Genomic DNA, 112,669 nt, shown 5'->3' with positions numbered 1-112,669 from the left:
CCCGGCGGGCGGGTCCCAGGGTTCCTCCAGGGCCACGAGGCCCGCCTCGCCGCCCAGTTGCCAGGCGGCCACGGCGCGGTGCAGGTCGGTGACGTCCCGTCCGGCGGCGCGGGCGAGGCGGGCGTACAGGTCGCGGGCGGCCGAGGTGAGCCCCGAGCCGGGCCGGGCGGCGGCGATCCGCACCGCGTCGGCCCAGTGGCCGAGCCCCGTGAGCGGATCGCGCCCGGTGGCCAGCAGGGCGTGGGCCCGCGCGGCGGCCTGGGTGGCGAGCTGGTCGAGGGCGAGCGGGTCGGGCCCGCCGTGGCCGGAGGGGTACGAGGGCGGGGCGGCGGGCCCGTCCGGGACCGGCGGGGGCGGCGGCACCGGCGGCCGGGACCCGGCGGCGAGCACGTCGCGGGCGCGGACGCCGGGCAGCGGCGGCGGACGGTAGGGGTCCGCGGCCTCGTCGTCCGTGACCTCGTCCCCGCCCGGAGCAGGGGCGGCGCGGGTGACGCTGAGCCGGGTCAGGGTGTCGATCAGGTCGTCCTCGCCCCGGCCGCGCAGGAGCAGCAGGACGAAGGGGTCCTGGTCGAGGAGGCGGGCGGTGCGGTGGCAGAGCGCCGCCGCGTGCTTGCACGGGCGGACCGGGTCGGGGCAGGTGCAGTCGGGGATCAGGTCGCCGGCGCCGGGCAGCAGCGGTACCGGTCCCTCGGCCAGCGCGGGCGGCAGCTCGCGGTCGAGGAGGGCGGCGAGGTGGGCCGGGTGGTCGGCGATGTGGTCGAGGAGGCGGGCCCAGTCGTCGTCGGTGAGCGGGCGGACCCGCAGCCGCGCCCGGTAGGGGCGGGGCCGGCTGCCGTGCACGTAGGCGAGGACCAGGCCCGGGGTGACGGTGACCGCGTCGACGCTGCCACGCGCGGCCAGGTCGCTGCCGCGTTCCAGGCGCCCGGCGTCGCGGGACCGGGCGGTGAGCGCCGTGACCCAGGCGCGGCCCCACCAGGTGGTGGCGGCGGTGTCGCCGGCCGGGCGGGCGGGGAAGGTGCGGCGCAGGCCGTCGGCGGAGGCGCGGGCGCGGGCGCCGGTGGGGCGCGTCACGTGGTCCTGCGCAGGGAGACGAGGTCGGTCAGTTCGCGGTCGGTGAGTTCGGTGAGGGCGCCTTCGCCGGAGCCGAGGACGGCGTCGGCCAGGGCCCGCTTGGCGGTGAGCAGTTCGGCGATGCGGTCCTCCACGGTGCCCTCGGTGATGAGCCGGTGGACCTGGACGGGGCGGGTCTGCCCGATCCGGTAGGCGCGGTCGGTGGCCTGCTCCTCGACGGCCGGGTTCCACCAGCGGTCGTAGTGGAAGACGTGGGAGGCACGGGTGAGGTTCAGCCCGGTCCCGGCGGCCTTGAGGGAGAGGACGAGGACGGGGGTGCGGCCCTCCTGGAAGCGGTCGACCATGCGCTCGCGTTCGGCGACGGGCGTGGCCCCGTGGAGGAGTTCGGCGGGGACGGCGCGGGCGGCGAGGTGGGCGCCGATGAGCTTGGCCATGCCGACGTACTGGGTGAAGACCAGGGCCGAGCAGTCCTCGGCGAGGAGGGTGTCGAGGAGTTCGTCGAGCAGGGCGAGCTTGCCGGAGCGGCCCTCCAGCCGGGCGGGGCTCTCCTTGAGGAACTGCGCGGGGTGGTTGCAGATCTGTTTGAGGGAGGTGAGGAGTTTGAGGACCAGGCCGCGGCGGGCGATGCCCTCGGAGCGTTCGATGGCGGCCATCGACTCGCGGACCACCGCCTCGTAGAGCGAGGCCTGTTCGCGGGTGAGCGGCACCGGCCGGTCGGTCTCGGTCTTCGGCGGCAGTTCGGGGACGATGCCGGGGTCGGACTTGCGGCGGCGCAGCAGGAAGGGCCGCACCAGCCGGGCCAGCCGTTCGGCCGCCTCGGGGTCCTCGCCGGACTCGACGAGCCGGGCGTGCCGGGCGCGGAAGGCGGTGAGCGGGCCGAGCAGGCCGGGGGTGGTCCAGTCGAGGAGGGCCCAGAGTTCGGAGAGGTTGTTCTCGACGGGGGTGCCGGTGAGGGCGACCCGGGCGGCGGCCGGGAGGGTGCGCAGGGCCTGGGCGGTGGCCGAGTGCGGGTTCTTGACGTGCTGGGCCTCGTCGGCGACGACCAGGCCCCAGCGCAGGGAGCCGAGCGACTCGGCGCTGGAGCGCATGGTGCCGTAGGTGGTGAGGACGAAGCCGTCCGGTACGTCGCCGAGGCTGCGGCCCTGCCCGTGGTAGCGGCGGACGGGCACGCCGGGCGCGAAGCGGGCGATCTCGCGCTCCCAGTTGCCGAGCAGGGAGGCGGGGCAGACCACCAGGGTCGGGCCGGTGCCGGCGCGCTTGAGGTGGAGGGCGATGAGGGTGACGGTCTTGCCGAGGCCCATGTCGTCGGCGAGGCAGCCGCCGAGGCCGAGCGAGGTCATCAGCTCCAGCCAGCCCAGGCCGCGCAGCTGGTAGTCGCGCAGGGTGGCGTTGAGCCCGGCCGGCGGTTCGACGCGGCCGGGCGGGGCGGCGAGCCGGTCGCGCAGGGCGGCCAGCGCGCCGACGGGGACGGCCTGGACGGGTTCGCCGTCGACCTCGGCGGTGCCGGTGAGGGCCACGCCGAGGGCGTCGACCGGGTCGAGGAGGCCGAGGTCGCGTTTGCGGGCGCGGCGCACCACTTCCGGGTCGACCACCACCCACTGGTCGCGCAGCCGCACCACGGGCCGGTGGGCCTCGGCCAGTTCGTCCATCTCGGCCTCGCTGAGCCGCTCCCCGCCGAGGGCGACCTGCCAGCGGAACTCCAGGAGCCGGTCGGCGTCGAAGAAGGGGGTGCCGTCGGTGGCGGAGCCGGGCGCGCCGCGCACCTCGGCCTCGGCGGTCAGCTCCCGGGCCAGTTCCCTGGGCCAGTGCACGGGGACCCCGGCGGCGCGCAGCCGCTCGGCGGCCACCCCGAGCAGGTCGGAGAGTTCCGCGTCGTCCAGCGACAGGACGTCGGGGACGGGCTGGTCGGCGAGGCGTTCCAGCGGGGCCCAGACACGGGCGGCGCGGCGCAGGGCGAGGGCGGCGTCGATCCGGGCGCGCGGGCCGAAGCCGGGCAGCCGCTCGCCCGACCAGAGGGCGGCGGCGTCGGCGATCCGGGTGGGGTCGGCGAGGCTGTGGACCTGGAGGACGGCGGCCCCGGCGCCCCGGCGCCCCTCCTCGCCCTCGGGGTCGAAGAGGCCGTACGCGGAGAGGTCGAGGCGGAGCGAGAGGCTGACCCCGGCGTCCTGTCCGGCGGCGGCCAGCGCGGCCCAGCCGCGTGCCCCGGGCAGCCGCTGGGGCGCGGTGGCGGCGAAGGGCGCGCCGAGGGCGTCGGCGGCGGCCGGGGTGCGGGGCAGCGTGTCGGCGACGGCGTCGAGGAAGGCCCGCAGCAGCGCCTCCGGCGCGGGGACCAGGAGCGGGGAGCGGCCCTCCAGGGCGACCGGGTGCCCTTCGGGCGGCAGGGCGGCGGCCAGGTCGCGGAGGCGGAGCAGGTCGGTGGCGTCGAGCGGGCCCGCGCGCCAGGCGTCCTCGTCGGCCTCGGTGAGGCCGGGCAGCAGGCGGCCCCGGGCGACGAGGTCGAGGGCGAGCCGGGCGGCCGCCTGCCAGCAGGCGGCGGACGCCCCGGGGGCCGGGTCGGCGAGCAGGGCGGCGAGGCCCTCCTCGACGCCGAGGACGGCGGCCTCCACGGGGACGCGGCGCACGGTGGCGCCCCGGGCGCGGGCGACGGTGAGGGTGGTGGTGGCTCCGGTGTCGCGGGGCGGGGCGCCGCCGTCCGGGGACCACCAGGCGAGGCGGCCGCGCCGGGGCAGCACGGCGGGCAGGAAGGTCACGGCCCCCTGGCCTGCCCCGCTCACCGGTGGGCTCCGGAACGGCTCACGGCGTGCTGGTGGCGACCAGGTAGACCAGGGCCTCGCCGGTCGGCCTGCGGGTGACGGTGATGTTGTGGGTGGGCAGCGGGTCGTCCTGCTGGTGGGTGAGGCTGGACCACGGGCCGGAGACGCCGAAGTCCCAGCCCGTGACGGACTGGTTGCGGGCGCTGATCGTGATCTTGCCCTGCTGCAGGTCCTCGGGGGTGGCGCCGTAGGTGGCGAGGAAGACGGCCAGCTGGTCCTCGGTGGTGCGGAACTGTACGTAGAGGCGGCTGGTCTTCCAGTTGTTGGTCTCGTAGTAGGCGACGTGCCAGGCGTTGTCCGGGAGGGGGACCTGGTAGATGCGGCGCTGCACCTGGGAGGGCCAGCCGCTGGTCAGGCCCGTCGCCGACCACTTGCGTTCCTTGTCGCGTCCGCTGTCGCGGCTCTGCCCGGCGGAGACCAGGAGGTAGCCGGCAGGGACGCCGATGAGCAGCACGATGACGATGGCGGTGATCCACCGTCTGCGTACCGTGCGGCGGCGCCGCTCGCGGGTGGGCGGCGCGGGCACGACCTCCGGCTCCGGCCTGGGCTCGGTGGGGGTGGGGAGGCTCATGACGGGCTCTCCTGGCTGGTGACGGCGGCCTGGTCGTCGCCGGTACGGCGGTCCTGGGCGTACCGCTCGTACCGTTCGTACCGCTCGACGCGGCGGCGCTTGGCGCGGCGGAAGCGGCGGGCGACCAGGCGGGCCAGGTCGGCGGCGCCGACCATGCCGGCCTCGGGGCCGAGCTGGGCGCGGGTGATGCGGGCCTCGGGGCGGTAGCCGCGGCCGGTGAGCTGGCGGCGGAAGGCGTCGCGGGCCGGGAGGATCAGCAGGTCGTCGGCGGCGCTGACGCCGCCGCCGACCACGAAGCAGGAGGGGTCGAGGGCGGCGGCGAGGTTGGCGATGCCGACGCCGAGCCACTGCCCGATGTCCCCGAGCAGCTCCACGCACATCGCGTCGCCCTCGCGGGCGAGCTGGGTGATGAGCGGCCCGGTGATGTCGTGGACGTTGCCCTGGACGCGGTCGATGAGGTTGTACGCGACCGGGGAGTCGGCGGCGGCCAGCTCGCGGGCCTCGCGGACCAGGGCGTTGCCGGAGCTGTACTGCTCCCAGCAGCCGCGGTTGCCGCAGGGGCAGCGGTGGCCGCCGGGGACGACCTGCATGTGGCCGAACTCGCCGGCGACGCCGTACTTGCCGCGCTTGACCTGGCCGTCCTCCAGGATGGCCCCGCCGATGCCGGTGCCGAGGGTGATCATGACGAGGTGGTCCTCGCCGCGTCCGGCGCCGAAGCGCCATTCGGCCCAGGCGGCGGTGTTGGCGTCGTTGTCCACCATGACGGGGACGGCGAGGCGGCCGGAGAGGCGGTCGCGCAGCGGCTCGTTGCGCCAGGAGAGGTGGGGGGCGAAGAGGACCCGGTTGCGGTCGGCGTCCACCCAGCCGGCCGCGCCGATGCCGACGGCGTGCACGTCGTGCCGGTCGGAGAGGTCCAGGACCAGTTCGACGATGGTGTCCTCGACGACCTTGGGGCTCTTCGACTTGTCGGGCGTCTCGGCCCGCAGCTGTTCGAGGATGGTGCCGTCGGCGTCCACGACACCCGCCATCACCTTGGTGCCGCCGATGTCGATGCCGACGGTCGGCACCCGGGGCGCGGTCAGGTGGGACCGCCTCTCCCGCGTGCCGACGGTACGCAGGACGGTGGCCCGTGCGGAGCCGCGGTGTGCGAGGTCGCGGTAGGTGCTCATCGCGACGATTCTGCCTTACCGGGCACGCCCGGCGCACACGCGCCCGCCCCGGGGGCGCGCCCTCACCGGGTCGCGCCCCTCGGGGTGCGGGTCACCGGCCGCCGGGCTCCGGGCCGCGCGCCGCGCCGCCGCCGAGGTGGTCGGGGACGGGGGCGCGCTCCAGTGCCTCGCCCAGTTCGTCCAGGTCGGAGCCGCCCGCCATCTGGCGGGTCAGCTCGTCCAGGTCGATGTCGCCCTTGAGGTGGCTGCCGGCCATGGCGCCCCGCTTGAGCAGGACGAAGCGGTCTCCGACCAGGTAGGCGTGGTGCGGGTTGTGCGTGATGAGGACGACACCGAGCCCCGCGTCGCGGGCGGCGGCGACGTACTTGAGGACGACGCCGGACTGCTTGACGCCGAGGGCGGCGGTCGGCTCGTCCAGGACGAGGACCTGGGCGCCGAAGTAGACGGCGCGGGCGATGGCCACGCACTGGCGCTCGCCGCCGGAGAGGGTGCCGATGGGCTGGTCGACGTCGCGCAGGTCGATGCCCATCCGGGCCAGCTCGGCGCGGGCGGTCTCGCGCATGAAGCGGACGTCCATGCGGCGGAAGGGGCCCTTGCCGGTGGTCGGCTCGGAGCCGAGGAAGAAGTTCCGCCAGACCGGCATCAGCGGGACCACGGCGAGGTCCTGGTAGACGGTGGCGATGCCCCGGTCCAGGGCCTGGCGCGGCGAGGAGAGGTAGGTCTCCTCACCGGCGATCCGCAGCGTGCCGGTGTCGTGCGGGTGGAGCCCCGCGATGATCTTGATGAGGGTGGACTTGCCGGCGCCGTTGTCACCGAGGACGCAGGTGATCTCCCCGGGGTGGACCTCCAGCGAGACGTCCTCCAGGGCGCGGACGTTGCCGTAGTACTTGCTGACGTCGGCCAGCTCGACCAGGGCGCCGGAGTCGGCCCCGGCCTCGGGCGTGGCTTCGGGGTGCGCGTTCATGCCGTCTCCTCCGCCCGCTTGCGGACCCAGTGGTTGAGCAGGGTCGCCAGCAGCAGCATCGCTCCGAGGAAGAACTTGAACCAGTCGGGGTTCCACTCGGCGTAGACGATGCCCTTGCTGGTCATGCCGAAGATCAGCGCGCCGATGGCGGAGCCGATCGCGGAGCCGTAGCCGCCGGTGATGAGGCAGCCGCCGATGACGGCCGCGATGATGTAGATGAGTTCGTTGCCGACGCCTTCGCCGGACTGCACCACGTCGAAGGAGAAGAGCAGGTGCTGGCCGGAGATCCAGGCGCCGAGGGCCACCCCGAGGTACAGGCCGATCTTGGTGGCGCGCACCGGCACGCCGACCGCGCGGGCCGCGTCGGCGTCGCCGCCGGCCGCGAAGATCCAGTTGCCGTACCGGGTGCGGAGCAGGATCCAGGTGGCGACGGCGACCAGGGCGATCCACCACAGCACGGTGATCTTGATGTGGACGCCGCCGACGGTGAGCGTCGAGGCGAAGACCGCCCGGGCCGAGTCGAAGCCCTCCATGTCGGCGATCGACTTGGTGGAGACCGTGCCGCTGATGAGCTTGGTCAGGCCGAGGTTCAGGCCGGTCAGCATCAGGAAGGTGCCGAGCGTGATGATGAAGCTGGGCAGCCTGGTCCGGGTCAGCAGCACGCCGTTGAAGAGGCCGACGGCGAGGGTGAGCAGCAGGGAGACGCCGACGCCGACCCAGACGTTGGCGGTCATCTGGTAGCTGAACATCGAGGAGATCAGCGCCGAGCTGGTCACGGCGACGCCGGTGGAGAGGTCGAACTCCCCGCCGATCATCAGCAGCGCCACCGGCACCGCCATGATCCCGATGGTCGAGGCGGCGTAGAGGACCGTGGTGAGGCTGGAGAGCTGGAGGAAGCTGTCGGCGGCGAAGGTGAAGAAGAGGAAGACCGCGACGGCGCCGACGACCGCGCCCAGCTCGGGGCGGCCGAGGAGCTTCTTCAGCGGGGAGCGGGTGATCAGCCGCTCGTCGGCGGCCGGCCCGTCCGCCGGCCCGGAGGGGGTGGCCGGGGCGGGTGCGCTCATCGCGTGCCCCGCTTGGTGTAGTCGGCGAGGGCGTCGGCGTCCTTCTCGGTGATGATCTGCGGGCCGGTGAGGACCGGCTGGCCGCCGCCGAGGACGTCCGCGTTGTAGTGGTACAGCCAGAGCAGGTCGACCGCCTCGTACCCCTGGAGGTAGGGCTGCTGGTCGACGGAGAAGCCGAGGGTGCCGTCCTTCAGTCCCTGGGCGACCTTGGCGTTGAGGTCGAAGGTGTTGATCTCGGCCTTGCTGGAGGCGCCCTCCTTGGCCTTGACGGCGGCGTCCGCGAAGGGCGCGCCGAGGGTCACCACGGAGTCGAGGCTCTTGTCGGTCTGGAGCCGGGCCTCGATGGCGGCCTGCGTGTCGGGCATGTTGGTGCCGTCGACGTAGAGGTTGACCAGCTTGCCGTCGAAGCTCTCGCGGACGCCGTCGCAGCGCTGCTCGTGGCCGACGTTGCCCTGTTCGTGCAGGACGCAGAGGGCCTTCTTGCGGCCGCGCTTGTTCAGCTCCTCGCCGACCGCCTCACCGGCGATCTCCTCGTCCTGCCCGATGTGGGTCAGCGCGCCGAACTCCTTGGACTTCTCGGAGCCGGAGTTGACGGTGACGACCGGGATGCCGGCCTTCACGGCCCGCTCGACGGCGGCCTTCATCGCGCCGGGCTTGGCGAGGGTGACGATCAGCCCGTCGACCTTCTTGTCGATGGCGGCGTCGACCAGCTGCGCCTGCTGCTGGGCCTCGTCGTGGTGCGAGTAGAGGAACTTGATGTTGTCCTTGACGGCGGCCTGCTGGGCGCCCTTCTGGACGATGTCCCAGAAGGTGTCGCCGTCGCCGGAGTGCGTGACCATGGCGAAGGTCCAGCGGGGCGTGTCCACCGCGGCCCTCCCCTGGGCCGCCTCGGCCTTGGCGGCGTCCTCGGCGCGCTTGCCGCCCGTACTGCTGCATCCCGCGAGGGATGCGCCGAGAACCCCCGCCAGCGCGATGCTTACCCAGGTCCGAAACCGTGCCACGAGGCCGTGCCCTTCTCGCTGTGACGCTTCATGCGAAGGGGGCGGAGAAGCCGCCCCAACCGCCCAAGTATCCCCGACCGTGTCCGCGGGGTCTCGGGCCGGGGGCCCGGGGCCGCCGGAGCGGCCCGGCGCCACGGGGGCGCGAGGCCCGCGTCTGCGGGGACAGGGGAGGTTGTAGTGGGGTCCGCGGGGTCCGTCAATGTGTGCGACGCCACGTTCGCGGTTCGTTGTACGACCGTTCCCGTACGGGCTCCGGGCGCCCGTCTCAGCGGCGGGCCAGCAGCTGGAAGTCGAAGGAGTGGCGGGTGGCCCGGTAGACGTGGCTGCCCAGTTCGACGGCGCGTCCGGTGTGGTCGCGGCTGAGGCGGCGCATGGTCAGCAGCGGGGCGCCGGGCGCCTCGCCGAGCAGTCCGGCCTCCTCGGCGGTGGCCGCGCGGGCGCCGACCGACTGGTGGGCGCTGTGCAGGGTGACGCCCGCCTCGCGGAGCAGTCCGTACAGGCCGCTGCCGGCGAGCCGGTCGGGGGCGAGGTCGAGCAAGCCGGCCGGGAGGTGGTTGGTGAGGCGGGCCAGCGGTTCGCCGTGGCTGAGCCGAAGCCGCTCCAGGCGGACCACCTCGGCGCCCTCGGCGAGCTGGAGGGCAGCCGCCGTCTCGGGGCTCGCGGTCTCGGTGACGCAGCGCAGGACGCGGGTGGTGGGGCGCAGCCCGGCCGCCTCCAGGTCGTCGTGGAGGCTGCTCAGTTCCAGCGGGCGGCGCAGCGGGGCGTGCAGAACCTGGGTGCCGACCCCCCGGCGCCGGACCAGCAGTCCCGCGTCGACCAGGGACTGGATGGCCTGGCGGACGGTGGGCCGGGACAGGCCCAGGCGCCGGGCGAGGCCGATCTCGTTGCCGAGGAGGGTGCCGGGGACGAGGGCGCCCGAGGTGACGGCGGCCTCCAGCTGCTGGGCGAGCTGGTGGTAGAGGGGGACGGGGCTGCCGCGGTCGACGCGCAGGTGGAGGGAGGCGGTGGGGTCGTGGTCGGTCGGGGGCACGCAGGCGAGCGTAGAGGGTGGGTGGCCGGGGCGGGAAGGTGTGCGGTCCGGTTGTCCGGACAACCGGTTGACGGGACCGGTGGGGCCCTGCACGTTGGGTCCATGAGGATCGCACTCGCCGGAACCGGCCGGATCGGCTCGGCCCACGCCCGGACGCTCGCGGCACATCCGAAGGTGTCGTCGTTGGTGGTGGCGGACGCGGACCCGGAGCGGGCGGCGGCGCTGGCCGCCCGTACCGGGGCCGAGACGGCCGCCGACGTGGACGCGCTCTTCGCTGCGGGACCCGAGGCGCTGGTGGTGACGGCGGCGACGGCGGCGCACGCCCCGCTGATCGCCCGCGCCGCGCGGGCCGGACTGCCGGTCTTCTGCGAGAAGCCCGTCGCGGTGGACCTGCCGGGGACGCTGGCGGCGCTCGCGGAGGTGGAGGCGGCGGGCACGCTCCTCCAACTCGGCTTCCAGCGGCGCTTCGACGCCGGTTACGCGGCGGCCAGGCGCGCGGTCCGCTCGGGCGCGCTCGGCCGCCTGCACACCGTCCGCGCCCTCTCCTCGGACCCCGCTCCCCCGCCGCCCGCCTACGTCCCGCTCTCCGGCGGCCTGTTCCGCGACTGCCTGGTCCACGACTTCGACATGGTCCGCTGGGTGACGGGGCGCGAGGTCACCGAGGTGTACGCGACGGGGTCGGACGCGGGTCCCGCGATGTTCCGGGAGGCGGGCGACGTGGACACCGCGGCGGCCCTGCTCACCCTGGAGGACGGCACCCTGGTGACGGCGACCGCGACGCGGTGCAACGGCGCCGGGTACGACGTGCGCATGGAGCTGGCGGGCGAGGCGGGCCAGCTGACGGTGGGGCTGGACGCCCGGGCGCCGCTGACCTCGGCGGAGCCGGGCGGTCCGGCGGCTCCGCAGGACCCGTGGCCCGGCTTCCTGGAGCGGTTCGCCCCGGCGTACGCGGCGGAGCTGGACGCCTTCCTCGCGGTGGCCCGGGGCGAACTGGCCAACCCCTGCGACGGCCGCGAGGCGCTGGCGGCCCTCAGGATCGCCGAGGCGTGCGAGGTGTCCCGGCGGGAGCGGCGGCCGGTGCCGCTGGCGGAGATCCCGGGCGGCTGAGCCGGGTCACGGGCCCCGGCGCGTGCCGGGGCCCGGTGCCTCACCAGCGCAGGGGCAGGTCCTGTACGCCGCGGATGAGCAGCCCGGGTGCCCAGCCGGAGGGTTCGCCGTCGGCGGCCAGTTCCGGGCAGCGCGCCAGCAGGGAGGTGAGGGCGATCCGGCCCTCCAGGCGGGCGAGCGGCGCGCCCAGGCAGAAGTGCAGGCCGTGGCCGAAGGCGAGGTGTCCCTGGGTCCGGCGGCGGATGTCGAAGCGCTCGGGGTCGGGGAAGCGGGCCGGGTCGTGGCCGGCCGAGGCGAGGCTGACCAGGACGGGCTCGTTCTTGCCCATGCGGACGCCGCCGAACTCCACCTCTTCGGCGGTGTGCCGCCAGGTGGCCGTCTCGATGGGCCCCTCGTACCGCAGGATCTCCTCGACGGCGCCCTCGGTCAGGGTGGGGTCGGCGCGCAGGGCGGCGAGCTGGTCGGGGTGGCGGAGCAGGGTGTGGACGCCGCTGGCGATGAGGTTGACGGTGGTCTCGTGGCCGGCGATGAGCAGCAGGTAGGCCATGGCGCGCAGTTCGCTGGAGCTGAGCTGGTCGCCCTCGTCGTCGGCGGTGCGGATGAGGTCGCCGACGAGGTCGCCGGTCGTCCCCGAGCGGCGCTTCTCCTCGATCAGCGCGTCGAGGAAGGTGCCGAGTTCGGCGAGGTTGGCCTCGGGCGGGACCTTTCCGGAGGGGGCGACGACCTCGCCGGACATGCGGCGGAAGGCGGCCCGGTCGGCGACGGGGACGCCGAGGAGTTCGCTGATGACGGTGAGCGGCAGCGGGAAGGCGAAGGACTGCACGAGGTCGGCGCGCCCGAGCGGCACCATGGCGTCGAGGAGTTCGTCGGTGATCCGCTGCACGAGCGGGGCGAGCGCCTGCACCCGGCGGGCGGTGAACTCGCGGGCGACGAGCCGCCGCAGCCGGGTGTGCTCGGGCGGGTCGGCGACGAGCATGTGGCGGCCGATGAGTTCGCCCTCGGGGATCGTGATGCCCAGGGTGGTCGGGTCCTTGGACAGGCGCGGATCGGCGAGGGCCTCGCGGGCCTCCTCGTAGCCGACGACCAGCCACGCCTCGACGGGCCCGTCCGCCCTGGGCAGGCGGACGCGGTGGACGGGCCCGCGTTCACGGAGTTCGGCGTAGACCGGGTACGGGTCGGCGGTGAACCTCTCACCGTAGGCGGCGAGGTCGACGACGTCGGTCATGGTTCCCCCTTCGGGCCGGCGCCGCGTCAGGTACCTCCTGGCACTTCACCAGCTCAACCACCCTACGCAGGAAGCGGGTTGGCGGCGCGCGCCCAGGGGGTCCCGGCGCGTCTCCTGCGAAGGCGTCCCCTCGCGGCCCGCTTTCGCGGCAGGTCGGGCGACCGCCCGCGCCGATCGTCAGTGGCAGTGCCCTGGCTCGCCCGGCCGGGCCGGGCCGGAGGGGGACGTGCCGAGGTCGTCGCAGTGGTGGGCGTCGAGGCGTGGCCACTGTGCGGTGGGGCGTCCGCCGGAGGGCTGCTCCAGGGGGGTCCAGTCGGGGGCGCCGCTCAGCGTGCGGGTGGCCTGGGTCAGGCGTGGCCAGTGGGCGGGTGAGTCCTCCCATGCCTCCTGGCGTCCGAAGGCCGTGAGGTCCATGAGGGCGTAGCTGTGGTCCACGACTTCGGCGCCGCGTCGCTTGGTCCAGTACGTCTCGAACACCCGGTCGCCCTCGCGCAGGTAGCACACGAGGTGGAACAGCCCGGGCTCGCGTCCGACGAGGAGTGAGCCGAGCGCGGGCTGGGCGGAGTACCACGGCACGGACCAGCCCATGAAGTCCCGATACTTCACGCTCTCCTCGTACGACTCCTGGGCGTCCGCGAAGCCGTAGGCGGTGTTACGCCCCTGCGAGAAGACCGCGAAGGTGATGTCGCGGGAATGCAGGTAGGCCAGTTCACCCACCTGGCTCACCACCCACGTGCAGCCTTCGCACTGGTCGGCAGCGGGCCGGCCGGGCCACCACATGAAGTAGTACGCGATGAGCTGGCGCCTGCCCTCGAAGGCGTCCAGAAGAGTGGTGGGGCCGTTTGGCCCGAGAATCGGGCTGTCCCCGGCCACCTCCACCATCGGCAGCCTCCGGCGCGCGGCGGCGATCGCGTCGCCTTCGCGGGTATGGGCCTTCTCCCTCATCCGGAGCCTCTCCAGGTGCTGCTCGAAGGTGGAGCGGTCCACCACCCGGGGGTGCGCCGCATCAGGATTCCCGGCCATCTTCAGCTCCTCAAGATCACGTCGTCACGGCGAGAAGGACTCTTCCGCATCCGAAGTGTCGAGGCGGTGTCCGGATCGCGCACTCCCAGCGCCCTGAGCCGGGCGGAAGGCCGCACCCCGGCCCGCGGAGCGGGCTCAGCGGCCCGGCGTGGCGGGGCCGTCCGGTGGCGGGGCCGCCGGGTGACCGGCGTCGTGGGTGAGCAGGGCGATCTGGACGCGGTTGTTGAGGCCGAGGCGGGCCAGGACGCGGGAGACGTGGGCCTTGACGGTGGCGACGCTGAGGTACAGCTCGGCGGCGATCTCGGCGTTGGAGGCGCCGCGTCCGACGGCGAGGGCCACCTCGCGTTCGCGGGGCGCCAGGGTGGCGAGGCGTTCGCGGGCGCGGGCGCGGCGGGTGTGCGCCCCGTCCTCGGCGACCTGGCCGATGAGCTGCCGGGTGACGGCCGGGGAGAGGACCGGGTCCCCGGCGGCGACGCGGCGGACGGCGGCGACGATCTCGCCGGGCGGGGTGTCCTTGAGGACGAAGCCGGCCGCCCCGGCGCGCAGGGCCCGCAGGACCTGCTCGTCGGCGTGGAAGGTGGTGAGCAGGACGACCTCGGGGGCGTCCGGCAGGGCGCGGAGCCGTTCGGTGGCGGTGAGGCCGTCGACGTGCGGCATCCGGATGTCCATCAGCACCACGTCCGGCCGGAGCCGTTCGACCAGGGCGGGCACCTCCCGGCCGTCGCCCGCCTCGCCGACGACGCGGAGGTCCCCGGCGCCGCCCAGCATGAAGGAGAGGCCGGCCCGCAGCAGCGGGTCGTCGTCGACGAGGAGCACCGTGATCTCGGTCGTGTCGCTCATGGCGCCCACGGTAGCCAGGCGGTGACCCGGAAGCCGCCCTCCGGGCGGGGTCCGTGGGTGAGGCGGCCTCCGGCCAGGGCGGCGCGTTCGGTGAGCCCGATGAGGCCCTGCCCGGAACCGGGTACGGGCGGGACGGGCCCGGCGGGGGCGGAGTTGGCCACCTCGACGCTCAGTCCCTCACCGGGGCCGCCGGTGAGGGTGACGGTGACGGGGGCGCCGGGGGCGTGTTTGCGGGCGTTGGTCAGGCACTCCTGGACGATCCGGTAGACGGTGCGGCCGAGGGCGGGCGGTACCTCGGCGGGGTCGGTGACGCGCCGGTCGAGGGTGAGCGGGGTGCCGCCCTCGCGGGCCTCGTCGAGGAGATCGCCGAGGGCGTCCAGGGTGGGCTGCGGGCGGGCGCCGTCGGTGTCGTCGCCGGTGCGCAGTACGCCGATGATGGCGCGGAGGTCCTGCAGGGCGTCGTGGGCGCTGTCCCGGATCACCCCGGCGGCGCGGGCGATCTCGGCGGTGGGGGCGTCGGGACGGAACTCCAGTGCCCCGGCGTGCACGCTGAGCAGGGTGAGGCGGTGGGCCAGGACGTCGTGCATCTCGCGGGCGATGGCCTCCCGGGCGAGCCGCTGGGCCTGCGCGGCCCGCAGCTCGGCCTCGGCCTCGGCGCGCCGGGCCCGTTCGCGCAGGCTCTCCAGGAGCAGGCGGCGGGAGCGGACGTACATGCCCCAGCCGACGGTGGCGGAGAGCAGCACGGCGGCGAAGACGACGGCGGCGAGCATGTTGAGGGTGGGGTCGGGATAGAGCCAGAACGTGAGCGGCGCCGTCGCCAGCGAGAAGGCGGCGACCCAGGCGACCTGCCGGAAGGGCCGGTGGACGGCGAGGGTGAAGAGGGCGACGACGGCGGCGCCCCCGGCGGTCTGCGCGACGACGGCGACCACGGCGGTGGCGACGGCGAAGCCGAGCGGGTACCGGCGCCGCACCCAGACCGCCGCGCAGGCGAGCGCCCCCACGACCTGGTCGGCGACGGCGACCCCGGCGGGGAGCCCGGGATGCTGCCGCAGGACGTCCAGGCCGGTCAGGCCGATCACCACGGCGACCGCGAAGCAGGCGAAGTCCGCCGCCCAGTCACGCGGCCCGCGCCGGGCGGGCCTCCCCCCGGGCCCGGGGGCGGGAGGGGTGCGGTGGTGGTCGGCGCGGATGCCCATGGTCGGCAAATCTACGCATCGTCGGGCCGGAACGCGGGCCGTCCGGGCCGTCCGTGGACCGTCGTCGGCGCGGTGTCGACTTTGGAAGGGGGTCGCCCCCGCCGGTGACCTACCGGAGAGGGGTGCGACCCCGCCCCGCGGCCGATGTGGGTGGGGGGTCCGCGGGGCGAGGATCGCGGCATGAGGAAAACCCTGGAAGTCGCCGGTTTCCTGTTGCTCCTTCAGGGCGCCATGGGACTGGTCACCGAGTTCACCGACCGCTTCGACGTGGGCCTGATCTCCCGCGTCGGCTTCCTGGACGGCTACGAGGTGTACGCGAGCATCGCAGCCCTCGTCCTGGCGCTGGCACTGTTCGCGCTGGCGGAGAGCCGCCCCAAGTAGGGGGCGTCCGCCGTGGGTACGCTCCGGGCCGGCGGTGTGTGGGGCACCGCCGGCCCGTGGGGCCGGCCCTCGCGGGGAGGCGCAGGGCCGGAGTCGGACGGGTCAGCAGCCGTGGTCGACCAGGTCGAACGAGGCGTAGTGGTCGGCGGTGTAGTAGTCCTCGTCGGCACCCGAGCCGGTGACGATGCGGCGGGCGCCGCGGTCGCTGGAGCCGGGGGTCTTGACCGTGTACTCGTGGTAGTAGCCGGTGGACTGCGAGGGCAGCAGCCCCTCGCGGTTCTGGAAGACGGTGCCGTCCTGCGGGTACGGGAAGGGCCCGCCCGCGTCGATGAGGTCGAGGGTGTCGTGGGCCTGCGCCGGGAGGGCGGAGTAGCAGATGTCACCGACCGCCTGCACGGCGACGGCGGCCCGGAGGCTGTGGGCGGTGGGGGCCTGTGCCGGGACGGCCTGGGCCGCGGCGGAGCCGCCGAGCAGCAGGGCGGCGGCGAGGGCGGTGGCTGTGGCGAAGCGTGGGGGGATTCGCATGCGCATAAGGATGACGCGCGTAGACAGGGGCTCGTCAAGGTCAACGACCGTTAATTTTCCGGCTGTTAACGAACGGGCCGGATGCGCCGCCCGGGGCCGCCGGTGGTGCGCCCCCGGCGCGGACGGCGGCGGCCCCACCCCCTGAGCAGGGGGTGGGGCTGCCTTCGGCGCGGGTGTGCCGCGCCGTCAGTTCCGCTCCAGCAGGGAGCCGGAGGGCTCGGTGTACTCACCTTCGTGCAGGATGCGCCGGCCGCGCAGCCAGGTGGAGCGGACCACGCCGTGCAGGGTCTTCCCGGCGTAGGCGGTGACCCGGTTGCGGTGCTGGAGGGCGGCGGGGTCGACGGTGAAGGTCTCCTCCGGGTCGAGGACGGTGAAGTCCGCGTCCTTGCCCGGGGCGATGGCCCCCTTGGCGGTGAGCCCGGCGAGGCGGGAGGGCGCCTCGGACATCCAGCGGACCACGTCGTCCAGGGTGTGGCCGCGCCGCCGCGCCTCGGTCCAGATGGCCGGGAGGCCGAGCTGGAGCGAGGAGATGCCGCCCCAGGCGGTGGCGAAGTCACCGGTCTTCAGGTCGGCGGTGGACGGGGAGTGGTCGGAGACGACGCAGTCGATGGTGCCGTCGGCCAGGGCGGCCCACAGCACGTCCTGGTTGGCCGCCTCACGGATGGGCGGGCAGCACTTGAACTCGGTGGCGCCGTCCGGGACCTCCTCGGCGGTGAGGGTGAGGAAGTGCGGGCAGGACTCGACGGTGATCCGGACCCCGTCGCGGCGGGCGGCGGCGATGGCCGGGAGCGCCGAGGCGGCGGAGAGGTGCAGCACGTGGACGCGGGCGCCGAGCCGCGCGGCCTGCCCGATGAGGTTCTCGATCGCCTGGTTCTCGGCCTCGCCGGGCCGGGAGGCGAGGAAGTCGGCGTACTGCGGGCCGGGGCGCTGCGGGGCGCCGTCGAGGGCGTGCGGGTCCTCGGCGTGCACGATGAGCAGCCCGTCGAACCCGGCGATCTCGGCGAGGGCGACGGCGAGCTGGTCCTGGTCGAGCGGCGGGAACTCGTCCACGCCGGACGGCGAGAGGAAGCACTTGAAGCCGAAGACGCCCGCGTCGTGCAGCGGACGCAGCTCCTTGGTGTTGTCGGGGAGCGCGCCGCCCCAGAAGCCGACGTCCACGTGGGCCTGCGGCCGGGCGGTGTCCTGCTTGACCTTGAGGTGGGCCGGGGTGGTGGTGGGCGGCAGCGAGTTGAGCGGCATGTCGACCAGGGTGGTGATGCCCCCCGCCGCGGCGGCCCGGGTGGCGCTCCAGAACCCTTCCCAGTCGGTGCGCCCGGGGTCGTTGACGTGCACGTGGGTGTCGACGAGCCCCGGCAGCAGGGCCGCGTCCCCCAGTTCCTCGACGGGCACCCCGGCGGGCAGCGGCGCGTCGTGCGGCAGGACGCCCACGATCTTCCCGCCGGCCACGGTGACCTGGGCGGCCCGTGTCCCGCTGGGAGTGATGACCCGTGTCGAACGCAGTACCCGTTCCAGTTCCGGCACCCCGGCCCCTCTCCTGTTTCCCGCGTACATGCCGACCGCGCCTGCACGCACTCCTTCAACGATCTGTTGAAGGAGTTTTGCCGCCCTGCTCCACCCTCGTCAAGAGGCACCCGCATACGCTGGACGTTTTCATTTTGCGAAATTACTATTCCGAATAACAGAAGATGAAGGCCCGGCGTACAGGCCGTCCCGGAGGCGGGAACCGCCCGCCGGGTAGGCTGCTGCCTTGCCCGCCTGCTCCGAAAGGAACGCGACGTGCCGACGTCCCGCACCCCCGACGCCTCCGCCGAGAGCGCGGCCGCCCGGCCGTCCGGCGGCGTGCAGTCCCTGGAACGCGCCTTCGACCTGCTGGAGCGGATGGCGGACGCGGGCGGCGAGGTCGGCCTGAGCGAACTCTCGGCCAGCAGCGGCCTGCCGCTGCCGACCATCCACCGCCTGATGCGCACCCTCGTCGCCTGCGGCTACGTACGCCAGCAGCCCAACCGCCGCTACGCGCTCGGCCCCCGCCTGATCCGCCTCGGCGAGTCCGCCTCCCGCCTGCTCGGCACCTGGGCCCGGCCGCACCTGGCCCGCCTGGTCGAGGCGACCGGCGAGACCGCCAACATGGCCCTGCTCGACGGGGACGAGGTGGTCTACGTGGCCCAGGTGCCCTCCAAGCACTCGATGCGGATGTTCACCGAGGTCGGCCGCCGGGTGCTGCCGCACTCCACCGGCGTCGGCAAGGCCCTGCTGGCCGGGACCCCGCCGGAGGAGGTGCGCGCGCTGCTGGCCCGCACCGGCATGCCGGCCGCCACCCCGAAGACGCTGACCACGCCGGACGCCTTCCTCGGCGCCCTGGACGAGGTCAGACGGCTCGGCTACGCGGTCGACGACAACGAGCAGGAGGTCGGGGTCCGCTGTCTGGCCGTACCCGTCCCCGACTCCCCCACAGCTGCCGCCCTCTCGATCTCGGGCCCGGCGGGGCGCGTCACCGAGGAGGCCGTCGCCACCATCGTGCCGGTGCTCCAGCAGGTGGCGGCGGAGCTCTCCGCCGAACTGGCCGCCTCCGGCCAGCCCGGCTGACCCGGCTCAGCCGCCGGCCCCCGTGCCGAAGAGCTCGACGGCGGCGCGCAGCCGCGCCAGCTCCGCGGCGAAGGCGCTCACCGAGCCGAGCGAGGCGGCGACCAGGAGCAGCGAGCGGCGCAGCCGCCCCTGGTCCGGGGCGCCCTCACGGGCCATCGCCCCGATGGCCGCCAGCTCGTCCTCGGCGACCGCCCGGTCCGGGAACTCCGCCCGGTGGGCCGTCAGCCGCCTGCGCAACTGCGCGGTGGCACCGCGCAGTTCCTCGGTCCTCGGGTCCTGGCAGGCAGCCACCACCTGCCGGTCCTGCTGTCCCCTGTCCATACTGCCCGTACTGCGCAACACGGCCCCTCCCCTGCGCACACCGTCGTACGCCGTGCCTGTGTGATGGTTCTGCTCCCTGGCGCGGTGGTCAGGCGCACCGGGACCGTTCAGTAAACGCCAGCCGGGGCCCGACGCGCCAGCGGGCGGGGCGAATTGGCCGCTGTTGGCACCGTTGCCGCCCTTTCGGCACCTCCGGTTCCGCTTCCGCGCCGGCCCGCCCGCCGGCCCCGGTGCGGTATGCAGGAGGCGTGGAGACGACAGCGCGGACACCCGGCGGGACCGGGGAGAGGTCCGAGGACGAGGTGACCGGAGTGGTGCTGGCGGCCGGGGGCGGCCGACGGCTGGGCGGCCGCCCGAAGGCGCTGCTGGAGTACGCCGGCCGGCCCCTGGTGGAACACGCGGTGGCGGTGGTCCGGGCGGCCGGCGTCGCCCGGGTGCACGTGGTGCTGGGCGCGTCGGCCCGGACGGTACGGGAGCGCGCGGAGCTGCCCGGCTGCGTCACCGTGGAGAACCCGGAGTGGGCGACCGGCATGGGCTCCTCCCTGCGCGCCGGGCTCGCCTCGCTGGCCGGCACCGGGACGGGCGCCGCCCTGGTCTGCCTGGTCGACCAGCCCGGCATCGGCGCGGCGGCCGTCGCCCGGGTGCGCGCGGCCCACCGGGGACCCGGCACGCTGGCGGCGGCCGCGTACGCGGGGCGGCGCGGCCACCCGGTGCTCTTCGGGTCGGCGCACTGGGCCGATGTCGCCGCCGGGGCGGAGGGCGACCGGGGCGCGCGGGACTACCTGCGCGCCCGCGCGGACGCCCTCACGCTGGTGGAGTGCGGGGACGTCGCCGAGCCGTACGACATCGACACGCCGGAGGACCTGTGGCGGCTGGGGGGCGCCTGACCGGCCTCCGCGCGCCCCGGCTCAGACCACCCCGGCCAGGGCGGCCCGGACCTTGTCCGGGGTCAGCGGGAGGGAGCGGAACCGCACCCCGGTCGCGTGATGGGCGGCGTTGCCGACGGCCGCCGCCATGCCGACGATGCCGATCTCGCCGATGCCCTTGCCGCCGACCGGGTTGAGGTGCGGGTCGGCCTCGTCGAGCCAGCCCGCCTCGATGGCGGGCGGCGCCGGGATGTCGGCGCTGACGGGCACGTGGTAGGCGGCGAGGTCGCGTTCGGCGAAGCCGCCGAAGGCCGGGTCCAGGGTGCTCTGCTCGGTGAGGGCCATGCCGATGCCCATCACCATGCCGCCGAGGAACTGGGAGCGGGCGGTACGGGCGTTGAGGATGCGCCCGGCCGCGAAGTGCCCGTAGGCGCGCACCACCCGGACCTCCCCGGTGTCGGTGTCGACGCTCACCTCGGCGAAGTGGGCGCCGAAGGCGTGGCGGGCGTACGGTGATCCGGCCTCGACCGCCTCGGCGGTGTCGGCCTCGGCGGTGAGGCCCTCGGGCGGCAGCTCCGGGTCCCCCGCGAGGCGCCCGGCCAGCGTGGCGCACGCCTCGTGGACGGCCCAGCCCCAGGAGGCGGTCCCGGAGGAGCCGCCGGCCAGCGGCGCCGGGGGCAGGTCGCTGTCGCCGATCTCGACGCGGACGCGGTCGCCGGGGGCGCCCAGGGCGTCGGCGGCGATCTGGCCGAGGACGGTGCGGGCGCCGGTGCCGATGTCGGTGGCGTTGACCCGGACCAGGTAGTCGCCGCCGGGCAGCGCCGTGGCGGTGGCCCGGCAGGGCGAGACCAGGACCGGGTACGTGGCGGCGGCTACGCCGGTGCCGGTCAGACGGGGCCCGTCGCGGCGCACCCCCGGGCGCGGGTCGCGCTCCTCCCAGCCGAAGCGCCGGGCGCCCTCGCGCAGGCACTCCACCAGGTGGCGGCTGCTGAACGGACGGCCGCTGTCGGGCTCGTCGGCCGGGTCGTTGAGCACCCGCAGCTCGACCGGGTCCAGCCCGGTCCGCTCGGCGAGTTCGTCCATCGCCGACTCCAGGGCGTACATGCCGGGCGCCTCGCCGGGGGCGCGCATCCAGGAGGGGCTGGCCACGTCGAGGGGGACGACCTCGTGGACGGTGCTGCTGTGCGGCGAGCCGTACATGACGCGGGCGGGGACGGCGGCCTGCTCCACGAACTCCTTGATGCGGGAGGTGTGGGTGAGCGCGGTGTGCTCGACGGAGAGCAGAATGCCGTCCGGGTCGGCGCCGAGCCGCACCCGGTGCAGGGTGGGCGCCCGGTGGCCGACGGCGGCGGGCAGGTCGCGGCGGGGCAGGGCGAGGGTGACGGGGCGTCCGGTGTGGCGGGCGGCGAGGGCGGCGAGGACCACGTGCGGGCGCGGGGTGCCCTTGGAGCCGAAGCCGCCGCCGACGTGGGCGGAGGTGACGGTGATCCGGTCCTCGGCCAGGCCGAAGATCTGGGCGAGGGCGGCGCGGACGGCGGTGCTGCCCTGGCTGGAGTCGTGCACCGTGAGGTGGCCGTCCTCCCAGGAGGCGGTGGCGGCGTGCGGCTCCATCGGGTGGTTGTGCAGCGGCGGCACGTCGTAGGCGGCGTCGACGCGGATCGGCGCGGCGTCGAAGGCGCCGGGGGCGTCGCCGCGTTCGCGGACCGCCGGGTGGCCGCCGTTGGCCTCCTCGGGTACATACCGCTCCCGGTGGTCGCGGGTGAGGGTGACGTCGTGCGGCCGGGTGTCGTAGTGGACGCGTACGGCCTGGGCACCGGCCCGGGCCGCCTCCAGGGTCTCGGCCACCACGAGGGCGACGAACCAGCCCCGGTGCGGGACGTCGTCGTCCTGGAGGACGTTGAGGGTCGGGTCGTCGGCCGGGGCGCGGGGCGCGGTGTTCCGGGCGGTGAGGACGTCGACCACGCCGGGCAGCGCGAGCGCGGCGGCGGCGTCCACCGAGCGGACGCTCCCGGCGGCGACGATGGCGGGCACGGGCCAGGCGTAGAGGCGGCCGGGCGGGGCGAACTCGGCGGCGTACCGCGCGGCACCGGTGACCTTGTCCCGGCCTTCCCGGCGCGGAACGCCCGTCCCCAGTTCCGAGGTGGTGTCGGTCATCTCAGTGGCTCCCTGGGTGGGGCTACGGCCGGGTCAGGCCGAGCAGGACGGTGCGGGCCAGGTCGCGGGCGAGGCCGATCTTGAAGACGTTGTCGCGCAGCGGCTCGGCGGCGGCCAGCTCCGCGTCGAGCGCGGCGGTCACCCGTTCCTCGGTGAGCGCCTGCCCGGTCAGCTCGGTCTCGGCCCGCCGGGCCCGCCACGGCCGGGGCGCGAGTCCGCCGAAGGCGATCCGCACCTGCTCGGCGGCGCCGTCGCCGCGCTGGGTGAGCTGGGCGGCGACGGAGACCAGCGCGAAGGCGTACGAGGCCCGGTCGCGCACCTTGCGGTAGGTGGACCGGGTGCCGTCCAGGGGCGCGGGGAGCCGTACGGCGGTGATGATCTCGCCGGGCTCCAGCACCGTGTCCCGCTCGGGCAGTTCACCGGGCAGCCGGTGGAACTCGGCGACCGGGATGACGCGTTCCCCCGCCGGCCCCGTGGTCTGCACCTCGGCGTCGGCCGCCGCCAGCGCGACCGCCAGGTCGGAGGGGTGGGTGGCGACGCAGGCGGGCGAGTGGCCGAGCACCGCGTGGTCGCGGTGGACGCCTTCGCGGGCCGCGCACCCGGTGCCGGGCTCCCGCTTGTTGCAGGGCATGGAGAGGTCCTGGAAGTAGACGCACCGGGTCCGCTGGAGCAGGTTGCCGCCGGTGGTCGCGGCGTTGCGCAGCTGCCCGGAGGCTCCGGCGAGCAGCGCCTCGCTGACGGCCGGGTGCCGGACGCGGACGGCGGGGTGGGCGGCGAGGTCGCTGTTGCGCACCAGTGCGCCGATCCGCAACGCCCCGTCGGCCTCCTCGGCCACGGTGTCCAGCGGCAGCCGGGTGATGTCCACCAGGGTGTCGGGGGTCTCGACCCCCTGCTTCATCAGGTCGACCAGGTTGGTCCCGCCCGCGAGGTACCGCGAGCCGTCCCGGCCGCCGTGGGCGCGGGCGGCCTCGGCGGCGTCGGCGGCCCGGACGTAGGTGAAGGTCCGCATCAGCTCAGGTCCCGTACGGCGTCGACGATGTTCGGGTAGGCCCCGCAGCGGCAGAGGTTGCCGCTGAGCCGCTCGCGGATCTCGTCCCCGGTGAGCGGGACCGGCTCCCCCGCCGGATGGTCCGGGTCGGTGGCGGCCGAGGGGTACCCCTGCGCCGCCTCCTCCAGCACGCCCACGGTCGAGCAGATCTGCCCGGGCGTGCAGTACCCGCACTGGAAGGCGTCCCGGTCGAGGAACGCCTCCTGCACCGGATGGAGCCCGTCCCCCTCCCCGAGCCCCTCCACCGTGGTGACCCGCGCCCCGTCGAGCGCCACCGCGAGCAGCAGACAGCTGTTGACCCGCCGCCCGTCCACCAGCACGGTGCAGGCCCCGCACTGCCCGTGGTCGCACCCCTTCTTGGACCCGGTCAGCCCGAGCCCCTCCCGCAGCACGTCCAGCAGGGCCACCCGGTTGTCGAGACTCAGCTCGTACCACTCCCCGTTGACCCGCAGACGCAAGGACGACGTGTGCCCCGCCTCCAGCGACCCCAGCACTCCGGCAGACACAGGTCCCCTTTCTCCGCTTCCTCCACTCGGACATCCGCCTCCACCCTCGCCCGCCCCACCCCACCGCGCCCGCGGGAAGGAGCGAACGGGTGTCGGCCGTCACCCCGGCCACCGACAGCCCGGCCGGCGCTTGAGGCCAAGGACCCCCTCCGGGTAGGAGGACCCCACAAACGTCCCCGCCCACCACTTGTAGTCATCGCCATGGCACTCAGCGCCACCCTCTGTCGACCCGGAGATTCTCGACATCAACAGACCATTGAACTTCCACCATGAGGAAACTAGTATCCACTGATCAGAACCACCCGCACGAAAGACGGCCCACCAAAAGCCCCATTTCCCCCCTGGCACCCCGTGCCGACCCAGCCTGAGAACCCGGCCCCGCCAGGGGCCCACCCGCTGAAGGAAGTGACAGTCATGTCCGCACCCGCGTCCCCGTCCGCGACGCCGGTCACCATCGACGCCGAGCCCCTCCCCCGCCAGGAGGACGTCCTCACGGACGAGGCGCTCGCCTTCCTCGGCGAGCTCCACCACCGCTTCACCCCCCGTCGGAACGAGCTCCTGGCCCGCCGCGGCGAGCGCCGCGCCGAGATCGCCCGCACCTCGACCCTCGACTTCCTCCCCGAGACCGCCGCCGTCCGCGAGGACGACTCCTGGCGCGTCGCCGAGGCCCCGCCCGCGCTGACCGACCGCCGGGTCGAGATCACCGGCCCCACCGACCGCAAGATGACGATCAACGCCCTCAACTCCGGCGCCCGCGTCTGGCTCGCCGACTTCGAGGACGCCTCCGCTCCCACCTGGGAGAACGTCATCCAGGGCCAGCTCAACCTCACCGACGCCTACGAGCGCCGCATCGACTTCACCGACGAGCGCACCGGCAAGTCCTACGCCCTGAGGCCGCAGGAGGAGCTGGCCACCGCCGTCGTCCGCCCGCGCGGCTGGCACCTGGACGAGCGCCACCTGCGCGCCGCCGACGGCACCCCGCTCCCCGGCGCCCTGGTCGACTTCGGCCTGTACTTCTTCCACAACGCCCAGCGCCTCATCGACCTCGGCAAGGGCCCGTACTTCTACCTGCCGAAGACCGAGTCGCACCTGGAGGCCCGCCTCTGGAACGAGGTCTTCACCTTCGCCCAGGAGTACGTCGGCATCCCGCACGGCACGATCCGCGCCACGGTCCTCATCGAGACCATCACCGCCGCGTACGAGATGGACGAGATCCTCTACGAGCTGCGCGAGCACGCCTCGGGGCTGAACGCCGGCCGCTGGGACTACCTCTTCTCGATCGTCAAGAACTTCCGTGACGGCGGCCGCAAGTTCGTCCTGCCGGACCGCAACGCGGTGACGATGACGGCGCCGTTCATGCGCGCCTACACCGAACTCCTCGTCCGCACCTGCCACAAGCGCGGCGCGCACGCCATCGGCGGCATGGCCGCGTTCATCCCCTCGCGCCGCGACGCCGAGGTGAACAAGGTGGCGTTCGCCAAGGTCAAGGACGACAAGGACCGTGAGGCCCGGGACGGCTTCGACGGCTCCTGGGTCGCCCACCCCGACCTGGTGCCGATCGCGCTGGAGTCCTTCGACGCCGTCCTCGGCGAGAAGCCGAACCAGAAGGACCGGCTCCGCGAGGACGTCTCGGTGGCCGCCGGCGACCTCATCGCCATCGACTCGCTCGACGCCGAGCCCACCTTCGACGGCCTGCGCAACGCCGTCCAGGTCGGCATCCGCTACATCGAGGCGTGGCTGCGCGGCCTCGGCGCCGTCGCCATCTTCAACCTGATGGAGGACGCGGCCACCGCCGAGATCTCCCGCTCGCAGATCTGGCAGTGGATCAACGCCGGGGTCGAGGTGGAGCGCGACGGTGCCACCGTCCTGGTCACCCGTGAGCTGGCCCGCGAGGTGGCGGCCGGGGAACTGGCCGCGATCCGCGCCGAGATCGGCGAGGACGCCTTCACCGCCGGCCGCTGGCAGCAGGCCCACGACCTGCTGCTGACCGTCTCCCTCGACGACGACTACGCCGACTTCCTCACGCTGCCCGCCTACGAGCAGCTGGTCGGCTGATCTCCCCCGCACCACCCTGTGCCCCGGCGCCCACCGCCGGGGCACAGCCACGTCCGCGCCGCCTCACCCCAGATGCCGCGACCAGTCCGGCGCCGCGTCCGGCTTGCCGTGCAGATCCGGTACGTGCTGGAGCCAGGCGGGCCGGGCCGCGCGGGTGGCCGCGGCCCGCTCGGCGTCGGCCTCGGCGAGTTGCCGGGCCGAGGGGAACTCCAGCGGCAGCCACTCCCCCGAGACGGCCGCCCGCTCCGCGAGCTGATGGGCGTACGCCTCGCGCAGCGCGTCCGGCGAGGAGAAGCCCGGCTCGTCCCGCAGCCAGGCGTCGGGGACGAGCGCGGTCACCTCGCGCAGCAGGTCGAGGGTGACCCGGGGTGCCAGTTCCGCGTCGGCCTCGGCGACCAGCGGGGCGTACCCGCCGAGGGCGTGGTGGCGGAAGTCGTACCGCTTGGTCACCGCTCCGGCGGCGCTGTCCCACCGGTGGTGGAAGACGAGCGCCGCCCCGTGGTCGATCAGCCAGAGCCGCCGGGGTGAGCGCGGCGTCCCGGCCGGCGGCCAGATCATCAGATTGGTGCTGTGCACCGTCCGGTCGACGTTGGCCGTCAGCGCGTCCAGCCACACCACCCGCCCGGCCTCCGCCGGGTCCACCGCCAGGTCACCGGGGTGGAAGTCGACGGCTCCCGGCAGCAGGTCCATGCCGAGGTTGATCCCGGCACTGGCCCGCACCAGGTCCTGCACCTCCTGGTGCGGCTCGTCCCGCGCCACCGCCGGGTCGAAGTCGACCAGCACCAGCTCCGGCACCCGGAAGCCGAGCCGCCGCGCCAGCTCCCCCACCACGATCTCGGCCACCAGCGCCTTGCGTCCCTGCGCCGACCCGGTGAACTTGACGACGTACGTCCCCAGATCGTCGGCCTCGACGACGCCGGGGACCGAGCCGCCGGTGGTCAGCGGCTGCACGTAGCGGGTGGCGGTGACTTGGCTCAGCATCTTCCAGACCCTCAGGCTCTCCGCCCGGCTCTCCGCGCCAAGCTCGCTTCGGTACCCGCGAGCATAGTGACCTGCGCTCCTCTCCCCGCCGGTCACGGCACGCTTGTCAGCCGCTCGCGCACTCGCTACGTTCCGGACGTCTCACCGCGCCCCCGGCCCGGCCGTCCGTCCGGGCCGACTCCCCCACCAAGGAGCATTCGTGAGGTTCCTCAGACGCCTTCCCGCACTGGCCGCGGCCGCCCTGCTGGCCTGCACCGGACTGGCCGCCGGCCCCGTCGCGGCCCAGGACACGTCGGCGGCGGCCGCCCCCGGCTTCAAGGCGCCCTTCCCCTGCGGCCAGCGCTGGACGTACAGCCACCACTCCGCCGAGGTGCGGCGCGCGCTGGACTTCGTGCGCTCCGACGGCGGCGCGACCGCCGGTGCCCCCGTGCTCGCCTCCGCCGCGGGCACCGCCACCCGCCACTCGCAGCCGAGCGGTGCGGGCAACTACATCTCCATCGACCACGGCGGCGGCTGGACGACGTACTACTTCCACCTGAACGCCTTCTCCGTGCCGAGCGGCGCCTCCGTCGCCCAGGGGCAGCAGATCGGCACCACCGGCAGCACCGGCAACTCCTCCGGCGCGCACATCCACTACGAACAGCTGCTCAACGGCGTCGGCCAGAACATCGTCATCGACGGCGCGGGCCTCCCCTACCCGGGCAGCTACCACCAGGCCCACCTGACCAGCACCAACGGGTGCGGCGGCGGTGGCGGGACCCCCTTCAACACCTGGGGCTCGGGCGTCAACGTCCGCGCCGACGCCCGGCTCAACGCGCCCGTCGTGACCACCCTCGCCGGGCCGACGGCGGTGCGCGTGGTCTGCCAGAAGCAGGGCGACACGGTCAACGCCGAGGGCTACACCAACAACTGGTGGAGCAAGCTGCGCGACCAGAACGGCTTCATCAGCAACATCTACATCAGCCATCCGGACGCCAAGCTCCCCGGCGTCCCCAACTGCTGAGCCGCACGCCGCCCGTCACCGCAGGCGGGCGTTGAGCCGGGCGGCCCGGCGCGTCAGGTGGTCCCGTTCGGCCAGGCCGGACGCCTGGTGGGCCGCCTCGGCGTAGAGCCGGGCCGCCTTCGCCAGGTCGCCGTCGCGCTCGTGGAGGTGGGCGGCGACCGCCGTGTGCCGGGGCACCGACTCGTCCACCTCCGCGAGGGCGGCCAGACCGGCGCGCGGCCCGTCGGCCTCCCCGACGGCGACCGCGCGGTTGAGCCGGACGACAGGGTTGTCGGTCAGCCGCGCCAGTTCGTCGTACCACTCGACGATCTGCGGCCAGTCGGTCTCCTCCGCCCTCGGCGCGTCGGCGTGCAGGGCGGCGATGGCGGCCTGGGCCTGGTACTCGCCGAGCCGGTCACGTGCCAGGGCCGCCTGGAGAATCCGGACGCCCTCGGCGATCGCCCCGGTGTCCCAGCGGCTCCGGTCCTGCTCGGCCAGAGGCACCAGGCTGCCGTCGGGGGCGGTCCGCGCGGGGCGCCGGGCATGGTGGAGCAGCATCAGGGCGAGCAGCCCGGCCACCTCCGGGTGGTCCACCCGCGCCGCGAGCTGCCGGGTCAGCCGGATCGCCTCGGCGACGAGATCCACCTCGCCCGAGTACCCCTCGTTGAAGACGAGGTAGAGGACGCGCAGCACGGTGGCCACCTCCCCCGGCCGGTCGAGGCGTACGCCCGCGACCGTGCGCTTGGCCCGGCTGATCCGCTGCGCCATGGTCGCCTCGGGCACCAGGTACGCCTCGGCGATCTGCCGGGTGGTCAGCCCGCCGACGGCGCGCAGGGTGAGCGCCACCGCCGACGCCGGGGTCAGCGAGGGGTGGGCGCAGAGGAAGTACAGCTGGAGGGAGTCGTCGGCGGCGGGCACCGGGCCCGGCACCGGCTGTCCCTCGACGCGTTCCTCCCGCGCCCGGCGGGCGGAGTCGGCGCGCGTGGCGTCGAGGAACTTGCGCCAGGCCACGGTGATCAGCCAGCCCTTGGCGTCCCGTACGGGCTCCTCCCCGCCGGGGCGTTCCCGCACGGTCTCGGCCAGGGCTTCCTGCACCGCGTCCTCGGCCGCCGCGAAGTCTGCTCCGCGGCGGACGAGGACGGTGATGACGCCCGGGACGATGCCGCGCAGGACGGTCTCGTCCACCGGCGGCCTCACTCGGTGACGGTGGGCGGCTCGGTCAGGAAGGGACGCAGCTCCAGCCACTCGTGGATCGGCTCACCGCCGGCCCCGGGCGCGGCCGAGAGCTCCCCGGCCAACTCGACGGCGCGGTCGTAGCTGTCCACGTCGATGACCATCCATCCGGCGATGAGGTCCTTGGTCTCCGCGAACGGCCCGTCGGTGACCGGCGGCCGGCCCTCCCCGCCGTACTGGACCCAGGCGCCTTCGGGGGCGAGGGCCTGGCTGTCGACGTACTCGCCGGTCTCCCGCAGCCGGTCCGCGAAGTCGTTCATGTACCCGATGTGCGCCGTGATCTCCTCCGGCGCCCACCGGTCCATCGGCACGTCGTTGACGGAGGCCGGGGCGCCTCGGTAGTGCTTCAGGAGCAGGTACTTGGCCATGGTGGTTCTCCTCGGTGTGCGGGCGGCCCATTCTGGCCGTCTTCACCCCGGGGACGGAGCGGGACACGGGTTCTCGACATCCGCCGGGAGATTTCTTCTCCGCCCTACTTGCCGTGGCCCCCGGGCTCGACGACGTCGCGCTTTCCGGCGCCCTCGGCCTCGTCCCAGCGGGCGGTGAGCGGGTGGTGCAGGTCGAAGGCGGGCGACTCGCTGCGGATGCGGGGCAGGGTGACGAAGTTGTGGCGGGGCGGCGGGCAGGAGGTGGCCCACTCCAGGGACCGGCCGAAGCCCCACGGGTCGTCCTCCTGGACGCGCGTACCGGTCTGGGCGGTCTTCCAGACGTTGTAGAGGAACGGGAGTGTGGAGGCGCCGAGAAGCAGGGCGCCCACGGTGGAGGCGGTGTTGAGCGCGGTGAAGCCGTCGGCGGCGAGGTAGTCCGGGTAGCGGCGGGGCATTCCCTCGGCGCCGAGCCAATGCTGGACGAGGAAGGTCAGGTGGAAGCCGATGAAGAGCGACCAGAAATGCATCTTCCCGATGCGCTCGTCGAGCATTTTCCCGGTGAACTTGGGCCACCAGAAAGAGAAGCCGGCGAACATCGCGAAGACGACCGTGCCGAAGACCACGTAATGAAAGTGGGCGACGACGAAGTAACTGTCGGTGACGTGGAAGTCCAGGGGCGGGGAGGCGAGGATGACGCCGGTCAGGCCGCCGAAAAGAAAAGTGACGAGGAAGCCGACCGACCACAGCATCGGCGTCTCGAAGGAGAGCGAGCCGTGCCACATGGTGCCGATCCAGTTGAAGAACTTGACGCCGGTGGGCACCGCGATGAGGAACGTCAGGAAGGAGAAGAACGGCAGCAGGACGGCGCCGGTGGCGAACATGTGGTGCGCCCAGACGGTTGCCGAGAGGGCGGTGATGGCGATGGTGGCGCCGACGAGCCCGAAGTATCCGAAGACCGGTTTGCGGGAGAAGACCGGGAGGATTTCCGTGACGATGCCGAAGAACGGGATCGCGATGATGTAGACCTCGGGATGGCCGAAGAACCAGAACAGGTGCTGCCAGAGGATCGCGCCGCCGTTCTCCGGCGCGAAGACCATGGCACCGAACCGCCGGTCGGCCTCCAGCACCAGCAGGGCGGCGGCCAGGACGGGAAAGGCCAGCAGTACCAGCACCGAGGTGAGCAGGGTGTTCCAGGTGAAGATCGACATCCGGAACATCGTCATCCCCGGAGCCCGCATGACGATGATCGTCGTGATGAAGTTGACCGCGCCCAGAATGGTGCCGAACCCGGAGAGCGCGAGCCCCATGATCCACAGGTCACCGCCGATCGACGGCGACCGCTCGGCGCTGTTCAGCGGGGAATAGGCCGTCCACCCGAAATCCGCCCCGCCTCCCGGGGTCAGCAGACTCCCGAGCACGATGAGCCCGCCGAAGAGGAAAAGCCAGTACGAGAACATGTTCAGCCGGGGGAACGCCACATCGGGGGCGCCGATCTGCAACGGCATGATCACGTTGGAGAATCCGATGAAGGTCGGGGTGGCGAAGAGCAGCAGCATGATCGTGCCGTGCATCGTGAACGCCTGGTTGTACTGCTCGTTGGAGACGATCTGCATTCCCGGGCGGGCGAGTTCCAGGCGGATCAGCATCGCCATCAGGCCGGCGGTGAGGAAGAAGCCGAACGAGGTGACAAGATAGAGCTTCCCGATCTTCTTATGATCGGTCGTCGTCAGCCAGTCGATCACCGCGTTTCCCGGCCGCCGCCCCTGGACCGGTTCGACGGTCGTGGGTTGCGCGGTGGTGGACGAAGTCATGCGGACCTCACTGACGTTGAGCCGGACGATGCGGGGCGGCACGGAATCCCGCCTTCTCACCTCGCTAGATATAACCAGCCGTAACGTCGGATTCCCCGCATCCGCGCCCGCCGGAAGTGGCGAAGCGCGAAGGGCCCCGCGCCCGCCGCCCGGAGCCCTCGTGCCCGCCTCCCTCTCAGAGGGTGAACTCCCTGATCACCGTTGAGCGGAAGACCGCCGGGCCCCCGGTGGTGAAGAGGGCGAGGCCGGTGTCGACCAGGTACGGGAACGCCTCCATGGAATGGGTGTGGCGCCCGTCGTCGAAGAAGACCTCGACGGTGGTGCGGTCGACGAGGACGCGCAGCCGGACCCTGCCCGCCGCCGGGTCGAACGGGCTGCGGCTCTCCTGCCACCTGCCGCTGGTGTCGGGGTTGGCGCTGCCGCGCCGGTTGACGAAGGCGTAGTCCCCGTGCACTCCGGCGTCGATGTGACGGGAGCCGTCGGCGGAGCGGCGCAGCTGGACCCCGGCGCCGGCCAGCTCGTCCCAGGTGATCTCGGTGGTCAACTCGTAGGCGGTACCGGTGTACTCCAGCACCAGTCGGCCGTCGACGGCCAGGTCCCCGAGGTCGACGGTGCGCGAGACGTACCGGTCGAGCGCGGCGACCGGGCGCGAGGCGAGGAAGTACGCACCGGAGCCGTCGCGGTGGAGGGTGACCTCGCGGACGACCGAATCGGTGCCGTTGAAGCCGTCGGCGTCGATGGTGGGGGTGGTGTCGGGGTAGTCCCAGTTGTTCATCCAGGCGATGGCGTACCGCACCTCCGGGTCGACGGAGCCGTCCGCGTCGCGCTTCTCCCAGGTGACGGCGCCGTACCAGTCGAAGCCGTGGTCGAGCCACTGCGGCTCGTCGGCGTCGGGGGTGAAGGTGGTGCCGTCGAAGTCGCCGGTCCAGTAGGCGTACGTGTTGGGCAGTCCGGCGTCCTTGCCGTTGGCGCTGACCGCGAGGACCCAGCGGGTGTCGCCGTCGGAGGTGCGGAGGGTGAAGAGGTCGGGGCACTCCAGGACGCCGATGCCCTCCTTCACGAAGCCGCCCGCGTAGCTCCACTGCTTGAGGTCGTCGGAGTGGTAGATGCCGACCTTGGTGTTCTCGGTGAGCGCCATGACCCAGCGGCCGCGCTCCTCGTCGCGGATCACCTTGGGGTCGCGGAAGTCCTTGACGCCCGGGTTGGGCAGCACCGGGTCGGTGCCATGCGGCTGGAAGGTGCGGCCGCCGTCGGTGGAGTAGTGGAGGTACTGGGCCTGGGAGTCGGTGGTCTCGTCGGGCTCCATGGTGGCCAGGACGACGACGGCTCCGGCGCCGAAACCGGCCGTGTCGTCGGTGTCCACCACCGCACAGCCCGACCACACGTCGCCGTTGGGCGTGGTGTCCTTCGGCACCGCCACGCCCTGGTCGCGGAAGCGGACGAGGTCGGTACTGGTGGCGAGGCGCCAGGCGGTGCCCGAGGTGGTGCCGCCGGTGAGGTAGTCGGCGTTGTAGAGGTAGTAGTAGAGATACTCCCCGTCGATCCAGACGGGCCGCTGCGGGTCGTTCTTCCACTGGTCCGGGACGGTGAAGTGGTACTCCGCCCGGTAACTGGCCGCCTCCCGTGCCCGGTTCGCCGGCGCCGCGCCCCGCTCGCCGGGCACCGCCCGGGCCGTGGCGGACGGCAGGGCCGCGCCCACCGCCCCCAGCGCACCGGCCCGGAACAGCTTCCTCCTCGTCAACCCGCGCATCCGCGTCCGTCCCCTTCGTAGCTCGCTCGCCGACTGTGACTCAGGACTGTAGACCTAACTCGTTAAAGGTCAAGAGAGGGCGAGAGCTTTCCTGGGTTCTCACCAGGTGAGGGCGAGCATGGGACTGGGCCCGGGTTGCGGGGACTTGTACGTGTCAGCTACCGATGGGGGGCGCCGCCACCGAGGCCCGTTCCACCACCGGGCACTCCAGCCGCACCACCTCGGCCGGGGGCGCGGCCTGGGCGGCGAGGGCGTCGAGCAGGAGCCGTGCCGCCCGCTCCCCCATCGCCCGGTGCGGCAGCGCCACCGTGGTCAGGGCCGGGGTGAGGAAGGCGGCCATGTGCTCCTGGTCGTCGTAGCCGACGAGGGAGAGACCGGTGGGGACGTCGAGGCCCAGCCGGGCGGCGGCGTGCAGGACCCCGGCCGCGACGCGGTCGTTGTAGCAGACGATGCCGGTGGGGCGCTCCGCGGGCGGAACGCCGTCCAGCAGCCGTACGGCCGCCTGGTACCCGGCGGAGATCTCGCCGCCCTCGCGTCGCGTCCACTCCTTGGGGGCGTGCAGCCCGGCCCCGCGCAGGGCGTCGCGGAAGCCGCGCAGCCGTTCGGCGGTGGCGATGTCGTCGAGACCGCCCGCCACCGCGATCCGGCGGTGCCCCGCGTCGAGGAGCAGCCGGGTGGCGGCCCGGCCGCCGGCCCGCTCGGCGGGGACGACGGCGGCGTGGGCGCCGTCGGCGGGGAGGCAGTTGGCAAGGACGGTGGTGGTGCGCTCCAGCCCCTCGGGCAGCTGGGCGGTGCGCAGCGACATGGCGGCGTAGATGATGCCGTCCACCCGCCGGTCGAGGAGTTCGGCGACGGCCGCGTTCTCCTTGGCCGGGTCTCCGGTGGAGTCGACGGTGAGGACGAGGTGCCCCTGCTCCCAGGCGGTCTCCATGGCGCCGCGCAGCAAGGCCCCCGCGAACGGGGAGGAGGCGATGTGGTCGGTGACCAGCCCGATCACCGCCGTACGGCTGCGGCGCAGGCCGCGTGCGACGGCGTTGGGCCGGTAGCCGAGCTGTTCGGCGGCCTGCCGGATGCGCTCCTGGGTGGCGGCGGAGAGGTTGCCTTCGGCGCGGCCGTTGAAGACGAAGGAGACGGCGGTGTGCGACACCCCGGCGAGCCGCGCCACATCCTTGGAGGTCGGCCGCGCGGGCCCGCCCGTCGCCCGGGTTCCGCCGCTGCCCATACCCGCCTCCACCGTCCGCCGCCGTGCCCGGGCCACCCTATCGGCGGGGGCGAGGCGGCGGGCCCCGGCGCCTCAGTCGGTGTCGGTCGCGGCGAGCACGGCCAGGCGGCGCCGGTCCGGGGCGAGCGCGGCCAGCCCGATGTCCCAGGCCACCTGCTCGAACCAGTCCGTCCGGGCGTCGAAGCCGAACCAGGCGCACTCCGCCGCCCGCGCCTCGATCTCGGCGGCACCGGCGCCGTCCGCCACCCCGGCCAGCGCCGCCAGGGACTGCCAGGCCGCCAGACGCCCGTAGGCACCGTGGGAACCGGAGTTGTACGCCCCTCCCGTCGAGGCGGCGGCGAACAGGACACGCCACGCCTGACCGGGCGGACAGGCGGAGACGGACAGGGCTGCCTTCTTCCTCCCCGCCCCCGCCAGCGACTCCAGCCCCAGCGTGAGCAGCGTGGCCGGAACCGCCTGGTCGGCCGGCGGACCGGCGAGGTCGAACACCCGCGCCTCGACGACCCCGTTGGACTCCTCGGCCCAGTTCGCCACGGCGCTGCTCAGCGCGGCGGCGAGCTGCGGGGTGGTCACCTCCGCCGCCGAGGGCACCCGCGCACCGCCGGTCCCCCTGTACGGGCCGCCCCCCGACGGCCCGTACGGCATCGCGTGGCTGCTCCCCCTGAGGCTGTAGCTCGGCAGATCCGCCCCGTCCTCCATGCCGGACCGGGTCAGGGGCAGCCACCCCAGCGGGTGGTACCGCCAGTGCGGCGACCTGGCCCAGCGCGCGATGCCCGGTTCCTCGTCCACCGCCACTCCCCGGAGCACCAGTTCGTGCACGAGACAGGCCCGGAGTTCCTCGGAGGCGTGGCCCGAGAACACCACGGTCAGCTCCTCCGGACGCCGGCAGGAGGCCAGCAGCGAGGCGACGTGGCGGTCCCGCCTCCGGTCGGCGGCCTCGGGCGACGAGACCAGGCGCAGGGCCTCCGTGAGGTTCTCCGGGCCCGCCGTGGTGGCCAGCAGGCGCAGCAGATGGCCGAAGACGCTCCGGTACTGCCACAGCGGCTCCGCGCGGCCGTACGCCCGGGCGAGAGCCACGCCCAGGTCGGCGGCGAACGCCGCGTCTCCTCGCGCCACCCGCGCGTCCGCCACCGCGCACACCCCGGCGACGTCCTTCAGCTCGGGCAGCCCTGCCACGATCTCCTGAATCCCCTCGGTCACGGGCCGAGCGTACGGACCCGCCGGTCCCGGTTCATCCGATAATCCCCTCGCTCCTGTGGACGGGGCGAGCCCGGCCGTCGATAGCCTCCTGGCATGAAACGTGTCTGGACCCTCCCCCTGCTCTTCGCCCTCGGCGGCGCCGCCGTCGCGGCGACCTCGGCCGTCTCGGGCAAACCCGGCACGGCCGCCCTGCTCCTGCTGGTGTTCCTGGCCCTCGCGGCGGTGCACTCCCCCCTGATCTTCCCGAAGCCGGTCGGGCTGCGGGAGGCACAGGGCCGCAGCGCGGCCGACGGCCGGCCGGTCGTCCTGTGGCGGCCGGGCTGCATGTACTGCATACGCCTGCGCCTCCGGCTGGGCCGCAGCGCCGGCCGGCTGTACTGGGTCGACATCTGGCGCGATGCGGCGGGGGCCGAGGCGGCCCGGGCGGCCAACGACGGCAACGAGACCGTCCCCACCGTCTTCATAGCCGGCCAACCGCACACCAACCCCGACCCCGCGTGGGTGCGGGAGCAGCTCTCCCCGTCCCCATGACGAGAGGAGGCCGGTGACCGCAGACCTGGGAGGACCCGCCTGCCCGGGTCCTCAGCAGGGACCGGCCCGCCCCGTCCACCAGACCCGAACCCGCGCCCACTGCCGCGATACTGAACGACGCCCGCCCGGCCCTCGCCCTCGGCGCACCCACTGGAGGACCCCTCGTGAACCGCCCCACCGCCCGTGATGTGGCCGAGCTGGCCGAGGTGTCCCGGGCCGCCGTCTCGTTCGTCTTCACCGGGCGGGCCGAGGGCAACCTCTCCGCCGAGACGCAGCAGCGCATCCGGCGCGCCGCCGACCAGTTGGGGTACCGGCCGGACGAGGTGGCGCGGTCGCTGCGGCGGCGGCGCAGCGGGGTGATCGGGCTGCTCAGCGACGAGATCGCCACCAGCCCGTTCGCGGGTCGGCTGGTGCTCGGCGCGATGGAGGCGGCCCGTGAGCGCGGCCACCAGGTGCTGCTGCTCGAATCGCGGCGGGACCCGGCGGCGGAGGCCGAGGCGGTGGCGGAGCTGCGGGCCCGCCGGGTCGACGGGATCGTCTACGCGGCGATGTCGATGCGCCGCACCGCGGTCCCGCTCGATGTGGACCCGGCCCACGCCGCGCTCGCCAACTGCCTCCCGCAGGAGGCCGGTACGTACGCGAGCGTGGTGCCCGACGAACGGGCCGGCGGGCGGGCGGCGGTGGAGGTGCTGATCGGCGCGGGTCACCGGCGGATCGCCCTGCTCGGCGGCGGGCCCGGGGACATCGCCGCCTCGGCGCGCGGCCGGGGCTTCGGCGACGGGATGCGGGCGGCGGGGCTGGCGGCGCGCCCTCAGTGGCGGCTGCGGGTGGGGTGGCAGATCGACGAGGGGTACGCGGCGGCGCTCGCGCTGCTGGACACGGCGGACCGGCCGACCGGCGTGGTCTGCGCCAACGACCGGGTGGCGGCCGGGGTGCTGCTGGCGGCGGCCCGGCTGGGCATCGCCGTACCGGAGGAGTTGTCGGTGGTCGGGTACGACGACCAGGACCAGATGGCGGCCCATCTGGTCCCGGCGCTGACGACGGTGGCGCTGCCGCACCACGCGATGGGGGCGGCGGCGGTGCGGCTGCTGCTCGACGCCGCCGAGGCCGGGGGCGAGGTCGACACCGCGCGGGCGCTGCGGCTGCCGTGCCCCGTGGTGGAGCGGGACTCCGTCAGACCACCGTCCAGCCCCTGACCTCGGTGGCCGCCCGGCCGCGGACGGTCTCCACCGTGTACGGCCCCTCGGGCGCCGGGTAGATCTTCTCGGTCACCATCGCCCGTTCGTCGAGGAAGAGTTCGAGGAGCGGGCCGTCGACGAGGACCCGCAGGCGGGAGCGGACGCCGCCGGGGACGGTGGCGACGGCCCGGTCGGTGCGCGGCAGCGGGTGGGAGGCGGTGGCGGGCGCGCCGGAGCGGTCCAGGACGAGAGTGCCCCGGGTCGGGTTGACGTACAGCGCGACCGTGTCGCCGAGCCGCAGCACCACCTCGCTGTCGGCGAGCAGCGCGGTGACCCCCACCTCGATCTCGTAGGCGGGCGGCAGCCCGGCACCGGGCGGCAGCTCGGGGCCGCGCAGGGCGGCGAGTTCGCGGGCGGGGGCGAGCCGCAGGGTGCCGTCGGGGTGGACGCCGATCTCGCGCGGGTGGGTGAGGCATCCGGCCCAGCCGGCGGCGAGCGACTCCTCCTCGGTGCGGGACTCCCAGCTCCAGCCCCACAGCAGGGTCCGCCCGTCCTCGACCAGGGCGGTCGGGGCGTAGAAGTCGCGGCCGTGGTCGAGCATCCCGCCGCTCGCGGCCACGAAGCGCAGCCCCTCCCCCTCGGTCCGCAGGTCACCGATGAGGTAGGAGGTGGTGTACGTGACCGAGTCGGCCCACAGGGAGAGCAGCAGGACCCAGCGCCCGTCACCGGTGGGCAGCAGGGCCGGGCACTCCCAGGCGGTGGCGGGGGCGGCGACGCGGGCGGCGATGGGGTCGGTGGCGTCGAGGAGGGAGCCGGCGTAGCTCCAGTCGGTGAGGGAGTGGACGCGGTAGAGGAGGACGTCGCCGGTGCCGGTGGCGCGGTGCCCGGCGCCGACCACGGCCCAGCGGGTGCCCTCGTGGGTGAAGAGGTAGGGGTCGCGGAATGCGTTCAGGTCCAGGCCGGGCGGCGGGCCCGGGACCACCGGTTCCGGCTCGGCCTTGAGGGTGGTGAGGGTGGCGTCGGTGGCGCGGGCCAGCATCACCGAGCCGATGCCGTCCTCGCGGTCCATGCCGGTGTAGACGGCGGTCGGGGTCGACTCGTCCACCACGGCGCAGCCCGACCAGGCGCCGAGGGCGTCGCGGCCGCCGGGGGTGGGCGTGAGGGCGATGCCGTGGTCGGTCCAGTGGACGAGGTCGGGGCTGGAGGCGTGACCCCAGTGGATGGAGCCCCAGACGGCGGCGGCGGGGTTGTGCTGGAAGAAGAGGTGGTAGCGGCCGTCGTGGAAGAGCGGCCCGTTGGGGTCGTTGCACCACTGGCCGGCGGCCGGGCGTACGTGGTGGCGAGGGAGGTTCCGGTCGGTCATGGGGGCGTTCACTTCCCTGTCGTAGAACCCTTGTCTTTCGAAAGCTAACACGTGATAGTGAGTCCGCCCTAGCACGTGTTAGGGATCGAGGACGGGCGCACTGGCCCGCCTCCAGGAGTCAGGCACCGGCCGAGGACGCGGTACGGTGCCCAGCGCGAGGGAGCGCCCATGACCGTCCAGAGCCCTGCGGCTCCGAGCCCCGCCGCGGCCGTCCCGGTGCGCGGCCGGCGTCGCCTGAACTTCGGCCTGATCAGCGCGGCCCTGTTCATGTTCTTCGTGACCTGGTCGCTCTCCTGGTCACTCTTCTCCATCTGGCTGACCCAGGACATCGGCCTGACCCCGGGCCGCAGTTCGCTGGTGATCGGCGCCAACTCGCTCGGCTGCCTGGTCACGATGCCGGTCTACGGCTTCCTCCAGGACCGGCTGGGCCTGCGCAAGAACCTGCTGTACTGGATCGGCGCCCTGATGCTGCTGGTCGGCCCGGTGTACATCTACGTCTACGGCCCGCTGCTCAAGTCGCACTTCGCCCTCGGCCTGGTGGTCGGCTCGGCCTACCTCGCGATGGCCTTCGCGGTCGCGGTGGCCACCCTGGAGAGCTACGCGGAGCGGCTGAGCCGGTTCCACGGCTTCGAGTTCGGCCGGGCCCGGATGTTCGGCTCGCTCGGCTGGGCGGCGGCGACCTTCCTGGCCGGCCGCCTCTTCAACATCGACCCGGACCTGACCTTCTGGGCCGCCTCCGGCACGGCGGTGGTCTTCGTCGGACTGCTGGTGGCGATCCGGGTGACCGACGGACGGCGGGCCGCCGCCGTCGACCACGCCGCCGCCTCGGTCTCCCTCGCCGACGTGGCCGCGCTCCTGCGCTACCCGGCCTTCTGGGGGCTGCTGCTCTTCGTGGTCGCGGTGACGGCGACGTACAACACCTACGACGCGATGTTCCCCTCGTACTTCTCCTCGCTCTTCGCGACGGACGCCGACGGCAACCGGATGTACAGCGATCTCAACTCGGTCCAGGTCTTCCTGGAGGCGGGCGGGATGGCGCTGGCGCCGTTCCTGGTCAACCGGCTCGGCCCGAAGAAGTCTCTGCTGGTCTCCGGCTGCGTCATGGCGACCCGGATCTTCCTCTCCGGCATCGTCACGGACCCGGTCGCGATCTCGGCGGTGAAGCTGCTGCACGCCGTCGAACTGCCCATCATGCTGATCGCGATCTTCAAGTACGTGAACCGCCACTTCGAGCCGCGTCTCTCCTCCACCATCTACCTGATCGGCTTCCAGATGGCGACGCAGGTCGGCGCCGCCGTCATCTCCCCCTTGGCGGGCCTGGGTTACGACCGCCTCGGCTACGCCCCGACGTACCTGGTGATGTCGGCGCTGGTGGCCACCTTCACCCTGGTCTCGGTCGTCACCCTGCGCGCCGACGCCAAGGGCACGCACGGGCTGCCCGCGGTGGGAGCCGCCGAGGGCCGCTCCCCGGCAGCGGGCTGACCGGTCTACCCTGGCGGCCCGGCCGTTGGAGCGCCGGGCCGCCGTGTACCACCCCGAAGGGACATTCCTGTGATCGTCGTCGCCGGTGAGGCTCTGATCGACCTGGTACCGCAGCAGCGGGGCGACGCCCTGACACCGCTGCGGCCGGTGCGCGGCGGCGGCCCGTACAACACCGCCGTGGCCCTGGCCCGGCTGGGCGGCGCGGCCGCCTTCTGCTCCCGCCTCTCCACCGACGGTTTCGGCACCTCGCTGCTGGAGCGGCTGAGCGAGGAGGGCGTCGCCACCGGCCTGGTCCAGCGCGGCCCCGAGCCGACCACGCTGGCCGTCGCCGCCGTCGGCGCGGACGGCTCCGCCTCCTACTCCTTCTACACGGGCGGCACCGCCGACCGCCTCTTCACCCTGCCGCCCGCCCTGCCGGAGCAGACCCGGGCCGTCTCCTTCGGCACCTGCTCGCTGGTGCTGGAGCCGGGGGCGAGCGCCTACGAGGAGCTGATGCGGCGCGAGGCCGGACGCGGCGTCTTCGTCGCCCTGGATCCCAACGTCCGGGGCGAACTGATCCCGGACGCGGACGCCTACCGCTCCCGCTTCCGCTCCTGGCTCCCGTACGTCTCCCTGCTCAAGCTCAGCGAGGAGGACGCCGACTGGCTCGGCCTCGGCCTGCCGGAACTGGCGGCCGCCGGTCCCGCCGCCGTCGTCCTCACCCGGGGCGGCGACGGCCTGACCGTCCGCACCCAAGACGGCGCGGAGTACGCGGTCCCCGGTGAGAAGGTCGAGGTGGTCGACACCATCGGCGCGGGCGACACGGTCAACGCCGCCCTCCTCCACGCCCTCTCGGCCCGCGACCTCCTGACGCCGGGGGCGCTGGCGGAGCTGACCGCGGACGGCTGGGCCGGGATCCTCACCTTCGCCGCCCGCGCGGCCGCCGTCACCTGCTCGCGGGCGGGGGCGGAGCCGCCGTACGGGCGGGAGGTGGAGGAGTTCGCGTCGCGGTGAGCCGGGGCGCCGCCGTGAGGGGGCGCTCCTTGACCCATCAGGCCGGCCCAGGACGTGGGCCAGGCCGGTCCTGTCGCCCCCGACCGGCCCGCACCCATCGATCCCTGGAGTGACATGGCCGACGTGACCGGGCACAACCCCGCCACGCGTGACCTTCTCGCCATCTTCGAACGCGCCCGGACCCGGCTGTTCGGGCGCCTCGACGGCCTGACCGACGCCGAGTACCACTGGGAGCCGGTCGGCGACTGCGTCGGCGTCCGCCCCGGCGACGACGGTGTCTTCCGCGTCGCCACGCTCTTCCCGGAACCGGCCCCGGGGGCGCCGGACCCCGTGACGACCATCGCCTGGCGCATCTGGCACATCGGCGCCCTCTGCCTGCGCGGCTACGTGACGCACTTCTTCGACGACGCCCCCGAGTTCGGCGACCGCCACGCGTGGCCGGGCACCGCCGACGAGGGCGTCCAGGCGCTCGCCGAGGACTGGGAGCACTTCGCCGCACGGCTCGCGGCCCTCGACGACGCACGCCTGCTGGCGCCGATGGGCCGGGGTCCCGGCGGCTGGGCCGACGAGACCTACCAGAAGCTCGCCCTGCACGCTCTGGTCGAGGTCGCGCATCACGGCGGCGAGATCGGCCTGCTGCGCGACCTGTACCTGCGCGAAGGCGTCCGGGCCCCGCTCCTGCCGTGACCGCTCCCCGCCCTCGCGCGTTCCGGCACCATGAGCGTGGTGGCAGCCGAGCCGCCGCTGACGAGGGGTGGGCGAGCGGCGTGGTGGAGTCGGTTGCGGTGATCGGTGGTTCCATCGCCGGGTGTGCGGCGGCGCTGGTGCTGCACCGGGCGGGGGCGCGGCGGGTCGTGGTGCACGAGCGGGCCACGGCCGAGCTGGCGGACCGGGGCGTGGGGGTCGCGGTGCACACCGAACGGTGTGCCGAACTGCTCGCCGCCGGACTGGTGGAACATGCGGTGCCGTGGGAGCCGATGCGGGTCCGGCACTGGTACGTGCGGGACGGGTCCGAGGCGCTCGGGCGGGTGGTGGGGGTGCAGCCCTTCCCCTTCCGGGCGTACGGCTGGGGGCATCTGTGGCGGTCGCTGCGGGCGCGGGTGCCGCGCGAGGTGGAGTTCCGCACCGGGAGCACCGTGCGGGAGATCGCCGCCGACGCCGGCGGTGTGGTGGTGCGCGGCGCCGACGACGAGGAGCGGTACGCCGCCGTGGTCGGCGCCGACGGCCACGCCTCCCTGGTCCGCGACCACCTCCACCCGGGCCTCACCCCGCACTCCGCCGGTTACCCCGCCTGGCGCGGCGCCTGCCCGGAGGAGCGGCTGCGGGGGCTCGCCGACTGGGCCGACGGCATCTGCGCGTACGTCGTCTTCGACGGCGGCCACCTGGTCGTCTACCGCATCCCCGACGGGCACGGCGGACGCCTCGTCAACTGGGTCCTCTACGCCACCGTCCCCGGCACCGCCACCACCTCCCGCACCCTCGACGCGGCCCACCGTGCCCGCCTCGACGAGATCACCGGCGAGCTGCTGCCCCCGTTCTGGGGCGAGCTGATCCGCCGCACCGGCCCGGACGCGGTCTTCCTCCAGCGGCTGTACGACGTGACGGCGCCCCGGTACGCCTCCGGCCGCCTGCTCCTGCTCGGCGACGCCGCCACGGTGGCCCGTCCGCACACCGGGGCGGGCGCGGTCAAGGCGCTCCAGGACGTGGCCGTCCTGGAGTCCTCGCTGGCCGGGGGCGCCGACTGGGCCTCGGCGGCAGCGGCCTACGACGCCGCCCGGGCACCGGTCGGCCAGGCCATGACGGCGCTCGGCCGGCGCCTGGGACACGGCCTGGTCGAGGCGACCCCGGACTGGCACACGCAGGACGCGGCGGCACTGGACGCCTGGTGGGAGGGGCTGGCGGGACAGGGCAGGTTCGGAGGGCGCGGGCTGGCACGGTGAACGCGCGCCGGCGTCAGTGAGGCGAGCGGAATCCCGCCGACCGGTCGAGCAGGAACGGGGACCCCTGCCGGGCCGGGTCCCAGCCGCGTTCCAGGGCTTCGCGGACGGCGTCGGCGACGTGCTCCGGCCGTACGGAGCCGGGTTCGGCGAGCAGCCAGTTGCCGGGGTGAGTCTGCTCGGTGGTGACGACTAGGGTCGTGCCCGGTCCCTCGCCGCCCGCCGCCTCGACGGCGAAGGTGAGCGGGGTCCAGCAGAGGCCCTGGGCGTAGGTGGGCTTGCGCCGGACCCGCCAGCGGTACGTGGTGCCGTCGACGGTGATGAGCCGGGAGCCCTTCTTGGTCTGCGCCACGCTGGTCCTCCTCGTCCGCTCGTACCGGATCGCGTCGGACTGTACTCCGGGTGGCCGGGCGCGTTGTCAGTGCGGCGCGGCACTCTGGACGGTGGGCGTGCGCAGGTGCGCGCGGACGGGAGGTGCGAGGCATGGTGAAACCGGTGACGGGGGCGCAGCAGCGGATCATCGAGGCGGCCGAGCCGGGCACGGGGCGGTTGTCGGGGACCGCCGCGCAGCTGGACGGGCTGGTGAGGCGGGGGCTGGCCTTCCGCCATCCGAGGCCGCCGCACGCCTGCTTCCTCACTCCGGCGGGACACCGGCTGCGGGAGGGGGACGCGCCGGTCTCGCCGCCGCCTCCGGGTTCGTCCGGCGCCGGCGGGCGGCCGGCGGCGGAGGACGGCGGTTTCCGGGCGCGGACCGGGGGGCCCGAGGATCCGCCGGGCGGGGCGGCGCGGCTGCGCGAGGCGCGGGCGGCCTGGTCGGGGATGCGGGAGCTGCGCCGGATGACGCGGGCGGACGGGGCGACGGACCGGCTCTGCGGCTGGGAGCGGCAGCATCTGGTGCGGGCGGCTGCGCTGGCCCTGGAGGCGGCCGGGTTCGCGCCGGCCTCCGAGGAGCCCGGCGGGTACGAGGTGCGCGAGACGCCACAGCCTGACGCGGTCCAGGTCAGGCCGGTGGGCGGCACACCACCCGACCGGGTGGACGAGGCGTGGTCGCGGACGCTGACCGAGGCGGGCTGGCAGGTCAGCCACCACCAGGGGGTACGTCCGCCCGGGCCGTATCTGCTGGCCTCGCCGCGCCGGGGCTGAGGGGGGCGGCGAGTGTGCGGGGGTGGTTACTCTCGGGCCGGGGTGCGCGGTACGCCGTGCGGAACAGCGGGGAGGCGGGGGCAAGTTGCGGGCGGTGACGCGCAGGGAGGCCGGGGTCGCGCTGCTGGGGCTGGCGGCGCTGGCGGCCTGCTCCGGCGAGGCCTCGGGAGCAGGCGGGCCGGGGCTGGAGACTGCCCGGAAGAAGGAGATCGCGATGCGGCTGGTGTCGAGCGCGGAGAACTCCTCGCTCGACTGGCGCGCCCAGTACCGCTACATCGAGGACATCGGCGACGGCCGGGGGTACACCGCCGGCATCATCGGCTTCTGCTCCGGCACCGGGGACATGCTGGCCCTGGTCGAGCGGTACGCCCGTGAGCGGGCCGACGCCGAACTGACCGGCTTCCTCCCGGCCTTGCGCGAGGTGCGGGGCAGTGCCTCGCACCGGGGGCTCGGCGGCCGGTTCACCCGGGCGTGGCAGCGGGCGGCAGACGGAGACCGGGCCTTCCGGGACGCCCAGGACGGGGAGCGGGACCGCGTCTACTTCGACCCGGCCGTCGCGCGGGGCAGGCAGGACGGCCTCGGCGCCCTCGGCCGGTTCTGCTACTACGACACCCGGGTCATGCACGGCCACGGCGACGCCCCGGGAAACGTCGGCTTCGCCACCATCCGCCGCCGCGCCCTGGACACCGCCCGGTCTCTCTCGCGGGGCGGCGACGAAACGGCTTACCTGCACGCCTTCCTGGACGCCCGGGTGGCCGCCATCGCCGAGGAGCCCTCGCACACCGACACCTCACGGATCGACACCGCCCAGCGCGTCTTCCTCCGCGAGGGGAACCTGCGCCTCGACCCGCCCCTGGTGTGGAAGGTGTACGGGGACACGTACCGGATCGTGGAGTGAAGGTTGGGGGATGGCGGTGAGCGGTGTCGACGAGCGGCGGGCCGCGCGACAACTGGCGCTGATCGAAGAGGTGTTGGGGGCGACCCGGCGGACCGGGGCGGAGCTGTGGTTGCGGGGTGGCTGGGCGATGGACTTCACGCTGGGGCGGCTGACCCGCGACCACGGCGACATCGACTGGTTCACCTGGGCGGGCAGCGCCGACGCCCTCGCGCGGGAGCTGACCCGGCTCGGGTACGCCGAAGTGCCCGGCCCTCCGCCGGGGTTGCAGCGCGACTTCGCCAAGGGCGGCCTGGAAAGCAGCTTCACCCTGATCGACCGGGACCACCTCGGCCGAATCGTGGTGGCCGGGGGTCCCGGGGCGGGGACGCCGTGGCCGCAAGATCTGCTCGACGGCGGACCCGGACGGCTCGGCGGGCTGAGCTGCCCGGTGGTGGCACCCCGCGCCCAGATCGAGATCAAGCGGATGATGCCGGTGTGGAACCCCGCGCTCCCCCGGCGGGAGAAGGACCGGGCGGACATCGCTCTGCTGGAGCGGCACTTGGGGGTGTAGGGGTGGGGCGAGCGAGGGCGGGAAGCACCTCAGGGCGCCGCTTCCGCCTCCTCGCCCTCGCCGTCGCCCTGGCGCAGCAGCCATTCTCTGACCGAGGGAGCCCGGCCCGCCAGCCGGGCGACGCGCAGGCCTTCCTCGCGAGCGGTCACCCTCGGCAGTGGGGTGAAGTCGGCGGGCAGCACGTCCAGCAGGCTGCGCACGCGCACTCCCGTGCCCAGGGCAATCAGCAGCTCGCACCGCAACTGGCGCGGTATGTCCTGCCGGTGGGACAGCTCGTGCCAGAAGGCGGGCCATAGGTGGTGGGTGCCGTCCGGCTGGGCGTTGGCCCGCACCCATGTCGCGTCAAGCCTCTGGCTCAGTCCTAGGTCCCGCGCCCGCTACTCCACCCGGAGCAGCGTGGCGGAGTCGACGGCTTTCAGTTCGCTTGGGAGGGGCCGGTCGGCGTTCATCGCTCCACCCTGCCCGGTCACGCGTGCCGCCGGCCGCCCGTTCCCTCTCGGGGTCCGGGCGGCCGGCGGTACGTGACGGACGGGAGGTGGCTCAGTGCGCGCCCGCGCCCTGGCGGTGGGCCGGGAGGTCGGCCGCGGGTTCCATGGGGGCGGTGACGTCGTCGCTGTCGCGGCCCTGGCCCCTGCCGAGGTGGTTGAAGACCAGGTTGAGCAGGACGGCGGCGACGCAGCCGGTGGAGATGCCGGAGTCCAGGATGATCTTCGCGGTCTCCGGGAAGGCGTGGTAGAACTCCGGCGCGGTGATCGGGATGATGCCGACGGCGAGCGAGACGGCGACGATCAGGACGTTGTTGTCCTTTTCCAGGCCCGCCTTGACCAGGGTCTGGATGCCGCTGGCGGCGACCGAGCCGAAGAGGACGACGCCCGCGCCGCCGAGGACCGGGCGGGGCACGACCGCGATGAGCGAGGCGGCGATCGGGCAGAGCCCCATCAGCACGAGGAAGCCACCGCCGGCGGCGACCACGAAGCGGCTGCGGATGCGGGTCATCGCGACGAGGCCGATGTTTTGCGCGAAGGCGCTGCACATGAAGCCGTTGAAGATCGGGCTGATGGCGCTGCCCAGGGTGTCGGCGCGCAGTCCGGCGGCGATGGTCTTCTCGTCGGCGGGCTTGTCGACGATCTCGCCGAGGGCCAGCATGTCGGCGGTCGACTCGGTCATGGAGACGACCATGACGACGCAGAGCGAGATGATCGCGGCGAGCGCGAACTGCGGCGGGCCGAAGTGGAAGGGCGTCGGGAAGCCGATGATGTCGGCCTCGGCGACGGGCCCGAAGTCGGTGGCGCCGAACGGGATGGCGATGACCGTGCCGATGACGAGGCCGAGCAGTACGGCGATCTGCTTGACGAAGCCGCGGGTGAAGCGGCGCAGCAGCAGGACGACCAGGAGGGTGATCCCGGCGAGGCCGAGGTTGGTGGCCGAGCCGAAGTCGGGGGCGTCCGGGGAGGGCCCCTGGGCCCAGCCGAAGGCGACCGGCATGAGCGAGACACCGATGAGGGTGATGACCGTACCGGTGACGACGGGTGGGAAGAACCGCACGAGTTTGCTGAAGAAGGGTGCGGCGATGAAGCCGAGTACGCCCGCGACGATGACCGCGCCGAAGATGATCGGCAGGGCGTCCTTCTTGTCGTCGGTGGAGTCGACCACGGCGAGCATGGGGGCGACTCCGGCGAAGGTGACGCCGTTGACGAAGGGCAGCCGGGCGCCGATGTTCCAGATGCCTAGCGTCTGGAGGAAGGTGGCGAGGCCGGCGGTGAAGAGGCAGGCGCCGGTGAGGAAGGTGAGTTCGGTGGCGCTGAGGCCGACGGCGGCGCCGACGATGAGCGGCGGCGCGACCACGCCCGCGTACATGGCGGCCACGTGCTGGAGGCCGGTGGTGGCCATCTTCAGCGGCGGCAGCTTCTCGTCGACGGGGTGCACGGCGGGTTTGCCGTTCTCCGGTTGGTCCGGCTGCTCAGCGGTCTGCTGTCGGGGTATCGGCCCCTCGCCCTCGGCGGGGTCGTGGGCCGGGTCTTTCGGGTTGAACCTGGGCGTGTCGGCCACTGCGGCTCCTCCGGTTGTTTTCCTGTGCCGTCGTGATGCGGCACGTGCTTCTGGGAGGTGATGCGAAATGCCAGGAATACGGTGGTACGCACCCTGTGCGCGGGTGCGGCGATGCGCCTCGTCGCGCCCGAGCGGCGAGGTTCTGGTTTCTCTGTCGTGTTCTTGGTCGTGCGGTGGTGCGCCCAGGTCGTACCGGCCGTGCGGTGGGCGGCGCGGGTCGGTACGGACCGCCCCGGTGGCGTGAGGCGTTGGGCCACGCACCGGGGCGGCGTCCGAGCAGCCCGCTCGGCTGCTCGGACCCCGGCCGGGAACCGTCCCTCCCGGCCGGAGTTCAGGGGGTCAGCCGCCTGCGGCGATCTGCGCCAGGCGCTGGGCCGCCTCCCGCGTGGAGCGGGCGACAGCGTCCTCGTCCACCGTGGTGAGGTGGTTGTCCTCGACGACGGTGCGGCCGCCGACGAGGGAGAGGGTCACGGGGGCCGGTGCGCCGAGGACCAGGGCGGTCACCGGGTCGGCGATGGAGGCGTGTGCGAGGGTGTCCATCCGCCACAGCACCAGGTCGGCGAGTTTGCCCGGCTCCAGTGAGCCTGTCTGGTCGCCGCGGCCGAGGACGCGCGCCCCGCCGTGGGTGCCGAGCCGCAGGGCCTGCCGTGCGGTCAGCGCCGCTTCGCGGTGCGGGCCGAGGCGGTTGATCAGCAGCGCGTTGCGCAGCTCGGTGTGGAGTTCGCCGGACTCGTTGGAGGCGGTGCCGTCCACGCCGAGGCCGACGGGGACACCGGCGGCGAGCAGGTCGGGGACGCGGGCGATGCCGGCGGCGAGGCGGGCGTTGGACGAGGGGCAGTGGGCGACGCCGGTGCCGGTGCGGGCGAAGGCGTCGATGTCGGAGTCGTTCATGTGGACGCAGTGCGCCATCCACACGTCCTCGCCGAGCCAGCCGGTGGAGGCGAAGTAGTCGGTGGGGCCCATGCCGAACAGCTCCTTGCAGAACTGCTCCTCCTCGACGGTCTCCGAGCCGTGCGTGTGCAGGCGGACGCCCTTGCGGCGGGCGAGTTCCGCGCCCTCGCGCATGAGCTCGGTGGAGACGGAGAAGGGCGAGCAGGGCGCCACCGCGATCTGCGTCATCGCGTCGAAGGAGGCGTCGTGGTGCCGGTCGATGGTCTCCTCGGTGGCGGCGAGCGCCCCCTCCAGGCTCTCCACGGCGAAGTCCGGGGGCAGCCCGCCGTCCTTCTCGCCGCGGTCCATGGAGCCGCGCGCCAGGGTGAAGCGGACGCCGGTCTCGGCGGCGGCGCGGATGATCGCGCCGGAGAGGTCGCCCGAGCCGCGCGGGAAGACGTAGTGGTGGTCCATGGCGGTGGTGACGCCGCCGCGGGCCATCATGGCGAGCGAGCCCCGGGCCGCCGCGTAGGTCATCGGCTCGTCGATCCGCGCCCAGGTGGGGTAGAGGGCGACGAGCCAGTTGAAGAGGTTGTGGTCGGTGGCCAGGCCCCGGGTGATCCACTGGTAGAAGTGGTGGTGGGTGTTGACCAGGCCGGGGGTGACCAGGTGCCCGGTGGCGTCGACGCGGCGGGTGACGCCGGTGAGCCCCTCGGGGGCGGAGCCCGCGCCGACCGACTCGATGCGGCCGCCGGCGACGACCACGTGGCCGTGGGCGTACTCGGTGCCGGCCGCGTCGACGGTGGCGATGTAGGCGTTCTCGATGACCAGGCGCTCCGCGCCGTCCGCGGTGCCGGGGGTTGCCGGTGCTGCCATGGTGAGTCCTTTGGCGAGGAGTGGCCGGGTACGGCAGGACCCTGGGAATTTGAGTGCCGGGGCCGGGCGAGGGAGGGGACCCGCGCCCGGGGTGCGCCCCCGGGTGCCGAGAGGGTGGCCGGTGCGGGCGGGCCCCGGTCCGCACGGCGGGGTCCGCCCCGGCCGGCGGGGGGACGGGCGGTGGCGCCGCCCGCTCCCCCTCCGGCCCGGCTGGTGCTCAGAGGTTGGTGCCGGTCAGAGGTTGGTGAGGTCTTCCGGTATGCGCGGCTCGCAGCCGTCGCGCAGCACGGTCGCCTCGATCAGGCCGTAGGGGCGGTCGGCGGCGAAGTAGACCTCGTTGTCGTTCTTGAGGCCGAAGGGCTCCAGGTCGACGAGGAAGTGGTGCTTGTTGGGCAGGGAGAAGCGGACCTCGTCGATCTCCGCGCGGTGGTTGATGATGCGCGCGCCCATCTGGTAGAGCGTCTGCTGCAGGGAGAGCGAGTACGTCTCCGCGAACGCCTCCAGCATGTGCTTCTTGACCTGCTTGTAGGAGGTCTCCCACTGCGGCATGCGCTGCTCGTCGTCGGTCCAGTTGAACCGCCAGCGGGCGGCGACCTGGGTGGCGAGGATGCGGTCGTACGCCTCGGGGAGCGTCGTGTACTTGTCCTTCACGTACCCCCAGAACTCCGAGTTGGTGGAGTTCATGACGACGAGGTCCTTGAGGCCGGAGACGACCTCCCACCGCTCGCCGTCGTAGGTGATCTGGGTGAGGCGGGTCTCCTGGCCCTGGCGGACGAAGGAGTGCTTGACCTCGTCGGCGCCGATGAACTGGGAGTTGGCGTCGGAGGCGGGGATGCGCTCCCAGGCGTACTCCTCGATGCGGATGCGCGCCTGGTGGATGGGCTCCTGGCTGGTGACGAAGTGGCGGGCCAGGTGGATGCCGAACTGCTCGGCCGACTCGATGCCGTGTTCCTTGGCGAAGGCGAACACCGTGTTCTTGGTGGTGTCGGTCGGCAGGACGTTGGCGTTGGAGCCGGAGTAGTGGACCTCCTCCATGTCGCCGGAGAGGGCGACGGAGACGTTGAGGTCCTTGATGTGGTGGGTCGCGCCCTCGCGGGTGATCTTGACGACGCGGTTCTCGGCCTTGCCGTACTGGTTCTGGCCGAGCATCACCGGGCGGCTGGAGCGGGAAGCGGCCGGGCGGCCGGGCTGGGGTCGGACGGTCATCTGTCTGCTAGCTCCCTCGGTAAACGGAGTAGCCGAACGGGTTGAGCAGCAGCGGTACGTGGTAGTGCTCGCCCGGCGAGACGGCGAAGGTGATCGCCACCTCGGGGAAGAACGCACCGCTGTCCCTTACGCGGGGGGCGTCCTGCTGCGCCTCGGCTTGCTTCTTCGGTTCTGTGCCGTCGGCCGCGAAGTACGCCTCGGTGTCGAAGTCGAGCCGTACGTGGGCCGTCTCCGCCGGCAGCGCCGGCAGGTCCTTGCAGCGCCCGTCCGCGTCGGTACGGGAGGCGCCGAGCTCCGCCCAGGGCGCCCCGGCGCCGGTCCGCGCGCTCAGGGTGACGCGCACCCCTTCGGCGGGCCGGCCGATGCTGGTGTCCAGGATGTGGGTGGACACCGAGGCGGTGGTGTCGGTGCTCATGCGTGCTCCTCCTCAGGCGGGCGCGTCCGCGGCCGGCTCCGCCAGGAGGCGGCCGAGCCGGATGCGGTTGATCTTGACCAGTTCGGTACGGGCGTTCTCCCGCTCGCGCTCCGGCGGGTTCTCCAGGCGGGCGGCGAGCGCGTCGCGCAGCTGCTTCCCGTCGAGGCCGGTGGCGCAGATCAGGAAGACGTGGCCGAACCGCTCCTGGTAGGCGAGGTTCATCTCCAGCATCTCGGCCTTGAGCCCCTCGTCGGCGTCGGCCATGCCGCGCTGCTCCCGCGAGGAGGTGGGGTCGCCCGGCTTGGGGCGGCCGATCGGCGGGTGGCCGGCCATCGCCTCGTCGAGGCCCTTCGCGTCGAGCTCGGCCAGGGCGGCGTCGCTCGCGGCGTAGAGGGCTTCGGGGGTGGCGTAGGGGCGGCCCTCGGCGAGGGCGGCGGCCCAGTCGCGGGCCGCGCAGACCTCGGTGAGGACGGTGGCGGCGGCTTCGCGGGGCAGGGTGTTGAACCGGGTGAGGCCCGCGCTGTCCTGGGACGATGCCCCGGACGCAGGCGGCGAACTCGTAGTCACGGGAGCCTCCGTGGCCTTGTGCTGGACGGGCTGCGGATAGCTAACGCCGTCCACGAGTCGGCGTCAACACTTTGTTGAAACAATGCTGTGAACTCATTTTCACGCTCCCGAACGCCACCGGCCACGCAAAAGCCGCCGTCCGGACAGCGGACGGCGGCGGATGTTGCGGGGTGCGCGGGCGTGCTCGCGGCGCTTTTTCAGCGGCCTTCGGAGCGGTTCAGATAGTTGTAGACGGTGAAGCGGGACACCCCCAGGGCGCCCGCCACCGTCTCCACGCCATGGCGGACGGAGAAGGCGCCGCGGGCCTCCAGCGAGCGGACGACGGCCTGCTTGGTCTTGCGGTCGAGTTCCGCGAGGGGGCGGCCGTGCTTGCGCTCCAGGGCGGCGAGGATCTGGTCGAGGGAGTCGCTGAGCTGCGGCAGGCGCACGGCGACGACCTCGCGCCCCTCCCAGGAGAGGACCACGTCCTCCTCGCCGGCCCGGGCGGGCGGCAGCAGCTCGCCGCCCATCGCGTCGACCAGCGGCTTGACGGCGTCCACGAACGGTCCGCCCACAACCGCCTCCCCCACCACCGGCCCGGCCGGCCCGTCCGCGCTCACCGGTCGCCCTCGATGACGTTGACCTGGAGGGAGACGCGGGTGGCGCCGGAGGCGAGCGCCTGACGGAGGAGGGCGTCGACGGCGCCGAGGACCTGGTCGGCGCCGCCCTCGGCGGTGTTGCCGAACGGACCGACGTCCACCGCGTCGAGGTCGGCCGAGGAGATCACCTCGCGGGCGACCAGCGCGTGCGGGGGCGCCTCGTCCAGGTCGAACGGTTCCGTGGTGAATTCCACTCGCAATCGCATGGCGCCCCTGTTCGCTGTTCTGTCGCGACCCGGCTGTTTTCTCCTCGCACCCGGCCGCCGCCCCGACCCTAACGGACCGGGACCGGGGCCGGGTTCCGGCGCGGTGAACGCCCGGACGGGGGCGCGACCCTCTTGACAGCCGCCGAAACATGAAGGCAATCTTCCGTTGAGCAGAAACATACTTCCGCAATACGGAAGGAGCATCGGTCTCCCCATGGGCTACGCCAATCAGCGGTTCGATGTGAACCTCTCGATCCTCTTCACCGAACTGCCGCTCCTGGAGCGTCCCGCCGCAGCGGCGGCGGCCGGCTTCAGCGCGGTCGAGCTGTGGTGGCCCTGGGTGGCCACCCCCACTCCCCCGCAGGACGAACTCGACGCCCTGGCCGCGTCACTGAAGGACGCGGGCACCCAGCTCGTCGGCCTCAACTTCTACGCCGGAGAGCTGCCGGGCCCGGACCGGGGCGCGCTCTCGGTCCCCGGCGAGGAGTCCGAGCGCTTCCGCGCCAACCTCGACGTGGCGACCCGCTTCGCGGAGTCCACCGGCTGCACCGCGCTCAACGCGCTCTACGGCAACCGCGTCGAGGGCACCGACCCGGCCGCACAGGACGAACTCGCCCTGGAGAACCTGGTCCTGGCCGCCCGCGCCGCCGACCGGATCGGCGCGAAGCTCCTGCTGGAGGCGCTCAACCAGCCCGAGTCACCCCGCTACCCGCTGCTCGGCGCCGCCGAGACCGTCGCACTCGCCGACCGGGTCAACGAGGCGAGCGGCCTGGCCAACGCCACCTTCCTGATGGACCTGTACCACCTGTCCATGAACGGCCTGTCCACCGAGGACCTGTACGCCGTCATCGACACCCACGCGGCCCGCACCGGCCACGTCCAGATCGCCGACAACCCCGGCCGGGGCGCCCCCGGCACCGGCTCGCTCCCGCTGGAGGCGCTGCTGGACCGCCTGCACGCCGCCGGATACACCGGCTGGACCGGCCTGGAGTACAAGCCCGGCGACCGCCCGAGCGCCGACGCCTTCGCCTGGCTCCCCGCCGGCCTGCGCGCCGCCCGCTCCTGAGCCGGCCCCGTCCGGCCCGCCCCGACCCCGAGAGAGGCACCCGATGAGCAAGACCGCCGACACCGCCCGCCCGTCGATCGCCTGGATCGGCCTCGGCATCATGGGCTCCCCGATGTCCGAGAACCTGATCAAGGCCGGGTACGCCGTCACCGGCTACACGCTGGAGCAGGAGAAGCTCGACCGGCTCACCGCCGCCGGCGGCACGGCCGCCGCCTCCATCGCCGAGGCGGTGCGCGAGGCGGACATCGTCATCACGATGGTCCCCGCCTCCCCGCAGGTCGAGGCGATCGCCTACGGCCCGGACGGCATCCTCGCCCACGCCAAGCGCGGTGCCCTGCTGATCGACATGTCCTCGATCACCCCGCAGACCTCGATCGATCTGGCCAAGGCCGCCGAGGAGAAGGGCGTCCGCGTCCTGGACGCGCCGGTCTCCGGCGGCGAGACCGGGGCGGTGGAGGCGGTGCTCTCCATCATGGTCGGCGGCCAGCAGGCCGACTTCGACGAGGCCCGGCCCGTCTTCGAGGCGCTGGGCAAGACCATCGTGCTCTGCGGTCCGCACGGCTCGGGCCAGACCGTCAAGGCCGCCAACCAGCTGATCGTCGCCGTCAACATCCAGGCGTGCGCCGAGGCCGTGGTCTTCCTGGAGAAGTCCGGCGTGGACCTGGGCGCGGCGCTCGACGTGCTCGGCGGCGGGCTGGCCGGCTCGACCGTGCTGGCCCGCAAGAAGGACAACTTCCTGCGCCGCGACTTCGCCCCGGGGTTCCGGATCGACCTGCACCACAAGGACATGGGCATCGTCACCGACGCCGCCCGCACCGTCGGCGCGGCCCTGCCCGTCGGCTCGGCCGTCGCCCAGCTCGTCGCCTCGCTGCGGGCGCAGGGCGACGGCGGCCTCGACCACTCGGCGCTGCTCCGCGGCGTCGAGCGCCTCTCCGGCGGCCAGGTCTGATCCTGCCGCCGGAGGCCCGGACCGCACGGTCCGGCCCCTGAACGTCCGGGTGGTGCCGTCGCTGACACCTGTCCTGTCGCGCCCAGGCGGCGGCACCGCCCGGATGACCCCTTGCCTGCTGATTCACCCCACCCGCCGATTCAACAAACTGTTGACGTTCGGTTCCGCCGAACCTACGCTCCACGCAACGCTCCACCCAGCGGAAGAGTTTTTCCGTAGTTGCTCACCCGTACGGAAGGTCCCCATGTCGAAGCGTGTGCTCACGACCGAGTCGGGCGCTCCTGTCGCCGACAACCAGAACTCCGCCAGCGCCGGCGTCGGCGGTCCCCTCCTCCTCCAGGACCAGCACCTCCTGGAGAAGCTGGCACGCTTCAACCGGGAGCGCATCCCGGAGCGCGTCGTGCACGCCCGCGGCTCCGGCGCGTACGGCCACTTCACCGTCACCGACGACGTCTCCGACCTGACGAGCGCGGCGTTCCTGAACACCGTCGGCAAGCGGACCGAGCTGTTCACCCGGTTCTCCACCGTCGCCGACAACCTCGGCGGCGCCGACGCCGTCCGCGACCCGCGCGGCTTCGCGGTGAAGTTCTACACCGAGGAGGGCAACTACGACCTCGTCGGCAACAACACGCCGGTCTTCTTCATCAAGGACCCGCTGAAGTTCCCCGACTTCATCCACTCGCAGAAGCGCGACCCGTTCACCGGCAAGCAGGAGCCGGACAACGTCTGGGACTTCTGGGCGCACGCCCCCGAGGCCACCCACCAGGTCACCTGGCTCATGGGCGACCGGGGCATCCCCGCCTCGTACCGGCACATGAACGGCTACGGCTCGCACACCTACCAGTGGACCAACGCCGCGGGCGACGCCTTCTTCGTGAAGTACCACTTCAAGACCAACCAGGGCATCCGCTCGCTCTCCGCCGAGCAGGGCCAGGAACTGGCCGGCAAGGACGCCAACTCGCACCAGACGGACCTGCTCCAGGCCATCGAGCGCGGCGTCCACCCGTCCTGGACGCTCTACGTCCAGGTGATGCCGGCCGCCGAGGCCGACGGCTACCGCTTCAACCCGTTCGACCTGACGAAGGTCTGGCCGCACGCCGACTACCCGCTGCGCCGCGTCGGCCGCCTGGTCCTGGACCGGAACCCGGACAACGTCTTCGCCGAGGTCGAACAGGCCGCCTTCTCCCCCAACAACTTCGTGCCCGGCATCGGCCCCTCGCCCGACAAGATGCTCCAGGGCCGCCTCTTCGCCTACGCCGACGCGCACCGCTACCGGCTCGGCGTCAACCACACCCAGCTCGCGGTCAACGCGCCGCGCGCCACCACCGCCGACAACTACGGCCGGGACGGCCTGATGGCCGCCAACGCCCAGCCGCGCGGCGAGAAGAACTACGAGCCCAACTCGTACGGCGGCCCGGCCGAGACCGGCACCCCGCTCTCCGCGCCGCTCGCCGTCCACGGCCACACCGGGACCCACGAGGCCCCGGCCCACTCCAAGGACGACCACTTCTTCCAGGCCGGCGAGTTGTACCGGCTGATGTCCGAGGAGGAGCGCGCCCGGCTGGTCGCCAACATCGCCGGCGGCCTCTCCCAGGTCTCCCGCGAGGACGTGATCGAGAAGAACCTCGCCCACTTCCACGCCGCCGACCCCGAGTACGGCAAGCGCGTCGAAGCCGCCGTGCAGGCCCTGCGCGAAGGCTGACCAACCCCCGAACCACGCTCCGCGGCAGCCGGGGAGGCCGTCCCCGGAGCGTGCCCCGCGCCCGCCGGACCCGATGAGGGGTCGACCGGCGGGCGCGGGCCCCAGTCCGCCCTTCCGCCCGGCCCTCACCGGCCGCGCGCCAGGGCCCGTACGACCGCGGCGGCGACGAGCCAGTGCGGTGGTCAACGCGCTCCGGTGCGCGCACCCGGCCCTGAGGGAGCCGCACCGGAACGCGATCGCCGCCGCCGCGGTCGGGCTTCTCCCCGCAGGGGAGCACCTGGGCCCCGGACGCCGTACGCGTCCGGGGCCCTTTCGTGCTGCCGACGAACCGCACCTCGGTGTGAGTGGCGGAGGGAGCGTCCAGCGGTTCCTCGCGCAGGGCCTCGGCCGCCGTGGCACCGCCACCCGAGTGCCCGCACATCCCGACGCGCTCCAGGTCCAGCGCCCTGCCCAGCCCTTCGGGCAGCCCGCGCCCAGTCGCCGGCCGATCGAGGACACCCCCACCCAGCCCGTCCGGTGCTTGAGGACACCCTTCAAGCCCGTCCGGCGCTTGAGGACATCAGTAAGGGGGGCGGCCACCCAACGGCACCGCCCCCCAAGAAAAGCCCCGCAGGGGTTACCCCTTGAGCGTCCGCACAGCGGTGGGCGCATGCCCCGGCTCCGTCGCGAGTTCCTCGAACTCGCTGACCTTGTCGATGTCACTGCCGCTCATCGCGATGTTGGTGACCCGCTCCAGGACGGCCTCGACCACGACCGGCACCCGGAACTCCTCGGCCAGCTTGCGGGCTTCGGCGAACGCCCCGGCGAGGTCGGCGGGGTCGGTGACGCGCAGCGCCTTGCAGCCCAGCCCCTCGGCGACCTTGACGTGGTCGACGCCGTAGACGCCGAGTTCGGGCGCGTTGATGTTCTCGAACTCCAGGTTGACCTGGAAGTCGATGTCGAAGTTCCGCTGCGCCTGCCGGATGAGGCCCAGGTAGGCGTTGTTGACCAGGACATGGACGTAGGGGATGCGGTGCTGGGCGCCGACGGCCAGCTCCTCGATCATGAACTGGAAGTCGTAGTCGCCGGAGAGTGCGACCACCGGCGTCGTGGGGTCGGCGACGGCGACGCCGAGCGCGGCCGGGACGGTCCAGCCGAGCGGGCCGGCCTGGCCGCAGTTGATCCAGTGGCGGGGCCGGTAGACGTGGAGCATCTGGGCGCCGGCGATCTGGGAGAGGCCGATGGTGGAGACGTACCGGGTCTCCGGTCCGAAGGCGCGGTTCATCTCCTCGTAGACCCGCTGCGGCTTGATCGGGATGTCCTCGAAGTGGGTGCGGCGCTGGAGGGTGGCGCGGCGCTCCTGGGCGGACTCGGCCCAGGCGGAGCGGTCGGGCAGGGTGCCGGCGTCGCGCTGCTCGCGGGCGAGTTCGACGAAGAGTTCCAGGGCGGCGCGGGCGTCGGAGGCGATGCCGTAGTCCGGGGCGAAGACCCGGCCGATCTGGGTGGGTGCGATGTCGACGTGGACGAAGGTGCGGCCCTCGGTGTACACGTCGAGGCCGCCGGTGTGGCGGTTGGCCCAGCGGTTGCCGATACCGAGGACGAAGTCGGACTCCAGGAAGGTCGCGTTGCCGTAGCGGTGCGAGGTCTGGAGGCCGACCATGCCCGCGTTGAGCGGGTGGTCGTCGGGGAGGGTGCCCCAGCCCATCAGGGTGGGGACCACGGGGACGCCGGTCAGCTCGGCGAACTCGGTGAGCAGATCCGAGGCGTCGGCGTTGATGACGCCGCCGCCCGCGACGATCAGCGGGCGCTCGGACGCCTGGAGCATGGCGAGCGCCTTGGCGGCCTGCGCGCGGGTGGCGGCGGGCTTGTAGACGGGCAGCGGCTCGTAGGTCTCCGGGTCGAACTCGATCTCGGCGAGCTGCACGTCGAGCGGGAGGTCGACCAGGACCGGACCGGGGCGGCCGGAGCGCATCAGGTGGAACGCCTGCTGGAGGACGCCGGGGACCTGGGCCGGTTCCAGGACGGTGACGGCCATCTTGGTGACGGGTCCGGCGATGGCGGCGATGTCGACCGCCTGGAAGTCCTCCTTGTGCAGGCGGGCGGTGGGCGCCTGCCCGGTGATGCAGAGGATCGGGATGGAGTCGCCGGAGGCGGAGTACAGCCCGGTGATCATGTCGGTGCCGGCCGGGCCGGAGGTGCCGACGCAGACCCCGATGTTGCCGGGGTGGGTGCGGGTGTACCCCTCGGCCATGTGGGAGGCGCCCTCGACGTGCCGGGCCAGCGTGTGCTGGATGCCGCCGGACGCCTTGAGCGCGGCGTAGAAGGGGTTGATGGCCGCGCCCGGCACGCCGAACGCGCGGCTGACGCCTTCGCGCTTGAGGATCTCGACTGCCGCACGGGCAGCGGTCATACGAGCCATGGAGGTCTCCTGGTTCGACGGCGGCCCCGGTTCCCGTCGCGCCCGCCGGTCGCCGGGTGCCGCATCAGCTCTCCGTACCGGGGCCGGGCCGACCCGGCCCGACGAAGCACTTTCACGATACGGAATACTGATTCTGTGATGTGGAATCAATCTAGATTCACGATTCCCGCAGCGTCAAGAGGAGGGCGTGGGGGACGATGGGCCGCCGGCCGACTCGGCGAGGGGAGCCCGTGATGCCCGACCGCGTTCCGGTGCGCTGCCCGGTCTGCCGCCGCGACCACCAGTACGAGCCGGCCGCGTACCCGTGCCGGTGCGGCGCGGCCGTGGTGGCGCCCCCGGCGCTCGGCGCGCCCGCCCGGCAACTGGTCCACCGGGTCTGGGAGGACTCCTGGATCACCGTGCGGTGCGGGGCGTGCGGGCGGCAGGGCCGCTGGCCGCAGCCCGAACTGGACTGCTGCTGCGGGGCGGTGCTGGCGCTGCCGGTGCTCTCCGTGCCGCAGGCGGCCGGGCGCGGGGAGCCGGAGGCGGCCCGGCAGGGCTCTTCGCCCGCCTGGGACCCGGTGGCGCTGGCGGTGCACTGGCTGGAGCGGCTGGGCCACCGCGAGGTGCGGCGGATGGAGCGGCGCGGGGCCAGCGCGGTGGGGCTGCGGGCGAGCGGCGTGCTGGCCGAGGTCGAGACGGCGGCACGGCCGGTCGGGGCCCGGGCGGTGGAGTGCCTGTGGCTGAGCGGGCTGGCGGCGGGGCTGCCGGCGGTGCACTTCGCGCGGGCCGGCTACACGGCGGGGGCGAAGGAGCGGGCCGAGGGGATCGGGCTGGCCCTCTTCGCCCTCGACGCGAGCGGCGCGGCCCGCCCGGTCAGCGGGGCGGCCGGGGAGCTGGTCCGGGGCGCGGGCGGCGGGGCGTGAGCGGGCCCCGGACGTGGGCGGGGAGGAGCCGCGCGTCCGGGGCCGGTCGGAGCGGGGCGTGGGTCAGCGGCCGTAGCGCTCGCGGAGTTCGATCTTGCGGACCTTGCCGCTGACCGTCATGGGGAAGGCGTCGAGGAGCTGGAGGCGGCTGGGGACCTTGTAGTGGGCGAGGCGGTCGCGGCAGAAGGCGCGCAGCTCCTCCAGGGTGAGCGGCCCGGCGTTCTGCTTCGGGATCACGCAGGCCAGCACCTCCTCCCCGTACTTCCCGTCCGGCACGCCGACCACCTGCACGTCGGCGATCTTCGGGTGGGTGTACAGGAACTCCTCGATCTCCCTGGGGTATATGTTCTCCCCGCCCCGGATGATCATGTCCTTGATGCGGCCGACGATCTCCACGTACCCGTCCCGGCGGAGGACGGCGAGGTCGCCGGTGTGCATCCAGCCCGCCGGGTCGACGGCCTCGGCGGTGCGCTCGGGCTCCTCCCAGTAGCCGAGCATCACCGAGTAGCCGCGGGTGCAGAGTTCGCCGGCCTCGCCGCGCTCCACGGTGATGCCGGTGCCCGGGTCGACGACCTTGACCTCCAGGTGCGGCAGGACGCGGCCGACGGTGCCGGTGCGGTGGGCGAGGCTGTCGTCGCGGCGGGTCTGGGTGGAGACCGGGGAGGTCTCGGTCATGCCGTAGCAGATGGAGACCTCGGCCATGTGCATCTCGGCGACGACGCGCTTCATGACCTCCTCGGGGCAGGGCGAGCCGGCCATGATGCCGGTGCGCAGGGAGGTCAGGTCGTAGGAGGCGAAGTCGGCGAGGTTCAGTTCTCCTATGAACATGGTGGGGACGCCGTAGAGCGAGGTGCAGCGCTCCTGGGCGACGGCGGTGAGGGTGGTGACCGGGTCGAAGACGGGGCCCGGGATGACGATGCAGGCGCCGTGGGTGGTGGCCGCGATGTTGCCCATGACCATGCCGAAGCAGTGGTAGAAGGGGACGGGCAGGCAGATGCGGTCCTGCTCGGTGTAGCCGACGTTCTCGCCGACGAAGTAGCCGTTGTTGAGGATGTTGTGGTGCGAGAGGGTGGCGCCCTTGGGGAAGCCGGTGGTGCCCGAGGTGTACTGGATGTTGATGGGGTCGTCGCAGCTCAGCTCCGCCTCGCGGGCGGCGAGGGCGTCCGGCGGGCAGGCGTCGGCGGCGGCGAGCAGCGCCGTCCAGCTCTCCTCGCCGAGGTAGGCGGTCTCGCGCAGCGCGGGACACTCCTCGCGGACCTCGTTGACCAGGGCGCGGAAGTCGTTGGTGCGGTGGCCGGGGGTGGCGACGAGCAGGCCGGTGCCGGACTGGCGCAGCACATAGGCGAGTTCGTGGGCACGGTAGGCCGGGTTGATGTTGACCATGATCGCGCCGATCCGCGCGGTCGCGTACTGGACGAGGACCCACTCGGGGCAGTTGGTGGCCCAGATGCCGACCCGGTCGCCCTTGAGGACGCCCCGGGCGAGCAGGGCGCGGGCGAGCCGCTCGACGTCCTCGGCAAAGCGGGCGTACGTCCAGCGGCGGCCGGAGGCCACGTCGACGAGGGCCTCGCGGTCGGGGTGGGCGGCGACGGTGCGGGCGAGGGAGGCGCCGATGGTGTCGGGCAGCAGCGGGGTGGCGGAGGTGCCGTGGGCGTAGCTCAGGGCGGAGCGGGGCGCGGGGACGGTCATCGGTACTCCTCCTCCCGGTACTCGGCGTCCGAGCCGGCTTCGGTGGCGGCCCGCAGTTCGACGCGGCGGATCTTGCCGGAGACGGTCTTGGGCAGCTCGCCGAACTCCAGCCGCCGCAGCCGCTTGTAGGGCGCGAGGACGGCCCGGGAGTGCTCGAAGAGCAGCTTGGCGGTGTCGGGGCCCGGCTCCCAGCCGGCGGCGAGGACGACGTACGCCTTGGGGACGGCGAGCCGCAGCGGGTCGGGGGCGGGGACGACGGCGGCCTCGGCGACCGCCTCGTGTTCGAGGAGGGCGCTCTCCAGTTCGAAGGGGCTGATCTTGTAGTCGGAGGCTTTGAAGACGTCGTCGCTGCGGCCGACGTAGGTGAGGTAGCCGTCGGCGTCGCGGGCGCCGATGTCGCCGGTGCGGTAGTAGCCGCCGGCCATCGCCTCGGCGGTGCGCTCCGGGTCGCCGCGGTAGCCGGTCATCAGGCCGACCGGGCGGTCGGCGAGGTCGAGGGCGATCTCGCCCTCCTCGGCGCCGGGTTCGCCGGTGACCGGGTCGAGGAGGGTGACGGTGTAGCCGGGACTGGGGCGGCCCATCGAGCCGGTCTTCAGGTGCTGGCCTGGGGTGTTGGCGACCTGGACGGCCGTCTCGGTCTGGCCGAAGCCGTCGCGGATGGTCACGCCCCAGGCCCGGCGGACCTGTTCGATGACCTCGGGGTTGAGGGGCTCGCCGGCGGCCAGGGCCTCGCGGGGCGGGGTGGCGAGGCGGGTCAGGTCGGCCTGGATGAGCATGCGCCAGACGGTCGGCGGGGCGCAGAAGGTGGTGACGCCGGCCCGCTCCATCTCGCCGAGCAGCCGTTCGGCGTCGAAGCGGGTGTAGTTGTGGAGGAAGACGGTGGCCTCGGCGTTCCACGGGGCGAAGAGGTTGGACCAGGCGTGCTTGGCCCAGCCGGGCGAGGAGATGTTGAGGTGGACGTCGCCGGGGCGCAGCCCGGTCCAGTACATGGTGGCGAGGTGGCCCACCGGGTACGACACATGGGTGTGCTCGACCAGTTTGGGGCGGGCGGTGGTGCCGGAGGTGAAGTACAGCATCAGCGGGTCGCCGGGGTCGGTCGGCCCGTCCGGGGTGAACGCGGCGGGCGCCCCGGCGGCTTCGGCGTACGACAGCCAGCCCTCGGCCGGGCCGCCCACGGCGACGCGGGTGTAACCCCCGGGTACGTCGGTGAACTTCGGCGTGTCCTCCGTACGGGCGATCACGTGCCGCACTCCCCCGCGCTCCACCCGGTCGCGGAGGTCGGCGGGGCCGAGCAGCGGCGTGGCCGGGATGACGACGGCACGGAGCTTCATCGCGGCGAGCGCGGTCTCCCAGAGTTCGGCCTGGTTGCCGAGCATCACCAGGACGCGGTCACCGGCGGCGACACCCAGTCCGCGCAGCCAGTTGGCGGTCCGCGAGGAGCGCTCGGCCATGGCGGCGAAGCTCACCCGGGTCTCGGTACCGTCCTCCTCGACGATGTGCAGGGCGGTCCGGTCGTTCCCCTCGGCGACGGCGTCGAACCAGTCGAGGGCCCAGTTGAACCGCTCGGGCCTCGGCCACCGGAAACCGGCGTACGCCGTCTCGTAGTCGGTACGGTGCCGTAGCAGGAAGTCCCGGGCCTCGCGGAACTGTTCGGTGGCACTGGTTGCCGCCATGTGTCCTCCTCATTGCCGGACCACTGCCTACCATCGTCTAATTCGTGATGCAGGTCTCACCACCCCCGGACGGGGGTACGGACGGACCGTGCCCGATCGTCCGGGACCGGGGCGAGCGGGGGCGAAGGGGCAGGAAGGAGCACGGATGTGACGACGGGCGGACAGGATCGCCCACGCGGGCGGGCGCGTGGCGGCGATCTCGAAGGGGCCGAGATGCGGGAGGCGCTGGCCCGGCTGCGGCGCGCCACCGGCCTGCCGATCGCCTTCGGCGGGCTGATCGAGGGGCGCCATCAGGTGCGGATCGCGGAGCTGAGCGGTACGGGCACCACCGCTCTGCGCGGCCTCAACGTCTCCTCCGGCAACGGCCTGGGCGGCAAGGCCGTCGCCCTCACCCGCCCGTGCGCGGTCACCGACTACCGCGCCTCACGCCGGATCAGCCACGAGTACGACGCGGCGGTCGCCGCCGAGGGCCTGCGCTCCGTCCTCGCCGTCCCCGTCGTCGTCCACCGCCACGTCCGGGGCGTGCTCTACGGGGCGCTGCGCGCGCCCACCCCGGTCGGCGACCGGACCCTGTCGGCGGCGGTGGCGGCCGCCCGCGACATCGAACAGGCCCTGGTGGCCCGCGAGGAGGCGGCCCACCTGCTCTCCCGGGCCGGGGAACCGCCCCGGACCTCCTCGCCCGCGGCGTGGGAGGAGGTCCGGGAGATCCACGGCGAGCTGCGCACCCTGGCGGGCCGCCTCCCGGATCCGGCGCTGCGCGCCGAACTCCTGGCCGCCTGCACCCGGCTGGCCCGCGCCGGTCAGCCGGGGGCGGTGGCGCCGCCGGGGGCGCCGAAGCTGCCGCCCACCGTGCTGACCCCGCGCGAGGTGGACGTCCTGGTCTGCGTGGCGGGCGGGGCGACCAACGCGGCGGTGGCCGGGCGGCTCGGGGTGCGGCCGGAGACGGTCAAGGGGTACTTGCGCTCGGCGATGCGCAAGCTGGGCGCCCACACACGGCTGGAGGCGGTGGTGGCGGCGCGGCGGCAGGGGCTGCTGCCCTGAGGTACGCGGGGCGGGCCGGCGTCACCTCGCCCCCTGGAACGCGTACCGCACCCCGGTCAGTTCCTCCGAGACCGACCAGAGCCGGCGGCCGGCCTCGGGGTCGGTGACCCGGGGGATCAGCTCCACCTGCTTCGGCGCTCCGCGCAACTCGCCCAGGCCGTCCGGGCCGATGAACCGGCCGCTCTCCGCCTCCGGCGCCGTCGCCGCGTACAGCTGCGGGAGAGCGCCCTGTTCCGGGGGCTGGGCGACGGGCCGGAGGAGCCGGCCGAAGACCAGCTTCACCAGGCCGAAGGTGCCGCTCGTCGAGAGGCCGGTGGCGCTGTAGCCGGGGTGGGCGAGCAGGCTGCGCACGGGACTGCGGGCCTCGCCCAGCCGCCGGTGCAGCTCGTACCCGAAGACGGCGTTGGCCAGCTTCGACCGGTTGTAGAAGCCCATGGGGGCGTACGCGCGCTCGCCGGAGAGGTCGTCGAAGTCCAGGCGCCCCTGGCGGTGGTTGAGGGAACTCACCGTGACCACGCGGGGGTCCTCGCCCGCGGCCAGCAGGTCGAGCAGCAGCCCGGTGAGGGCGAAGTGGCCCAGGTGGTTGGCGGCGAACTGCACCTCGTGGCCCTGGGCGCTGAGGGTGCGGGGCGGCGCCATGACACCGGCGTTGTTGACGAGGACGTCCAGCCGGGCGTGGGCGGCGCGTAATCCGTCGGCGAAGCCGCAGACCGCGTCGAGGTCCGCCAGGTCGAGGCGGCGCACCTCCGGGCGGGCGTCCGGCGACTCGGCGCTGATCAGCCCGGCCGCGCGATGCCCCTTGGCCTCGTCGCGCACGGCGAGGATCACGTGCGCGCCCTTGCGGGCCAGCGCACGGGCGGTCTCCAGGCCGAGACCGCTGTTGGCCCCGGTCACCACGGCCACCCGGCCGCTCTGGTCCGGGACTTGTTCGGCACTCCACTTCTGCGAAGGTCTCTTCATGTGGCGCATGCTGTCGCGCATGACACTTGGTGTCAAGGTGCGCCTGAGTGCCACCGACGGCAGTCGAAGACATCGGGGTAGCATGGCTGCGTGACCTCCCGCCCCGGCCTCTCCCTGGCCCAGCGCAAACGCCAGCTCGTGGCGGACGAGCTGACCGAGGCAGCGCTGCAACTGCTGGCACTGAGGGGCTTCGACGGGGTGACGGTCGACGAGATCGTGGCCGCCGCCGGGGTCTCCAAGCGGACCTTCTTCCGCTACTTCGCCTCCAAGGAGGACGTGGTCGTCCAGTTCCTGGCCGACATGGGCACCGACATGTGCGCGGAGCTGGCCTCCCGCCCCGCCGGGGAACCCCCGTCGACCGCGCTCCTGCGTACCGTCCTGGTCCCCCTCACCACCTGCGGCGCCCACTCCGAGAAGGCACTGCCGCTGGTCCGGCTCATCCTGCGCACCCCGGCCCTGCACGCCCGCTTCCTCGAACGCCAGGCCCAGTGGCGCGAGGGCCTGAGCACGGAACTCGCCCGCCGCCTGGGGCTCGACCCCGCCGCCGACCTGTACCCGCACCTGGCCGCCGGCATGGCCCTGACCGCCTTCGACACCGTCCTGTGGCGGTGGAGCGAGAGCGAGGCCGGCGACGACCCGACCGAACTGGCCGAGCAGGCGTTCGCGGTCATCGGGACGAGCCTGGACACCGTGGGCTGACGCCGACGGCCATCCCGAGGTCATCCCGTACCGTCCGGGTGGAGACGGGGGAACCGGCCCCCGGCGACGACGACATCGATGGGGCCGCCTTCTTCGGGCTGCCCGGCGCACTCCGCCTGCTCGGCCGGCTGGACAGCCCGGCGCAGCGGGAGCCGATCGTGGGGTACCTGTCGGGCGAGGTGGCGCCGGGAACGATGTGGCTCTACCGGAACGACGGCACGGACGAGACGCTCGTCGCCCGCTGGTGAGCACACCCCACGACGCGACCCCACCGCCGTCAACTTCCATTGACGCCCGGCGAGCGGTCAACCATGATTGACGCATGGACGCGGAAGAGTTGACGAGCCTCGCGGCGTCGACCGCCGACGAGGACCCCTTGGCGGGACTGGGCTCGGTGGCGCGGCTCCGCGCGGAGACGGAACGTACCGAAGCGGTGCTGGTACGTCGGGCACGCAACAACGGGGCGACGTGGCCGCAGATCGCCGCCGCCCTCGGCGTGTCGAAGCAGGCGGTGCACAAGAAGCACAGCGGGCGAGGTCTGCCGGGCGGGCGGGCGTGAGCCCGGCGGTCCACGGTGACGAGCGGCTGGCCGCCCGGCTCGGCGAGTTGCTGGGCCCGCGTCACCCGGTGGCCGGGGCAGCCGTCGTCTCGCCGCGCGGGACGGTCCTGGCGGCCCGGGGCACCGGCCCGGACGGCGACTTCGAGATCGGTTCGGTCTCCAAGGGCGTCACCGGGCTGCTGTACGCCGACGCGGTGGCACGGGGCGAGGTCGCACCGGAGACGCCCCTCGGCGAGCTGCTGCCGCTGGGCGGCACCCCCGCCGCGCGGGTGACTCTGCGGTCCCTCGGCACGCACCGCTCCGGCCTGCCCAGGCTGCCCGCGTCCGCGCACCCGTGGCGGCGCACCCTGGCCCTGTGGCGCCACGGCACCAACCCGTACGGCGAGGACCTCGCCGGCCTCCTCGGCCAGGCCCGGGGTGTGCCCGTCGGCAGGCCCCGCCCCCGCTACTCCAACCTCGGGTTCGAACTCCTCGGCCACGCCCTCGCCCACGCCGCGAGGACGACCTACGCGCATCTCGTCCGGCAGCGCCTGGCCACCCCGCTGAACCTCGACTGCTTCTACGTCCCCGCCACGCCCGCCCAGCTCCGGCCCGGGGCACTTCCCGGCCGGAGCCGCGGCGGACGGCCACGGCAGCCCTGGACCGGGGAGGGGCTCGGGCCCGCCGGGGGCATCCGGGCTTCGCTCGCCGACATGGCCCGCCTCACCGCGGCCCTGCTCGACGGGAGCGCCGCGGGCGTCGGCGCGCTCGACCCGGTGGCCTCGTTCGGGGTGGGCGCCCGCATCGGCGCCGCGTGGATCACGGTCGAGGTCGACGGCCGGCCGGTCACCTGGCACAACGGCGGCACCGGCGGCTTCCGGTCCTGGCTCGGACTCGACCGCGCCACCGGCACCGGTCTCGTCCTCCTCTCGGCCACGGCCGCGTCGGTCGACCGGCAGGGGTTCGCGCTGCTGGCGGAGTACAGCGGCGGCAAGGGCGACAGCGGGAGAAACGGGCGGTGAGGCCGGCCGGGCGGACGCGCATGAGGGCGGTGGCGGCTCTGGTCGCCGGCTGCCTGGCGGGCGTGGCGGGGTGCGGCAGCCCGGACGGGGACGAGAGCGGTGCACGGGAGGCACGGGCGGACCGTGCCCGGAAGGTGGCAGCGGCATGGGAGGGGTCGGCCGCCGCCGAGGCGTGGCGGACCGGCTACCACCCCGTGGAGGCGGCGGTCCGGCCACCGAGGGGCGCGCTGCGGGACGCGGCGGACGAACGGGCCTACGAGGAACGCCACTTCGCGATGGGCGGCAAGCTCCCCGCGCAGCAGCCCGGAGACGGAACGGTGCGGTGGGGCGAGGGGGACTCGCTGAAGCGCCCGGTGCAGGGCGCCGCGGAGTCGTACCGGGCGCTGGTCGCCGGCGGCGGGGGCGAGGGCGCGCCGCTCACGGTGACCGGCGCGGAACGCGGCGAGATGCGGCTCGCCACCAGCCGGGGACCGGCCACCGTCCCGGCGTGGCTCTTCCGGCTGGAGGGGTACGACGCGCCCCTCAGCTGGGCCGCGGTCACGCCGTCCCCGCTCCCCCGGTCACCGATCGCCCGGAGCGGCGGGGCGCCCCAGGTCGACCGGATCGTCGCCACCTCCCGCGACGGGCGGGCGGTGACCGTGATCGCCCTGCACGGCGCGTGCGACGACGGCGCGGTGGTGGAGGCCCTGGAGTCGCGCGGCAGCGTGGTGCTGTCGGGCTCGGTGAGGGGACAGGAGCCCGGCAACTGCACCAAGCAGGCGATCGAACAGCGGGTCACCGTGAAGCTGGAGCGCCCGGTGGGTGAGCGGGTGCTGCTGGACGCGCACACCGGGCAGCCGCTGCCCTACGCCGGGCCGCGCGAGCCCGGGGCGGGCTGACGGTGAGCGGGCGGGGCCGGATCGCGTACCGTCCGGCCATGACCGACGGCACCTCCCGCCCGCTCACCCTCGAAGCCCTCGCCACCTGGGAGCCCGTCCTGCGGCTCCTGCGGGACGGCTCCTCCTCCGCCCGGAGGTCGGGACATGTCGCACGCCACAGCTGGAGTCTCGGCCTGCGGCGACCGCCGTTGCCACGGCCGGGCAGAACCGCGCGGTCCGAGCGGATACGGGCGGAGGCCGAGGCCGTCGAACCGGTACGGAGCGCGCTCGCGGAGGCGGGCGTCGACGGGGTCTCCTTCGTGGCGGACCTGGCCGAGAACGGCTCTGCCGTGCTGCACCTGCTGTGGCCCGGCCCTGGGGTGGCGTACGGGACAACGGGCGCCTACCCGCTGGTAGTTGTCCTTGTCGAGGGGGCCTTGCCCGAGCCGTGGCGGCGCCTGCCCGACCCCGTGCCCGGCGCGGTGGCGGCCCCTTCGGCGTCGCCGGTGGCGCTGGAGCGGATGCTGCGCGAGCGGCTGCCCGGCGTGGGGGCCGGGACGACGGAGTCGGAGGTGGCCGCCGCCGGGGCGCGGCTCGGTCGGCCGCTCCCGGAGGAACTGGCCGTGCTGTACCGGGTGATCGGGGCCGCGCGGGATGGCGACACGGCCCGGAGGGTGGCGGAACGCGCGGCGCCGGTGCTCGGCTGCGCACTGCTGCCGCTGGACGCGGTGTACGTGGCCGACGCCGCCACCCGCGAGGTGGGCTGGGAGTGGGGCGCGACGGCGGCCGTCGTCACGGGGCCGGGTGCCCGCGTGCAGGGACTCGCGGGCTCGCCGGGGTGGATCGTCTTCGGCGAGGCGGACGGCGACCGGCTGGCCGTCGATCTGACTCCCGGCCCGCGCGGCCACCTCGGGCAGATCGTCCGGCTCGACCACGAGCAGGTCATCGGCGCGGAGCTCGTCGCCGACTCCCTCACCGACCTGGTGGCCGGGCGGCGCGGGGAGGAGACGGAGGTCCGGCCCGGGGAGCGGTCGCCGGTGGTGGCCCGGGTCAACGCCAAGGGCCTGCCCCATGTCGAGGCCGCCGCTGACCCCGCCCTGGAGGTGCTGACGATCGGTGTCCGCGACGGTGCGCCGATGAGCCTCGCCGCCCTCGTCGGGCTCCCCCGGCTGCGCACCCTGACGGCGTATCCGGGCACGCTCACCGATCCGCTGGAAGTCGGGCGGCTCACCGGGCTGGAGTTCCTGCGGCTGGGTGTCGAGGAGTGGCGGGTCCTGCTGGACGCCGGCGCGGTGCCGCCCACCCTCGCGGCGGCGGCGGTCGAGACACACGGCGCCCCGGACCCACTGGCCGTCGCCGCCCTCACCGACGCCCTGCTCACCCTCCGGGGCCGGCCCCCGATCAGGCAGACGGTGATCGAGGGGTAGGCGGTGCCGCGTGACAACACGCCCGCACCGTCTGGCAGGACTCCGAGCCGGCCGGTTCACGCGGAGGTGACCGGCGGGGAGGCCCCGGCCCGCAGGCCGCCGCACACGGCGCGGGACGGGGCCTCCCCGGAATTCACCGTCGGAGCGTCAGAGAATTTCGATGGCCTTGACCTTCGGCGGGCGGTTCGGGTACGAAATCACTTTGTTGCGGCCGATCTTGACGACATCGCCATTGGCGTCGTAGTACTTCACGACGTTGTTTCCGGTCGAGATCTTGTCGACCCACCAGTTGCCGAAGTTGGTCTTGCCGCGATTCGCGTAGCAGTCCACGCTGTCGCGCCCGTTCAGGTGCGACCAGATCTTCAGATATCCGCGGCCCGGGTCACAGGTGACGTGGTCGATGGCGGAGGCGGAACCCGCAGGTCCCACCAGGGTGAACGCGGTGGCCGCGGCGAGCGCCATGGCCGTCGCGCGTACGGTATTCATCGTCCTCGAGAACACGCATTCCCTTTCGGTCGTCTCAGTCGTCCCGGTCGGATACGGGATCGACTCGGCCGCCCTGTCCGCGCATCGGGCAAGGCGGCACTGATGACGCATCGTAGGGAGGAATAGCGTCTCGCCGGCCGGTCCGGGAGGCGATTCACCTGAACGGGAACACCCGCCAGAGAGTCAGGACTTCACCTGTCCCGGAGGGGAGAAGAAGAGAAACGATATTCCCCCGGGCTCGCTTTTCGCCGCCGCATTCGCGGCGTGGGGCGGGTACGCCGGCTCCGTCGCGGCGACGGTGAGCGGGGGCCGCTTCCGGGGGGGCGAGGGTGGTGCCTCAAGCCGCCGACCCCACCCGTCCCTCCGGTCCGTCGGCCTCGTCGTGGTGGATCGGTGTGTGCGCGCCCCGGAGGGGGACGCCGGTGCCGCCCCGGCGGAGGGCGACGATCTCGGCGGCGATGGAGAGGGCGGTCTCCTCGGGGCTGTGGGCGCCGAGGTCGAGGCCGATCGGGGAGCGGAGTCGGGCCAGGGCGGTTTCGGGGAGGCCGGCTTCGCGGAGGCGGGCGTTGCGGTCGAGGTGGGTGCGGCGGGAGCCCATGGCGCCGACGTAGGCGACGGGGAGGGTCAGGGCGAGACGGAGCAGGGGGATGTCGAACTTGGCGTCGTGGGTCAGGACGCAGAGCACGGTGCGGGCGTCGGTCTCGGTCCGTTCCAGGTAGCGGTGGGGCCAGTCGACGACGATCTCGTCGGCGTCGGGGAAGCGGGCGGCGGTGGCGAAGACGGGGCGGGCGTCGCAGAGGGTGACGCGGTAGCCGAGGAAGCGGCCGATGCGGACCAGGGCCGAGGCGAAGTCGATGGCGCCGAAGACGATCATGCGCGGGGCGGGCATGTTCGCGACCACCAGCAGTCCGGTGCGCGGGCCGCACCCGGGGCTGCCGTCACCGCCGACGGTGACGTGGGCGGTGCGTCCGGCGTCGAGGAGGGCGGTGGCCTGAGAGGCGGCGGCCCGTTCCACGGCGGGCTGGGCGCCCAGCGCGCTGGTGGCCGGCGCGTCGGTGCGGACCAGCAGGGGCAGGCCGAGGAGTTCGGCGGGGCCCTCGGTGACGAGGGCGAGGGCCGCCGCCTCGCCGCGGATCGCGGCGGCGAGGGCGGCGGCCAGGACCGGCCGGGCGGGATCGCCGCGGCGGACCGGGGTGACCAGGATGTCGATGACACCGCCGCAGGTCAGACCGACCGCGAAGGCGTCGTCGTCGCTGTAGCCGAAGCGTTCGCGGACGGGGTGGCCGTCCTCGATGGCCTGGCGGCACAGGTCGTAGACGGCGCCCTCGACGCAGCCGCCGGAGACGGAGCCGATGACGGTTCCGCCGGCGTCGACGGCGAGTGCGGCGCCGGGCCGGCGGGGCGCGCTGCCGGAGACCGCCACGACGGTGGCGACGGCGAAATCACGGTCCTGCTCGGTCCAGCCGTGCAGTTCGGCGGCGATGTCCAGCACGGTCCTTCTCCTTTGCGCGGTGACGCGGGTTACGCGGCTGCGGGAGCGGGCGGCGTCACTTCACGCCGAGCCAGCTCTCGATCGGGCTGAGGGCGAAATAGATGAGGAAGACGGCGGCCAGAACCCACATGAAGGCTCCGACCTGGCGGAACTTACCTTGCGCGGCCTTGATCGCGACATAGGAGACGACGCCCGCACCGACTCCGGCGGTGATCGAGTAGGTGAACGGCATGAGGACGACGGTGAGGAAGACCGGCACGGCCACCGAGCGGTCGGCCCAGTCGACGTGCCGGGCGTTCTGCATCATCATCGCGCCGATGACGACCAGCGCGGCCGCCGCGATGGGGCCGGGCACGATCTGCGCCAGCGGCGTGAAGAAGAGCCCGGCGGCGAAGAGCAGGCCGGTGACGACCGAGGAGAGGCCGGTACGGGCGCCCTCGCCGACGCCGGTGGCCGACTCGACGAAGACGGTCTGTCCGGAGGCACCGGCCACGCCGCCGATCGCGCCGCCGGCGCCGTCGACGAAGAGGGCCTTGGAGAGGCCGGGCATCCGGCCCTGCTCGTCGGCGAGGTTCGCCTCGGTGCCGACGCCGATGATGGTGGCCATGGCGTCGAAGAACCCGGCGAGGACCAGGGTGAAGACGATCATGCCGACGGTGAGCGCGCCGACCGACCCCCAGCCGCCGAACTCGACATGGCCGAAGAGGCCGAAGTCGGGCATGGAGACGGCGCTGCCGCTCAGTTCGGGAGCGCTGCCGCCCCACGCCTTGGGGCCGAGGTCCCCGACGGCGTTGACGATGACGGCCAGCACGGTGCCGGTGACGATGCCGATGAGGATGGCGCCGGGCACGTTGCGCGCCTGGAGCATGAAGATCAGCAGCAGGGTGACGCAGAAGAGCAGCACGGGCCAGCCGCTGAGCTGGCCGCCGGTGCCGAGGGTGACCGGGTTGCCCTTGCCGACGAAGCCGGCGTTGTAGAGGCCGATCAGGGCGATGAAGGCGCCGATGCCGATGGTGATGCCGTGTTTGAGGGCGAGCGGGATGGCGTTCATGATCGTCTCGCGGAGCCCGGTGACCACCAGCAGGATGATGACCAGGCCGTACATGACGCACATGCCCATCGCCTGCGGCCACGTCATGTACGGGGCGACCTGGGTGGCGAGGACGCCGGAGACCGAGAGTCCGGCCGCCAGTGCGAGGGGCACCTTGCCGACGAAGCCCATGAGCAGGGTGGAGACGGCGGCGGCGAGCGCGGTGGCGGTGATGAGCCCGGCGTGGTCGAGGCGGTTGCCGGCGACGTCGGGGCCGGAGAGCAGCAGCGGGTTGAGCAGCAGGATGTAGCACATCGCCATGAAGGTGGTGACGCCGCCGCGTATCTCGCGGCCGAAGGTCGAACCCCGGTCGGTGATGTGGAAGTACCGGTCGAGCCAGGAGCGCCCCGCCGGGACGCGCGAGCCGTCGCCCGCGTCGTCGGCGGTGGTCGTCCCCGGCTTGAGGGACTGGTCGGACATGAGGGTGTCTCCCGTGGGTCACAGAGGGCCCGTACGGCCGGACGCGGTACGGGTGGGGTGGTGCGCTGGACGCAAGACCCGGGGGACGGCCCGAGACGAACGGTCCGCGTCCGGCGCCCTCTTCGGGCGGCGGGCGGGGGATGGTGCGGTGGGGCGGGGCCGTGAGCGGGCGGCCCCGCGGCTCCGGGCGGCGCGGGCGTGCGGAAAGGCGTGACGTTTCCTGGGAGGCACGCACCGCCCGGAGGCGGGTGGGCCGCCCCGCGCGGGGCGGGACGGCGCCGGTCAGCTCCCGGTGAGGTGCTCCGGGCGGACCGGGGTCCGGTTCAGCTCCAGGCCGGTGGCCGCGCGGATCGCCGCGAGGACCGCCGGGGTGGAGGAGAGGGTCGGCGCCTCACCGACGCCGCGCAGCCCGTAGGGGGCGTGGTCGTCGGCGAGTTCGAGGACGTCGACCGGGATGGTCGGGGTGTCGAGGATGGTCGGGATCAGGTAGTCGGTGAAGGAGGGGTTGCGGACCTTGGCGGTGGCCGGGTCCACGACGATCTCCTCCATGACGGCGACGCCCAGGCCCTGGGTGGAGCCGCCCTGGATCTGGCCGACCACGGAGAGCGGATTGAGGGCCTTGCCGACGTCCTGGGCGCAGGCCAGCTCCACCACCTTCACCAGGCCGAGTTCGGTGTCGACCTCGACGACGGCCCGGTGGGCGGCGAAGGAGTACTGCACGTGCCCGTTGCCCTGCCCGGTGCGCAGGTCGAAGGGTTCGGTGGGCCGGTGGCGCCACTCCAGCTCCAGGTCGACCACCTCGTCGCCGAGGACCTCGGCGAGGCTCGCCAGCACCTCCCCGCCGTCGGTGACGACCTTGCCGCCCTCCAGGAGGAGTTCGGCGGTGGCCCACGCCGGGTGGTACGTGCCGAGCTTGGCGCGCCCCCGTTCCAGCACCTTCTCGCGGACCGCCTCGCAGGCGTGCTTGACGGCGCCGCCGGTGACGTAGGTCTGCCGGGAGGCGGAGGTCGATCCGGCCGAGCCGACCTGGGTGTCGGCGGGGTGGATGGTGACCTGGGAGACGCCCAGCTCGGTCCGGGCGATCTGGGCGTGGACGGTGATGCCGCCCTGCCCGACCTCGGCCATCGCGGTGTGCACGACGGCGACGGGCTCGCCGCCGGCGACCTGGAGGCGTACCCGGGCGGTCGAGTAGTCGTCGAACCCCTCGGAGAAGCCGACGTTCTTGATGCCGACGGCGTAGCCGACGCCGCGCACGACGCCCTCGCCGTGCGTGGTGTTGGACAGGCCCCCGGGCAGGGCGCGGACGTCGGCGGGGCCGCCGGCCGACTCCCACTGGCGCTCGGGCGGCAGCGGGCGGGCCTTGACCCGGCGCAGCAGTTCGGCGACGGGGGCGGGCGAGTCGACGGACTGGCCGGTGGGCAGGACGGAGCCCTGTTCCATGGCGTTGAGCTGCCGCAGCTCCACCGGGTCCATGCCGAGGGCGGCGGCCAGCTTGTCCATCTGCGCCTCGTAGGCGAAGCAGGCCTGGACGGCGCCGAAGCCGCGCATGGCGCCGCAGGGCGGGTTGTTGGTGTAGAGGGCGAGGGTCTCGATCTCGACGTTGTCGATGACGTAGGGGCCCGCGCCGAGCGAGGCCGCGTTGCCGACGACCGCCGGCGAGGAGGAGGCGTACGCGCCGCCGTCCAGGACGATGCGGCAGACCAGGTGGGTGAGCTTGCCGTCGCGGGTCGCGCCGTGCTCGTAGTGGAGCTTGGCGGGGTGGCGGTGGACGTGGCCGAAGAAGGACTCGAAGCGGTTGTAGACCATCTTCACGGGCTTGCCGGTGCGCAGCGCCAGCAGGCAGGCGTGGATCTGCATCGACAGGTCCTCGCGGCCGCCGAAGGCGCCGCCGACGCCGGAGAGCGTCATGCGGACCTTCTCCTCGGGCAGGCCGAGGACGGGGGCGATCTGCCGCAGGTCGGCGTGGAGCCACTGGGTGGCGACGTACAGGTCGACGCCGCCGTCCTCGGCGGGCACCGCGAGCCCCGACTCGGGGCCGAGGAACGCCTGGTCCTGCATGCCGAAGACGTATTCGCCGGTGACCACGACGTCGGCCCGGGCGCGGCCCGCCGCGACGTCGCCGTGGACGATGGGCTGGCGGTGCACGATGTTCGGGTGCGGGGTGTGCGCGGCGTGGTGGTCGTCGCGGCCCTCGTGGAGCAGGGGCGCGCCGGGGGCGGTGGCACTGGCCTCGTCGGTGACGAGGGGCAGTTCCTCGTAGACCACCTTGATCTTGGCCGCCGCGCGGCGGGCCGTCTCGGGGTGGTCGGCGGCGACCAGGGCGACCGGCTCGCCGTGGTGGCGGACCCGGCCGTGGGCGAGGGCCGGGGTGTCCTGGATCTCCAGGCCGTAGTTCTTCACCTCGGCGGGCAGGTCGTCGTGGGTGAGGACCGCGTAGACCCCCGCCTGGGCCAGGGCCTCGCCGGTGTCGACGGAGACGATGCGGGCGTGGGCGTGCGGGGAGCGCAGGGTGTGGCCCCACAGCATGTCCTCGTGCCACATGTCGGAGGCGTACGCGAACTCACCGGTGACCTTGAGGGTGCCGTCGGGCCGCAGCGTCGACTCGCCGATGCCGCCGCGGGTGGCGGAGCCCTGGGTGAGGTGGCCCGGGACGCCGGTGGCGGTCATCGGCTCACCGTGCCTTCCTGGCGGGCGGCGGCGAGGCGGACGGCGTCGAGGATCTTCTCGTAGCCGGTGCAGCGGCAGAGGTTGCCGGAGAGGGCCTCGCGGATGTCGGCGTCGCTGGGCGAGGGGTTGGCCTCCAGCATCTCGTCGGCGGCAACCAGCAGGCCGGGGGTGCAGAAGCCGCACTGGACGGCGCCGGCGTCGATGAACGCCTGCTGGACCGGGGAGAGTTCGGTGCCCTCGCCGGTCTGCGAGTCGGTGCCCCTGGCCGGGTCGGCGCGCCACTGCCTGGCCTCGTCGAGTCCGGTGCCGCAGGCGCCCGAGGCGCAGTCGCCGCCCTCGGTGCGGCAGGCGGCCAGCGCGGCGAGCCCCTCGACGGTGACGATGTCGCGGTCCTGTGCCTGGCCGGCGGCGACCAGACAGGAACAGACCGGCACGCCGTCCAGGCGGACCGTGCAGGAGCCGCACTCCCCCTGTTCGCAGGCGTTCTTGGAGCCGGGCAGGCCCATCCGCTCGCGCAGGACGTAGAGCAGCGACTCGCCCTCCCAGACGTCGTCGGCCTCCTGACGGCGGCCGTTGACGGTGAAGTTCACGCGCATGCGGTGCTCCTCTCGCGGGCGGACCAGGTCCAGCCGAGGGTGCGGCGGGCCAGGACGCCGATGGCGTGGCGGCGGTAGGCGGCGGTGCCGCGGACGTCGTCGATGGGGTTGCAGGCGCCGGCGGCGAGGGTGGCGAACTGCTTGACGAGGGAGTCGGGCAGCGGCGCCTCGCTCTCCCAGTGGTTCCCCTCCTCCAGGGCCGCGTTCAGGAACTCCTCGGCGGCCTTGGCGCGGATGGGGGTGGGCGCGGCCGAGCCGATGCCGGTGCGCACGGTGCGCGTCTCGGGGTGCAGGGCGATCCCGAAGGCGCAGACGGCGATGACCATGGCGTTGCGGGTGCCGACCTTGGAGAACTGCTGCGGTCCGTCGGCCTTGCGGATGCGGACGGCGCGGATCAGCTCGTCGGGGGCGAGGGCGTTGCGCTTCACGCCGGTGTAGAAGTCGTCGACCGGGATGAGCCGGGTGCCGCGTACGGACTCGGCCTCGATCTCGGCGCCCGCGGCGAGCAGCGCCGGGTGGGCGTCGCCGGCCGGGGAGGCCGTGCCGAGGTTGCCGCCGACGCCGCCGCGGTTGCGGATCTGCGGGGAGGCGACCGTGTGCGAGGCGAGGGCGAGGCCGGGCAGATCGCCGCGGAGGTGCTTCATGATGCGGCTGTACGGGACGCTCGCGCCGAGGCGGACGCTGTCGCCGAGGTCCTCCCAGGCGGTCAGCTCCTCGATGCGTCCGAGGTCCAGCAGGTGGTCGGGGCGGCGGTGGTCGAAGTTGATCTCGACCATCACGTCCGTGCCGCCCGCGATCGGCACGGCGGCGGGGTGCTCGGCCTTCGCGGCGAGCGCCTCCTCCCAGCCGGCGGGACGAAGGAAGTCCATGCGGGGCTCTCTTCCGGTGTCGTGGCGTCGATGGCGTACGGGCAGTTCCGGCCGTGCCGTGCGGGGCGGAGCTCGGACGTGCGTCACGGGCCGGTACGGCGGTCCGCCCCGGTGCGGTGCGGTCCGCGGAATCCGGCCCCGTTCGTGCGCTGTTCACGCGAAGTGCGGTCAGTACACAGGTCTGCGGGGCGCCGGGGTCAGTCACTGAACGCATGAAGGAATTGGCTGGCCACGGCAGGCTTCTTGTAGATTCATATGAACGGCGGGGAACGGTAACCTCGCCGTTTCGCCCCGGAAACCACAGACGCGGCCGAGCGGTGTGCGCTCGGCCCTGTCGGAGGCGTCCGGCGTGATACCTGCCCTACCCCTGTCCACCTGTTCCTGAACGAGAGATCGGCGGCGACGAGATGCGGCTGCGCGCCCTGCTTCGGACCGATGGCCTCGGCCTGCGGCTGCTCGGCGGCGAGGACGAGCTGGACCGCACGGTCCGCGGTGTGATGACCACCGACCTGCGCGACCCCAGCCGCTACCTCTCCGGCGGCGAACTGGTCCTCACCGGACTGGCCTGGCGGCACGACCCCGCCGACTCCGAGCCCTTCGTCCGCATCCTCGCGGCCGCCGGGGTGAGCGCCCTCGCCGCCGGTGAGGCGGAGCTGGGCGCGGTCCCCGAGGACCTGGTCGAGGCGTGCGCCCGGCACCGTCTGCCGCTGCTTGCGGTCAACGAGTCGGTCGCCTTCGCCACCATCACCGAACACGTCGTCCGCCGCGTATCGGGCGAGCGCGCCGGGGACCTGGCCGCCGTCGTGGACCGGCACCGGCGGATGATGACGGCCGGGCCCGCGGGCGGCGGCCCCGAGGTCGTCCTCGACCTGCTCGGCTCCGACCTGGACCTGCGCGCCTGGGTCCTCTCCCCCACCGGCCGCCGCGTCGCCGGCCCCCGCGACCAGGAACCGCTCTCCCACGAGACGGCCTCCCGGCTCGCCGCCGACGGCCTCGCCGCGGTCCGTGCCGGACGCCGCCGGCCCGTGCGGACCACCGTCGACGGGGAGGCGTACGCCCTCTTCCCGATCCGTTCGGCGCCCTCGGGCACGTCCCGGGGCCCCGCCGTCGCCGACTGGCTGCTGGCGGTCCGCGCGGACGCGGCCGACTGGCCCGAGGAGCGGCTCGACCTGCTCGACGGGGTCACCCAGCTGATCGCCGTCGAACGCGACCGGCGCGAGGCGGCCCGCACGGTACGGCGCCGGCTCGCCGGGGAGGTGCTGGAACTGGTCCAGTCGGGCGCCGCCCCGGCCGAGATCGCGGCCCGGCTGCGGGTCGCCGCCCCCGTACTGCTGCCCGGGCTCGGTGCCGCCCCGCACTGGCAGGTGGTGGTCGCCACCGCCGAGGGTCCGGGCGCGGGCGGCGGGCAGGCGGCCCAGGCGCTCCTTGAGGAGATCCTGGTGGCGCCGGACGCCCCCGGGCCCGAGCCGGCCGACCGGATCGCGGTGGCCCGCCTCGGCGAGGAGGCCGTGGCGCTGGTCCCGCTGCCCAGCGTGGCCGCCGACGGGGCGCCCACCGGCGAGGAGGCGGACGGCGAGGCTCCCGAGGGCCTGGTCGCCGAGGAACTCCTGGACGCCGTCCGTCTTCCGCTCTCCGCCGGGCTGGGCGACGGCGACCGGATCACGCTGGGCGTCAGCGCGGCCGTCCACTCGGCGGAGGGGCTGCGCGGCGCCCTGGAGGAGGCCCGGCACGCCCGCCGGGTCGCCGCCGCCCGCCCCGGCAGCGTCTGCGCGGCCGGGCACCAGGAGCTGGCCTCGCACGTGCTGCTGCTGCCGTTCGTACCGGACGACGTGCGCCGCGCCTTCACCGCCCGGCTCCTGGACCCGCTGCGCGACTACGACCGCCGCCACCGCGCCGAGCTGGTCCCGACCCTGGAGGCGTTCCTCGACAGCGACGGGTCCTGGACGCGGTGCGCCGCCCGGCTTCATCTCCACGTCAACACCCTGCGCTATCGGGTGGGCAGGATCGAGCAACTGACGGGCCGGGACCTGTCGCGCCTGGAGGACAAGCTCGACTTCTTCCTGGCGCTGCGGATGAGCTGAGCGCGCCGGTAAACGGGTGGAACCGCAGGTCCGGAGCGTCTAGCGTGGCCGGGTCGCTGATCCACACGGACGAACGAGGTGCTTTTCGATGACGGTCCGAGCCATGGCTGCCGACTCCGGTCGGCCGTCCGCCCCCGACGCCATGACCTCATCGAAGACAAGGAACACCCACCGTGGATCTGCCACGCATCATCACCGTTCGCGAGAGTGAGCACCGGCTCCACAACCCGTTCACCCCCGAGAAGCTCGCCGCCCTTGGCGAGGCGCTGCGCCTCGCGCCCGGGGCGCGCGTGCTCGACCTGGCCAGCGGCTCGGGCGAGATGCTCTGCACCTGGGCCCGTGACCTGGGCGTCACCGGCACCGGTGTCGACATCAGCACGCTCTTCACCGAGCAGGCCCGCGCCCGCGCCGCCGAACTCGGCGTCGCCGACCAGGTCTCCTTCGTCCACGGCGACGCCGCCGGCCACGTCTCCGACGAGCCGGTCGACCTCGCCGCGTGCGTCGGCGCCACCTGGATCGGCGGCGGCGTCCCCGGCACCGTCGACCTGCTCGCCCGAAGCCTGCGCCCCGGCGGGCTGATGCTGATCGGCGAGCCGTACTGGCGCCGCGAGGTGCCCGACCAGGAGACCGCCGAGGGCTGCCTCGCCCGCGGCCCGCGGGACTTCCTGCTCCTGCCCGGGCTGATCGGCCTCTTCGGCGACCTCGGGTACGACGTGGTCGAGATGGTCCTGGCCGACCAGGACAGCTGGGACCGCTACCAGGCGGCCCAGTGGCTCACCCTGCGGCGCTGGCTCGACGCCCACCCCGGCGACGAACTGGCCCCCGAGGTCCGGTCCACGCTCGACACCGATCCCGTGCGGTACGCGCGGTATCAGCGCGAGTTCCTGGGCTGGGGGGTGTTTGCGCTGATGCGCAAGTGAGCCCGGCGTCTGTGACGGCTGGGTGAAGGCGGGGCCGGGCTTCTGTCCGGCCCCGCCGCCTGCTGTCCTAGGGCGCCCGGTGTGTCGCGCCCGACGGTCAGCCCTCGGCGCGACCCCGCCCTGCCGAGGCAGAGACTCGCCGCTCCGCGGGTCGTGGCCTCAAGCGCCGGCCGGGCTGGGTGTGCCCCGCAGAGCTGCGTGTGCCCCGGCGCACGCCGGAGCCCGTGCACGAAGGTGATCTTGCGCGCGCTTCAGCGCGCCCCCAAGGATTGTGAAATCTTTCACCCGACCTCTTGGCTCACCGCCACGTTCCGTGCTGAGATGCACGCCACACTCAACGGTGCGCGTGGGGGAGGGAATGTGGCGGACACCGCCATGTCCGATGCGGGTTCTTCGGAGGTCGCCGCAGGGCCGGACGGGGCGGGTCGCCCGCCCGGAACGGCCCGGGAGGCGACCCGCACGGCGGTGTGGCGGCTGCGGTCGCGCGGCTGCTGGGCGGACGCGGCGGCGCTGCTCGCCAAGGCGCACGGGCCCGCCGCCGCGCTGGAGCGGACCGCGCTGCTGGTGGAGCGCTGTCTCTACACGGGACGGGGCTGGGGGGAGGCGGAGGACGGGCTGCGGCAGGCCGAGGCGCTGGCGGGGACCGACGAGGAGCGCGGCGCCGCCGCCTGCGAACGCGGCCACCTCGCGTACGCCTCGACCGTGCTCGGGGTCCGCGACCGCGCCGACGAGGCCCGTTCCGCGCTCGGGCGGGCCGCCGCGCTGCTGACGCCCGCCGCGCCGGGCCGGGCCCTGCTCGACTACCGGCGGGGACTGATCTCCGAGCACATCTCGGATTCCCCGCAGGCCGCCTGCGCCGCCTACCGCCGGGCGCACGCCGGCGCGACCGCCCGCGAGGACGCGCTGCTGCTCTCCTCGACCTGGCGCCATCTGGCCGGGCTCGCCCTGCGCGAGGGTGAGCTGGCGGAGGCCCGGCACGGTTTCGCCCAGTCTCTGCGGCTCCGCGAGGAGCTGGGCTTCCTGGTCGGGACCGCGCCCGCGCTGGCCTCGCTGGCGCAGACCGAGCCGGAGCCGGAGGCGTCCCGCCTGCTGGCGGAGGCACGGCGGCTCTTCGGACTGCTGGGCGGGGTGCCGACCTGGCTGGCGGACCAGCTGGCGCCCGCTCCCGAACCTCTCTGAGGCCGGTGGCGTACGGGGTCAGCGGGCCCCGGCGAAGTGTTCGCGGACCAGGGTCTGGACGGCCGGCAGGTCGCGGCCCGCGAGGGCTTCGAGGAGCGCGAGGTGCTGGGCGGCGTCGGCCACCAGGTCGGTGCGGCGGCGCGAGAGCGGGCCGGTGACCAGGGGCCACTGGGCGCGGCGGTGCAGGTCGGCGGCGACCATGGTGAGCTGCCGGTTGCCGCCGAGGCCGAGGACGGCGCTGTGGAAGGCGCGGTCGGAGTCGGCGTAGCGGGCCCGGTCGCCGGTCTCGGCGGCGGCGACGGTCTCCTCGGCCAGCGGCCGCAGGGCCGTCCACCGGTCGGCGGGGACGGAGTGGGCCAGCCGCAGCATGACGGGGACCTCGATGAGGGCGCGTACCTCGGCGAGTTCGGCGAGTTCGCGGGCGTCCCGTTCGATGACGCGGAACCCCCGGTTCGGCACCACCTCGACGGCGCCCTCGACGGCGAGCTGCTGCATGGCCTCGCGGACCGGGGTGGCGGAGACACCGAAGCGCTCGGCGAGGCCGGGGGCTGAGTAGACCTCGCCGGGCGTGAGGTCGCCCGCGACGAGGGCGGCGCGCAGGCCGTCCAGGACCTGGCCGCGTACCGAGGTGCGCCGCAGCGGGGTGCGGGGGGCCGGGGGTTCGCCGTGGGCCCGGTCCTCGGCGGTGGGCTGGACGGGGACCCGGGGGCGGAGGGCCTCGGCCGGGTGGCCGGGAGCGCCCGGTGTGGCGGCCCGGGGCAGGGCGTGCTCCACTCGGATTCCTCCTCCTCGCGCGGGCTGCCGGGGACGTCGCCCGGGCGCCTGGGCGGCCGGTCCACCCGGTTGCCTGCGTCGAGGATAGGGGAAGGTCAGAAGGAGGAAGGCTGGGGTAAGGTAAGGCTTACCTGCAAACGATCGCGATTCGGTGGTCCTCCCGCATGTCCATCACCGCTCCGGCGCCCGGCGCCCTCCGCCCCCTCCCGGCCTCCCAGCTGGCGGCCGCGTACACCCGGCTGGCCGAGGTCTTCCCCTCGCTGCGCGTCGAAGAGGTCCGTCCGGGCGAGGCGCTTCCCGAGGGCGCGGGGTGGTCCCGGGCCGACCGGCTCGCCGCCGGCGGTGCGGAGCTGGACGCCTTCATCGCCTGGGACGCGGAGCAGGTCCTGCGGGACTACGGCCAGGCCGGCCGCCCGGACGTCATCGCCACCTTCGGCCTCCACCGGTACGCCTGGCCGGCCTGCCTGCTCATCACCCTCCCCTGGTTCCTGCTGGGCCGTGTGCCGCGCTTCCCGGTGGACCAGGTGGCGTACGACCGGGCCGAGGGCCGGATGGCAGTGCGTACCGGCACCTTCGCCTGTCTGCCGGACGACCCGGCGGCGGGAATGCCCGGGGCCCGGGTCGTACCGGACGAGGAGGCGCTGCGGGCCGAGGTGCGGGCCGCGGTCGCCGAACACCTGGAGCCGCTGCTGGCCGGGTTCGGGCCGAGGATGCGGCGGCGCGGGCGGGCGCTGTGGGGCATGGCCACCGACGAGCTGGTCGAGAGCCTCTGGTACCTCGGCCACCTCCTCGGCGAGGAGCAGCGGGTCATGACCGAGCTGGAGCGGCTCCTGCCGGGCGCCACCCGGCCGTACGTGGGGACGGCCGCCTTCCGCGAGCTGACCGGTCCCCAGGGCGAGGCGCTGCCGACCCGGGACCGGGCGAGCTGCTGCATGTTCTACACGCTGCGGCCGGAGGACACCTGCGTGACCTGCCCGCGCACCTGCGACGCGGACCGCGTCAGCAAGCTGACGGCCACGGCGGCCACCACCGCCTGACGCCCGCGCCGGCACCCGGCCCGATCGAACTGAACTCCCTTTTCTCATACGGGTATTCGAGTTCACAGGGGCGTTCCGTGGGGTAAGCCACCCCTTTGGCGTCCTCTTGTCCCGAAACCCTCTGCGCGGTGGTTCCCGTGCGCCACTATGGCGCCCGAACGCCCCACCGCTACGCAAGGGACCCCAGATGAGAATGACCGACATATCGCTTGACTGGCTGCTTCCCGGCGCCGTTCTGCTCCTGGGTGTGCTGGTCGCGGTGGCGGTTCTCGCGCGAGGGAAGCGTGCCGGGGCCAAGACGGAGGCGGACGACTCCTGGGAACGCAGCGAGGAGCGCCGCAGGCGCAAGGAGGCCATCTACGGCATCGCCTCCTACCTCCTGCTCTTCTGCTGCGCCGCCGTCGCCGCCGCCCTCTCCTTCCACGGCCTGGTCGGCTTCGGCCGGCAGAACCTCAACCTCTCCGGCGGCTGGGAGTACCTGGTCCCGTTCGGCCTGGACGGCGCGGCGATGTTCTGCTCCGTGCTGGCCGTCCGGGAGGCCAGCCACGGGGACGCCGCGCTCGGTTCGCGCCTGCTGGTGTGGACGTTCGCCGGTGCCGCCGCCTGGTTCAACTGGGTGCACGCGCCGAGGGGGCTGGGCCACGCGGGGGCGCCGCAGTTCTTCGCCGGGATGTCGCTGTCGGCGGCGGTCCTCTTCGACCGCGCGCTGAAGCAGACCCGGCGGGCGGCGCTGCGCGAGCAGGGGCTGGTACCGAGGCCGCTGCCGCAGATCCGTATCGTCCGCTGGCTGCGGGCGCCCAGGGAGACGTACCACGCCTGGTCGCTGATGCTGCTGGAGGGCGTGCGGTCGCTGGACGAGGCGGTGGACGAGGTCCGCGAGGACCGGCGGGAGAAGACGCAGGACCGGATGCGCCGCCGGGACCAGCAGAAGATGGACCGCGCCCGGATCAAGGCGCTCGCCCGCAGCCAGCGCACCATCTGGGGCGGCCGGCGCGGCGGCGCCCAGGTGGAGCTGGCGCACGCCGGGGCCCCGGCCATCCCGCAGCAGCAGCTCACCGAGCCGCCGGTGGCCACACCGGAGCAACTGCCGGTCCGCAACCGGCCCTCGCTCCAGGCGGTCAACGGCGCCGACGCCCCGGCCCGGCCGCAGCAACAGGCCACGACCGTCGACCTCACCGCCGAGGACGACACGCAGGCCCTGCCCCGGCTCGACTCGCTGGAGCAGAAACTGAAGGACCTGGAGCAGCAGTTCGGCTGAGGCCGCGCCCTGTTCCGCGTCCCCGGAGGGGGCGGTCGCCGGTGGCACCGGCGACCGCCCCCTCCGTCGTGTCCCGGCGCCCGGCCGGAACCCGTCGGGCGGTGCCGCTCAGGCCCGGGTGTAGCCGCCGTCGGCGAAGAGTTCGGCTCCGGTGACGAACGACGAGGCGCGGGAAGCCAGGAAGAGGGCGGCCTCGGCGATCTCCTCGGGGTCGGCCAGCCGCCCCAGCGGGACGACCGCCTCGGCGAAGCGGTCGGCGTCCTCTCCCGCCACGCGCAGCAGGGCGGGAGTACGCGTCGGCCCCGGGCCGAGCACGTTGACCCGGAACCGGCGTTCCCCGGACCTGCGGGCCCAGTTGTGCACGAGGTTGCTCAGCGCCGCCTTCGACGCGCTGTAGATCTCCAGTTCCGCGTTCGGCCGCGCGCTGTTGCTGGACCCGACGACCACGACGGAGGCGTCCTGCGCCAGCAGCGGGAGCGCCTTCTGCACGGTGAACAGCGGGCCCTTGACGTTGACGGCGAGCGTCAGGTCGACGTTCTCCTCGGTGTGGTCGCCGCGCACGGCGTCCGCGACGACGCCACGGCCCACCGCTTCGCCAGGGAGGGCGCACGGGTCTTCGTGACCGGCCGGGACCTCGCCCGTCTCGAAGCCGCGGTCGGGGAACTGGGCCCCGCGGCCACCGGCGTACGGTGCGACGTCTCGGTCCTCGCCGCAGCTTCGACGAGCGACACGTCCTGGAACAGGCCCGGGAGCGGTTCTGGGCCGGCGGTTTCGCGGGGACCCGGATGGACGACATCGCCGCGGCGGCTCGCGGGCGGACCGGGCGCCGAGGCATGGACCCGGCTGTCGGCGTACGATCAGCGCCGCCCAGCGGCACGGCGACATCGACGCCGCCGCGGACCCGGACCATCTGGCGGCGCTCCTGCTCACGGTGGTCCGCGGCATCGAGGCGGTGGGCAAGGCGGGTCTGGGGCCGGAGGCGCTGCGCGGCGTCGCCGACACCGCAATGGCGGTTCTGCCCGGGCCCGGACGGAACCGCCCCGGAGGCGCCGGGACGGGCGAGCACTGACACGGCACCGAGACGGCCAGGCGATTCCCCGGCGAAGCTAGGCCGCGTCAGTCCGGCCGCCGTACTCCGCCCCGTCCTGAACGGGCCCCAGTTCGAACCAGACCGCCTTGCCCACCCCGTGCCGGCGGACCCCCCAGTCGTCGGCGAGTGCCTCGACCAGGAGGAGGCCCCGGCCGCTGGTGGCCTCGTGCGGGCGGGGGGTGCGGGGGCGGGGCGGGCGGCCGGTGAAGTCGCGGACCTCGACCCTGAGGGAGCCGTCGTGGACGGTCGCGGTGAAGAGGGCGTCGTGGTCGGAGTGGATCAGGGCGTTGGTGAGGACCTCGGCGGCGAGGAGTTCGGCGGTGGCGGCCTGGTCCTCGGCGAGGCAGGGCCGCAGGAGGGCGCGCAGGGCGCGGCGGACCTCCGGCACCGAGCGCAGGTCCGCGTGGTGCAGGGTGCGGTGGAGGCGTCCGCCCTCCTTCCGGTCCGGTCCCGGGCGCTCGCTGCGGCCCGGTGGGGAACCGGCGTGCGGGCCGTGCCGCGTACTCCGTCCCACGGCGCGGCCCGCCGCGCTGCTGCTCCGTCCGCTCTCCCCGCTCCGCGCAGGGTCCCCCGCCCACATCACGATCGGTCGTCCTCCCGTGGCGTTCCCGGCGGTCCCGTCGCCGCCGGGTGCGTGCGGCCGCCGCGCGGCGGTCGAACACGCTCACGGTGATGCATGCCCGTCCGGCACGCCCGCACGCACGGTGCGGCGTCATGGCACGTGCCAGGCGGGGAGCGGGGTCAGGGCCGGGGGATGTTGCGGAGGTTGGAGCGGGCCATCTGGAGCATCTTGCCCACGCCTCCGTCCAGCACCATCTTGCTGGCGGAGAGGGCGAAGCCGGTCACCATCTCGGCCTTGATCTTCGGCGGGATGGAGAGGGCGTTCGGGTCGGTCACGACATCCACGAGCGCGGGCCCGTCGTGTTTGAAGGCGTCCTTGAGCGCGCCCGCGAGCTGCTTGGGCTTCTCGACGCGGACGCCGTAGGCGCCGCAGGCGCGGGCGACGGCGGCGAAGTCCGGGTTCTGGTTGGTGGTGCCGAAGGCGGGCAGGCCGCCGACGAGCATCTCCAGTTCGACCATGCCGAGGGAGGAGTTGTTGAAGAGGACGACCTTCACCGGCAGGTTCAGCTGGACGAGGGTGAGGAAGTCCCCCATCAGCATGGAGAAGCCGCCGTCACCGGCCATCGCGACGACCTGCCGGTCCCGTTCGGGCAGCTGGGCGCCGATCGCCTGCGGCAGGGCGTTGGCCATCGAGCCGTGGCTGAACGAGCCGATGACGCGCCGCTTGCCGTTGGGCGTGATGTAGCGGGCGGCCCAGACGTTGTTCATGCCGGTGTCGACGGTGAAGACCGCGTCGTCGGCGGCGAGGTCGTCGAGGACCGAGGCGACGTACTCGGGGTGGATCGGGACGTGCTTGTCGACCTTGCGGGTGTAGGCGCTGACCACGCCCTCCAGCGCCTCGGCGTGCTTCTTCAGCATCCGGTCCAGGAAGCGGCGGCTGGACTTGGTCCGCACCAGCGGGATCAGGCAGCGCAGCGTCTCGCGGACGTCGCCCCAGATGGCGAGGTCGAGCTTGGAGCGGCGGCCGAGGTGCTCGGGACGTACGTCGACCTGAGCGATCTTCACGTCGTCGGGGAGGAAGGCGTTGTACGGGAAGTCCGTGCCGAGCAGGATCAGCAGGTCGCACTCGTGGGTCGCCTCGTAGGCGGCGCCGTAGCCGAGCAGGCCGCTCATGCCGACGTCGAACGGGTTGTCGTACTCGATCCATTCCTTGCCGCGCAGGGCGTGGCCGACGGGTGCCTTGAGCTTCTCGGCGAACTCCATGACCTCGTCGTGGGCGCCGGCGGTGCCGCTGCCGCAGAAGAGGGTGACCTTCTCCGCCTGGTCGATCATCTCGACCAGCTTGGCGATCTCGCTCTCGCCGGGGCGGACGCTGGGGCGTTCGGTGACCAGCGCCGACTCGATGGACTTCTCGGGGGCGGGCTTGTCGGCGATGTCGCCGGGGAGGGTGACGACGCTGACGCCGCCCTGGCCGATGGCGTTCTGGATGGCGGTCTGGAGGAGCCGGGGCATCTGCTCCGGGTTGGAGATCATCTCGCAGTAGTGGCTGCACTCCCGGAAGAGGAGTTCGGGGTGGGTCTCCTGGAAGTAGCCGAGCCCGATCTCGCTGGACGGGATGTGGGAGGCGAGGGCGAGCACCGGGGCCATCGAGCGGTGCGCGTCGTAGAGGCCGTTGATGAGGTGGAGGTTGCCCGGGCCGCAGGAGCCGGCGCAGGCGGTGAGCTGGCCGGTGATCTGGGCCTCGGCGCCGGCGGCGAAGGCGGCGGTCTCCTCGTGCCGCACGTGCACCCAGTCGATGCCGGGGGTGCGGCGGACCGCGTCGACGACGGGGTTGAGGCTGTCGCCGACCACGCCGTACATCCGCTTCACCCCCGCACGGACGAGGATGTCGACGAACTGCTCGGCGACGTTCTGCTTGGCCATGCCTCACGCACCCCATTTCCCGCACCTGTGCGGCTTGACGGATTCACCTGGTCCCCGCATCGGGTACCCGGTGGATCCATCAAGTCACGGAGCGGGCGCTCACGCCTCCCAGACGGCGGCGGCCGTGCGGTCGTCGGCGTACCCCTTCACCCGCAGGCGGGCGTCGGCGAGGAAGCCGTCGAGACCGGGCGGGGTGGCTTCGCCCCAGCGGGCGCGGAGCCGCGCCGCGAACTCCGGCTCCTCGCGCAGCGGCGCGGCGAACCCCGCGGTGCTCAGCAGCAGCACGTCACCCGGGCGGGCTACCGAGGCCCGGAAGCGGAACGGTTCGCGGACCGGCTCGACGGCCGGCTCCCAGGGGCCCGGCGGCACCGCGATCCCCAGATCCATGGTGATCCGCTCGCCCCCGTCCGCCTCGGGGCGGAGCGCGCCGCCCTCCTGCTCCTTCGGGGCGTACGGCTCCAGGTCCTGCCAGGCGCCGTCGCGCAGCCGGTGCAGGCCGCCGTCGCCGACGCCGAAGAAGACCCGGGTGGTGCGGGCCGGGTCGGCCGGGAGCAGCAGGCAGCGCAACGAGGCGGTGTACGCCTCCGGTTCGACGCCCAGTTCGGCGGCGCGGGCGCGCAGCCTGCCCAGGGCGTGGTCGGTGAGCCGGTGCAGGCCGGAGGAGAGTTCGGCCCGGCGCCCGTCGCGCAGGTCGCCCGCCAGGCGGGCATGGCTGCGGCCGACGGCCCGGGCGATCCAGCCGCACGCCTCGGCGGCCGCCCGGTGCGTCCTGGCGCCGGTCCGCGCCCCGGCGGCCACCGCCAGCAGCAGCACGGCGTCGGGGCCGGTGCCGAAGCGGGCGGTCAGCAGCGCGTCCCGGCGCGGCTCGCCCCGGAACCGGGCGGAGTCGCCGCGCAGCGAGACGGCCCGCAGGGTGAGGGAGCCGTGGCGGCCACCGTCCAGGACCGTGTCCGGAACCAGTTGGTCCAGGTGGTCGGGGTCGGCGGCGGGCAGCGCGGCGGGCTCGGCGTCGTAGGTCGGCGGGCCGTCACCCACGTAGGGCGGCTCGGGCACCAGCCCGGCGGGCGGCCGGGCCTCGGCGGCGGGCTCCCGCGAGGAGCGCCGCTCGTCGGCGGGCGGCTGTGCCGGGGCGGGCGCCGTGGCGCGCTCCTTGCGCCGGTGCCAGCGGCGGGGAAGGCGCTCCGGGGCGGGCGGCAGGTCGGTGGCCGGGGCGGGCGGCGCGGGTTCCGGGGGCGCGGCCTCGTCGGCGGCCCGGGGCGGGGGCGCGGGCTCCGCGTCCGGGCAGCCGTCGGTGAACGGGGCCGGCGCCGTCGGCGGCCTGGTGGAGGCGGCCGACGGGGTGTCACCGGTGTCGCCGCCGGAGGCGCTCCAGGTGCCGGGCGGCGGGGTCCGGGAGACGGCCGGAGCGGGGTCCGGGGCGGTGCGCGGGTCCGGGACGGCGGCGGAGGCCGGAGGCGGGGAGGTCGTGGCGGGCGACCAGGGTACCCCTGCCGAGGGGCGCCCGCCCGGGGCTGCGAGCGCGCTGCCGCCCGGGGGCTCGGGCCTGGCCAGGTCGGGGGTGTCCGGCGAGGCTACGGCGGCCTCCGCTCCCCCGTCCTCCGCGCGGGCCGCCTCGGAGGTGTCCCGGGGCTCCGGTTCCCCTGACGTGGTGTCCGGGGCCGGGTCCCGCCAGGCTTCCGGGCGCTCCGCCTGTTCCGGGCTCTGCAGATGCTCCGGGTCCGGATCGCCGGGCGGCGCGGACGGCTGTCGCGGGACGGAGTCGAGCGTGCCGGAGGCCGAGGCGAAACGGTCGTCCAGGCTGTCGCGGGCACCCGGGGCCGGGCCCGTGTCCTCGACGGTCTCGTCGTACAACTGCGCCCACCAGGCGTCCTCCTGGGCGGAGGTGCCGGTGCGCCTGTCCCCCTGATGACTCATGCCCTTGATTGTCCACCGCGACGGGCGCCGGAAAACGGGGGAAGCGGGATTTTCGGCCGCCGTACGCCGCAGGGGCCCGACGCCCGCCGGGCGGCCCACCCCCCACGGGAAGGCCGCCCGGCGGCGTCGGCACGACCCGTCGAAGACACATTCCAGGTGCGCTTCGGGAGGGCGGGCGACGGCGGATTCCCTCCCCTGTCCGGGCGGGAGCGGGCGCGCGGCCCGAGCGGGCAGGCGGGGCTCCGGCGACGGAGAACGGGAGGAATCGCCGCAGGCCCGGCCGGTAGCCAGGTCGCGGTGCGGCCACAGTGGCAGACGGCCGGGGGGTACGGGGATGATGAGCGCGGGCGGGTTTGTGCCGTGGCTGGTTTCCGCCAGTCGGCGGCCCCGCCGGTGAACGACCGGGAGGGGAGTGGCGATGCTCGCGGCGATAGGTCTGGACGAGCGGCACGAGGCGGCGTACCGCGCGCTGGTGGCGGTCGGGGTGGCGGAGGTGCCGGAACTCGCGCACCGCCTGGCGCTGGACGAGGCGGAGGCGGCGCGGGTGCTGCGCAGGCTGGAGCAGCACGGTCTCGCGGCCCGGTCGACGGCTGCGGCCGGGCGCTGGGTGGCGGCTCCCCCGGGGGTGGCGCTCGGCGCGCTGGTGACGCAGCGCCGGCACGAACTGGACCGGGCCGAGCTGTCCGCGGCGCTGCTGGCGCAGGAGTTCCGCGCCCGGGCCGCCGAGCCGGCGGTGCAGGACCTGGTGGAGGTGGTGACCGGCGCGGAGGCGGTCTCGCAGCGCTTCCTCCAGATGCAGTACGGCGCCAGGCGCGAGGTGTGCGCCCTGGTCACCGGCGCCCCGGTGGCGGTCACCGGCCAGGAGAACGCGGCGGAGGACCAGGCGGCCGACCGGGGTGTGGCGTACCGGGTGGTGCTGGAGCGGGAGGTGATCGCGGGGCCCGAGGGGCTGCGTGAGGTGGCCGAGGCGATGGCCCGGGAGGAGCGGGTGCGGGTGGTGGAGCGGGTGCCGACCAAGCTGGTGATCGCGGACGGCTCGCTGGCGATGGTGCCGCTGACCCCGCGCGGGGCGGCGGTGCCGGCGGCGCTGGTGGTCCACGCCTGCGGGCTGCTGGAGTCGCTGTCGGGGCTGTTCGAGTCGGTCTGGCGGGAGGCGCTGCCGCTGCGGCTGGGCACCGAGGGGCCCGTCGAGGAGGAGCCGGACGGCCCGGACGTGACCGATCTGGAGATCCTGTCGCTGCTGCTGGCGGGGCTGACCGACGTGAGCGTGGCCAAGCAGCTGGACCTGGGGCTGCGGACGGTGCAGCGCAAGGTGAAGCGGCTGATGGAGCTGGCGGGGGTGACGACCCGCCTGCAACTGGGCTGGCACGCGTACGAGCGGGGCTGGGTGGCGCGCGGCTGACCGGGGGCCACCCGTGCGGCGGGCGCCCGGACGCCCCGCCCGCCCTGCGCGCGGCGGCCGGTGCGCGCAGCCTGGGCCCATGGGTGCCTGGGAGCTGCTGCTGGTCGGGGTGGTGATGGTGCTGGGCCTCGTGGGTGTGCTGGTACCGGGCCTGCCGGGCACCTGGCTGGTGTGGGCGGCGACGCTGTGGTGGGCGCTCCAGGACCAGTCGTCGACGGCCTGGGGGGTCCTGGTCGGCGCCTCGCTGCTGCTGCTCCTCGCCCAGCTGGTGCGCTGGCAGCTGCCCGGACGCTCGGGGGACCCGATGGGGGCGCGGCTCGCGCAGTGGGCGGGGTGGGGGGCGCTCGCCGGGTTCGTGGTGGTGCCGGTGGTCGGGGCGGTCCCGGGGGCGCTGGTGGGGTTGTACGTGGCCGAGCGGGTGCGGCTGGGCCGCCGGGACGACGCGGCGGCCTCGGTCCGGGACGTGCTGCGGCGCGGCGGCTGGCGGGTCCTGGTCGAACTCTTCGCCTGCTTGCTGGTGGCGGGCGCCTGGGTGGGCGCGCTGGTCTGGGGGTGAGCCCGGTCAGCCGGCGGGCACGGCGGTCCGCGTGCGCTCCAGGCCGAGCAGCCAGGTCTTGCGCTCCAGTCCCCCGGCGTATCCGGTGAGGGAGCCGTCGGCGCCGACGACCCGGTGGCAGGGGCGGACGATCAGCAGCGGGTTGGCCCCGATGGCGCCGCCCACCGCGCGGACGGCGGGGCCGCCGACGCCGATGGCGGCGGCGAGCTGCCCGTAGCTGACGGTGGTGCCGTACGGGATCTCGTCGAGGGCGGCCCACACGCGGCGCCGGAAGTCGGTGGCGGGCGGGGGCGCGAGGCGGAGCGTGAAGCGGTCGCGCTCGCCGGCGAAGTACGCGTCGAGTTCGCGGCGGGCCTCGGCGAAGGGGGCGTCGTCACGGACGGTGCCGGGGGCGGGGAGGCCCTTGGCGCCGGGGGCGCCGGGGACGGTGAGCGAGGTGAGGGCGCCGGTGGCGTCGCAGGTGAGGAGGAGGTCGCCGAGGGGGCCGGGGTGGGTGGTCCAGTACGCGGTCATCGTTCTTCCTCGCGGTGCGGGCGTGCGCCCGCCGGGCGCGGCGGGCACCTCCCAGTGTGCCGACCCCCAAGCACTGGAGCTGGCGGAAATGCGACATGGCGTTCGGGCCCCGAGGGGTCCGGGACGCCCCGGACCCCTCGCGTGCCGGGCCTCTCGCCGGGCCCGGCACGGGTATCGGTCAGCGGATACGGCCGCGCTTGGCCTCGGCCGCCGCCCGGCCCTCGGCGCCCTTGATCCGCCACTCGCGGCGGATCTCCTGGCGGAGCCGGGCGTCGGTCTTGGCGACGATGCGCTGGTTCTCCCGCTGAAGCTTGCGGTAGCTCTCCAGACGCCGGACCGGCAGCTCGCCGGTGTCCAGGGCGGCCAGGACGGCGCACCCCGGCTCGCTGTCGTGCGCGCAGTCCTGGAAGCGGCACTGCCGGGCGTACTCCTCGATCTCGGCGAAGACCCGTTCCACGCCGCTGCCCGCGTCCCACAGGCCGACGCCGCGCAGCCCCGGGGTGTCGATGAGGGCGCCGCCGCCGGGCAGGGTCAGCAGGTTGCGGGTGGTCGTGGTGTGGCGGCCCTTGCCGTCCATGTCGCGGACGGCCTGGACCTCCATGGCCTCCTCGCCGATCAGGGTGTTGGCCAGGGTGGACTTGCCCGCGCCGGACTGGCCGAGGAGCACCGTGGTGCCGGAGCCCACCAGGGCGGCCAGGTGTTCCAGGCCGGTGCCGTCGGCGCTGCTGACGGCGAGGACGGTGACACCGGGCGCGGTCCGCCCGACGTCGGAGACCAGGTGGCCGAGGGTGGCCGCGTCGGGCACCAGGTCGGCCTTGGTGAGGACGACCACCGGTTCGGCGCCGGACTCCCAGGCGAGCGCGGTGAAGCGTTCGATCCGGGCCAGGTCGAGTTCGGCGGCGAGGGAGACGGCGACCACGGCGCGGTCGATGTTGGCGGCCAGCACCTGGCCGTCGGAGCGCTTGGAGGAGCCGGAGCGGGCGAAGGCGGTACGGCGCGGCAGGTACTCCCGGACGTAGCGGGGGCTGGCGCCCTCCGGGTCGAGGGCGGCCCAGTCGCCGGTGCAGATGACCTTCATCGGGTCGCGGGGCACGACGAACGCCGTGTCGGCGCGGACGGTGCCGTCCGGCGTGACGACGTCGCACTGGCCACGGTCGACGCGGATGACCCGGCCGGGGACGAGCCCGCGCCCGGCGTAGGGGCGGAAGGCGTCCTGCCAGCCGGCGTCCCAGCCGTACGGGGCGAGGGCGGTGGAGCGGGTGGAGACCTCGGTGGAGGCGTGGAGAGACAAGGGGGACCCTTCGAAGGGCGGCCCCCTGGGCGTCGTACGGGCCGGTCTTTACCGGCCGGTCGCCCGGGGGCGGCGGGTGAGAACAGCGGCACGCTGAGTGCGGGCGAAGCCCGTCTCGATCTCGACAGCCATCGGTCACACCTCCCGATTCGTACGACATGGGGACGGTGGCGGCGCGCCTGCGCGCGGCCACCGTCGTGAACTGTGAGGACCGTAGCCCGGGGCGGGGCGAGGGGGCCACAGGTTTTACCGGCCGCGCCCGTCCCAGCAGGATCTGCCCGGTCCGGGCAGCGGGGCTAGCGTGGAGGGGACGGCCCGTACGGGCGCACCGGCGCGCGTGCGGGCGACACGTCCACGGGAAGGTGGTCCTCGTGCCCCAGCACCCGCCCGGCCAGCCCGGACCCACCGGCGGCCGTACCGGAACCGAACCCGTCCTCGCCCGCAGCGCGCTCGGCCTGCGGCTGGTGATCTCCAGCGTCGCCGTTCCGCTCTTCGCGGTGGTGACCGTGCTGCTCGCCGTCTGGGCGGCCTCGTCCTCCGAGACGGACAGCCCGAGCGGCACCTCGCTCTCCGTGCTCGCCGCCATCTTCGGCGTGCTCACCCTGATCGCCGTGGCCGACCTGGTCGTGGTGGTGCGGCGGCGCAGGGTGGCCAGGGCGGCCGCGCGGGAGGAGGCCCGCGAGAGGGGCGACCGGGACTGACCCCGGCGTTTGGTCAGACGGTGAGTTCGGCGCGCAGCCGGTCCAGGGCCGCCTCGACCCGCAGTGCCTCGCGGGCGTACCGCTCGATGTCGCCCCAGCGTTCGGTGAGGGCGTCCAGGGCGGCGTCGAGGTAGGCGGGGCGGACCTCGGTGAGCACCGCGGCGATCTCCGGGTCCCCGCCCCGCTCGACGAACCGTCGGACGTGCGGCTCGTAGCGGGCGCGGACCGCGTCGTTGACGGCGAGGTACTCGCTCCGTACGGCGTCCTGGCCGGCGCCGAGCAGCAGGAGCAGGAGGGCCGCGCCCCAGCCGGTGCGGTCCTTGCCGGCCGTGCAGTGGAAGAGGAGGGGGTGGGTGCCGTCGTCGGCGGCGGTCTGCACGAGGGCGGCGTAGGCGGAGCGGGCACCGGGCGAGAGGACCATCCGCCGGTAGGCGTCCTCGAACAGCCGCTCGGCCCGGCCGCCGCCCAGCTCCTGTTCGGCGAGGACGGGGTCCTCCAGGTACCGCGCGAGGCGGGCCGGGGCGGCGCCCGGGCGGGTGCCGAGGACGTCGCCGACGAAGGGGCGGGCGCCGGGCGGCAGGACGTCGGGGGCGGCCTCGCGCTCCCCGGTGGTGCGCAGGTCGAAGACGACCTGGACGCCGCGTTCGGTCAGGACCGGGTCGGTGTGCGGGTCGTGGTGCGCGAGGTCGGCCGAGCGGAGCAGCGCGCCGGGCCGCACCGACCGGCCCTCTCCGGCGCCGGGCAGCGGGATGCCGCCGAGGTCGCGCAGGTTGGCGACGGTGGCGGCCTCGACGGCCCGGCCGGTCGGCTCCGAGTCCATGCGGTCATCGTCGGCCGGGCGGGGCGGGGGCGCACGCCGGGGAGGGGCGGGCGCGGCCGGACGGGGGTCAGCCCCGGGGGCCGAAGGTGCCGTGGCCGAGCTGGCCGACCTGGATCACCGGGGCGTGGTGGGTGCCGCCGCTGACGGTGTTGTTGATCACGACGCCGCCCGCGGCCGGCTCGGCGGGGGCGATCTCGTCGAGGAGGGCGCGCAGTTCGGCGGCGGCCCCGGGGTCGGCGCGCAGCAGGCGGCGCAGGCGCAGCTGCCACTCCTCCTGGATGTCGGCGCGGTGCTCCTCGTCGCCGTTCCGGTCGGCCTCGGCGAGCTCGTCGCGGGCGGCGGTCAGCTCACCGGCGACCTGGTCCTCGTCGCCGCCCCGGGCGAAGAGGCGGGCGACCCGGCCCCGCGCGGCCGACCAGGCGTCGGAGACCATCAGCCCGACCAGGGAACTGGCTCCGCTGGCGGCGAGCGCGGCGAGTTCGGCGTCCAAGTTCTTCTCCCCCTGCGTCACTTCGGCCGCGGGCGGCGGCCGGTGCGGGCGAGGCCGCCCGCGCGGGGTCCACGGTAGGCAGCGCGGCGTCCGGCCGGTAGTCCCCCGTACCGGTGGCGGCGGTGTCCTGGGGGCGGCGGGCCGGGTTCCGTTTTGCTTTGGCGGCGCGAGGCGCGAGGCTGTGACCATGAGTACACACTTCGACGTGGTGGTGCTGGGCGCAGGCCCCGGCGGATACGTGGCGGCGATCCGGGCCGCGCAGCTCGGGCTGAAGGTGGCGGTGATCGAGGAGAAGTACTGGGGAGGCGTCTGCCTGAACGTGGGCTGCATCCCCTCCAAGGCGCTCCTGCGCAACGCCGAACTCGCCCATCTGGTGAACAACGAGGCGAAGACCTTCGGCATCCGGATCGACGGTGAGGTCACCTTCGAGTACGGGCCCGCCTTCGACCGCAGCCGCACGGTGGCCGACGGCCGGGTCAAGGGCGTCCACTACCTGATGAAGAAGAACAAGATCACGGAGCTGGACGGCCGGGGCACCTTCACCGACGACCACACCCTCCGGGTCGAGGGCCCCGGCGGCGAGCAGACGGTCACCTTCGACCACTGCGTCATCGCCGCCGGCGCCACCACCAAGCTGCTCCCCGGCACGGAGCTGAGCGAGCGGGTGGTGACGTACGAGGAGCAGATCATGACGCGTGATCTGCCCGAGTCGGTCATCATCGCCGGCGCGGGCGCGATCGGCGTGGAGTTCGCCTACGTCATGCACAACTACGGCGTGAAGGTGACGATCGTCGAGTTCCTGGACCGGATGGTCCCCAACGAGGACGTCGAGGTCTCCAAGGAACTGGCGCGCCGCTACAAGAAGCTCGGCATCGAGGTGCTGACCTCGACCCGGGTGGAGTCGATCGAGGACTCCGGGCCCCAGGTGCGGGTGACGGTCAGCAAGGACGGGCAGCAGCAGGTGCTGGAGGCCGACAAGGTCCTCCAGGCGATCGGCTTCCAGCCGCGGGTGACGGGCTACGGCCTGGAGAACACCGGCGTGGCGCTGACCGAGCGGGGCGCCATCGACATCGACGGGCGCTGCCGGACCAACGTGCCGCACATCTTCGCCATCGGCGACGTCACCGCCAAGCTGATGCTGGCCCACACCGCCGAGGCGATGGGCGTCATCGCGGCCGAGACGATCGGCGACGCGGAGACGATGGAGCTGGACTACGCGATGATCCCGCGGGCCACCTACTGCCAGCCGCAGATCGCCAGCTTCGGCTACACCGAGGCGCAGGCCCGGGAGCTGGGCTACGACGTCCAGGTCGCCAAGTTCCCCTTCATGGCCAACGGCAAGGCGCACGGCCTCGGCGACACCGGCGGCTTCGTCAAGCTCATCAGCGACGGCACGCACGGGGAGCTGATCGGCGGCCACCTGATCGGCCCCGACGTCACCGAGCTGCTGCCGGAGCTGACCCTGGCCCAGCAGTGGGACCTGACGGTCCACGAGGTCGCCCGCAACGTCCACGCCCACCCGACGCTGGGCGAGGCGGTGAAGGAGGCGGTGCACGGCCTGGCCGGGCACATGATCAACATGTGAGCCGCGCTCTCCGCCGCGCCCCTCTCCCCGGCTGCCCGGCTGCCCGGCAGGGTCCGGGAGGGGCGCGGCGGCGTGTCCGGCACCGGCCGGAGGGCGAGCACGAGGCGGGACTACCCTTACCCCTCCCCTGCCGAAGCGAGGCCACGGTGAACGCACACCGCCCAGACCTGTCCGACGCCCAGGAGATACTGGCCGCCCAGCCCTTCAGCGTGTACCTGGGCGCCCGCCTGGTGGCGTTCGGCGACGGCGCCGCCGTCCTGGAACTGGACGTCCGCGACGAACTGCGCCAGCAGAACGGCTTCGTCCACGGCGGCGTCCTCAGTTACGCCGCCGACAACGCGCTCACCTTCGCGGCCGGCACGGTCGCGGGCGCCGGACTGCTCACCGCCGGCTACAGCATCGACTACCTCCGCCCCGCCCAGGGACGGACCCTGCGCGCCCACGCCACGGTCGTCCGCCCCGGCCGCGCCCGGGTCGCCTGCCGGTGCGACCTGTTCATGCTGGACCAGGACGGCGCCCAGACCCTCTGCGCCATCGCCCAGGGCACCATCGCCGTCGCCTAGAGGGTGTCCGGAAGGTCGTGGGAGCCGCAGAAGGAGACGGCGGGTGCCCCGGACCGGACGGTCCGGGGCACCCGCCCTCCCGCTAGGCCGACGGCTTGCTTCCAGCCTGCGACGGCTTTCCTCGCCTCACGGTGAGAGCCGCCACGAGGGCGGCGAGCAGCAGTACGCCCGCCGAGCACCAGTAGGCGACGGAGAAGCCGTGCACCATGGCTTCGGCGAGGGCCGTCCCGCTGTCGGCCGGACCGTGCGCACGGCTGTGACGGCCGGTGGCGCCGGTGGCGATGGTGTTGAGGAGTACGGTGCCCAGCGAAGCGCCGATCTGCTGGACGGTGGTGAGGGCGGCCGAGGCCGCTCCGGTGTCCTGCGTGGGGACGCCGACGGTGGCCGTCGCGTAGACCGGCATGAAGGTCAGGCCCATGCCCAGACCGACCAGCAGCAGGCCGGGCAGTACGTGCGGGACGTACTGGGCGTGGACGGTCAGGCGGCTGAGCAGGACCATGCCGGCGGCGGCGAGCACCATGCCGGACGCCATCAGGGTGTGCGGCGCCGTGCGGGGCAGCAGGCGGGCGGCGATCTGGGTCGCGCCGATGACGATCCCGACCGAGACCGGCATGAAGGCCAGGCCCGTCCGCACCGGCGGGTAGCCGAGGACCGCCTGGAAGTAGTACGTCAGGAACAGGAAGACGCCGAACATGCCGATGGTCGCCAGGCCCATCGTCGCGAACGCCCCGGCCCGGCTCCGGTCCCTGAAGATGCGCAGGGGCAGCAGCGGGCCGGCCGCACGGTGCTGCCACCACACGAAGGCGGCGAGCAGGATCACGCCGGCCATGAGCGGCGCGGCCACCCACGGGCTGGTCCAGCCGCGAGGTCCGGCCTCGCTGAAGCCGTACACGAGGGCGACCAGACCACCGCTGCCCAGCAGTACGCCTGGCACGTCCAGGTGCCCGCCGCGGGGGCCGGAGCGGTCGCGCAGGAAGACCTGTGCGCCGATCAGAGCGGCCAGTGCGACGGGCACGTTGACGTACAGGCACCAGCGCCAGTTCAGGTACTCGGTCAGCAGACCGCCCACGAGCAGCCCGGCGCCACTGCCGCCGCCGGCCAGCGCGCCGTAGACGCCGAACGCCTTGGCCCGCTCCCTGGGGTCGGTGAAGGTCGTCGTCAGCAGCGACAGGGCCGAAGGCGCCAGAACCGCCGCGAACGCACCTTGCAGGGCCCGCGCCGCGAACAGCGTCCCCGGGCCGGCCGCCGCGCCGCCCAGCGCCGAGGCCACGGCGAACCCCGCCAGGCCGATGACGAAGGCACGCTTGCGGCCCACCAGATCGGCGATCCGGCCACCGAGCAGCAGCAGGCCGCCGAAGGCCAGCGTGTAGGCGGTGATCACCCATTGCCGGTCGGCGTCCGGCATGCCCAGGGCGCGCTGGGCGGAGGGCAGTGCGATGTTCACGATGGTGCCGTCGAGGATCACCATCAACTGAGCCAGGGCGATGACGGCCAGCGCCCACCAGCGCTTCGGGTCCGCGGCGGACGCCGGAGTCACGGTGGCATCCCCGTGGTCGGGGGAAGGGGCGGGGCGAGTGGGAGAGGTGGAAGGGGAGGGTTCCCCTCCGGGGTGTTTCTTGTTCATGGCGATCACACGCGTTTCGTGTCGAGGTGCTGTCGGGACAACCGGCCTGGGGCGGTCGCAGGGACGACGACGGGCCGGTGCACGCAGCACGGGGACACGGCAGAACGGCAGGCAGCGGGAGCAGCGGACAGCGCCCGGGGCCTGCCGCGCCGGCCGCGTGTCACTCACGCCGGAGCTCTCGCCGGTCGTGAAGCGGAGGGCTCCGGATCACGGGACCGGCAAGGGAGGGGCCCGTCGACGGGCACGCGCCCCTCACCTGCGCGGCAACGAAGTGCGCAGGTCAGGACGGCTCTCGACGCGGCATCTCAGCGGGATGCGGCGGACAAGAAGCGGGAGGGGGAGAAGTTGCCGCGTGCCACAAGGGTGGGAAGACACACGGCCGGAAGCAACTATGGCCGCAACGCAGTCGGCACGGTCCATGTCTCTCGCCTCCTTCCGGGCAGGGCACGCGGTGCGTGTCGACGCCGAGCGCGCCGAGCGGGGGCGGCAGAGCGACTGCCGCCCGAAATCCGCGTCAGCGTATCCCACCGGCCACCTCACGCGGCCGGATTTTTCCGCGCCGCAGGCGGCCACCAAGGCCGGCGGCCACCAGGGCGCCACTCGGGGGCGGGTCCGTCGTCTCTACTCCGCGCGGAGGATCCCGGGCGTACCGGTCCGCGCGCCCCACAGGCGGGACGAAAGGGGGCAAAATAGGATGATGTGAGGTTTTCTGCGGACGGGCGTCTCGGTCACGACCCCGGCCGACCCGACGGACCGGGGAGCGGCCGATGAACGGGCAACGCCCGCCGCGCGAGGAGAGTGCGGACGCCCTGCTGACCCGGCTGGGACGGCTCACCGCGGTCGCCCGGGAGCGCGTGGAGGTGCAGCAGGCGCGGGTGGAACTGGCGGAGGCGCTGCAGCGGGAGATGCTTCCCGCCCGCCTGCCGCAGGTCCCGGGGCTGCGCGCGGCCGCCCGGTACGCGCCGGCCCGCGACGGGCTCGACATCGGCGGCGACTGGTACGACGGCTTCGAGCTCGGCGACGGCACCCTCGGCTTCTCCATCGGGGACGTGCAGGGCCACGACGTGGAGGCGGCCGCCTTCATGGGGCAGGTCCGGATGGCGCTGCGGGCGGTGGCCAGTACGGTCAGCGACCCCGGCGAGATCCTGGGCCGCGTCAACGACCTGCTGGTCTCCGTGGACGGCCCGCTCTTCGCCACCTGCTCCTTCCTCCGCTTCGACCCGGCCACCAACGAGCTGTACAGCGCGCGGGCCGGGCACGTCGGCGCCGTCTGGGCGGCCACCGGCGGCCGGGGCGGCGTCGCCGAGGACGTGGGCGGCCTGCCGCTCGGCATCATCTCCGGCGAGCGCTACCCGGTCACCCGCCGCCGCTGGACCCGCCCGGGGGCGTACGTGCTGCTGACCGACGGGGTCGTGGAGGGGCCCTCGTTCTCGATCGAGGAGGGCCTGGCCCGGGTCACGCAGCTGGTGACCGCGGGCGTCGGGCTCGACCCCGGTTCGCTCGCCGACCGCGTGATGCGGGTGGCCGGCCGCACCGGTCACCTGGACGACGCGGCGGTGCTGGTCCTCTGCCACGAGGGCCCCGCACCGGGAGGTGGGCGCCCGTGACCCCCCGCCCGGACCCCCCTCGCCGCTGGTGGCGGCCGGCCCGCCCCCGCGACGGAGGCCCGGCGGACTCCGGTACGGGCGATGCACCGGGCGCCCACGAACCGGCGCCGCCGGAGGAGGCCGCCCCCTCGGGCATCACCGTGCGGCCCCACCCGCCCGACGGCGCCTCCCCCGAGCGGAGCGGCTCCTGGCGGGCGGGGCTGTCGCTGGAGCAGTTGCGCCGGTCCTCCGAGGCCGGCCCGGACCGGGAAGGGCGGCCGGCGGCGCTGTCGGTGCGGGTGCTGCGGCTGATGACGCTGATCCTCGCCGTCGCCCTCGCCTACTACGGGGCGGGGCGACTCGGGCTGCTGCGACAGGTGGTGGTCGAGGGCGCGACCGTGACGCCCCTGTGGCTGCCCTCCGGGGTGGCCGTCGCCGCGCTCTTCGCCTTCGGGCCGCGCATCACCCCGGGCATCGCGCTCGGAATGCTCGCCGTGACCTCCAGCATCAGCCCTGTCTCCGGGTACTCCGTGCTGATGGCGGTGGGCAACACCCTCGCGCCGCTCGCCTCCTGGTACCTGCTGCGGCTCGTCGGCTTCCGTCCCTCGCTGGAGCGGCTGCGGGACGGGCTGGCGCTGGTCTTCCTCGGGGCGCTGGGCGGGATGACGGTGAGCGCCGCCGTCGGCACCGGCACCCTGCTGGCCACCGACAAGATCCTCACGTCCCACGCCTGGCCGGTGTGGGCCGCCTGGTGGGCGGGGGACGCGCTCGGCGTGCTGGTCGTGGTGCCGGTGCTGGTGGTGCTGATCCGGCCCAGGCTGCCGCGCGACGCGCTGGGCTGGGTCGAGCTGCTGGGGCTGTTCGCGGTGACCGCGGCGCTCACCTGGGTGGCCATCTACAGCCCGCTCGACCTGCTCTTCCTCGTCTTCCCGCTGCTGATCTGGGCGGCGCTGCGGTTCGAGCTGACCGGCAGCGCGCCGGCGGCGCTGATCGTCTCCGTGCTGGCGGTGACGGCGGCCACCAACCAGCAGGGGCCGTTCGCCGGGCGGGCGATGGGCGAGATCATGGTCAACCTCCAGGCGTTCAACGTCTCGGTGGCCCTGACCGGGCTGCTGCTCTCCTCCCTGGTGACCGAGCGCCGCCACGTCCGCGAGCGCATCGAGGACGCCTGCCAGGAACTGGCCGAGGTCGTCGACACACTCGCCCCGGGCGCCTCCGGCAGGCGGACGCGGGGCGCCGGGACCTTGGGACCGGAGGAGGGCGAGGGTCACGGGAGGAGCGGGGCGGGATGGGGCGCCGGCTGAACCGGCACCGCCCTGCCCCGTGTGGGCACTTTCGGACACTCTCTGGCGAGATGCACCAGGCCGGGCCCACGGGAAGATCCGCGCCGCTAACTTTCTACATGCGTGTAGAGAGCGCGGGGGCGGCCGCCCGTACCACCGATTCGCATGTTCCCGAAAGGACAGCTGTGGCCTCGATCGACCTGGACAAGGTGCTGGACAAGGCGTGGGCGGAGAAGAGTCTGCCGGAGATCCTCGCGGCGCCGGTCTCCGCACTGAAGGGCGTCTCGGACCGGGACGGTGAACTCCTCGACGAGGCGTTCGGCGTCAAGACCGTCTCCGACCTCGCCGGGCTGAAGTACGCCCGCTGGGCCCAGGCGCTCGCCGCGCTCGACACCTCCACGAAGTAGCGCCCCGGCCGCCCGCCGCTCCCCCGCCCGCACGGCGCCGGGGCGGCGGGCGGAACCGCGCCCCGGCTCACTCGCTGTCGGCGCGCTCCAGACTCGCCCGCAGCCGGTGCAGGGCACGCCGGGCGTGGCTCTTGACGGTGCCGAGCGGCAGGCCGGTCCTGGCGGCGATCTCGGCCTGGGTCAGCTCCCCGTAGTACGCCATCCACAGCACCCGGCGGTGCGGGTCGGGCAGCCGCGCCAGCTCCGCCCGGACCAGGGCGCGGTCGAGGCAGATCTCGGGCTGGGCCGCCGGGTCGGGGCCCTGCGGCAGGCCGGCGGCGGCCGCCGTCAGCGCGGTCCTGCGGGTCCGGGAGGCGAGGGCGTCGGCGATCTTGTGCCGGGCGATACCCACCAGCCAGGCGGCGAGCGGGCCGCGTTCGGGCCGGTAGTGGGCGCCACCGCGCCAGGCGGCGAGGAAGACCTGCTGGGTGACGTCCTCCGCCTCCAGCGGGTCGCCGAGGCTGCGGGCGGCGAGTCCCTGCACCAGGCCGCCCCACCGCTGGTAGGCGAGGGCGAGACAGCGTGCGTCGCCCACCCTGATCCCGGCGGCGATCTCGGCCTCCTGGGCGGCGGACGGCGCGGGCGGGAGAGGGGTCGTCGCTACGGTCGTCAAGGTGGGGTCCTTCCGCGGATCGGGCCCTGCGCGGGCACGGGCTGCGCCTGCCTCGGAGCCGGACGGCCCGCTTCCGCGGCGGCGTTCCCCACCCTGGGCGGCTTCCGCCGGAGCGACAACTCGCACCGTTTGTGCACCGTATGGTGAACGTCATGGAAAGCCGCCCCAGCCACCCCGCGCCCGCAGATTCCGTCCCGGACGCCGGACTGACCACCGGTACCGTCGCACGGCGGCTCGGCGTCTCCCCGACGACGCTCCGGTCGTGGGACCGGCGGTACGGCCTGGGACCCGCCGCCCGCGAGGACGGCAGGCACCGGCGCTGGACGCCACGCGACGTGGCCCTGCTGGAGGAGATGTGCCGCCTCACCGGCACCGGGGTGCCGCCCGGCGAGGCCGCGCGGGCGGCCCAGCACGCCTTCGGCCACCCGGCGCAGGCGGCACCGCGGCTCCCCGTACCGGCGCAGGCCCCGCGCCCCGGCGCCGCGGGCAGCGGCCTGCCGCTCGGCACGGTGCGGCAGGAGTGCCGGGGGCTGGCCCGGGCGGCGGTACGGCTCGACGCGCCGGCGGTGGAGGCGCGGCTCGCCCTGGTGGTGGAGCGGCTGGGGACCGCCGCCGCCTGGGAGGAGGTGATGGCGCCGGCGCTGCGGGCGGTCGGGCGCAAGTGGGAGACCGCCGGGGAGCGGTACGTCGAGGTGGAGCACCTGCTCTCCTGGCACGTCTCCTCGGCGCTGCGGCGCGTCCCGCCCGCCCCCGCCACCACCGGCCCGCCCGTCCTGCTGGCCTGCGTACCCGAGGAGCAGCACACCCTGCCGGTCGAAGCGCTCGCCGCCGGTCTCGGGGAACGCGGCGTGCCGCTGCGGATGTTCGGCGGGGCGGTCCCGGCGGGCGCCCTCGACGACGCGGTCCGCCGCACCGGCCCCGCCGCCGTCGTCCTGTGGTCCCAGTCCCGGGACACCGCCGACCGCCGCCTCGCCCGCGCGGTGGCGGGGCGCGCCTGGGGCGTCAAGGGCGCACGCGGCGGCGCCTCACTCCTGCTGGCCGGGCCCGGCTGGGCCGGCCCGACCCCCGGCGACGTACTGCGCCCACGCAGCCTGCGGGAGGCCCTGCGGCTGCTGGGGGCGGGGGAGGCGGCGGAGCGGGGCTGACCGCGCCGCTCCTCCCGAGGCCACCCACCGTGGCGGGAGATCCGCCCGCCCTCTTGACCCTCACACCGTGTCAGGCGGTCAGCTCGGAGACACCATGTTCACCATCGGAGACTTCGCCCGGCACGGCCGTGTCTCGGTCCGGATGCTGCGTCACTACGACGCGACCGGCCTGCTGCGCCCGGCCCGTGTCGATCCCGCCAACGGCTACCGCCACTACACCGCGTCCCAGCTCTCCCGCCTCAACCGGATCATCGCGCTCAAGGAACTCGGCTTCACCCTTCAGCAGGTCCGCGACATCGTGGACGAGAAGGTCGACGCCGGGGAGTTGCGGGGCATGCTGCGGCTGCGCAGGGCCGAGCTGGAGGACGCGGTGGCCACCGCCAACGCCCGGCTGGTCCAGGTCGAGGCGAGACTCCGAGCGATCGAGAGCGAGGGGCACATGCCCACCCACGACGTCGTCCTCAAGTCCGTCCCCTCCGTCCGCGTGGCGGAGCTGACGGCCACCGCCGCCTCCTACGAGCCCGAGGACATCAGCCCCGTCATCGGCCCGCTGTACGACGAGCTGTTCCGCCGCCTGGAGGCCGCGGAACAGCTCGTCGTACAGCGGGCCCCGGCATCGCCACCTACGAGGACGTCCCGGACGGCGACGGCAGGGTCCTCGTCCACGCCGCCGTCCAGGTCTCCGCCCCGCTCCAGAACGGCGACGTCCACGTCCACGACCTGCCGCCCCTCGCACAGGCGGCCACCCTCGTCCACCACGGCTCGATGGACGCCGTACTCCCCACCGCCCAGACCCTGACCCACTGGATCGACACCCACGACTACCACCCGTCCGGCTACCCCCGCGAGCTCACCCTCGAATGCCCCGAAAACCCCGACGCCTGGGTGACAGAACTCCAGACACCGGTCACCACACCCAGCCCGGCCGACGCTTGAGCCCATCCTGAACCGGCACGGTGAATCGGAACCGCACCGCATCCAGCCCGGCCGGCGCTTGAGGCCATCTCGAACCGGCACGGTGCACCGGAACCGCACCACATCCAGCCCGGCCGGCGCTTGAGGCCATCCTGGACCGGCACGGTGCGCCGGACCGCACCAAAAGACAGCCCGGCCGGCGCTTGAGGCCACCCCACCGGTCCCGGGACCGGCCAGAACCCGCCCCCAGCCCCGCCCACCCCCGTAGAACCGCCGGAGGCTAATCCCTCCCCCGCGCCCGCCGGAACCGGTCCAGCCCCTCGGAGAGCCCCACCACGGGTTCGGGATAGTCGATCCCCGCCCGGTCGAACCCTTCGAGGGTCCAGGGCTCGTGGACGGCCTTGCCCTCGACGCCGGCGAGTTCGGGGACCCAGCGGCGTACGTACGCCCCGTCGGGGTCGTACCGGTGGGCCTGGCGGACCGGGTTGAGGACGCGGTGGGGACGGGTGTCGGTGCCGGTTCCGGCGACCCACTGCCAGTTCATCTGGTTGTTGGCGATGTCTCCGTCGACCAGCAGCGAGAGGAAGTGGTCGGCGCCGGTGCGCCAGTCCACGTAGAGGGTCTTCGAGAGGAAGCTGGCGGCGAGCAGGCGCCCCCGGTTGTGCATCCACCCCTCGTGGGCGAGCTGGCGCATGGCGGCGTCGACGATCGGGTAGCCGGTGCGGCCCTCGCGCCAGGCCTCGGTCTCCTGTTCGGCGTCGCGGCCGGTGCGCCAGTGGTCCTCGCGGGCCCGGTAGTCGGCGTGGGAGGCGTCGGGGCGGGCGGCGAGGACCTGGTGGTGGAAGTCGCGCCAGCAGAGCTGGCGGACGAAGGCGGCCGGTCCGGCGCCCTCCTTGCGGCGTGCCCGGTGGACCAGTTCGGCGGCGGAGAGGGTGCCGAAGTGCAGGTGCGGGGAGAGCCGTGAGGTGGCGTCACCGGCGAGGTCGTCGTGCTGGTCCTCGTACGCCCCGGCGTCCCGGCGCAGCCAGGCGGTGAGCCGGTCGCGGCCCTCGCTCTCGCCGCCGGCCGCCAGTCCGGCGGAGACGCCGCGCACGTCACCGCGGGCCGGCACCTTCTCGGAGCCGATCCCGTCGGGCACCCGGACGGTACGGGGCGCGCCGAGGGGGTGGCGCAGGTGCTGCTCGGACCACTTGCGGAAGTACGGGGTGAAGACCGCGAAGTGGTCCGAGGAGGCGGGGGTGACCGCGCCGGGCGGCAGGGCGGTGGTGACGCCCTCGTGGACGAAGAGCCGCCGCCCTTCGGACTCCAGTGCCTCGCGCAGCCGTTCCTCGCGGCGGCGGGCGAAGGCGCTGACGCCTTCGGCGAGGTGGACCTCGTCGGCGTCGGCCTCGGTGACGACCCGGCAGACCTCCTCGACCAGGTCGCCGGAGCGGATCACCAGCCGTCCGCCGCGTTCCCTGAGGGAGTGGTCGAGGTCGGTGAGGCAGTCGGCGAGGAAGGCCGCCCGGTTGGGTGCGGCGAACCCGGCCTCGGCGACGGCGTCGTCCCGGACGAAGAGCGGCACGACGGCGTCGGTCGCGTCGAGGGCGGCCCGCAGCGCGGGCTGGTCGTGCAGCCGCAGGTCGGAGGTGAACAGGACGATGGAGACGGTCATGACGCTCTTTCCGGGAGGGCGGTGGGGGGCGTTCAGGGGGAGGGGCGGGAGACGGTGCCGTCGGGGGCGGTGGGAGAGGAGCTGGGCGCGTTCTCCTCGCGGGCGGCGGTGAGGGCGATGTTGCGGGCCATGCCGCCGAAGACGACGGCGTGGAAGGGCGAGACGGACCACCAGTACGCCTGGCCCGCCAGGCCGCGCGGGAGGAAGACGGCGCGCTGCCGGTAGCGGGTGCGCCCGGCCTCGTCGCGGTCGACGGTCATCTCCAGCCAGGCCAGGCCCGGCAGCCGCATCTCGGCACGCAGCCGCAGCAGGTGGCCCTGCTCGATCTCCTCGACCCGCCAGAAGTCCAGGGACTCCCCCACTCTCAGGTGCTGGGCGTCGCGCCGCCCGCGCCGCAGGCCCACCCCGCCGACCAGCCGGTCCAGGCGGCCGCGCACGGCCCAGGCGAGCGGGAAGGAGTACCAGCCGTGTTCCCCGCCGATGCCCTCGACGACGCGCCACAGGGCTTCGGGGGAGGCGTCGACGAGGCGTTCGCGGCGGTCCTCGTAGAGGCTGCCGCCGGACCATTCGGGGTCGGTGGGCAGCGGGTCGCTGGGGGCGCCGGGGACGGAGGCGGAGGACCAGCGGGTGGCGACCTGGGCGTCCTGGACGCGGCGGATCGCCAGTTCGAGCGCCTCGTCGACGCCGAGCGGCCGGCCCGGGGTGTCGGGGACGTATGCGGCGATGTCGTGCTCCCGGCAGACCACCTCGTGGCGGAGCGACTCGGCGAGCGGGCGGGCGATGGCAACCGGTACGGGGGTGACCAGGCCGACCCAGTGGCTGGACAGGCGCGGGGTGAGGACGGGGACGGGGAGGATCACGCGGCGGGGCAGCTTGGCGACGGCGGCGTAGTGCTGCATCAGTTCGCGGTAGGTGAGGATGTCGGGGCCGCCGATGTCGAAGGTGCGGTTGACCTCGGCGGGCATGGCGGCGGAGCCGACCAGGTAGGCGAGGACGTCGCGGACGGCGACCGGCTGCATGCGGGTGTTGACCCAGCTCGGGGTGATCATCAGCGGCAGCCGCTCGGTGAGGTAGCGGAGCATCTCGAAGGAGGCGGAGCCGGAGCCCAGCACCACGGCGGCGCGCAGCACGGTGGCGGGCACCCCGGAGTCGAGGAGGATGCGGCCGACCTCGGCGCGCGAGCGCAGGTGCGGGGAGAGCCGGCTCTCGGGGACGCCCTCGGGGGTGAGACCGCCGAGGTAGACGATCCGGCGGACCCCGGCCTCGCGGGCCTCGCGGGCGAAGATCCGGGCCGCCTCGCGGTCGGTCCGCTCGAAGTCGGAGCCGGTGCCGAGGGCGTGGACGAGGTAGTACGCCACGTCGACGCCGCGCATCGCCTCCCGTACCGACTCGGCGTCGGTGACGTCGCCCTGGACCACCTCGGCGCGCTCGGCCCAGGGCAGGTCGCGCAGTTTGCGCGGGGTACGGGCGAGGGCGCGGACCCGGTAGCCGGCGTCCTGGAGGGCGGGGGCCAGGCGGCCGCCGATGTAGCCGGTGGCGCCGGTGACCAGGGCCAGCCTGCCGTCGCCGTGCGGGGCGGACTCGGTGGGGTGCTCGTCGCTGCTCATCGCCTCGCTCATGACCTCTCTTTGACTTCGGTGACCTGGTGGAACGGCCGGGTCCGGACCGCCGTACGGACGACCGGACCGGCCCCTGGTCCCACCGTCTCGCGCCGTCCCCTCTTCCGCGCGTCCCGGGCACGCGGATGCGGCGGGGGCGGACCGGGTGCCGTGGGGGCGCGGACTAGGCTGGCGCCGTGGCCGGGACTGATGAGGAGACGGGCGGAGCGGGCGGCCCGGCGGGCGGCGGGGCGGACCTCTACGCGCTCGCCGTGGAGCTGCGCCGCATGCACGGCGAGGTCAACCGGCTGGCGCACGCCTTCGCCGCCGGGCAGGGCCTGCACGCCACCGATGTGCAGGCGCTCGGCGCGATCCTGGACGCCCCCGAGCCGATGACGCCGGGCCGGCTGCGGGAGCGGCTGGGCCTGACCTCCGGCGCGGTCACCGCCTGTCTGGACCGGCTGGAGCGCGCCGGGCACATCCGCCGCACCCGGGACACCCGGGACCGGCGCGTGGTGCACCTGCACTACACGGAGGGCGGCAAGGCGCTGGCCCGCGCCCACTTCCAGCCGCTCGCGACGGCGGCCGCCAGGGCCAGGGCCCGGCTGACCCAGGAGGAGGCGGACGCCGCGCTGCGTTTCCTCGCCGCGATGAACGGGGAGTTCGCGCAGATCCGGGGGCCGGAGCGGCGTCCGGGCGGCTGAGCGGCGGCCAATCCCTCCGGCGGCCCGCGCGGGTTTCGCGGCTCACGCGCATCCGGAGGCCACGCTCACCCGGAAGAGTGAAGCGGCGTCGTTGTCGCGCCTTCCCGCCCGCACGCCGTGTGGCGGACCCCTTGTCGGACCCCAGGACGGGTATGCGTAGCATCGACCCACAGAGTCTCTCAATCATTGAGATAGTCACCGATCGAGAGAACTCGGGCGCCGCCGCACGTCCGCGCCCGTCCGCCCGCCACCCGTTCCGCGCCGTCCGCGTCACCGTCCCAGGAGTGCGATGTCCAGCGCCGCCCGCAAGGGCCGAACCGCCCGAATCCTCGTCCCCCTCGTCCTGCTGATCGCCTGGCTCGGCGTCGGCGGCACCCTCGGCCCGTACGCGGGGAAGCTCGGCGAGGTCGCCACCAACGACCAGGCCGCCTTCCTGCCGCAGAGCGCCGAGTCGACCAGGGTCTCCGAGGAGCAGAAGGCCTTCTCCGCCGACGAGGCCCTGCCCGCCCTCGTCGTCTGGACCGCGAAGGACGGCGGCCGGCTCCCGGCCGACGCCCGCGAGGCCGCCACCCGCACCCTCGCCTCCCTCGCGGACGCCGGCTTCACCGCCGGGCGCCCCTCCCCCGCGCTGGCCTCCGAGGACGGCGAGGCGCTGGAGGGCGTCGTCCCGCTCCGCACCGACCTGGACGAACTCCAGCCCGTCCTGAACGAGATCAAGGAGGCGGCCGGCAAGGTGCCGGGCACCGAGGCGGTCATCGCCGGGCCCGCCGCCAGCCAGGCCGACCTCTCCGACGCCTTCGCCGGGATCGACGGACTGCTGCTGGGGGTCGCGCTCATCGCGGTCCTGCTGATCCTGCTGGTGGTCTACCGCAGCCTGCTGCTCCCCCTGGTGATCATCTTCGGCGCGGTCCTCGCCCTCGGACTCGCCTGCGCGGTGGTCTACGCGCTCGCCCAGCGGGACGTGGTCCGCGTCGACGGGCAGGTGCAGGGCATCCTGTCGATCCTGGTGATCGGCGCCGCCACCGACTACGCGCTCCTGCTCACCGCCCGGTTCCGGGAGGAACTGAGCCTGCACGGCGACCGGTTCACCGCGATGCGGCTCGCCTGGCGGCAGTCGTTCGGCCCGATCACCGCCAGCGCCGCCACCGTCGCGCTCGGCCTGCTGGCCCTGCTCCTGAGCGACCTCACCAACAACCGGGCGCTCGGCCCGGTCGGCGCGATCGGCATCGTCTGCTCGGTCTTCAGCGCGCTCACCTTCCTGCCCGCCGCCCTGGTCCTGCTGGGCCGCGCCGCCTACTGGCCGGCCCGCCCCAAGGTCACCGGCACCGGCGGCAGCCACCGCCTGTGGCAGCGGGTCGCCGACCGGGTCGACCGGACGCCGCGCAAGGTCTGGGCGATCACCCTGGCCGCCCTCGTGGCCTGCGCCGCCTTCGCCCCGACGCTGACCAGCCGGGGCGTCCCACTGGACGAGATCTTCGTCAACGACGCGCCCTCGGTCTCCGCCCAGGAGACGCTGAGCCGTCACTTCCCGGGCGGCGCCGGCAACCCGGCCGTCGTCATCGCCGACGCCGGCCAGGTGGACGAGGTGGTCGCGGCCGCGAAGAAGACCGAGGGCGTCGCCTCGGTCGCGCCGGTCACCGAGTCGGGGCGGCCCGGCGGCGGAGCACCGCGCGTCGTGGACGGCCGGGTGCGGATCGACGCCACCCTCCAGGACGGCGCGGACAGCGACGCCGCCAAGGAGACCGTGGCCCGGCTGCGGACCGCCGTGCACGCGGTGGACGGCGCCGACGCCGTGGTCGGCGGCTACACCGCGCAGCAGTACGACACCCAGCGCACCGCCGAGGCCGACCGGAACCTGATCATGCCGGTGGTGCTGGCGATCATCCTGGTCATCCTCATCGCGCTGCTCCGCTCGCTGGTGACCCCGCTGCTGCTGGTGCTCACCGTGGCGCTCAACTTCGCGGCCACCCTCGGCATCGCCTCGCTGGTCTTCACCCACGTCTTCGGCTTCACCGGGACCGACGCCTCCGTCCCGCTCTACGGCTTCGTCTTCCTGGTGGCGCTCGGCGTCGACTACAACATCTTCCTGATGTCCCGCGTCCGCGAGGAGACCGCGCTGCACGGCACCCGGGAGGGCGTGCGGCGCGGCCTGACCACCACCGGCGGCGTCATCACCTCGGCCGGCGTGGTCCTGGCGGCGACCTTCGCGGCGCTCGGCGTGATCCCGCTGGCCTTCCTCGCCCAGATCGCCTTCATCGTCGCCTTCGGCGTGCTGCTCGACACCCTGGTGGTCCGCTCCCTGCTGGTCCCCGCACTCGTCCGCGACATCGGCCCCGCCTCCTGGTGGCCCGGTGCGCTCAGCCGCCGGGCCGAGCCCGCGAAGGAGGCCGCGGGCGAGCCCCGTACCCCCGCATAACCGCAGGCCGTACGCGTACCACGGACCTCCCCCGCCCCCGGGCGCGGGAGGTCCGCTGTGCTAGCTTTCGCACGCCAGTCGTACCCGCGCATCTCGATGCGAACGGGTCAGGGAATCCGGTGCGAACCCGGAACTGACGCGCAGCGGTGAGGGCGACGGGCGGCGCAGGACGCCACTGGGGCAGCCCCCGGGAAGGCGCGCCGTCCGGACGACCCCGAGTCCGAAGACCTGCTGGCTCTCCGTCCGTCCGGGCGGAGTTCCTGTACGCCAGGCTTCGCGACCGAGCCTCGACACCGAAAGCCGCACCCCTGTGCCTGTTGCGCCCTTCCGCCGGACCTCCCTCGCCACCTCCTGCGCCGTCCTCGGCCTGCTGCTCACCGCGTGCGGAGGGGGTGACTCCCAGCCCTCCGACGAGGCCAAGGGCGCCGGGGCGACGACGCTGGAGAACTGCGGCCGCACCCTCACCGTCGAGCAGCCGCCCGAGCGCGCCGTCTCGCTCAACCAGGACTCCACCGAGATCCTGCTCTCGCTCGGCCTCGCCGGCCGCATGGCGGGCACCGCCACCTGGACCGACCCGGTCCTCCCCCACCTGGCCGAGGAGAACGCCAAGGTCGAGCGGCTGGCCGACAACAACCCCTCCTTCGAGAAGGTCCTCGACCAGGAACCCGACTTCGTCACCGCCTCCTTCGAGTCGACCCTCGGCAAGGGCGGCGTCGCCACCCGCAAGGCCTTCGAGGACCTCGGCGTGGGCACGTACGTCTCGCCCGCCGACTGCTCCAAGTCCAACACCGGCGACGGCGACGGCTCCCGGGACGAGCCGCTGACCATGGCCGACATCCACGGCGAGGTCACCGACCTGGCGAAGGTCTTCGGCGTCGAGGAGCGCGGCGAGAAGCTCGTCGCCGACCTGACCCGGCGCGCCGAGAAGGCCACCGACGGGCTCAGCACGAAGAAGGCGCCCGAGGACGAACGCCCCACCCTGCTCTACTGGTTCGCCAACGCCGAGGCCCCGTACATGGGCGGCTGCTGCGGCGCCCCCGGCATCATCACCGAGGCCGTCGGGGCGAAGAACGTCTTCGACGACACCCAGGACGAGTGGCCGCAGATCAACTGGGAGACCGTCGCCGACCGCGACCCCGACGTGCTGGTCATCGGCGACCTGACCCGCAAGTCGCAGACGGCGGAGAGCGCCGCCAAGAAGATCGCCTTCCTGGAGTCCAACCCGGCCACCCGCACCATGACGGCGGTGAAGGAGAAGCGGTACGTCCTGCTGAGCGGCGCCGCGATGAACCCCTCGATCCGCACCGTCGACGGGATCGAGGAAGTCGCCGCCAAGCTGCGTGAGTTCGGGTTCGCGAAGTGACCGCGACCGCCGCGCGGCCCGCTCCGAAGGAGGGGCGGGCGCGGCGGCGGCCGGGGGCGTGGACGCTCGGCATCCTCGCGCTCGTGCTGCTGGCCTCCGTCTCGGTCGCCATCACCATCGGCCCGGCCCGGGTCTCGGTCCCCGACGTGTGGGCGG

The 112,669-nt window shown here is 74.1% G+C and carries 101 protein-coding genes, 2 pseudogenes and 1 riboswitch (2 of these 104 only partly in view); of the genes and pseudogenes, 45 read left to right on the top strand and 58 right to left on the bottom strand.

Annotated elements, in window-relative coordinates; translation table 11 throughout:
* The 8 genes from IF45_RS0104140 to IF45_RS0104105 form a co-directional block, all read right to left on the bottom strand.
* Positions 1-1,071: the 5' portion of an SWIM zinc finger family protein gene (locus IF45_RS0104140; protein ID WP_030305531.1), read on the bottom strand. Its footprint begins 228 nt before the window's first position; 1,071 of the gene's 1,299 nt are visible here — the first part of the coding sequence; its start codon is at positions 1,069-1,071; its stop codon lies beyond the left edge, outside the window.
* Positions 1,068-3,821, bottom strand: coding sequence for an SCO1167/SCO6262 family helicase (locus tag IF45_RS0104135; protein ID WP_030305530.1), 2,754 nt, complete (start codon positions 3,819-3,821; stop codon positions 1,068-1,070). The genes IF45_RS0104140 and IF45_RS0104135 overlap by 4 nt, the downstream gene beginning before the upstream one ends.
* Positions 3,822-3,864: 43 nt before the next feature.
* On the bottom strand, positions 3,865-4,455 hold the full coding sequence (locus IF45_RS0104130) for a hypothetical protein (protein ID WP_018893177.1): 591 nt from the start codon (positions 4,453-4,455) through the stop codon (positions 3,865-3,867).
* The gene (locus tag IF45_RS0104125) at positions 4,452-5,624 is read right to left on the bottom strand and encodes an ROK family glucokinase (RefSeq protein WP_003951796.1); all 1,173 of its coding nucleotides are present in this window, start codon (positions 5,622-5,624) and stop codon (positions 4,452-4,454) included. Before IF45_RS0104125 ends, IF45_RS0104130 begins: the two co-directional genes overlap by 4 nt.
* Before the next feature lie 91 nt (positions 5,625-5,715).
* Complete coding sequence (locus tag IF45_RS0104120) at positions 5,716-6,588, bottom strand: ATP-binding cassette domain-containing protein (protein WP_030305529.1); 873 nt, start codon at positions 6,586-6,588, stop codon at positions 5,716-5,718.
* Positions 6,585-7,652 carry an ABC transporter permease gene (locus IF45_RS0104115; RefSeq protein ID WP_003951793.1) on the bottom strand — a complete coding sequence of 356 codons (1,068 nt, stop codon included), beginning with the start codon at positions 7,650-7,652 and terminating at the stop codon, positions 6,585-6,587. The genes IF45_RS0104120 and IF45_RS0104115 overlap by 4 nt, the downstream gene beginning before the upstream one ends.
* On the bottom strand, positions 7,649-8,653 hold the full coding sequence (locus IF45_RS0104110; RefSeq protein ID WP_003951792.1) for a sugar ABC transporter substrate-binding protein: 1,005 nt from the start codon (positions 8,651-8,653) through the stop codon (positions 7,649-7,651). Before IF45_RS0104110 ends, IF45_RS0104115 begins: the two co-directional genes overlap by 4 nt.
* 265 nt (positions 8,654-8,918) lie before the next feature.
* Positions 8,919-9,683 carry a GntR family transcriptional regulator gene (locus IF45_RS0104105; RefSeq protein WP_030305527.1) on the bottom strand — a complete coding sequence of 255 codons (765 nt, stop codon included), beginning with the start codon at positions 9,681-9,683 and terminating at the stop codon, positions 8,919-8,921.
* A 102-nt stretch (positions 9,684-9,785) separates the two neighbouring features.
* Here IF45_RS0104105 and IF45_RS0104100 point away from each other — a divergent pair, with 102 nt between their 5' ends.
* Positions 9,786-10,790: a Gfo/Idh/MocA family protein gene (locus IF45_RS0104100; RefSeq protein ID WP_003951790.1), complete on the top strand. Its 1,005-nt coding sequence runs from the start codon at positions 9,786-9,788 to the stop codon at positions 10,788-10,790.
* 40 nt (positions 10,791-10,830) lie between these two features.
* Here IF45_RS0104100 and IF45_RS0104095 read toward each other — a convergent pair whose 3' ends face one another.
* The 4 genes from IF45_RS0104095 to IF45_RS0104080 all read right to left on the bottom strand — a co-directional run bounded on the left by IF45_RS0104095 (position 10,831) and on the right by IF45_RS0104080 (position 15,074).
* Positions 10,831-12,015: a cytochrome P450 family protein gene (locus tag IF45_RS0104095; RefSeq protein ID WP_008413051.1), complete on the bottom strand. Its 1,185-nt coding sequence runs from the start codon at positions 12,013-12,015 to the stop codon at positions 10,831-10,833.
* Between the two features lie 177 nt (positions 12,016-12,192).
* Positions 12,193-13,038, bottom strand: a complete 846-nt coding sequence (locus IF45_RS0104090) for a DUF899 family protein (RefSeq protein WP_003951788.1) — start codon at positions 13,036-13,038, stop codon at positions 12,193-12,195.
* A 135-nt stretch (positions 13,039-13,173) separates the two neighbouring features.
* Positions 13,174-13,878, bottom strand: a complete 705-nt coding sequence (locus IF45_RS0104085) for a response regulator (RefSeq protein WP_003951787.1) — start codon at positions 13,876-13,878, stop codon at positions 13,174-13,176.
* On the bottom strand, positions 13,875-15,074 hold the full coding sequence (locus IF45_RS0104080) for a sensor histidine kinase (protein ID WP_003951786.1): 1,200 nt from the start codon (positions 15,072-15,074) through the stop codon (positions 13,875-13,877). Before IF45_RS0104080 ends, IF45_RS0104085 begins: the two co-directional genes overlap by 4 nt.
* Before the next feature lie 180 nt (positions 15,075-15,254).
* On the opposite strand from IF45_RS0104080, the gene IF45_RS0104075 reads away from it, so the two are divergent.
* The gene (locus tag IF45_RS0104075) at positions 15,255-15,455 is read left to right on the top strand and encodes a hypothetical protein (RefSeq protein WP_008413058.1); all 201 of its coding nucleotides are present in this window, start codon (positions 15,255-15,257) and stop codon (positions 15,453-15,455) included.
* A 102-nt stretch (positions 15,456-15,557) separates the two neighbouring features.
* Here the strand turns inward: IF45_RS0104075 and IF45_RS0104070 are convergent, their stop codons facing one another.
* Together IF45_RS0104070 and allB are read right to left on the bottom strand one after the other, a co-directional pair.
* On the bottom strand, positions 15,558-15,986 hold the full coding sequence (locus tag IF45_RS0104070; protein ID WP_015506839.1) for a guanyl-specific ribonuclease: 429 nt from the start codon (positions 15,984-15,986) through the stop codon (positions 15,558-15,560).
* Positions 15,987-16,166: 180 nt separating this feature from the next.
* Positions 16,167-17,531 carry an allantoinase AllB gene (gene allB / locus IF45_RS0104065; protein ID WP_050777423.1) on the bottom strand — a complete coding sequence of 455 codons (1,365 nt, stop codon included), beginning with the start codon at positions 17,529-17,531 and terminating at the stop codon, positions 16,167-16,169.
* Positions 17,532-17,756: 225 nt separating this feature from the next.
* Here allB and IF45_RS0104060 point away from each other — a divergent pair, with 225 nt between their 5' ends.
* Positions 17,757-18,563 (top strand): IclR family transcriptional regulator, encoded by an 807-nt coding sequence (locus IF45_RS0104060; RefSeq protein ID WP_003951782.1) that lies wholly within the window; start codon positions 17,757-17,759, stop codon positions 18,561-18,563.
* Positions 18,564-18,569: 6 nt separating this feature from the next.
* Here IF45_RS0104060 and IF45_RS0104055 read toward each other — a convergent pair whose 3' ends face one another.
* On the bottom strand, positions 18,570-18,884 hold the full coding sequence (locus IF45_RS0104055) for a DUF5955 family protein (protein ID WP_030305524.1): 315 nt from the start codon (positions 18,882-18,884) through the stop codon (positions 18,570-18,572).
* A 311-nt stretch (positions 18,885-19,195) separates the two neighbouring features.
* Between IF45_RS0104055 and IF45_RS0104050 the strand changes: the two genes are divergently transcribed.
* On the top strand, positions 19,196-19,771 hold the full coding sequence (locus IF45_RS0104050; RefSeq protein WP_030305522.1) for a nucleotidyltransferase family protein: 576 nt from the start codon (positions 19,196-19,198) through the stop codon (positions 19,769-19,771).
* Positions 19,772-19,792: 21 nt separating this feature from the next.
* Here IF45_RS0104050 and IF45_RS0104045 read toward each other — a convergent pair whose 3' ends face one another.
* The 3 genes from IF45_RS0104045 to IF45_RS0104035 are packed head-to-tail and all read right to left on the bottom strand — an operon-like array spanning position 19,793 to position 23,458.
* The gene (locus IF45_RS0104045; protein ID WP_030305520.1) at positions 19,793-21,904 is read right to left on the bottom strand and encodes a xanthine dehydrogenase family protein molybdopterin-binding subunit; all 2,112 of its coding nucleotides are present in this window, start codon (positions 21,902-21,904) and stop codon (positions 19,793-19,795) included.
* 22 nt (positions 21,905-21,926) lie between these two features.
* Entirely contained in the window at positions 21,927-22,913 is a 987-nt protein-coding gene (locus IF45_RS0104040; RefSeq protein WP_030305518.1) for an FAD binding domain-containing protein, read from the bottom strand.
* Positions 22,913-23,458 (bottom strand): 2Fe-2S iron-sulfur cluster-binding protein, encoded by a 546-nt coding sequence (locus IF45_RS0104035; RefSeq protein WP_051720665.1) that lies wholly within the window; start codon positions 23,456-23,458, stop codon positions 22,913-22,915. Before IF45_RS0104035 ends, IF45_RS0104040 begins: the two co-directional genes overlap by 1 nt.
* Positions 23,459-23,872: 414 nt before the next feature.
* Between IF45_RS0104035 and aceB the strand changes: the two genes are divergently transcribed.
* Positions 23,873-25,513: a malate synthase A gene (aceB, locus tag IF45_RS0104030; RefSeq protein WP_030305515.1), complete on the top strand. Its 1,641-nt coding sequence runs from the start codon at positions 23,873-23,875 to the stop codon at positions 25,511-25,513.
* Between the two features lie 63 nt (positions 25,514-25,576).
* Here aceB and IF45_RS0104025 read toward each other — a convergent pair whose 3' ends face one another.
* Positions 25,577-26,494 (bottom strand): HipA family kinase, encoded by a 918-nt coding sequence (locus IF45_RS0104025; RefSeq protein ID WP_003951735.1) that lies wholly within the window; start codon positions 26,492-26,494, stop codon positions 25,577-25,579.
* Between the two features lie 199 nt (positions 26,495-26,693).
* On the opposite strand from IF45_RS0104025, the gene IF45_RS0104020 reads away from it, so the two are divergent.
* A complete protein-coding gene (locus IF45_RS0104020) occupies positions 26,694-27,497 on the top strand; it encodes a peptidoglycan DD-metalloendopeptidase family protein (RefSeq protein WP_018895658.1) in 804 nt (267 codons plus the stop codon).
* 15 nt (positions 27,498-27,512) lie between these two features.
* On the opposite strand, the gene IF45_RS0104015 is transcribed toward IF45_RS0104020, so the two are convergent.
* From IF45_RS0104015 to IF45_RS0103990, 6 genes are all read right to left on the bottom strand, one after another.
* Positions 27,513-28,661: an RNA polymerase sigma factor gene (locus IF45_RS0104015; RefSeq protein ID WP_030305514.1), complete on the bottom strand. Its 1,149-nt coding sequence runs from the start codon at positions 28,659-28,661 to the stop codon at positions 27,513-27,515.
* An 8-nt stretch (positions 28,662-28,669) separates the two neighbouring features.
* Entirely contained in the window at positions 28,670-29,077 is a 408-nt protein-coding gene (locus tag IF45_RS0104010) for a YciI family protein (protein ID WP_003951732.1), read from the bottom strand.
* A 104-nt stretch (positions 29,078-29,181) separates the two neighbouring features.
* Positions 29,182-30,888, bottom strand: coding sequence for an aa3-type cytochrome oxidase subunit I (gene ctaD, locus IF45_RS0104005; RefSeq protein WP_030305512.1), 1,707 nt, complete (start codon positions 30,886-30,888; stop codon positions 29,182-29,184).
* A 175-nt stretch (positions 30,889-31,063) separates the two neighbouring features.
* Positions 31,064-32,638, bottom strand: coding sequence for a glycoside hydrolase family 32 protein (locus IF45_RS0104000; protein WP_030305510.1), 1,575 nt, complete (start codon positions 32,636-32,638; stop codon positions 31,064-31,066).
* Positions 32,639-32,792: 154 nt separating this feature from the next.
* Positions 32,793-33,860 carry a LacI family DNA-binding transcriptional regulator gene (locus IF45_RS0103995; protein WP_030305508.1) on the bottom strand — a complete coding sequence of 356 codons (1,068 nt, stop codon included), beginning with the start codon at positions 33,858-33,860 and terminating at the stop codon, positions 32,793-32,795.
* 72 nt (positions 33,861-33,932) lie between these two features.
* Positions 33,933-35,060, bottom strand: a complete 1,128-nt coding sequence (locus IF45_RS0103990; protein WP_008412299.1) for a DUF6183 family protein — start codon at positions 35,058-35,060, stop codon at positions 33,933-33,935.
* Between the two features lie 93 nt (positions 35,061-35,153).
* On the opposite strand from IF45_RS0103990, the gene IF45_RS0103985 reads away from it, so the two are divergent.
* Together IF45_RS0103985 and IF45_RS0103980 are read left to right on the top strand one after the other, a co-directional pair.
* Entirely contained in the window at positions 35,154-35,591 is a 438-nt protein-coding gene (locus IF45_RS0103985) for a glutaredoxin domain-containing protein (protein ID WP_008412298.1), read from the top strand.
* Between the two features lie 164 nt (positions 35,592-35,755).
* A complete protein-coding gene (locus IF45_RS0103980; RefSeq protein WP_008412296.1) occupies positions 35,756-36,787 on the top strand; it encodes a LacI family DNA-binding transcriptional regulator in 1,032 nt (343 codons plus the stop codon).
* Here the strand turns inward: IF45_RS0103980 and IF45_RS0103975 are convergent.
* Positions 36,765-38,132 (bottom strand): glycoside hydrolase family 32 protein, encoded by a 1,368-nt coding sequence (locus IF45_RS0103975; protein ID WP_030305505.1) that lies wholly within the window; start codon positions 38,130-38,132, stop codon positions 36,765-36,767. The genes IF45_RS0103980 and IF45_RS0103975 overlap by 23 nt on opposite strands.
* Before the next feature lie 168 nt (positions 38,133-38,300).
* Here IF45_RS0103975 and IF45_RS0103970 point away from each other — a divergent pair, with 168 nt between their 5' ends.
* The 4 genes from IF45_RS0103970 (at position 38,301) to IF45_RS0103955 (ending at position 42,547) form a co-directional block, all read left to right on the top strand.
* Positions 38,301-39,614, top strand: a complete 1,314-nt coding sequence (locus IF45_RS0103970; protein ID WP_030305503.1) for an oligosaccharide MFS transporter — start codon at positions 38,301-38,303, stop codon at positions 39,612-39,614.
* 69 nt (positions 39,615-39,683) lie between these two features.
* A complete protein-coding gene (locus tag IF45_RS0103965) occupies positions 39,684-40,607 on the top strand; it encodes a carbohydrate kinase family protein (protein WP_003951721.1) in 924 nt (307 codons plus the stop codon).
* Positions 40,608-40,721: 114 nt separating this feature from the next.
* The gene (locus IF45_RS0103960; RefSeq protein WP_008412290.1) at positions 40,722-41,294 is read left to right on the top strand and encodes a DinB family protein; all 573 of its coding nucleotides are present in this window, start codon (positions 40,722-40,724) and stop codon (positions 41,292-41,294) included.
* A 98-nt stretch (positions 41,295-41,392) separates the two neighbouring features.
* The gene (locus IF45_RS0103955) at positions 41,393-42,547 is read left to right on the top strand and encodes an FAD-dependent monooxygenase (RefSeq protein WP_030305501.1); all 1,155 of its coding nucleotides are present in this window, start codon (positions 41,393-41,395) and stop codon (positions 42,545-42,547) included.
* Between the two features lie 13 nt (positions 42,548-42,560).
* Here IF45_RS0103955 and IF45_RS0103950 read toward each other — a convergent pair whose 3' ends face one another.
* A complete protein-coding gene (locus IF45_RS0103950; protein ID WP_030305496.1) occupies positions 42,561-42,896 on the bottom strand; it encodes a hypothetical protein in 336 nt (111 codons plus the stop codon).
* A gap of 131 nt (positions 42,897-43,027) precedes the next feature.
* On the opposite strand from IF45_RS0103950, the gene IF45_RS0103945 reads away from it, so the two are divergent.
* The 3 genes from IF45_RS0103945 to IF45_RS0103935 all read left to right on the top strand — a co-directional run bounded on the left by IF45_RS0103945 (position 43,028) and on the right by IF45_RS0103935 (position 45,135).
* A complete protein-coding gene (locus IF45_RS0103945) occupies positions 43,028-43,687 on the top strand; it encodes a hypothetical protein (RefSeq protein ID WP_030305491.1) in 660 nt (219 codons plus the stop codon).
* Positions 43,688-43,781: 94 nt separating this feature from the next.
* Positions 43,782-44,585, top strand: a complete 804-nt coding sequence (locus tag IF45_RS0103940) for a chitosanase (RefSeq protein ID WP_051720664.1) — start codon at positions 43,782-43,784, stop codon at positions 44,583-44,585.
* Positions 44,586-44,595: 10 nt separating this feature from the next.
* Entirely contained in the window at positions 44,596-45,135 is a 540-nt protein-coding gene (locus IF45_RS0103935) for a nucleotidyltransferase domain-containing protein (protein ID WP_030305487.1), read from the top strand.
* Between the two features lie 29 nt (positions 45,136-45,164).
* Here the strand turns inward: IF45_RS0103935 and IF45_RS31225 are convergent, their stop codons facing one another.
* The 8 genes from IF45_RS31225 to IF45_RS0103895 form a co-directional block, all read right to left on the bottom strand.
* Entirely contained in the window at positions 45,165-45,467 is a 303-nt protein-coding gene (locus IF45_RS31225; protein ID WP_242534244.1) for a hypothetical protein, read from the bottom strand.
* A gap of 208 nt (positions 45,468-45,675) precedes the next feature.
* Positions 45,676-47,184: a nucleobase:cation symporter-2 family protein gene (locus IF45_RS0103925; protein WP_003951715.1), complete on the bottom strand. Its 1,509-nt coding sequence runs from the start codon at positions 47,182-47,184 to the stop codon at positions 45,676-45,678.
* 339 nt (positions 47,185-47,523) lie between these two features.
* Positions 47,524-48,930 (bottom strand): 8-oxoguanine deaminase, encoded by a 1,407-nt coding sequence (locus IF45_RS0103920; protein ID WP_003951714.1) that lies wholly within the window; start codon positions 48,928-48,930, stop codon positions 47,524-47,526.
* Positions 48,931-49,164: 234 nt separating this feature from the next.
* A complete protein-coding gene (pucL, locus tag IF45_RS0103915) occupies positions 49,165-50,136 on the bottom strand; it encodes a factor-independent urate hydroxylase (RefSeq protein WP_008412274.1) in 972 nt (323 codons plus the stop codon).
* A 7-nt stretch (positions 50,137-50,143) separates the two neighbouring features.
* A complete protein-coding gene (gene uraH / locus IF45_RS0103910; RefSeq protein WP_003951712.1) occupies positions 50,144-50,551 on the bottom strand; it encodes a hydroxyisourate hydrolase in 408 nt (135 codons plus the stop codon).
* Positions 50,552-50,563: 12 nt separating this feature from the next.
* Positions 50,564-51,118, bottom strand: a complete 555-nt coding sequence (gene uraD / locus IF45_RS0103905) for a 2-oxo-4-hydroxy-4-carboxy-5-ureidoimidazoline decarboxylase (protein ID WP_008412272.1) — start codon at positions 51,116-51,118, stop codon at positions 50,564-50,566.
* Between the two features lie 197 nt (positions 51,119-51,315).
* Entirely contained in the window at positions 51,316-51,627 is a 312-nt protein-coding gene (locus tag IF45_RS0103900; protein WP_054099554.1) for a helix-turn-helix domain-containing protein, read from the bottom strand.
* 86 nt (positions 51,628-51,713) lie between these two features.
* Positions 51,714-51,962, bottom strand: coding sequence for a YkoF family thiamine-binding protein (locus IF45_RS0103895; RefSeq protein ID WP_026048217.1), 249 nt, complete (start codon positions 51,960-51,962; stop codon positions 51,714-51,716).
* A 214-nt stretch (positions 51,963-52,176) separates the two neighbouring features.
* Here IF45_RS0103895 and IF45_RS0103890 point away from each other — a divergent pair, with 214 nt between their 5' ends.
* The 3 genes from IF45_RS0103890 (at position 52,177) to IF45_RS0103880 (ending at position 55,679) form a co-directional block, all read left to right on the top strand.
* Positions 52,177-53,028: a TIM barrel protein gene (locus IF45_RS0103890; protein ID WP_030305481.1), complete on the top strand. Its 852-nt coding sequence runs from the start codon at positions 52,177-52,179 to the stop codon at positions 53,026-53,028.
* 43 nt (positions 53,029-53,071) lie between these two features.
* Positions 53,072-53,977 (top strand): 2-hydroxy-3-oxopropionate reductase, encoded by a 906-nt coding sequence (locus tag IF45_RS0103885; RefSeq protein WP_030305479.1) that lies wholly within the window; start codon positions 53,072-53,074, stop codon positions 53,975-53,977.
* 244 nt (positions 53,978-54,221) lie between these two features.
* Positions 54,222-55,679 (top strand): catalase, encoded by a 1,458-nt coding sequence (locus IF45_RS0103880; protein ID WP_018469118.1) that lies wholly within the window; start codon positions 54,222-54,224, stop codon positions 55,677-55,679.
* Positions 55,680-56,295: 616 nt separating this feature from the next.
* Here the strand turns inward: IF45_RS0103880 and gcl are convergent.
* Positions 56,296-58,077 carry a glyoxylate carboligase gene (gene gcl / locus IF45_RS0103875; RefSeq protein ID WP_008412265.1) on the bottom strand — a complete coding sequence of 594 codons (1,782 nt, stop codon included), beginning with the start codon at positions 58,075-58,077 and terminating at the stop codon, positions 56,296-56,298.
* Between the two features lie 233 nt (positions 58,078-58,310).
* Here gcl and IF45_RS0103870 point away from each other — a divergent pair, with 233 nt between their 5' ends.
* Entirely contained in the window at positions 58,311-58,982 is a 672-nt protein-coding gene (locus tag IF45_RS0103870) for a hypothetical protein (protein ID WP_030305477.1), read from the top strand.
* Between the two features lie 63 nt (positions 58,983-59,045).
* On the opposite strand, the gene IF45_RS0103865 is transcribed toward IF45_RS0103870, so the two are convergent.
* Together IF45_RS0103865 and IF45_RS0103860 are read right to left on the bottom strand one after the other, a co-directional pair.
* Positions 59,046-60,671 carry an AMP-binding protein gene (locus IF45_RS0103865; RefSeq protein ID WP_010641111.1) on the bottom strand — a complete coding sequence of 542 codons (1,626 nt, stop codon included), beginning with the start codon at positions 60,669-60,671 and terminating at the stop codon, positions 59,046-59,048.
* Positions 60,668-62,344 (bottom strand): AMP-binding protein, encoded by a 1,677-nt coding sequence (locus IF45_RS0103860; RefSeq protein WP_008412260.1) that lies wholly within the window; start codon positions 62,342-62,344, stop codon positions 60,668-60,670. Before IF45_RS0103860 ends, IF45_RS0103865 begins: the two co-directional genes overlap by 4 nt.
* A gap of 213 nt (positions 62,345-62,557) precedes the next feature.
* Here IF45_RS0103860 and IF45_RS0103855 point away from each other — a divergent pair, with 213 nt between their 5' ends.
* Positions 62,558-63,385: a helix-turn-helix transcriptional regulator gene (locus IF45_RS0103855; RefSeq protein ID WP_003951700.1), complete on the top strand. Its 828-nt coding sequence runs from the start codon at positions 62,558-62,560 to the stop codon at positions 63,383-63,385.
* 21 nt (positions 63,386-63,406) lie between these two features.
* Here the strand turns inward: IF45_RS0103855 and IF45_RS0103850 are convergent, their stop codons facing one another.
* On the bottom strand, positions 63,407-64,366 hold the full coding sequence (locus IF45_RS0103850; RefSeq protein WP_030305475.1) for an oxidoreductase: 960 nt from the start codon (positions 64,364-64,366) through the stop codon (positions 63,407-63,409).
* A gap of 69 nt (positions 64,367-64,435) precedes the next feature.
* Between IF45_RS0103850 and IF45_RS0103845 the strand changes: the two genes are divergently transcribed.
* The 6 genes from IF45_RS0103845 to IF45_RS0103820 all read left to right on the top strand — a co-directional run bounded on the left by IF45_RS0103845 (position 64,436) and on the right by IF45_RS0103820 (position 68,888).
* Positions 64,436-65,044: a TetR family transcriptional regulator gene (locus IF45_RS0103845; protein ID WP_030305473.1), complete on the top strand. Its 609-nt coding sequence runs from the start codon at positions 64,436-64,438 to the stop codon at positions 65,042-65,044.
* 38 nt (positions 65,045-65,082) lie between these two features.
* Positions 65,083-65,292, top strand: a complete 210-nt coding sequence (locus IF45_RS0103840; protein ID WP_075986005.1) for a hypothetical protein — start codon at positions 65,083-65,085, stop codon at positions 65,290-65,292.
* 74 nt (positions 65,293-65,366) lie between these two features.
* Entirely contained in the window at positions 65,367-65,603 is a 237-nt protein-coding gene (locus tag IF45_RS0103835; protein ID WP_003951696.1) for a helix-turn-helix domain-containing protein, read from the top strand.
* Positions 65,600-66,604: a serine hydrolase domain-containing protein gene (locus IF45_RS0103830; RefSeq protein ID WP_030305471.1), complete on the top strand. Its 1,005-nt coding sequence runs from the start codon at positions 65,600-65,602 to the stop codon at positions 66,602-66,604. The genes IF45_RS0103835 and IF45_RS0103830 overlap by 4 nt, the downstream gene beginning before the upstream one ends.
* A gap of 29 nt (positions 66,605-66,633) precedes the next feature.
* Entirely contained in the window at positions 66,634-67,482 is an 849-nt protein-coding gene (locus IF45_RS0103825; RefSeq protein WP_037637576.1) for a hypothetical protein, read from the top strand.
* A gap of 38 nt (positions 67,483-67,520) precedes the next feature.
* The gene (locus IF45_RS0103820; RefSeq protein ID WP_030305470.1) at positions 67,521-68,888 is read left to right on the top strand and encodes a cell wall assembly regulator; all 1,368 of its coding nucleotides are present in this window, start codon (positions 67,521-67,523) and stop codon (positions 68,886-68,888) included.
* Between the two features lie 147 nt (positions 68,889-69,035).
* Here the strand turns inward: IF45_RS0103820 and IF45_RS0103815 are convergent, their stop codons facing one another.
* The 6 genes from IF45_RS0103815 to IF45_RS0103790 all read right to left on the bottom strand — a co-directional run bounded on the left by IF45_RS0103815 (position 69,036) and on the right by IF45_RS0103790 (position 76,508).
* Positions 69,036-69,350: a beta/gamma crystallin domain-containing protein gene (locus tag IF45_RS0103815; RefSeq protein ID WP_010641131.1), complete on the bottom strand. Its 315-nt coding sequence runs from the start codon at positions 69,348-69,350 to the stop codon at positions 69,036-69,038.
* A 361-nt stretch (positions 69,351-69,711) separates the two neighbouring features.
* The gene (locus IF45_RS0103810) at positions 69,712-70,866 is read right to left on the bottom strand and encodes an XdhC family protein (protein WP_010641132.1); all 1,155 of its coding nucleotides are present in this window, start codon (positions 70,864-70,866) and stop codon (positions 69,712-69,714) included.
* 55 nt (positions 70,867-70,921) lie between these two features.
* Positions 70,922-72,376, bottom strand: a complete 1,455-nt coding sequence (locus IF45_RS0103805) for an NCS2 family permease (protein ID WP_003951690.1) — start codon at positions 72,374-72,376, stop codon at positions 70,922-70,924.
* A gap of 282 nt (positions 72,377-72,658) precedes the next feature.
* Complete coding sequence (pucD, locus tag IF45_RS0103800) at positions 72,659-75,043, bottom strand: xanthine dehydrogenase subunit D (protein WP_018469130.1); 2,385 nt, start codon at positions 75,041-75,043, stop codon at positions 72,659-72,661.
* Complete coding sequence (locus tag IF45_RS0103795; protein WP_018469131.1) at positions 75,040-75,639, bottom strand: (2Fe-2S)-binding protein; 600 nt, start codon at positions 75,637-75,639, stop codon at positions 75,040-75,042. The genes pucD and IF45_RS0103795 overlap by 4 nt, the downstream gene beginning before the upstream one ends.
* Entirely contained in the window at positions 75,630-76,508 is an 879-nt protein-coding gene (locus tag IF45_RS0103790) for an FAD binding domain-containing protein (protein WP_018469132.1), read from the bottom strand. Before IF45_RS0103790 ends, IF45_RS0103795 begins: the two co-directional genes overlap by 10 nt.
* Positions 76,509-76,915: 407 nt before the next feature.
* On the opposite strand from IF45_RS0103790, the gene IF45_RS0103785 reads away from it, so the two are divergent.
* The 3 genes from IF45_RS0103785 (at position 76,916) to IF45_RS0103775 (ending at position 80,688) form a co-directional block, all read left to right on the top strand.
* Positions 76,916-78,589 (top strand): PucR family transcriptional regulator, encoded by a 1,674-nt coding sequence (locus tag IF45_RS0103785; protein ID WP_010641141.1) that lies wholly within the window; start codon positions 76,916-76,918, stop codon positions 78,587-78,589.
* A gap of 173 nt (positions 78,590-78,762) precedes the next feature.
* Positions 78,763-79,509, top strand: coding sequence for an SAM-dependent methyltransferase (locus tag IF45_RS0103780; protein WP_030305468.1), 747 nt, complete (start codon positions 78,763-78,765; stop codon positions 79,507-79,509).
* Positions 79,510-79,869: 360 nt separating this feature from the next.
* A complete protein-coding gene (locus tag IF45_RS0103775) occupies positions 79,870-80,688 on the top strand; it encodes a hypothetical protein (protein ID WP_370443941.1) in 819 nt (272 codons plus the stop codon).
* 18 nt (positions 80,689-80,706) lie between these two features.
* Here IF45_RS0103775 and IF45_RS0103770 read toward each other — a convergent pair whose 3' ends face one another.
* Complete coding sequence (locus IF45_RS0103770; protein WP_008412241.1) at positions 80,707-81,462, bottom strand: GntR family transcriptional regulator; 756 nt, start codon at positions 81,460-81,462, stop codon at positions 80,707-80,709.
* A gap of 164 nt (positions 81,463-81,626) precedes the next feature.
* On the opposite strand from IF45_RS0103770, the gene IF45_RS0103765 reads away from it, so the two are divergent.
* Positions 81,627-82,499 carry a (2Fe-2S)-binding protein gene (locus IF45_RS0103765; protein ID WP_008412240.1) on the top strand — a complete coding sequence of 291 codons (873 nt, stop codon included), beginning with the start codon at positions 81,627-81,629 and terminating at the stop codon, positions 82,497-82,499.
* 187 nt (positions 82,500-82,686) lie between these two features.
* On the top strand, positions 82,687-83,757 hold the full coding sequence (locus IF45_RS0103760; protein WP_008412239.1) for a DUF2637 domain-containing protein: 1,071 nt from the start codon (positions 82,687-82,689) through the stop codon (positions 83,755-83,757).
* Positions 83,758-83,865: 108 nt separating this feature from the next.
* Here the strand turns inward: IF45_RS0103760 and IF45_RS0103755 are convergent.
* The 4 genes and pseudogenes from IF45_RS0103755 to IF45_RS0103735 form a co-directional block, all read right to left on the bottom strand.
* A pseudogene (locus IF45_RS0103755) lies at positions 83,866-84,336 on the bottom strand (SDR family oxidoreductase); the annotation flags it as partial.
* A 527-nt stretch (positions 84,337-84,863) separates the two neighbouring features.
* Positions 84,864-85,361, bottom strand: a complete 498-nt coding sequence (locus IF45_RS0103745; protein WP_003951678.1) for an ATP-binding protein — start codon at positions 85,359-85,361, stop codon at positions 84,864-84,866.
* A 227-nt stretch (positions 85,362-85,588) separates the two neighbouring features.
* Positions 85,589-87,331, bottom strand: coding sequence for a pyruvate dehydrogenase (locus tag IF45_RS0103740; RefSeq protein ID WP_003951677.1), 1,743 nt, complete (start codon positions 87,329-87,331; stop codon positions 85,589-85,591).
* A gap of 99 nt (positions 87,332-87,430) precedes the next feature.
* A complete protein-coding gene (locus tag IF45_RS0103735; protein ID WP_030305459.1) occupies positions 87,431-89,245 on the bottom strand; it encodes a protein phosphatase 2C domain-containing protein in 1,815 nt (604 codons plus the stop codon).
* A gap of 418 nt (positions 89,246-89,663) precedes the next feature.
* Between IF45_RS0103735 and IF45_RS0103730 the strand changes: the two genes are divergently transcribed.
* Positions 89,664-90,647: a helix-turn-helix domain-containing protein gene (locus tag IF45_RS0103730; RefSeq protein ID WP_030305457.1), complete on the top strand. Its 984-nt coding sequence runs from the start codon at positions 89,664-89,666 to the stop codon at positions 90,645-90,647.
* 79 nt (positions 90,648-90,726) lie between these two features.
* Positions 90,727-91,203 carry a DUF456 domain-containing protein gene (locus IF45_RS0103725; protein WP_010641153.1) on the top strand — a complete coding sequence of 159 codons (477 nt, stop codon included), beginning with the start codon at positions 90,727-90,729 and terminating at the stop codon, positions 91,201-91,203.
* A 6-nt stretch (positions 91,204-91,209) separates the two neighbouring features.
* Here IF45_RS0103725 and IF45_RS0103720 read toward each other — a convergent pair whose 3' ends face one another.
* The gene (locus IF45_RS0103720; protein ID WP_003951673.1) at positions 91,210-91,716 is read right to left on the bottom strand and encodes a methylated-DNA--[protein]-cysteine S-methyltransferase; all 507 of its coding nucleotides are present in this window, start codon (positions 91,714-91,716) and stop codon (positions 91,210-91,212) included.
* Positions 91,717-91,894: 178 nt separating this feature from the next.
* Complete coding sequence (gene rsgA, locus IF45_RS0103715) at positions 91,895-93,007, bottom strand: ribosome small subunit-dependent GTPase A (RefSeq protein WP_030305454.1); 1,113 nt, start codon at positions 93,005-93,007, stop codon at positions 91,895-91,897.
* A 371-nt stretch (positions 93,008-93,378) separates the two neighbouring features.
* Between rsgA and IF45_RS0103710 the strand changes: the two genes are divergently transcribed.
* Positions 93,379-93,708: a DUF6343 family protein gene (locus tag IF45_RS0103710; protein ID WP_030305453.1), complete on the top strand. Its 330-nt coding sequence runs from the start codon at positions 93,379-93,381 to the stop codon at positions 93,706-93,708.
* Between the two features lie 13 nt (positions 93,709-93,721).
* Here the strand turns inward: IF45_RS0103710 and IF45_RS0103705 are convergent, their stop codons facing one another.
* Together IF45_RS0103705 and IF45_RS0103700 are read right to left on the bottom strand one after the other, a co-directional pair.
* The gene (locus IF45_RS0103705; RefSeq protein ID WP_010641159.1) at positions 93,722-94,528 is read right to left on the bottom strand and encodes a tyrosine-protein phosphatase; all 807 of its coding nucleotides are present in this window, start codon (positions 94,526-94,528) and stop codon (positions 93,722-93,724) included.
* 67 nt (positions 94,529-94,595) lie between these two features.
* A complete protein-coding gene (locus IF45_RS0103700; RefSeq protein ID WP_010641160.1) occupies positions 94,596-95,018 on the bottom strand; it encodes a hypothetical protein in 423 nt (140 codons plus the stop codon).
* 187 nt (positions 95,019-95,205) lie between these two features.
* Between IF45_RS0103700 and lpdA the strand changes: the two genes are divergently transcribed.
* Together lpdA and IF45_RS0103690 are read left to right on the top strand one after the other, a co-directional pair.
* Positions 95,206-96,603, top strand: coding sequence for a dihydrolipoyl dehydrogenase (gene lpdA, locus IF45_RS0103695; RefSeq protein ID WP_003951668.1), 1,398 nt, complete (start codon positions 95,206-95,208; stop codon positions 96,601-96,603).
* 146 nt (positions 96,604-96,749) lie between these two features.
* Positions 96,750-97,166 carry a PaaI family thioesterase gene (locus IF45_RS0103690; RefSeq protein WP_003951667.1) on the top strand — a complete coding sequence of 139 codons (417 nt, stop codon included), beginning with the start codon at positions 96,750-96,752 and terminating at the stop codon, positions 97,164-97,166.
* Positions 97,167-97,248: 82 nt separating this feature from the next.
* On the opposite strand, the gene IF45_RS0103685 is transcribed toward IF45_RS0103690, so the two are convergent.
* The gene (locus tag IF45_RS0103685) at positions 97,249-98,703 is read right to left on the bottom strand and encodes an MFS transporter (protein ID WP_008407363.1); all 1,455 of its coding nucleotides are present in this window, start codon (positions 98,701-98,703) and stop codon (positions 97,249-97,251) included.
* Between the two features lie 854 nt (positions 98,704-99,557).
* Between IF45_RS0103685 and IF45_RS0103675 the strand changes: the two genes are divergently transcribed.
* The 3 genes from IF45_RS0103675 (at position 99,558) to IF45_RS0103665 (ending at position 102,066) form a co-directional block, all read left to right on the top strand.
* Positions 99,558-100,397 carry a PP2C family protein-serine/threonine phosphatase gene (locus IF45_RS0103675; protein ID WP_030305448.1) on the top strand — a complete coding sequence of 280 codons (840 nt, stop codon included), beginning with the start codon at positions 99,558-99,560 and terminating at the stop codon, positions 100,395-100,397.
* Complete coding sequence (locus IF45_RS0103670; protein WP_030305447.1) at positions 100,394-101,680, top strand: MASE1 domain-containing protein; 1,287 nt, start codon at positions 100,394-100,396, stop codon at positions 101,678-101,680. The genes IF45_RS0103675 and IF45_RS0103670 overlap by 4 nt, the downstream gene beginning before the upstream one ends.
* A 164-nt stretch (positions 101,681-101,844) precedes the next feature.
* On the top strand, positions 101,845-102,066 hold the full coding sequence (locus tag IF45_RS0103665) for a hypothetical protein (protein WP_030305445.1): 222 nt from the start codon (positions 101,845-101,847) through the stop codon (positions 102,064-102,066).
* A gap of 67 nt (positions 102,067-102,133) precedes the next feature.
* On the opposite strand, the gene IF45_RS0103660 is transcribed toward IF45_RS0103665, so the two are convergent.
* Positions 102,134-102,718: a sigma-70 family RNA polymerase sigma factor gene (locus IF45_RS0103660; protein ID WP_018469147.1), complete on the bottom strand. Its 585-nt coding sequence runs from the start codon at positions 102,716-102,718 to the stop codon at positions 102,134-102,136.
* A 140-nt stretch (positions 102,719-102,858) separates the two neighbouring features.
* Here IF45_RS0103660 and IF45_RS0103655 point away from each other — a divergent pair, with 140 nt between their 5' ends.
* A complete protein-coding gene (locus tag IF45_RS0103655; protein ID WP_030305443.1) occupies positions 102,859-103,863 on the top strand; it encodes a MerR family transcriptional regulator in 1,005 nt (334 codons plus the stop codon).
* Positions 103,864-103,957: 94 nt separating this feature from the next.
* A pseudogene (locus tag IF45_RS31215) lies at positions 103,958-104,799 on the top strand (MerR family transcriptional regulator).
* Positions 104,800-105,058: 259 nt separating this feature from the next.
* Here IF45_RS31215 and IF45_RS0103645 read toward each other — a convergent pair.
* Both IF45_RS0103645 and IF45_RS0103640 read right to left on the bottom strand, forming a co-directional pair.
* A complete protein-coding gene (locus tag IF45_RS0103645) occupies positions 105,059-106,432 on the bottom strand; it encodes a cryptochrome/photolyase family protein (RefSeq protein ID WP_008406225.1) in 1,374 nt (457 codons plus the stop codon).
* A 32-nt stretch (positions 106,433-106,464) separates the two neighbouring features.
* Complete coding sequence (locus tag IF45_RS0103640; RefSeq protein WP_003951657.1) at positions 106,465-108,039, bottom strand: SDR family oxidoreductase; 1,575 nt, start codon at positions 108,037-108,039, stop codon at positions 106,465-106,467.
* A 188-nt stretch (positions 108,040-108,227) separates the two neighbouring features.
* On the opposite strand from IF45_RS0103640, the gene IF45_RS0103635 reads away from it, so the two are divergent.
* The 4 genes from IF45_RS0103635 to IF45_RS0103620 form a co-directional block, all read left to right on the top strand.
* Positions 108,228-108,734 (top strand): MarR family winged helix-turn-helix transcriptional regulator, encoded by a 507-nt coding sequence (locus IF45_RS0103635; RefSeq protein WP_030305441.1) that lies wholly within the window; start codon positions 108,228-108,230, stop codon positions 108,732-108,734.
* A gap of 289 nt (positions 108,735-109,023) precedes the next feature.
* Entirely contained in the window at positions 109,024-111,150 is a 2,127-nt protein-coding gene (locus IF45_RS0103630; protein ID WP_030305439.1) for an MMPL family transporter, read from the top strand.
* A 58-nt stretch (positions 111,151-111,208) separates the two neighbouring features.
* A riboswitch (cobalamin riboswitch) is annotated at positions 111,209-111,400 on the top strand.
* A gap of 60 nt (positions 111,401-111,460) precedes the next feature.
* On the top strand, positions 111,461-112,513 hold the full coding sequence (locus tag IF45_RS0103625) for an ABC transporter substrate-binding protein (RefSeq protein WP_030305437.1): 1,053 nt from the start codon (positions 111,461-111,463) through the stop codon (positions 112,511-112,513).
* Positions 112,510-112,669: the 5' portion of a FecCD family ABC transporter permease gene (locus IF45_RS0103620; protein ID WP_030305435.1), read on the top strand. The gene runs 899 nt beyond the window's last position; 160 of the gene's 1,059 nt are visible here — the first part of the coding sequence; the start codon lies at positions 112,510-112,512; its stop codon lies beyond the right edge, outside the window. The genes IF45_RS0103625 and IF45_RS0103620 overlap by 4 nt, the downstream gene beginning before the upstream one ends.

Source organism: Streptomyces albidoflavus, assembly GCF_000719955.1.
Taxonomy (GTDB): Bacteria; Actinomycetota; Actinomycetes; order Streptomycetales; family Streptomycetaceae; genus Streptomyces; species Streptomyces albidoflavus.
Note: the sequence above shows the minus strand (reverse complement) of the source record. Positions and strands in the feature narration are given on the sequence as shown.

Coding starts and splice junctions, on each gene's coding strand:
- IF45_RS0104130 (WP_018893177.1), bottom strand. CDS start 4,455: ATGAGCCTCCCCACCCCCACCGAGCCCAGGCCGGAGCCGGAGGTCGTG.
- IF45_RS0104125 (WP_003951796.1), bottom strand. CDS start 5,624: ATGAGCACCTACCGCGACCTCGCACACCGCGGCTCCGCACGGGCCACC.
- IF45_RS0104120 (WP_030305529.1), bottom strand. CDS start 6,588: ATGAACGCGCACCCCGAAGCCACGCCCGAGGCCGGGGCCGACTCCGGC.
- IF45_RS0104115 (WP_003951793.1), bottom strand. CDS start 7,652: ATGAGCGCACCCGCCCCGGCCACCCCCTCCGGGCCGGCGGACGGGCCG.
- IF45_RS0104100 (WP_003951790.1), top strand. CDS start 9,786: ATGAGGATCGCACTCGCCGGAACCGGCCGGATCGGCTCGGCCCACGCC.
- IF45_RS0104095 (WP_008413051.1), bottom strand. CDS start 12,015: ATGACCGACGTCGTCGACCTCGCCGCCTACGGTGAGAGGTTCACCGCC.
- IF45_RS0104090 (WP_003951788.1), bottom strand. CDS start 13,038: ATGGCCGGGAATCCTGATGCGGCGCACCCCCGGGTGGTGGACCGCTCC.
- IF45_RS0104085 (WP_003951787.1), bottom strand. CDS start 13,878: ATGAGCGACACGACCGAGATCACGGTGCTCCTCGTCGACGACGACCCG.
- IF45_RS0104080 (WP_003951786.1), bottom strand. CDS start 15,074: ATGGGCATCCGCGCCGACCACCACCGCACCCCTCCCGCCCCCGGGCCC.
- IF45_RS0104075 (WP_008413058.1), top strand. CDS start 15,255: ATGAGGAAAACCCTGGAAGTCGCCGGTTTCCTGTTGCTCCTTCAGGGC.
- IF45_RS0104070 (WP_015506839.1), bottom strand. CDS start 15,986: ATGCGCATGCGAATCCCCCCACGCTTCGCCACAGCCACCGCCCTCGCC.
- allB (WP_050777423.1), bottom strand. CDS start 17,531: ATGTACGCGGGAAACAGGAGAGGGGCCGGGGTGCCGGAACTGGAACGG.
- IF45_RS0104055 (WP_030305524.1), bottom strand. CDS start 18,884: ATGGACAGGGGACAGCAGGACCGGCAGGTGGTGGCTGCCTGCCAGGAC.
- IF45_RS0104045 (WP_030305520.1), bottom strand. CDS start 21,904: ATGACCGACACCACCTCGGAACTGGGGACGGGCGTTCCGCGCCGGGAA.
- IF45_RS0104040 (WP_030305518.1), bottom strand. CDS start 22,913: ATGCGGACCTTCACCTACGTCCGGGCCGCCGACGCCGCCGAGGCCGCC.
- aceB (WP_030305515.1), top strand. CDS start 23,873: ATGTCCGCACCCGCGTCCCCGTCCGCGACGCCGGTCACCATCGACGCC.
- IF45_RS0104025 (WP_003951735.1), bottom strand. CDS start 26,494: ATGCTGAGCCAAGTCACCGCCACCCGCTACGTGCAGCCGCTGACCACC.
- IF45_RS0104010 (WP_003951732.1), bottom strand. CDS start 29,077: ATGGCCAAGTACCTGCTCCTGAAGCACTACCGAGGCGCCCCGGCCTCC.
- ctaD (WP_030305512.1), bottom strand. CDS start 30,888: ATGACTTCGTCCACCACCGCGCAACCCACGACCGTCGAACCGGTCCAG.
- IF45_RS0104000 (WP_030305510.1), bottom strand. CDS start 32,638: ATGCGCGGGTTGACGAGGAGGAAGCTGTTCCGGGCCGGTGCGCTGGGG.
- IF45_RS0103995 (WP_030305508.1), bottom strand. CDS start 33,860: ATGGGCAGCGGCGGAACCCGGGCGACGGGCGGGCCCGCGCGGCCGACC.
- IF45_RS0103985 (WP_008412298.1), top strand. CDS start 35,154: ATGAAACGTGTCTGGACCCTCCCCCTGCTCTTCGCCCTCGGCGGCGCC.
- IF45_RS0103975 (WP_030305505.1), bottom strand. CDS start 38,132: ATGACCGACCGGAACCTCCCTCGCCACCACGTACGCCCGGCCGCCGGC.
- IF45_RS0103970 (WP_030305503.1), top strand. CDS start 38,301: ATGACCGTCCAGAGCCCTGCGGCTCCGAGCCCCGCCGCGGCCGTCCCG.
- IF45_RS0103960 (WP_008412290.1), top strand. CDS start 40,722: ATGGCCGACGTGACCGGGCACAACCCCGCCACGCGTGACCTTCTCGCC.
- IF45_RS0103945 (WP_030305491.1), top strand. CDS start 43,028: ATGGTGAAACCGGTGACGGGGGCGCAGCAGCGGATCATCGAGGCGGCC.
- IF45_RS0103935 (WP_030305487.1), top strand. CDS start 44,596: ATGGCGGTGAGCGGTGTCGACGAGCGGCGGGCCGCGCGACAACTGGCG.
- IF45_RS0103920 (WP_003951714.1), bottom strand. CDS start 48,930: ATGGCAGCACCGGCAACCCCCGGCACCGCGGACGGCGCGGAGCGCCTG.
- pucL (WP_008412274.1), bottom strand. CDS start 50,136: ATGACCGTCCGACCCCAGCCCGGCCGCCCGGCCGCTTCCCGCTCCAGC.
- uraH (WP_003951712.1), bottom strand. CDS start 50,551: ATGAGCACCGACACCACCGCCTCGGTGTCCACCCACATCCTGGACACC.
- IF45_RS0103900 (WP_054099554.1), bottom strand. CDS start 51,627: ATGGGCGGCGAGCTGCTGCCGCCCGCCCGGGCCGGCGAGGAGGACGTG.
- IF45_RS0103895 (WP_026048217.1), bottom strand. CDS start 51,962: ATGCGATTGCGAGTGGAATTCACCACGGAACCGTTCGACCTGGACGAG.
- IF45_RS0103890 (WP_030305481.1), top strand. CDS start 52,177: ATGGGCTACGCCAATCAGCGGTTCGATGTGAACCTCTCGATCCTCTTC.
- IF45_RS0103885 (WP_030305479.1), top strand. CDS start 53,072: ATGAGCAAGACCGCCGACACCGCCCGCCCGTCGATCGCCTGGATCGGC.
- IF45_RS0103880 (WP_018469118.1), top strand. CDS start 54,222: ATGTCGAAGCGTGTGCTCACGACCGAGTCGGGCGCTCCTGTCGCCGAC.
- gcl (WP_008412265.1), bottom strand. CDS start 58,077: ATGGCTCGTATGACCGCTGCCCGTGCGGCAGTCGAGATCCTCAAGCGC.
- IF45_RS0103870 (WP_030305477.1), top strand. CDS start 58,311: ATGCCCGACCGCGTTCCGGTGCGCTGCCCGGTCTGCCGCCGCGACCAC.
- IF45_RS0103865 (WP_010641111.1), bottom strand. CDS start 60,671: ATGACCGTCCCCGCGCCCCGCTCCGCCCTGAGCTACGCCCACGGCACC.
- IF45_RS0103860 (WP_008412260.1), bottom strand. CDS start 62,344: ATGGCGGCAACCAGTGCCACCGAACAGTTCCGCGAGGCCCGGGACTTC.
- IF45_RS0103855 (WP_003951700.1), top strand. CDS start 62,558: ATGCGGGAGGCGCTGGCCCGGCTGCGGCGCGCCACCGGCCTGCCGATC.
- IF45_RS0103850 (WP_030305475.1), bottom strand. CDS start 64,366: ATGCGCGACAGCATGCGCCACATGAAGAGACCTTCGCAGAAGTGGAGT.
- IF45_RS0103835 (WP_003951696.1), top strand. CDS start 65,367: ATGGACGCGGAAGAGTTGACGAGCCTCGCGGCGTCGACCGCCGACGAG.
- IF45_RS0103820 (WP_030305470.1), top strand. CDS start 67,521: ATGACCGACGGCACCTCCCGCCCGCTCACCCTCGAAGCCCTCGCCACC.
- IF45_RS0103815 (WP_010641131.1), bottom strand. CDS start 69,350: ATGGCGCTCGCCGCGGCCACCGCGTTCACCCTGGTGGGACCTGCGGGT.
- IF45_RS0103805 (WP_003951690.1), bottom strand. CDS start 72,376: ATGTCCGACCAGTCCCTCAAGCCGGGGACGACCACCGCCGACGACGCG.
- pucD (WP_018469130.1), bottom strand. CDS start 75,043: ATGACCGCCACCGGCGTCCCGGGCCACCTCACCCAGGGCTCCGCCACC.
- IF45_RS0103795 (WP_018469131.1), bottom strand. CDS start 75,639: ATGCGCGTGAACTTCACCGTCAACGGCCGCCGTCAGGAGGCCGACGAC.
- IF45_RS0103790 (WP_018469132.1), bottom strand. CDS start 76,508: ATGGACTTCCTTCGTCCCGCCGGCTGGGAGGAGGCGCTCGCCGCGAAG.
- IF45_RS0103785 (WP_010641141.1), top strand. CDS start 76,916: ATGCGGCTGCGCGCCCTGCTTCGGACCGATGGCCTCGGCCTGCGGCTG.
- IF45_RS0103765 (WP_008412240.1), top strand. CDS start 81,627: ATGTCCATCACCGCTCCGGCGCCCGGCGCCCTCCGCCCCCTCCCGGCC.
- IF45_RS0103760 (WP_008412239.1), top strand. CDS start 82,687: ATGAGAATGACCGACATATCGCTTGACTGGCTGCTTCCCGGCGCCGTT.
- IF45_RS0103740 (WP_003951677.1), bottom strand. CDS start 87,331: ATGGCCAAGCAGAACGTCGCCGAGCAGTTCGTCGACATCCTCGTCCGT.
- IF45_RS0103735 (WP_030305459.1), bottom strand. CDS start 89,245: ATGAGTCATCAGGGGGACAGGCGCACCGGCACCTCCGCCCAGGAGGAC.
- IF45_RS0103730 (WP_030305457.1), top strand. CDS start 89,664: ATGCTCGCGGCGATAGGTCTGGACGAGCGGCACGAGGCGGCGTACCGC.
- IF45_RS0103725 (WP_010641153.1), top strand. CDS start 90,727: ATGGGTGCCTGGGAGCTGCTGCTGGTCGGGGTGGTGATGGTGCTGGGC.
- IF45_RS0103720 (WP_003951673.1), bottom strand. CDS start 91,716: ATGACCGCGTACTGGACCACCCACCCCGGCCCCCTCGGCGACCTCCTC.
- IF45_RS0103705 (WP_010641159.1), bottom strand. CDS start 94,528: ATGGACTCGGAGCCGACCGGCCGGGCCGTCGAGGCCGCCACCGTCGCC.
- lpdA (WP_003951668.1), top strand. CDS start 95,206: ATGAGTACACACTTCGACGTGGTGGTGCTGGGCGCAGGCCCCGGCGGA.
- IF45_RS0103675 (WP_030305448.1), top strand. CDS start 99,558: ATGAACGGGCAACGCCCGCCGCGCGAGGAGAGTGCGGACGCCCTGCTG.
- IF45_RS0103655 (WP_030305443.1), top strand. CDS start 102,859: ATGGTGAACGTCATGGAAAGCCGCCCCAGCCACCCCGCGCCCGCAGAT.
- IF45_RS0103645 (WP_008406225.1), bottom strand. CDS start 106,432: ATGACCGTCTCCATCGTCCTGTTCACCTCCGACCTGCGGCTGCACGAC.
- IF45_RS0103640 (WP_003951657.1), bottom strand. CDS start 108,039: ATGAGCAGCGACGAGCACCCCACCGAGTCCGCCCCGCACGGCGACGGC.
- IF45_RS0103630 (WP_030305439.1), top strand. CDS start 109,024: ATGTCCAGCGCCGCCCGCAAGGGCCGAACCGCCCGAATCCTCGTCCCC.